This window comes from Brachybacterium massiliense, from assembly GCF_900184245.1.
Classification (GTDB): domain Bacteria; phylum Actinomycetota; class Actinomycetes; order Actinomycetales; family Dermabacteraceae; genus Brachybacterium; species Brachybacterium massiliense.
Genome location: NZ_FXXB01000007.1, coordinates 1 through 114138 on the forward strand (window position 1 = coordinate 1; position 114138 = coordinate 114138).

The window sequence follows — 114138 nt, forward strand, 5'->3', positions numbered from 1 at the left end:
TCGGCACGCTGAGCGTCGAGCAGATCATCCGCGACCGCGCCTCCTTCGCCAGCCAGGTGCAGGCCGAGGCCGAGCACTCGATGAACAACCAGGGCCTGGTCATCGACACCTTCCAGATCTCCGCGATCGAGGATGACGGCTCCTACCTGCGTGACTGGGGCCGTCCCGAGGCTGCACTGGTGGCCAAGCGCGCGGCGATCGCCGAGTCCGATGCGAACCGTGAGTCCACCCAGGCCAGCAACCTCAACCTCCAGCAGGAGGCGGAGTCCAAGCAGGCCTTCGATCTGCGCAACGCGGAGATCAAGGAGGAGACGGACGCCCGTCAGGCCGTCGCCGATGCCGCGGGTCCGCTCGCGCGCGCCGCTCAGCAGCAGAAGATCATCGAGCAGGAAGAGCTCATCGCGGTCCGCAACAACGACCTGCGCGAGAAGCAGCTCGTCGCCGAGGTCCACAAGCCGGCCGAGGCGAAGCGCTACGCCGAGCAGCAGGATGCGGATTCCAAGAAGTACACCCGCATCGCCGAGTCGGAGGCGCAGCTGACCGACGAGCGCAACCGCGCCGAGTCCCGCAAGGTCACCGCGGACGCCGAGGCCCATGCCATCGAGGCCCGGGGTCGCGCCGAGGCCGAGGTCGAGCTGCAGCGCCGTTCGAAGGACGCCGAGGCCGTGCGCCTCGAGGGTGTGGCCGAGGCCGACGCCCTGCGCGCCAAGGGTGAGGCCGAGGCCGCGGCGATCCGCGCCAAGGGCGACGCCGAGGCGGAGACCACCCGTGCCCGCGCCGAGGCGTACAAGCAGTTCAACGACGCCGCGGTGCTCGCCCAGGTGCTCGAGGTCCTGCCCGAGGTCGCCGGCGAGCTCGCCGCGCCGTACTCGAACATCGACAACCTCTCGGTGTTCTCCACCGATGGCGAGGCGAAGATCGGTCAGAACATCTCCGTGGGCCTCGCCCAGGTGCTCGACATGGTCAAGTCCACCACCGGCGTGGACTTCCAGGACACGCTCCAGCGCGCCGCCGAGGGCGGCCGCGAGGTGCGTGCCCAGTCCGAGCAGGCGCAGCACGCCTCCCAGGCGGCGCCGTCCGCGCCGGCCGCGCCGGCCGAGGAGTCCGCCGCCGACGAGGGCTGATCCCCCGACGCCGAGCGTTCCGAGCGCCCCGGTCACTCCGTCGTGGAGGAGCCGGGGCGCTCTGCTGTGCGGACGCCGTCGCGATCGCGCGCTGCTCCCAGATTCTCGCGCTGGGCAGGGAAACTGGTCCTGCGCAGGGGCCCTGTGCGGCCCTAGAGTGGGCAGTGGCCCGTGCTTCGTCGGCTCCCCTGCTCCACGAGAGAAGAGAACCCTCCCCCATGAAGATCGGAATCCTGACCTCCGGCGGCGACTGCCCCGGTCTGAACGCCGTGATCCGCGGCGCGGTGATCAAGGGCGACAAGCTCTTCGAGGACGAGTTCATCGGTTTCAAGGACGGCTGGCGAGGCGTCATCGACGACGACTGGATGACGCTGCCGCGCCGCCGAGTGCGCGGCATCGGCCGGATCGGCGGCACGATCCTGGGCACCTCCCGCTCGAACCCCTTCGCCGACGGCGAGGACGGCGCGGAAATCGTGCGCCGCCACCTGGATGAGAACGACATGGACGCGATCATCGCGATCGGCGGAGACGGCACCCTGTTCACCGCGAACCGGCTCTATGAGGCGGGGATCCCGGTGATCGGCGTGCCGAAGACGGTCGACAACGACCTCGATGCCACCGACTACACCTTCGGCTTCAACACGGCGGTGGAGATCGCGACCGAGGCGCTGGACCGGCTGCGGATGACGGGCGACTCCCATCACCGCTGCATGGTGGCCGAGGTGATGGGCCGCAGCGTGGGCTGGATCGCGCTGCACTCGGGCATGGCCGCCGGCGCGCACGTGATCTGCCTGCCCGAGTTCCCGCTGACGATCGCCGAGATCTGCCAGTACGTGAAGGCCGCCTTCGACCGCGGTCGCGCGCCCCTGGTGGTGGTGGCCGAGGGGTTCGTGCCCTCGGACGCGCCGGAGGGGTTCATGGACTACGACCTCGACGAGTTCGGCCGGCCTCGCTTCGGCGGCATCGCCCAGGCGCTCGCCCCGCTGATCGAGGAGCGGCTGGGCATCGAGTCGCGGGCCACCGTGCTGGGCCATATCCAGCGCGGCGGTGAGCCGACGGCCTACGACCGGGTGCTCGCGACCCGGCTCGGCACCGCCGCCGTGGATCTCGTCCACCAAGGCCGTTTCGGACACATGGTGGCGCTGCGCGGCACCGACATCGTGGACGTGCCGCTGACCGAGGCGATCGACAGCGTCAAGCGCGTGCCCGAGTCCCGCTGGCGCGAGGCCGAGGTGCTGTTCGGCTAGGACGCCGCCCCGATCTCGCCGAGCAGGGCCTTGGCGTAGGAAGCGTGCACGGACTCCTCGTCGGAGGGGTGGTACATGCCGGCGCGCACGTCGCGGGAGAGGCGCTCGAGCTCGCTGCGGCGGAAGTACTGGGCGCCCCCGCTCGCGCGCAGCACCTGGTCCACGGCCGCGATCGCGGTCTCGGTGGCGCGGGACTTGACCCCGGAGAAGTGCAGGAACCAGCGCGGCCCGTGATCGCTAAGGCCGCTGCCCTGCTCCCCCGTGCCCAGAGCGTCGAGATCGGCGGTGACCTTCTCGATCTGCAGGATCACGCCGTCCACGCCGATCGCGGCGTCGGCCAGGCGCCAGCGGATGTCCGGGTCATCGGCATGGACGATGCCCTTGGTGGCGTTGCGACGGGTGGTGGCGATGCGGGTCCCCACGGCGATCGCTCGCTCGGCGATGCCGGTGTACACCGAGGAGATCAGCAGCTCGAAGGCGCCGAAGATGCCCATCACGAAGGGGTCCTGGTTGGGGCCCACGGGGGTGCTGGTCACCACGCGCTCGGCCGTGACAGGTGCGGCGTGCAGCTTCGTGGTGCGGGACTGGGAGGGGCGCATGCCGTGGGTGTCCCAGTCGTCGAGCACCTCGACGGCGTCGCTGCGCTCGAGCACGCCGAACAGGAGGCGCGGGTCCGCCTCGCTCGCCTCGGCGACGCGGCCGTGCGCGACCAGCCGGTCCCAGACGGGCGCCAGGGAGGTGAAGATCTTGGTGCCGGTGAGCTGGAAGCCACCGCCCGGCTGCTCCTCGGCACGGGTGGAGGAGTCGAAGAGCATCGCGTCGTTGCCGGCCTCGGAGATGCCGAAGGCGAAGAGCTGATCCTCGGCGGCGTCCTCGAGGATCGAGCGCACTCCGTCCGTCCCGAGACGGTGGGCATGCAGCGCCGCTCCGGTGACCACCAGGTGCATGTTCATCGACAGCGCCGTGGCCGGGGCAGCCTGGGCGAGGCGACGCTGGATGCGGGTGGCCTCGAGCAGCGTCGCGCCGAGACCTCCGAGCTCGGTGGGCACCAGCAGGCGCAGGTAGCCGCGCTCGCGGAGATCGGCGAGGTCGTCCTCGGGGAAGGTGTTCTCCTGGTCGTGGACCACCGCGCGCTCGCGGAAGGTCTCCAGCAGGGAATCGGGAAGGAAGTCCTCGGCGATGATGCTCATGAGCCAACGCTAGTCCAGGGCGGGCCGCTGGTGGGTGCCAGCCTCGCCACACGGCGGGCCCCGCCGCTCGTGGAGGCTCGCCCGGGCGGTTGGTCAGCTACGGGTTCAGGGGCGACATCTACGGCGATATCGCCGTAGTGCTCGCCAGGACGCCAGTACCCGACCGACGAGGGGTCGATTCTGACCCGTGCAGCGTCAGCGGGTCAGGTGCACGGTGGCGACCGTGCCGCGGTGGTCCGAGGAGCCGCGCCCGGCGACCTCGAGCGCGCTCACCCCGATGTCGCCGCGCACCCAGAGCGAGTCGATCCGCCGCACCGGGAAGCGCGCGGGATGCGTGGCGAGGCGCAGTCGGCGCAGAGAGACAGCGGGGGCGCTGAGCAGGCGCTGCCATCGGGACTCGGGCACCGCCGCCGGGACTGAACCGGCCGCCCCGGATGGTCCGATCACCCCGGACGCTGCCGCCCCGGCCTCCCCGATCTCCCTGGCCGCCTCGGCGGCGTCACGCCATCCGGTGGCGGCGAGCGCGGCCAGCTCCGGGTCGGAGGGCTCGGCGTTCATGTCCCCCATCAGCAGCGCCGGCCCTGCGAGGTCCTGACAGACACGGACGATGCCCTGGACCTGGGCGGTGCGGTGCGCCGGCTCGGCATTGTCCAGATGGGTCACGAGCACCTCGAGCCGCTCATCACCCGGGCCGCGCACGACGGCGCGGAGCACGCCGCGCGGCTCCGCGGGCGGGGCGTGGTGCGGGTGAGCGGGCAGCAGCGAGAACGAATGGGAGAGGATCTCATGCCGGGTCAGCAGCGCGACGCCGTAGCGCCGGCGCGGTGCGCCCGCACGTATCGGGGGCAGATCGAGCGCCGCACCGAACCGGCTCTGCATCCCCAGCAGCTCAGCGAGACGGGCGGGCTGGTCCTCATGATCGGACCGGGACCCGAACATCGCATCGACCTCCTGCAGGCCGATCACGTCGGCGCCCAGCGACGCGATCTCGCGTGCGGTGCGGGCCAGATCCACCCGCCCGTCGGGACCCAGGCCGTGGCGGATGTTGAAGGTCGCCACCCGCCACAGGGCCGCCGCCTGCCCCGCCACGGAGCTGTCCTGCCGCCGGCCGTTCACGGCCTCACTGCAGGCAGCTCGGGCCCAGCAGCGCCTTGAGCGAGGCGTACAGGGCGGCCGACGGGGTGACCGAGAGCCGCTTGTCCAGCTGCATCAACGTGGTGCGACCGGGCTCCTGCAGGCGCAGGCGCACCTCGCTGGCTCCCGGATTGTCCTCGAGCACGCCGCGCAGGTCGCTGACCACCCGCTCGGTGGCGCGCATCGCCGGCAGGGCGATCACGACGGGCCCGTCGGCCCCTCCCCCGGTCTCGGGGACGGTCATCTCCATCACCCGCAGCTCGGGCATGCCCTTCGAGGTGTCCACGCGGCCCTTCATCGAGACGATGAGGTCCTCGGCGAGCTCCCCGGCGACGGTCATGTACGTCGAGGGGAACAGCAGGCAGTCGATCGAGCCCTCGAGATCCTCGACGGTCACGATCGCCCACATGTCGCCCTTCTTGGTGGTCTTGCGCTGCAGGGTGGTGATCAGCCCCGCGATCGTGACCATCGCCCCGTCCTCGACGGCGCCGTCGTCGGCGAGCGCGCTGATCGAGGTCGAGGAGTTCTGCGCGATGACGTGCTCGAGCCCGTACAGCGGGTGGTCCGAGACGTACAGACCCAGCATGTTCCGCTCGAAGGCGAGCTTCTCCTTCCGGTCCCATTCGGGCAGGTCCGGGATGGTGATGGTGGCGGCCGAGCCGGAGGCCATCTCGGGGCCGTCGCCCCCCCCGCCGCTGAACATGTCGGCGAAGAGGTCGTACTGGCCCTGGGCCTCCTTGCGCTTGACGTCGACCACCGAGTCCACCGCATCCTCGTGGATCAGCACGAGGGAACGACGGTTCGCGCCGAGCGAGTCGAAGGCGCCGCCCTTGATGAGCGACTCGATGGTGCGCTTGTTGCACACCGACAGCGGCACCTTGTCCAGGAAGTCGGTGAAGGAGGTGAAGGCGCCCTTCTCCTCCCGGGTCCTGATGATCTCCTCGACCACATGCGCGCCGACGTTGCGGATCGCGGAGAGGCCGAAGCGGATGTCATCGCCGACGGCGGAGAAGTACAGGTCCGACTCGTTGACGTCCGGGGGCAGCACGGTGATGCCGCGGTGGCGGCAGTCGCCCAGGTACAGGCCGAGCCGGTCGCGGTTCTCCTGGGTGGAGGTCAGCAGCGCGGCCATGTACTCGGTGGGGTGGTTCGCCTTGAGGTAAGCGGTCCAGTAGGAGACCACGCCGTAGGCGGCGGAGTGGGACTTGTTGAAGGCGTAGTCGGCGAAGGGCAGCAGCGTCTCCCACAGCGCGGCGACGGCCGCGTCGGAGTAGCCGTTGCTCTTCATGCCCGCCTCGAAGGAGACGTACTGCTTGTCCAGCTCCGCCTTCTTCTTCTTGCCCATCGCGCGGCGCAGGATGTCCGCTTCGCCGAGCGAGTAGCCGGCGACTTTCTGCGCCGTCTGCATGACCTGCTCCTGGTAGACGAGCACGCCGTAGGTCTCGCCGAGGATCTCTTCGAGCGGCTCCTCGAGCTCGGGGTGGATCGGGGTGATCTCCTGGAGCCCGTTCTTGCGCAGCGCGTAGTTGGTGTGCGAGCCCATGCCCATCGGACCGGGGCGGTAGAGCGCGGAGACCGCGGTGATGTCCCCGAACTGGTCGGGCTTCATCTGGCGCAGCAGGGTGCGCATACCCGAGCCGTCCAGCTGGAACACGCCAAGAGTGTCGCCCTTCTGGAGCAGCTCGTAGGTCGCCGGATCGTCGAAGGGCAGCGTTTCCAGATCCGGCGGGGTCTTCCCGTTGCGCTCCATGTTCGCGACCGCGTCGGAGAGCACGGTGAGGTTGCGCAGGCCCAGGAAGTCCATCTTCAGCAGGCCCAGGGTCTCGAGAGTGGGGTACTCGAACTGGGTGATGATCTGCCCGTCCGAGGGGCGGCGCATCATCGGCACGATGTCCACCAGCGGGTCGCTGGACATGATCACGGCGCAGGCGTGCACGCCCCAGCCGCGGGTCAGGCCCTCGACGCCCTTGGCGATCTCGACGACCTTCTGCACGTCCGGGTCCTCGTCGTGCAGGCGACGGAACTCCTCGGCCTCGGCGTAGCGCTTGTCCTCGGGGTCGAAGATGCCCTTGACCGAGATGTCCTTGCCCATCACGGTGGGCGGGAGGGTCTTGGTGAGCTTGTCGCCCATCGCGAAGGGGTAGTCGAGCACGCGCGCGGCGTCCTTGAGCGAGTTCTTCGTCTTCATCACGCCGTAGGTGATGACCTGGGCGATGCGGTCATCGCCGTACTTGCGCTCCACGTACTCGATGACCTCGCCGCGGCGGCGATCATCGAAGTCGACGTCGAAGTCGGGCATGGAGACGCGATCCGGGTTCAGGAACCGCTCGAACAGCAGGCCGTGCTCGATCGGATCGAGATCGGTGATGCGCATGGCGTAGGCGACCATCGAGCCGGCGCCGGAGCCTCGGCCCGGTCCCACGCGGATGTCCTGCTCCTTGGCCCACTTGATGTAGTCGGAGACCACCAGGAAGTAGCCGGGGAAGCCCATCTGCAGGATGACGGAGACCTCGTAGTCGGCGCGCTTCTGCACCTCGTCGGGGATGCCCGAGGGGTAGCGGTACTCCAGGCCCCGCTGGACCTCCTTGACGAACCAGGACTCCTCGTCCTCCCCCGCCGGGGTGGGGAAGCGCGGCATGTAGTTCGCACCCTCGTCGGTGGTGCGGAACTCGACATCGCACATCTCGGCGATCGTCAGGGTGTTGTCACAGGCCTCGGGGAACTCGCGGAACAGCTCGCGCATCTGCCGCGCGGACTTCAGGAAGTAGCCGGAGCCGCCGAACTTGAAGCGGTCCGGATCGTTCAGGCGCGATCCGGAGTTGATGCACAGCAGCACGTCCTGGATCTGCGCATCAGCCTCGGTGACATAGTGCAGGTCGTTGGTGGCTACGAGCGGGGCGTTGATGGCCTTGCCCACCTCGAGCAGGTCCTTGGTGACGCGCTGCTCGATGTCCAGGCCGTGGTCCATCAGCTCGATGAAGTAGCTGTCCTTGCCGAACATATCCTGGTACTCGCCGGCGGCCTTGACGGCCTCGTCGAACTGGCCCAGGCGCAGGCGGGTCTGCACCTCACCGGACGGGCAGCCGGAGGTGGCGATCAGGCCGGGCGCGTACTTCGAGAGGATCTCCCGGTCCATCCGCGGCCACTTGCCCATCTGCCCGTCGAGAGAGGCGGCGGAGGCGAGCCGGAAGAGGTTGTGCATGCCGGGCGTCGTCTTCGACAGCAGGGTCAGGTGCGTGTAGGCGCCGCGGGCCGAGACGTCATCCCCAGCGGCCTGCTGCTCCTTGGTGCCCCACTGCACGCGGGTGCGGTCATGGCGGCTGGTGCCGGGGGTCACGTACGCCTCGACGCCGATGATCGGCTTGATGCCGGCATCCTTCGCGGTCTTGTAGAACTCGTAGGCGCCGAAGAGGTAGCCGTGATCGGTGATCGCGACGGCCTTCTGGTTCTGGCGGACGGTCTCGTCGACCAGTTTGTCGATCTTCGCGGCCCCGTCCAGCAGGGAGTAGTCGGTGTGCACATGCAGATGCACGAAGTCATCGGAGTCCGCAGAAGCCATGCCCTCCAGAGTAGCCGCGCGGGCCCACGGAGGGGGCCTCCGCACGGGGTCGGAGAGGTCACCACAGCGCCCTCGGCGTGTCGGCGCCGCGGCGCTCCCGGTGCGCCCTCACAGGTCCTCCTCGCCGCCCGGCCCGCAGCGCCGCGAAGGCCTCATGGCGGCCTCCCCGGCATGCTCAGCGGCCGGTGCCGTCCCCCTCGGCGTCCTGCGCACGTCGGGTCTCGGCGAGCAGGGTGTTCATGTAGTCGTGCACGTCCTCGTAGCTCAGCGAGCGCTCGTCCCGACGGGGCGGGATGCCGCCCACGAAGGCGCCGCCGTGCCAGGCCAGCGAGTCGTCCGGCAGGGACGGGTCGTCATCGCGCCAGAGGTCGATCGGGATCGCATGGGCGGCGAGATCGCGGGCGATCTCCTCGGCCCGGGCGGGGTCCCCCGCCCGCTGCAGCACCGAGACCAGCAGCGACTGCGCGGCCCAGGCCACGGCGTCGTCCCGGGAGTCCTCCCCTGGGTCCACCGATTCCTGCACGAGGGCGGCATAGCTCGCCGCGAGCTCGTCGGCCCCGTCCTCGAAGTGGTCCTTGGCCACACGCAGCGCCACCCGCGGCACCAGATCGCGCGCATCCCACAGCACCGCCGCGCCCACCAGCGCCATGCCCACGCCAGTGGGGAAATCGGGGTCCAGGGCGAGCGCGGTGGACGGCGGCCGGCCCGCACGGCGCTCGTCGTCGGCCGCGAGGAACTCCTCGACGGAGCGGGCGAGCGCCGCGCGCACGCGCTCGTCGTCGTGCAGCACGAGCTCGGCCTGCGACGGATCCAGCCCCAGCCTGCGGGCGACGCGCGCGAAGGGGAAGTCGGGGCGGGCCAGGGCCGCATCGCGGGTGGGCGCCAGGGCGCCGGGGCTCTGCTCGTCGTTCATGCCTCGACGCTACCGCCTGGTGCGCGGTGCCGGGGCACGGCGGGGGCGCTCCTCAGAGACCGCGCATCTCAGAGACCGGGCCCCTCAGAGACCGCGCAGCGAGTCGAGCGCCTGCTGCAGATCCTCCGGGTACTGCGAGGTGTAGGTGGCCTCGCGTCCTGTGGCGGGGTGGACGAAGGTCAGCTCCATCGCGTGCAGCCATTGGCGGATCAGCCCCACCCGTGCCGCGAGGGTGGGATCCGCGCCGTAGAGCGGGTCGCCCACCAGCGGGTGGTGCAGCGCGGCCATGTGCACGCGGATCTGGTGCGTGCGCCCTGTCTCGAGATCGACCTTCAGCAGCGTCGCGCCCTGGAGGTCCTCGAGCGTCTCGTAGTGGGTGACCGAGTGCTTGCCGTCCTCGCGCACCGCGAACTTGTAGTCGTGCGAGGGCGAGCGGCCGATCGGCGCCTCGATGGTGCCGCGGGGCTGCTCCGGGGTGCCCTGGCAGACGGCGTGGTAGACCTTGCCCACCTCGCGGGCGCGGAAGGCGTCCTTGAGGGTGGTGTAGGCGCGCTCGGTGCGGGCGACCACCATCAGTCCGCTGGTGCCCACGTCGAGACGGCTGACGATGCCCTGCCGCTCCGGATCCCCCGTGGTGCGGATGCTCACGCCCGCCGCGGCGAGGTGCCCCAGCACGGTGGGCCCGCTCCAGCCGGCGCTCGGGTGCGCGGCCACGCCTACGGGCTTGTCGATCACGACGATGTCGTCATCCTGGTGCACCAGGCTCATACCCTCGGCGATCTGGGGCCGCACGGCGACGGCGGGCTTCTCGTCCGGCAGCTCGACGTGCACCATCGCCCCGGGCTCGAGGCGGGTGGAGCGGGCGGGAGCCTGCCCGTCCACGAGCACGTGGCCGTCGGAGACGAGATCCGCCGCGCGGGTGCGGGACAGGCCCAGCATCCGGGAGATCCCCACATCCACGCGCTCCCCGGCGAGACCGTCGGGCACCATCAGGATCCTCGAGGAGCTCATGCGGCGTCCTTCTGCGCCGGCTCGCCCGTCCCCTCCGCAGAGGAGTCTTCCTCATCGTGCGCGGGATCCGAGGCGACGCCGAAGACGCCCAGCGCCACGATCATGATCGCTCCGCCCACCACGGCCATGTCGGCGATGTTGAAGACCGGCCAGCTGGGCAGCTCGAGGAAGTCCACGACAGCGCCGCGGAAGGGCCCCGGCTCGCGCAGCAGCCGGTCATGGATGTTGCCCAGCGCACCGCCCATGATCAGGCCCAGCGCCGCGGTGTACCACGGAGAGCGCACGGCCTTGACGGCGAAGAGGATAACGCCGGCGACGATCACGAGCTGCAGGCAGGTCACCACCGGGGTGATCTCGGAGCCCATCCCCCAGGCCGCACCGCTGTTGTACAGCAGCGTGAGCTGGAGGATCTCCCCGATGAATGGCTGCGGCTCGAGCAGGGGCAGGGAGTCCACCGCCCAGTTCTTCGTGATCTGGTCGATCACCGCGATCACCGCGCCGATCGCGGCGATGCTCCCCAGGACGGTGCGGCGGCTCAGACGGCGACGAGCGCCGGACCCCTCGGGCCCGGCGCTCGCCGACTGGGACAGTGCGCTGTTCACAGACCGAAGTTCGCCTGCTTGTCCTGCGTCTCGCTGGTGTCGAGCTCGCTGAGCTGGTTCTCCAGGTAGTTGCGCAGACGGTTGCGGTAGTCGCGCTCGAAGTTGCGCAGACCCTCGATGGTCTTGTCGAGATCGGCCTTCTTCGTCTCGAGATCGGCGAGGGTGGTGCGGGACTTCTCCTCGGCTTCGTCGACGATGCGCTTGTGCTCGGCGTTGGCCTCGGCGATGAGCCGATCGCGCTCGTCCTCGCCGTTCTTGACGTACTCGTCGTGCAGACGGTTGGCCAGGGCGATGATCCCGGCGGCGGACTGGTCCGGGGTCTCCGGGCCCGGAGCGGCGGCGGGGGCAGGGGCCTCGGCGGGCTCCTCCTCGACGACGGCCTGCGGGGCGGTGGCGTCCTCGGCCACCTCGTCCTCGACGGCCACGGGGGCGGAGTCGATGATCGCGTCGCTCTCGCCGGTGGCGGCGGCATCGGTCGCGGGGGCGGCGGCCGCCCCGGACTCCAGCTCGGCGATGCGGTTGTGGGCCTCCTCGAGCTCCTTCTTCAGGCGCTCGTTCTCGGAGATGAGCTCCTTCAGGCGCGGTTCGACATCGTTGTCGAGGAAGTTGTCCACCTCGTCCATGTCGTAGCCCTCGGAGAACCGGACAGGGGTGAACCTCTGATTCTGCAGGTCTTCGGGCATCAGAGCCATGGGTCACCTTTTCTTAGTACGGGAGTCGAATGCGCGGAGTCGCGGTGGCGTCAAGCCTAGCGGATCGTGCCGGGGATGCTGAATCGGGGAACCTCACATCGCGATGCCCGCGAGCACCCTCAGCAGGATCCACCCGAGAACCAGCAGGAGCATCAGGCTCAGGTCGAGCGCGACGGCGCCGATGCGCAGCGGCGGGATGAGTCTCCTGAGTGCCAGGACGGGCGGGTCGGTCAGCGTGTAGACGACCTCGAACAGCACCAGGACCAGGCCCGAGGGCCGGTACTCCCGCGCATAGGACTGGATCCACTCCAGCACCAGGCGCGCCAGGAGCAGGAGGAGGTACACCAGCACTGCGAGGTACAGCACTCCTGCGATGATCTGCACGGAAGGGCTCAGCTCTGGTTGTAGAAGCTGCCCTCGTCGGCCGAGGTGTCACCGTCGACCTGGACGAACTCGGGCGAGAGCAGGAACACCTTGGAGGTGACGCGCTCGATCGTGCCGCGCAGGCCGAAGACCAGGCCGGCCGAGAAGTCGACCATGCGCTTGGCGTCGCCGTCCTGCATGTCGGAGAGGTTCATGATGACGGGGACACCGTCACGGAACGACTCGCCGATGGCCTTGGCGTCGTTGTAGGAGCGCGGATGGATCGTGGTGATGCGGTGCATCGACTCCTCCACTGCCGGGGCCATGGCCACCACGTTCGAATGCTGGCGGATCGGGGTCACCTGGGCCTCCCGTTCGGGTGCGGGCTCGGGGCCGCGCTCGGTGCGGCGGGACGGTGCGGCGACCTCGTCGTGACGGGACCGCTCGTCCTCGTAGTACTCGTCGTCGACCTCGTTGGCGAGGCCGAGTGCGACCATGGCGTTGCGCCAGGTTCCCATCGCAGATCTCCCAGTTCGTTGTTCACGCTGACGGACTCCGGGGAAGCACGGGGAGTGCGCGGGAGCCCTTACTGCGCGAAACTACCGCAGGGATTTCCCCGTGGTCGGGAGGCGCCCGGCGTGTCGTGCGTGTGTCGCACGCCCGCACCTGGGCGGACGCGCTGCCGCACGGCAGCGGGCGCGATGTCGCCCCGCCGCGATGCGCAGGGGGGCGGCTCAGCCCCGCCGCACCACCCCGGCGAAGCGACCGGTGCGCGCCTGGCGGCGGTGGGAGTAGAAGCGCTCGTCCTCGAGGGTGCAGGGGTGCTCGGCGTCGATCGCCGAGAGTGCGATGCCCGCGGCGACGAGGATCTCGACCGCGCCGGCTCGCAGATCCAGGGAGGGGGTCCCCCAGGAGGTGCTCGCCTGGGTGGCCGGCAGCTGCCGGGCGGCCTCGGCGCGCATCTGCTCGGGCACCTCGTAGCAGGCGCCGCAGATGGCGGGGCCGATGCTCGCAGTGAGCTCCTCGGGGCGGGCGCCGAGCTCTCCCATCGCCTCGACGGTGCGCTCGAGGACTCCTCCCAGCAGGCCCGCCCGACCTGCATGCGCCGCGCCGATCGTGCCGCTGACGGGATCGCTCAGCAGCACAGGCAGGCAGTCCGCGACCATGATCGCGAGCGCCACATCGTCCCGGTCGGTGACCAGGGCGTCCGCGGTGACCACCGGGACGGGGCCCTCGGCGGGGAGCACGTGGACATCGGCGGAGTGGACCTGGTCGACGAAGACGACGGGCACCGCGAGCTCCTGCTCGAGCAGCTCGCGGTTGCGGCGCACGGCGTCCTCGTCATCGCCCACGTGCCGGGCCAGGTTCAGCCCGGCGTGCTCTGCGACGCTGACCCCGCCCTCACGGCCCGTGAACAGGGCACGGGCCCCGCGAAGTCGCGAGGCCCGTGCGGGAAGCGAGGAGGTCACTTCAGGAAGGACGGCAGATCGAGATCGTCGTCGTCCGCGGGCGGCTCCTCGATGTGCGGCGGGCGCGCGGGCTCGGGAGCGCGCGGAGCCGGCTGCGGGGCGGTGCGCTCCTGCTGCTCGGCATCCTCCGAGTCCGCGGCGTCGAGCACCTCGGTCTCGGGCTCGGCCGCGCTCGGGCGCGACGGGGAGAACGCCTGCTGCGGCAGACCCCAGGCCCCGGGAGCGCCGGAACCGGCCGCAGCACCGGCTGCGGCACCGTGGGAGGCGCGCTGCTCCTGGACGGCCGGGCGAGGTGCGGCGGTGCGCGGCTGCTCCGTGCGGGCGGGCTCGGCGCGGGGCGCCTGGCGCTGCTGCGGGGCCACGTCCTGGCGGGGCGCCGGGCCGCCGCCCTCGAAGCCTGCGGCGATGACGGTCACGCGGACCTCATCACCGAGGGCGTCGTCGATGACGGAGCCGAAGATGATGTTCGCATCGGGGTGCGCCGCCTCCTGCACGAGGCGGGCCGCCTCGGAGACCTCGTAGAGGCCGAGGTCGCTGCCGCCCTGGATCGAGAGCAGCACGCCGTAGGCGCCGTCGATCGAGGCCTCGAGCAGCGGGCTGGAAACTGCGAGCTCCGCGGCCTGCAGGGCGCGATCCTCGCCGCGGGCGGAGCCGATGCCCATCAGGGCGCTGCCTGCTCCCTGCATGACGGATTTGACGTCGGCGAAGTCGAGGTTGATCAGGCCGGGTGTGGTGATCAGGTCCGTGATGCCCTGGACACCGGAGAGCAGCACCTGGTCCGCGCTCTTGAAGGCGTCGAGCATCGAGACCTGCTTGTCCGCGATGGACAGCAGGCGGTCGTTGGGGATCACGATGAGGGTGTCGACCTCGGCCTGCAGCGCGGCGATGCCGGACTCGGCCTGGGTGGAGCGGCGGCGGCCCTCGAAGGTGAAGGGGCGGGTGACCACGCCGATGGTGAGCGCGCCGAGGCTGCGGGCGATCTTGGCGACCACGGGGGCGCCGCCGGTGCCGGTGCCGCCGCCCTCGCCGGCGGTCACGAAGACCATGTCGGCCCCGCGCAGGACCTCCTCGATCTCCTCGGCGTGGTCCTCGGCGGCGCGCTTGCCCACCTCGGGATCGGCGCCCGCGCCGAGACCACGGGTGATCTCCTTGCCGACGTCGAGCTTGACGTCGGCGTCGGACATCAGCAGCGCCTGGGCGTCGGTGTTGATCGCGATGAATTCGACGCCCTTGAGCCCGGACTCGATCATGCGGTTGACGGCATTGACACCTCCGCCGCCGACGCCGACGACCTTGATGACTGCGAGTGAGATCTGCGTTCCGGCCACGTGTTGGTCCTTGCTCTTGTCGTTCATCCGGGGAGTGGGCCTGCGTCGCACCTGGTCGTGCGACTTCTGAAACCCTAGACCTCGAGTTGAGGTTCGGACTTCAGGGCGCTTCTCCTTTCCCTCGACGCTATGGACGTGGGCACCTGCACGCAAATACCGCGTGCGCGTGTCGGCCCCCGAGGGCGGGCCAGATCACCGTGGGGCGGGCGCGCCGCTCAGCGGGTGACGGGAGCGACCGGGGAGGAGACGTCGATGACGGTGCCGGGCTGGCCCAGCAGCGCCTGCACCACCTCGGCCTTGAGCTCGGCATCCTGGGCGTCGCCCCAGACGACCTCCTTGGTGCCGCCATCCTCGAGGGCGAGCACCACCGTCACATCGCTCGCGCTCGAGGCGGTCATCTCCTGCACGGCTCCGCGAAGCGGCTCGGGCATGCCGGCGAGGACCTCGGCCATCGCCTGCGCGGCGCCCTCCGGATCCCCAGCGCCGCCGCCGACGGTCAGCGGGACCAGCGAGGCCCCCTCCCCCGCGGCCGCGGGCAGCTGCTGCCCCTCGGCGCCGATCACGGTGGTGCTGCCGTCGGTGGTGGTGAGCTGAGCGATCGGCACGACCTCGGTGACGCTCACGCGCACGCCGTCGGGCCAGGAGCGCTCGACCTCGACCGTGTCCACGCCCGGCACCTCGGCCACGCTCTGGGTGATGCGTCCCGTCGGCAGCAGCAGGATGCTGCCCCCGGTGTGCGGCTGGACCGCGGCCTGCACCTCCTCCTGCTCGAGGTAGCCGGTGCCCTCGACCTGGATCTGCTGGACCTGGAGGGCGGGCAGGAAGATCGCGGTCACGCCGGCGGCGACGAGGACCAGTGCGGTCACGAGCACACCGGCGATGATCGCGCGGCGCCGACGGCGCCAGGGGCGGCCCACGACCAGCTCGCGGAAGCGCTCGGCTGCCTGGACCACCCGTCCCTCGCCCGATGGCCCGGTCGCGGGAGCGGGGGCGGACACCTCTGCGGCGGGCCGGGCGCGGCCGACGGAGCGGCTGCGGGCGGGCGGCGCGGCGTTCGCGGAGGACGGCGAATGCGCGGAGACGGCGGAGTGGGCCGACGGCACGGAGGGCGCCGGCTGGGCGGACGCCGAAGAGGCGTCCGACGCGGCCGACGCCGCTGAACGGGCGGAGCGCGCGGACCGCGCGGATCGAGCCGACGTAGCGGTGGAGGCCGACGGAGCCGAGCGCTCGTGGCGGGCGGACCGGTCCGGTGTGCGGGCGGGCCGCTCGGGGCGCGGCGCGGGCTTCTCGGGACGCGGCGTCGGTGCGGGAGCCGGTCGCGGCGTCGGCGCGGGAGCGGGACGCCGCGTGCTCTGGCGCGGCTTGGGCGCGTTGGGCCGCCGTGCCATCAGGCGCGGTCTCCCGGCGCGTCCAGCACCGTCATCAGGGCGGGGGTCAGCTCGACGATGTCGCCGGCGCCGAGCATCAGCAGCAGGTCGCCGGGGCGGGCGTGGGCGCTCACGAGCGCGGCCAGCTGCGCCTCGTCCTCGACCGGGACCACGCCGGGCGCCGCGAGGTCGGTGATGGTGCGGGCGGTGACGGTGGGGTCGGGGTCCTCGCGCGCGGCGTAGATCGGCAGCACCCAGGCGTGGTCCGCGGCGGACAGCGCCTCGGCGAAGTCCCCGGCGAAGTCGCGGGTGCGGGAGACCAGGTGGGGCTGCAGCACGGCGAGCACCCGCCCGGGACGCTCCTGCGCCTGCACGATCCCGCGGGCCGCGTCGATGGTCGCCGCCACCTCGCGGGGGTGGTGGGCGTAGTCGTCCACCACGGTCACTCCGGCGACGGTGCCCGCGACGTCGAAGCGGCGCGAGGCACCGGTGAAGGTGCCCAGTCCCGCGGCCAGCTGCGTCAGCGGCGCATCGGGGGTCGCGGCGGCGGCAGCGGCCAGGGCGCCCAGGGCGTTGAGCACGTTGTGGTGGCCGGTGACGGGCAGGGCGATCTCGAGCGGTCCGTGGGGTGTGTCCACCTCGATCTCGGCACCGCGCGGTCCGCTGCGCTCGGCGCGCAGGCGCCACTGGGCGTCCTCGGCGATGCCGTATCGCAGCACCGTGGTCCCGGCGGTCTCGGCGCGCTGCCCGAGGGCGCGGGCGCCCGGATCGTCCGCGCACACCACGAGCGTGCCGCCCTCGGCGAGCTGCGCGGTGAGGGCGTCGAAGGCGGCGGTGAGGGTCGCGGCGTCGCCGTGGAAGTCGAGGTGGTCGGGCTCGAGGTTGGTGACCACGAGGGCGCGGGGGGCGAAGGCGAGGAAGGAGCCGTCGGACTCGTCGGCCTCGACCACCGCGAGCTCCCCGTCGCTGTGCTGTGCGGCGGGATCCGCGCCGAGCCCGGCGTTGCGGCCGAGGTCCGGGACGGCCGCGCCGAGGGCCCAGGCCGGGTCATGCCCGGCGCCGCGCAGCGCGGTCACCGCCATGCCGGTGGTGGTCGTCTTGCCGTGCGTGCCGGCGATGGCCAGCAGCTCCCGCCCGCCGAGCAGGCCGGCCAGCGCCGCGGCGCGATGGATCACGGGGATGCCGCGCTCGCGGGCGGCGAGCACCTCGGGGTTGTCGGCCCGCACCGCGGTCGAGACGATCACCAGGTCCAGGTCCTCGGCCAGCAGGGCGGCGTCGAAGCCGATCCCGATCCGTGCACCGTCCTCCCGCAGCGGGGCGATGAACTGCCCGTCCTGGGAGTCGGAGCCGGAGACGGCCAGGCCCGCCTCGAGCGCGAGCCGCGCCACGGCGCTCATCCCGGCGCCGCCGATGCGCACCACGTGCAGGGAGGAGACGCCGCGGTCCGTGGGCCAGTGCGACTGCGTGATGACGTCCCCGGGGCGCAGGATCGTGCGCGGGATCGGCTGTCCGGCGGGGCCGTTCTCGGGGGAGGAAGTCATGGGCTCACCGTAGTCCGCGCGGCGGGACGGCCGGGTCAGGCGCGGCGTGCGACGCCGGTCACCACGTCGGCCATCTGCTCGGCCGCGTCGGTGATCCCGAAGGCGCGGGAGGCCTCGGCCATCGCGGTGAGCCGAGCCGTGTCCTGCATCAGCGGGAGCACCCGGGAGCGCAGCCAGGCGGCGTCGAGCTCGGCATCGGGGACCATCAGGGCGCCGCCGGCGGAGACCACCTCCTGCCCGTTCAGGGCCTGCTCCCCGTTGCCGATCGGCAGCGGCACCAGCACCGCGGGCAGTCCCACGGCCGTGAGCTCGCAGACGGTCCCGGCACCGGAGCGGGTCAGGGCGAGGTCGGCCGCGGCGTAGGCGTCCTCCATGGCGCTGACGTACTCGAGCACGCGATGTCCCTCGCGCTCGGTGATTCCCTCGGCCTTGCCGCGACCGGTGATGTGCAGGATCTGCACCCCGGCGGCGAGGAGGTCCTCGGCGGCCTCGGCGATGGCCGTGTTCAGCCGCAGGGCGCCGAGGGAGCCGCCGGTGGCCAGCAGCACCGGGCGGTCGGGGGCCAGGCCCAGCTCGCGCCGTGCGCGTTCGCGCTCGGCATCCCGGTCGAGGTGGGCGATGCCCTCGCGCATCGGCATGCCGATCCGACGCGCGCCGGGCAGGCTCGAGCCGTCGAAGGCGGTGAGCACGGCGGCGGCGCGGCGGGCGCCGAGCCGGTTGGCCAGGCCCGGGCGGCGGTTCGCCTCGTGCACCACCAGCGGCACCTTCAGCGAGGCGGCGGCGAGATAGGCCGGAGGGCAGACGTAGCCGCCGAAGCCGGCGACCACGTCGATGCGGCGCTCCTTGAGCAGGGTGCGCACCTGTCGCAGGGTGCCGGCGAACCGGCCGGGGAAGCGCAGGGCGGCGGCGTTGGGGCGGCGCGGGAAGGGCACCTTGTCGATGGTGGCCAGCTCGTACCCGGCCGCGGGCACCAGATCGGCCTCGAGACCCTCCTGGGTGCCGAGCACGAGCACCTCGGCCTCGGGGCTGCGGCGGGTGATCTGCGCGGCGGTGGCCAGCAGCGGGGAGACGTGCCCGGCGCTGCCTCCCCCGGCCAGCAGGATGCGGGGTGCGGAGGTGTGGGACATCAGGACCTTCGTGACGAGGGGGCGGAACCGCGCCCACGTCGGCGGCGGGAGCGGGAGGAGCTGGAGCGCGCGGCATTGCTCTTCGGAGCGGGCTTGGCAGCGCCCTTGGCCTTGGCCGCGCCCTTGGGCGTCCCCTTGCGCGTGCGCTGGGGCGCGGAGCTGCGCGGGGCCGGGGCGGCAGGAGCCGCGGAGTCCTCGCGCGGGGCCGGCAGAATGCTGATCGAGCGGCGCACCGAGCTCAGGCGCGCTCCGATCGCCTCCTGCGCCCCCGGCTCGCGGCGGGCGAAGGAGATCAGCAGTCCCAGTGCGGTCATCGAGGCCAGCAGCGCCGAGCCCCCCGAGGAGATGAAGGGAAGGGGCACGCCGATCACCGGCAGCAGCCCGGTGACCACCATCATGTTCACGAAGGCCTGGCCCAGCAGCCAGGCGCTGATGCCGGCGACGGTGATCTGCATGAAGTGGTCGTCGAGCCGGGTGATCATGCGCAGCATGATCAGGGCGAGGGCGGTGAACAGCAGCAGCACGCCGAGGGTGCCGATCAGGCCGAGCTCCTCGCCGATGATCGCGAAGATGTAGTCGTCCTCGGCGGCGGGCAGGCGCCCCCACTTCTGGCGGGACTGGCCGAGGCCCACGCCCCACCAGCCTCCCTCGGCCAGGCCCATCAGGCCCTGCTCGGACTGGAGGCAGGAGTCGCCGGGGCAGGTGCCGTGGATCCAGTTGTTGATGCGGGCCATGCGGTTGCCGCTGGTGATGGTCAGCGCGATCACGCCGAGCAGACCGGCCGCGCCGGCGGCCATGAACCAGCGCCGCGGGACGCCGGCGACCCAGACCGCTCCGGCCACGAGCATGCACATCACCAAGGTGGTGCCGAGGTCCTTGCCCCAGACCACCAGGCCGAGGGCCGCGCCCGCGCCCGGGGCCAGCGGGATGAACAGGTGGAAGGGCTTGGTCAGCAGCGGGCGCTTGGTCGCGAGCATCGCGCCGAGCCAGACGGCCAGGGCGAGCTTGAGGAACTCCGAGGGCTGCAGGCGCTGGGAGCCGATCTGGATCCAGTTGCGGTTGCCGTACACCTCGACGCCGAGGCCCGGCACGTGCACCAGGCACTGCAGCAGCAGACCGATCGCGAACAGCACCCAGGCCGCGCGCCGGTAGAAGCCGGGCGGCAGCAGGGCCGCGGTCACCATCGCCACCAGGCCCATCACCGCGAAGGTGCCCTGGCGGATCAGGCCGTCGAAGCCTGAGGCGCCGCGGGAGATGTTGCCCACCGAGCTCGAGGACAGCACCATCACCAGGCCCACGCTCACCAGCAGCGCACCGACCACGATCAGGCCGTAGAAGTCCAGCGCCGGGGAGCGCAGCCAGTTGCCGAGCCCGTCACGGAGGCGGTCGCCGATGTTGCCGAGCGGCTGCTCCTCGTCGGGGCGCACCACACGGGTGGAGCGGCGGGCGTCCCCGCGGGACTCCCGTCGTGTGTCCTCCAGCGTCATGTGCGCTCTCCTGGCAGTCGGGCCACGGCCTCGGCGAACAGATCCCCCCGTTCCGCGTAGTCACGGAACTGGTCGATGGAGGCGGCCGCCGGAGCCAGCAGCACCACGTCCCCCGACGTGGCGAGGGCGCGGGCGGCCTGCACCGCGTCATCCATCAGCCGGGATCGTCCGGCCACGTCGTCAGTGTCGCCCGGATCGATGCGGCGGACGGGGACCTCGGGCGCGTGTCGCGACAGCGCCGCGGTGAACGGCTCGGCGTCCACTCCCAGCAGCACCACAGCGGCGAGCCGGTCGCGCACGGCCGCGACGAGTCCGTCGAGGTCCGCGCCCTTGGTGTCGCCGCCGGCGACCCAGACGGCCCGCTCGGCCGAGCGCAGGGACGCCGCGGCGGCGGCCGGGTTGGTGGCCTTGGTGTCGTCGACGAAGTCGATGCCGTCGACGGTGGCCAGATGCTGGGCGCGGTGCGATCCCATCCGGTAGGCGCGCAGTCCGTCGCGCACCGCATGGGCCTCGACGCCGTGCGCACGGGCCAGCGCGGCGGCCGCGAGGGCGTCGAGCACCAGGTGCGGACCGGCGCCCTGCGGGCCCAGGTGCGCGAGGTCCTCGAGGGTCGCGAGCTCGGCGGCAGAGCTGCGCCGCTCGGGGTGGAAGGCGCGGTCCACCAGGATCCCGTCGATCACGCCGAGCTGGGAGAGCCCGGGCGGGCCGAGCGTGAGGCCGACGGCGCGGGCGCCCTCGACCACATCCGCCTCCTCGACCAGGTGGAGGGTGGTGGGGTCGGCGACGCTGTACACGCAGGCGGTGCGCACGCCCTCGAAGATCCGGCCCTTGGCCTGGGCGTAGGCCTCGGTCCCGCCGTGCCAGTCGAGGTGGTCGGCGCTCACGTTGAGCACCACGGCCGCCTCGCAGTCCAGATGCTCGGTCCAGTGCAGCTGGAAGCTGGACAGCTCGAGGGCGAGCACGTCGAAGCCCTCGGGGTCCAGGGCCGCCTCGATCACCGGCAGGCCGACGTTGCCGCACGCGACGGCGCGCAGCCCGGCGTGCTGGAGGATCGACTCGAGCATGGTGACGGTGGTGGTCTTGCCGTTGGTGCCGGTGATGCCGAGCCAGGCGGGCCCGTCGGCCGCCTGCATGCGTCGGGCCAGCTCGATCTCGCTCCACACGGGGATCCCGGCGTCGGCGGCGGCGCGCAGCAGCGGCTGGTCCGGGCGCCAGCCCGGGGAGGTGACCACCAGGTCGATCTCGCGATCCTGGGGCAGGGCGCGGGTGTGCTCCGCGCCGAGGCGGAACTCGACGCCGAGCACCTCGAGGATCTGAGCGCGCTCGCGGATCTCGGGGCTGTCGGCGCCGTCGACCACGAGCACGTGCGCGCCGCGCTGCATGGTCTGATCCGCGATCGCGAAGCCAGAGACGCCGAAGCCGGTGACCAGGATGCCCAGACCGCCGACGTCCAGGCCCGGCCAGGCCCGCTCGAGGACGGGGACCGTGGGCTGGAGGCTGGTCATGAGGTGAGCCTCGGCAGGGCGTCGAGGTAGAAGATCCCCAGGCCGAAGCCGGCGAGGATCCCGGCGACGATCCAGAAGCGCACCACGATGGTGACCTCGTTCCAGCCCTTGAGCTCGAAGTGGTGCTGCAGCGGCGCCATCCGGAAGACGCGCTTGCCCGTCGCCTTGAAGCTCGTGACCTGGATGATCACGGACAGCGAGATGATCACGAACAGGCCGCCGATGATCGCGCCGAGGATCTCGGTGCGGGAGATGATGGTCATGCCGGCGATCGCACCGCCCAGTGCGAGCGAGCCGGTGTCACCCATGAAGATCTTCGCGGGCGAGGTGTTCCACCACAGGAAGCCCACCAGCGCGCCGATCACGGCGGCGCACAGCACGGCGGTGTCCAGCGGGTCGCGGGCGTCGTAGCAGTGCACCACGCCCCCGGCGTCGAGGTCGACGTTGCACACCTGGCGCCACTGCCAGAAGCTGATGATCAGATATGCGGCGGTGAAGATGATGGTCGCGCCGCTGGCCAGGCCGTCGAGCCCGTCGGTGAGGTTCACGCCGTTGGACCACGCGGCGACCAGGAAGTTCGCCCAGATCGCGAAGAGCAGGAAGCCCACCACGGTGCCGAGGAACGCCAGGTCGAGCCAGGGGATGTCCCGCACGAAGGAGATCTGGGTGGAGGCGGGGGTGTTGCCGTTCTCGTCCGGGAACAGCAGCGCGAGCACCGCGAAGGCGGTGGCGACCACGAACTGTCCCAGCAGCTTGTAGCGGGGCCGCAGGCCCGTGCTGTCCTGCTGGGAGATCTTCAGGTAGTCGTCGAGGAAGCCGACCACGCCGAGACCCACCATGAGGAACAGCACCAGCAGCACCGAGACGCTGGGGGTGGTCCACAGCACCAGGTGCGTGAGGAAGTAGGCGCCCAGGACGGACAGGATGATCGCGACGCCGCCCATGGTGGGGGTGCCGCGCTTGGTGGCGTGGGTGGTGGGGCCGTCGTCGCGCACGAACTGGCCGTAGCCGCGGCGCTGGAGCACCTTGATGAACAGGGGCGTGCCCAGGATCGACATGAACAGGGCGACGGCACCGGAGATGATGATCGCGATCACTGCTGGTCTCCGTTCTGCGTCGTCCCGGCGGATCCGTCGCGCCGTGCGAGGTGCTCGACGAGGGGGCCGGCGATCCGCCGCAGGCCCGCGTCACGGGAGGACTTCAGCAGCACCGCATCGCCGGGCTGCACGGTCCGTTCTAGCACAGCGATCGCCTCCTCGACGGTGTCGAGGTACTCGGACTCGCCGCCGAAGCTGCCCTCGAGGCTCGCCCCGTGGTGGATCGGTGCGGCGCCGTCCCCGACGGAGTAGAGCTGGGAGATGTTCAGGCGCACCGCGAGGCGGCCGATCTCGTCGTGCAGGCGCACGCTGTCCGGACCGAGCTCGAGCATCTCGCCGAGCACGGCGATGGTGCGGTGGGTGCGACCGAGGTGGGCGAGAGTCTTGAGCGCCTGGCGCATCGAGTCGGGGTTGGCGTTGTAGGCATCGTCGATGACCAGCACTCCCCCGGCCTCGAGCGCCTGCATCCGCTGCCCGGAGGCGAGGGTCGCGCCCTCGAGCGCGGCCGCGGCCTCGGCCGGGGCGACCCCGGCTACCAGCGCAGCGGTGAGCGCCGCCAGGACGTTCGCGGCCTGGTGCTCGCCCAGCAGGTCGGGGTGGACGCCGAAGCGGCCGGTAGGCACGGGCTGCCCGTGCAGGGTGGTCAGGCCCTCGGGGACGACCAGGTCGAAGCGCACGCGGGCGCGCTCGTCGAGGGTCAGCTCCGCGCCGCGCACGTCGCCGTCGGTGATGCCCCAGGTGACCACCGGCGCCGGGGAGCGCTGTGCCATCGCGGCGACCAGCCGGTCCTCGGCGTTCAGGATCGCGCGGCCCTCCGGGGCGAGCGCCTCGACCAGCTCGCCCTTCGCCTGGGCGATCGCGTCGACGCTGCCGAACTCTCCGATGTGGGCGGAGCCGACGTTGAGCACGAGCGAGATGTCGGGCCGGGCGATGTCGGTGAGCTGTGCGATGTGGCCGATGCCGCGGGCGCCCATCTCGAGCACCAGGAAACGGGTCTGCGCGCCCAGGCGCAGCACCGTCAGGGGCAGTCCGAGCTCGTTGTTGAAGCTTCCGGCGGGGGCGATGGTGGTGCCGTGGGCGCCCAGGATCGTGCCGAGCAGGTCCTTGGTGCCGGTCTTGCCGGCGCTGCCGGTGACGGCGAGGACCACCAGCTGCGGGTTCTCGCGGCGTGCGCGGCCCAGCTGCTCGCGGGCGAGGAGGGACAGCGCCGTGCGCACGTCATCGACGCGCACCGCGGGCACGCCGCGCTCCTCGGTGACGAGGCTGAGCGCCGCCCCCGCACGGTGGGCGGCGTCGAGGAAGTCGTGGCCGTCGGCGTTCTCGCCGAGGAACGCGGCGAAGAGATCACCGGGGCCCACCTCGCGGGAGTCGATCTGCGCGACCCCGGTGACGAGCTCGTCACCTGTCGCGCCTCCCACGAGTGCGCCGCCCGTCAGGGCGGCGATATCCCGTGCCGTGATCTGGAGCATGCTCTCAGCGTCCTTCATCCGTGCGGTCGGCGTCGGTGCCCGTTCGCGCCCTCGGCGCACTCCTCAGAGCATCGCGCAGCCGGAGGCGGTCATCGAACGGATGGACGATATCCCCGATCTGCTGTCCGGTCTCGGCTCCCTTGCCCGCGACGAGGATGGTGTCGGACACGTCGGCCAGCGCAGCGGCCAGCGCGATCGCCTCTCCGCGCCCTCCCACCTCGTGGACCTGCGCCTTCGTGGCATCCGGGATGCCGTCGAGCACCTGACGGCGGATCGAGGCGGGGTCCTCGGTGCGGGGGTTGTCGTCCGTGACGATCACCACGTCCGCGAGCCGTGCGGCGACCTCGCCCATGCGGGGGCGCTTCGTCCGGTCACGGTCGCCACCCGCACCCATCACGACCAGCAGCCGCCCGGTGCCGGGAATCGCGCGGAGGGTCTCGAGAGCCTGCTCGAGGGCGTCGGGGGTGTGCGAGTAGTCGACCACGCCGCGACGCGGAGTATGGGCCACCGGCTCCATCCGGCCGGGCACGATGCCAGCCTCCCCGAGGGTGCGGACCACCTCGGGGCCCGAGTGCCCGAGGGCCTCCAGCAGCAGCACCGAGGCCAAGGTGTTGGCGACGTAGTGGCGTCCCGGCAGAGCGGCGTGCAGGGTGCGGGTCCCGTCCGGGCCCTCGACGGTGAAGTCGGAGCCGTAGTCGCCGGCGCGGATCTCCCGCACCCGGTGGTCCGCCTCGATCCCCTCACGGGTGGCGTAGGTGGTCACCGGGATCGTCGCCTCGCGGGCGAGCCTGCGACCCCATTCGTCATCGACGCAGACCACTGCACGCCGCGCATGCTCTGGGGTGAACAGCAGGCGCTTGGCCTCGTAGTAGGCCTCCATCGTGCCGTGGAAGTCGAGGTGGTCCTGGGTGAGGTTGGTGAAGCAGACGGCGTCGAAGACCACCTCGTCCGCACGGTGCAGCACCATGGCGTGGCTGGAGACCTCCATCGAGACCAGCTCGACCTGGTCCTCGACCATGCGCGCGAGCAGGCCGTGCAACTCGGGGGCCTCGGGAGTGGTGCGGACGGTGCCGATCGCGTGGTCGGCGCCCTGGGCGTCCCGGTACGCGGTGCCGCTGGTGCCCACCGACCCGGCGGCGACGCCGAGGGCGTGCAGGGTGCGGGTGACGGCGGTGGTGATCGAGGTCTTGCCGTTGGTGCCGGTGACGCCGAGGGTGGTGAGCTTCGCCGCGGGGCGGTCGTGCACCAGCGCGGCGGCGAGGGCGGTGGCCGCGCGGGGATCCTCGACCACCAGCGCGGGAAGTCCGGCGGCCTCGCAGCGCGCGCGCCCTGCCGGGTCGGTGAGCGCGAGGACGGCGCCGAGACTCTTGGCCTGGGCGGCGAACTGCGCACCGTGCGCGGTGGCGCCGGGCAGCGCGCACCACAGGTCTCCGGGCTCGACGGAGCGGGAATCGAGGGTGACGCCGTTCAGGGCGATCTCCGTCTGCGGAGCGGTCGTTCCGAGGACGCGGGCGAGGTCGCTCGCGCTCACACCGACGGGGCGGCGGGGGCGGGGCGGTTCGAGCGCGGGCTCGTGCAGTCGGCTCATGACTCCTGCCCCCATTCGTTCTCGAGCTCGCGACCGGCCACGCCCGTCGGGGCGATGCCCTGGTTCTGCAGCGCGAAGGTGGTGAGCTCGGAGAAGGCGGGTGCGGCGGAGCGGCTGCCGGAGATGAAGGTGTCCAGGCCGAAGAGGAACACGCCGACCACCAGGTTCGGATCATCCGCGGGCGCGAAGCCGATGAAGGATGCGGTGTAGGTGCCGTCGCCCACCTGCGCGGTGCCGGACTTCCCGGCGACGGCGTAGCCGGTGACGCTCGCCGAGGAGCGGCCGTCCTCGACGGCGTTGTCCATCAGCTGGAGCATCGTCTCGGCGGTGCCGCTGGAGACGACGCGGGTCCTCTCGGGCTCGCCGAGGGGGCGCACCGAGCCGTCGTCCTGGCGGGTGCCGGCGATCAGGGAGGGCTGGACGCGCACACCGTCGTTGGCGAAGGTGCCCACGGCGGAGACCATCTGCAGGGCGTTGACGCTGTATCCCTGGCCGAAGGAGGTGGTGTAGCGGGTGCGGCCGGTCCAGTCCTCGGCAGGGTGGACGAGCCCGGAGGACTCCCCGGGCAGCTCCACGCCGGTGGCCTCACCGAGCCCGAAGGCCCTGAGGTAGTCGTGGCGCACCTGCGGGGTGAGGGTCTCGGAGATCTGCACGGTGCCCACGTTCGAGCTGTTCTTGAGCACGCCGGCGAGGGTGAGCTGCTGATCCTCGTGGTAGCGGGAGTCCTTGACCCGGTGCCCGTCGAACCACATCTCGTAAGGGATCTCGTACTCGGTCTCGGGGGTGACCGTGCCCTCCTCGAGCGCGGCGGCGAGGGTGAACAGCTTGCCCGTCGAGCCGGGCTCGAAGACGTTGGAGATCGAGCGGTTGCCGCGGTCCTGCTCCTCGGCGGCGCCGGGATCGTTCGGATCGTAGGTGGGGTACTCCGCGAGCGAGAGCACCTCCCCGGTCTTGGCGTTGTAGACCACGGCGCTGCCGCCGGTCGCGCCCCACTGCTCGACCGCTCCGGCGACGATCTGCTGCGATTTCCACTGCAGGTCGCGGTCGATCGTCAGGACGACGTCGCTGCCGTTCTCGGCGGGGATCGTCTCCTGCTTGCCGGTGGGGATGATCTGTCCCTGGGCGCCGCGCTCGTAGGTGGTCTTGCCGGCGGTGCCCCGCAGCTCGTCGTCGAAGGAGAGCTCGGCGCCCGCCAGGGCGGTGCCGTCGGAGCCGACGAAGCCCAGGATGTTCCCGGCCACGGAGCCGGCCGGGTAGATGCGATCGGCCACGGGGTCCGAGCCGATGCCCGGGATCCTCAGGGACATCGCGGCGTCCCGCACCTCGGGCTCGACGTTCTTGCGCAGGTAGGAGAAGCCGGCATCGCCGGTGAGGGCCTCCTCGGTGCGGGAGACGGACCAGCCGAGCACGGGAGCGAGCTCCACCGCCGCGGCCTCGACCCCCGTGACCTCGGCGGTCTTCGAGTTCTCGAGGTACTCGTCCACCTGCATCTGGTTGACCCACAGGTCGTAGCGCTGGACCGAGCTGGCCAGCACCGTCCCGTTGCGATCGGTGATCTCTCCGCGCAGCGCGGGGATGGTGCGGGTGACGGTGCGCTGGGCGACGGCGTCCTCGGCGCGGGCGCTCGCGTCCAGTCCCTGCACCCAGATGAGGCGTCCCGACAGCAGCAGCACGCCCACCATGATCAGGCTGATGATGAGGCGGTGGCGCTGGGAGGGCTCCCCCAGCCGGGCCCGCGGGATCCTCGCACTCACCGCACCGCCTGATCGAGGAGGGCGGGGAGCACCCGCGGAGCGGGTGGTCTTCTTCCTGCCGTTCCTGCGCGGTGAGGTCATCCTCAGTCCCCTTCGTTGCCCATGCCGTGGTAGGCGGTGGGCTGGTCATAGATCTGAGCCGGCGGCACGGCGACCTCTGCGGGCACCTCCGCGAGCTCCGGATTGCCCTCAGTCTGCGCTGTCGGGGACGTCTCTCCGATGATCTCGCCCGTGTCGAGGTCGATATATGCCGGAGCCGACACCGGGACCATGCCGATCTCGCGCGCCTGGCGCTCGAGCTCCTGCGGCGTGCCCAGCCGCTCGTTGGTCTCGGCGAGCGCCTGGCGCTCCTCGGTCAGCCGCTGCGACTGGCCCTGGAGCCGGGTGATCTCGTAACTCGCGTCGGACATCTGGATGTTCAGGTAGAGCAGGGCCGACAGGGTCGCGGCGACGATGAGCGTGCACAGCAGCGTGAACGGCATCGAGCTGCCGCCGGCCTTGGGGGCGGCGACGACGGTGAGTCGGGGGCGCGCCTCGGAGTGCTTCGTCCCGCGGACGGGGCGGATCGCGGGCGCATGAACGGCGGTGGTGCTTGCCATCTCAGTGTGCTCTCTCAGCGTCTCGGGTTCGGGTCAGGGCTCGCAGGCGGACGGAGGCCGCGCGGGAGTTGGTGTCCCGCTCGGTGTCGTCGGCCTGCATGGCGCCGCGCACGAGCGGGGCGAACGACGGGCGGTGCTCCTCCAGCTCGACCGGCAGGCCGGGCGGGGCGGTGGAGCGGGTGCGACGGGCGAAGGCCGTCTTGACCAGACGGTCCTCGCCGGAGTGGTAGGACTCCACGACGATCCGACCGCCGACGTGGAGGCAGTCGAGCGCGGACTCGATCGCGGAGGCGAGGATCTCGAGCTCCTCGTTGACGGCGATCCGCAGGGCCTGGAAGGTGCGCTTGGCGGGATGGCCGCCGCTGGCCTTCGAGGCGGCGGGGATCGCGCGCTCGAGGAGCTCGACCAGCTCGCCGCTGCGGATCAGGGGTGCGCTCTCGCGCTGCTCGACGATGCGGCGGGCGATGCGCTTGGCGAAGCGCTCGTCACCGAGGTCGCGCAGCAGGCGGGCGATCTCCGCCTCGGGCAGGTCCCGCAGCAGGTCCGCGGCGGTGGGGCCGTCGCTCGAGGTGTCCATGCGCATGTCCAGCGGTGCGTCGACCGCGTAGGAGAAGCCGCGATCCGCGGTGTCGATCTGGAAGCTGGACAGGCCCAGGTCCATCATCACGCCGTGGGCGCCGGGCAGTCCGAGCTCCGCGAGCACCTCGGGGATCTCGTCGTATGTGGCGTGGACCAGGGTGGCGCGCTCGCCCACCCCGGCGCGGTCGAGGCGCTCGCGGGCGAGCTCGAGCGCCTGGGGATCGCGGTCGATGCCGACGAGGTGGGCGTGAGGGGCCGCCTGGAGCACGGCGGCGGCGTGGCCGCCCATGCCGAGGGTGGCGTCGACGTGGATCGACCCCGGCTCCTGGAGCGCGGGGGCGAGGAGCTCGACGGAGGTGTCGAGGAGGACAGGCACGTGCCGCTTCTCCGCGGGCCTGTCATCGTGCGTCGGTTCCATGTCACCCCTCCCCTGGGTCGGTGCTGTGTGCTGTGTGCGGCGGTCCGGGCCCTGAGGCCCCGCCCGACTCCGCGGCTTCTCCGCGGTGCCGTCCTGCCAGATTCCTCGTCGTTCCCGACCCGCCACCGGGGAAGTTGCGTCGGGGCGGGAACGACGAGAGGTCTCACAGGACGGAGATGCTCCGTGTCGGGCTCAGAACAGGCCGGGGATCACCTCCTCGGAGGTCTCCGCGAAGCCCTGCTCCTTCTGCTCGAGGTAGGTCTCCCAGGCCGGGAGCGACCAGATCTCGAGCCGGTCCAGTGCGCCGATGACGGCGCACTCCCGGTCCAGGTCCGCGTAGTTGCGCAGATGGCCCGGGATGGTGATGCGGCCCTGCTTGTCCGGGATGACGTCCTCCGCACCGGAGAGCAGCACTCGCAGGTAGTCGCGGGTGCGCTTGTCGGTGGTCGGCGCCCGACGGGCCTCCTCGAGCTTCTGGCGGAACTCCATGAGCGGATACACGGCGATGCAGTGCTCCTGCCCACGAGTCATGACCAGTCCCGAGGCGAGCTCGTCGCGGAACTTCGCAGGGAAGATCAGGCGGCCCTTGTCGTCGAGCTTGGGCGTGAAGGTGCCGAGGAACATCCACGCCCTCCTTCACTCACCGAGCCTCACGATCCGGAACCCATCTCCTCCCTACGCGCTCCACTTTACCCCACTAGTCCCCACCTAGTGCTACATATGGGCGAGACCTCGTGAAGATTTCAGGGATCACTGCAGGTCACCGCTGTGGGGCGAGGTGGGGGGAATTTCCCTGCCGGAGCGTCGCCGACCACTCTCTCTCGCGCCGCTCCACCGAGGCGCCCACGGCGCCGGCCTGCAACACTGCAGGTCAAAGGGTTTTGCGGGGCGGCTGCGGAGCGTGTGGGGCGAGGTGGAGGGAATGTGGGGACTCAGGGGATCCGCGTCATCGCGGAGCGTCGGGGAGCGCACTGGAGGAGGGCTGCGGCGCGGCGACCGCCCGGTCGCTCGCAGGCTCGCAGGCACTGGCACTGGCACTGGCACTGGCACTGGCACTGGCACTGGCACTGGCACTGGCGGCACGGTGCCACCAGGCAGCGCACATGACGAGACCCCGGCTCCTGGGAGCCGGGGTCTCGGTGTTCTCTGTGCTCTAGGTGTTCACGGGCGCAGCGGTGCCGCGCGACGAGGTGCGGAGGGTCAGAGGCGGGGGGCGTCGCCCGCGCGCTTCTCCCAGCGCTCCTCCATCTTGCGCATGAACGCGGAGTCGCCTCCGGACGTCGAGGGCTTCGTGCCCCCCCCACCGCCGCCACCGCCGGGGTTGTCCTCGCCTGCCGATCCGCTGGGCCCGGTGACCGCGTAGACCGCGCCGGCCAGCATGCCGATGAAGGCGATCACGCCGAGCCAGACGGCAGGGAGGCTGACCGCGAGCACCAGCACTCCGAGGCCCACCACCACGGCGCCCAGGCCGATGATGATCCGGCGGCCGTTGCGGCGCGGCGGCGCCTTCGGTGCGAATGCCTTCGCGAGGCGCGGATCGTCCGCGAAGAGCTGTCGCTCCATCTCGTCGAGCATCTTCTGCTCGTGTTCAGACAGCGGCATGGTTCCGCTCCTTGTCCCCGTCCTCTCGCGCCGGTCGGCGCCCCAGTTCACCGCACGAGGAGCCTCGGCCCTCATTGGCGGTTCACCCAGTTTAGAGCGTGTTCCTGAGTAATGGGAACACTCCGGGCACCGCATCACCGATCCCCTGCCGCCGCGGCTCACGACCTGCGCGGGTCCGCCCTCCCGGCATCTCCCGTCGCCTCTTCCCCGCCTTCCGCCGTGGTGCTGCCCGGCGCAGTGCGCTGAGCACCGTCGGCCGTGGAGCGCAGGGTCGAGCCGCGGCCGAGGCTGCGCGTCCCGAACTTCTCGAGGGCCTGGTCCATCGCGGCCTCCAGGTCGTGCCATCCTGCCGACCGTGCGGTCAGCTCGGACTGCTGTGGGATGCCGTCGGCGGTCTCGAGGTGCACTGCGCGCACTCCGGCCAGGCGCACCCGGCGCATCGAGTGCCGTTCCCGTTCCCAGAGGGTCACCACCTGCTCGCGCAGGCGCTCACCACTGGCCGTGGGCAGATCGAAGGTCGAGGAGCGGGTGATGGTGGTGCCGTCCGGGGCGCGCAGCTTGAGCACCACGGTGCGGGCCGCGAATCCTCCGCGACGCAGCTGGCGGGCCACGTCATCGGCCATCAGCGTGATGCGCCGGCGCACCTCCTCCGGATCGGTGAGGTCCTCGTCCCAGGTGCGCTCCGTGCCCAACGAGCGGTCCTTGGTGCGATGGCCGAGCCCGGTGCGATCGGTGCCGGCGGCCAGGGCGGCGATCTCGGGTGCCCGCGGGCCGAGCGCACGGGCGAGGGTGGAGGTCGGGATCTCCCGCAGCTGGCCGATGGTGCGCACGCCGAGGCGTTCGAGAGCGGCCTGGGCCTTGGGCCCCACCCCGGAGATCGCGCCGACGGGCAGCGGGGAGAGGAACTCGGCGGTGCGTGCGGCCGGGACGATGAGCATGCCGTCGGGCTTGGCCCGGGCGGACGCGATCTTCGCGACGGCGCGGGAGACCGAGCCGCCCACCGAGCTGGGCAGACCGATCTCCTCCCGGATGCGACGGCGCAGCAGATCGGCGATCTGCTCGGGCTCGCCGAACAGGCGCCGTGCGCCGCGCACATCGAGGAAGGCCTCGTCGACGCTGATCTGCTCGAGGTCGGCCACGACGGTGCCGAGCAGGTCCATCACCTGGGCGGAGACCGTGCGGTAGTGGTCGATGCGGGGCGGGACGATCACCAGATCGGGGGCGAGGCGGCGGGCCGTGGCCATCGGCATCGCCGAGCGGATGCCGCGGGTGCGCGCGGGATAGCTGGCGGCGGCCACCACGCCCCGGGCTCCGGCGCCGCCGACCACCACGGGCAGTCCCTGCAGCCGGGGATCGTCGCGCACCTCGATCGAAGCGAAGAAGGCGTCCATGTCCAGATGGAGGATCCCGGGGATCTCCGCGCGGGGCTCCCCCGCGACCTGCTCACCCATCGGCACCTCCCTCGTGCCGCACTGTACTCGGGCACGCGAGGGCGATGTCACCGCATGTCTCATCCCGCCGTCGCGAGGTCCGCGGCGTGGCCGGGGAGGTCCTCGAGCAGCCGCTGGGAGATCCGCGCGAGGTGGGCGGAGGTCTCCTCGAGGTGACGCTCGAGCAGTGCCGGGTCCGGCAGGGCGGAGCCGTCGCGGTCCAGGCGTGTGCGCTCGGCGACCAGCGGTGCCAGGCGCTCCGCCCGCTCGGCGTCCTCCCCTCCCATGCGCTCCATCGCGGCCCACACGTTCAACGGCAGGGCGCGGCGGCGAGCGCGGTTCGCGCGTGCCACCAGCACCCCCGCCCCGCGCAGTGCGGCACGGTGCACCAGCTCGAAGGCCTCCCGGGGTGCGACCTCGCTCAGCTCGCGGCCCTGCGCCCACAGCTGGCGGGCGCGCTCGAGGTCCGCCTGGTCCTGGTCGAGCTGCGCCAGGCGCAGCCGCAGGGAGCGGGCGTCGGAGCTGATCGTGCCCGCTCCACGGCGGCGGGATGTCGTCGGTGTCATCGGGCTCCTCCTCCTGGCGGTCCGGGGACGTCTCCTGCGCGTCCTGATGCTCTGAACGCTAGGGGGAGGGTGTGACAGCCGACGCCGGGACGAGCGCGCTGGGGACGGTGCGGCAGTGGGGAGGAGAGGTCGGAGGATCTCCTAGAGTGGGGCGATGGCCCGCCGCGACCGCGAGCGCCGCCCTGCCTTTTCGCAGCTCGGCCCGCTCGACTCCCCGATCCCGATCTCCACCGGCACCGCCCGCCTGACGCTCGAGAGCGACGGCTCGGTGCTGCTCGATGTCAACGGGGTCCCCTCCTCCCATCTCCACCCCGATCCCGAGCATCTGGTGTTCGAGTACATGCGCTGGATGCTCCTGGTGATCGACCGGCACCTCGAGGGCGGGCGAGGAGAGGGCACGCCGCAGCTCGCGCACCTCGGCGGCGGGGGCTGCTCGCTGCCGCGGGCGATCGCCTCTCGCCACCCGCGCGCACGGCAGATCGTGGTGGAGATCGACGAGCTGCTCGCCCAGCAGGTGCGCACCTGGTTCGCTCTGCCCCGTTCCCCTCAGCTGCGGGTGCGGATCGAGGACGCCTCCAGCGCGCTGGCCTCCTGGCGCGAGGATCGCTTCGACGTGCTGGTACGGGATGTCTTCGCCGGGGATCGGACTCCGGAGGAGCTCACCTGCCTCGCCGCGGCCGAGCACGCCGACCGGGTGCTGCGCGAGGGCGGGCTGTACCTGGCCAACTGCGCGGCGCCGCCGGGCAGCGGGCTGATGGCCGATGAGGTCGCCACGCTGTCCGCGGTCTTCGCGCATGTCGGCGTCATCGCCGAGCCCGCGCACCTGTCCGGCAAGCGCCGCGGGAACTGCGTGCTGCTGGCCTCGCAGCACCCGCTGCACGAGATGATCGACCGCGACCTGCGCTCCGACGCGGTCTCGGTGCGCCTGGCCCGCACCGCGCAGGTCGAGGCCCTCGCACGGGCCGGCCGCGTGCTGGGCCCGCGCTGAGCTGCTGACGCCTTCTCACGACGTCCGCTCACGACCTCACGACGTCCGATCAGACGACGGACCGGGCAGGAGCATCATGCTCCTGCCCGGTCCGTGAGAATCGCGGGGGCGCCGCTGGTCAGAGCGGGCGGACCTGCTCGGCCTGCGGGCCCTTGTCTCCCTGAGTGACCTCGAACTCCACACGCTGGCCCTCGTCGAGGCTGCGGTAGCCGTCCATGTCGATCTTGCTGTGATGCACGAAGACGTCTGCGCCGCCTCCGTCGATCTCGATGAATCCGAAGCCCTTTTCGGCGTTGAACCACTTGACCGAGCCCTGTGCCATACCTGTCACCTTCTGTGTCGTCCTTCATCGATCGCACGACGCGATCGCGGTGCCGCGTGAAGCCGTCCCCCGCCGAAGCGGGTGGCGCGTTGTGTGTGCCGTACTGCTGTGCCTAGGCACCCTCGTAGGACTGTCCTGCTGGACCTGCATCACTGCAACGGCCCCATTCTGTCACGATCGTGGCCGGGTTCACACGGAGTACGGCCCGCCGCGGTCACGAAGGCGTAACAACTCGCGCGCGTACGGTCCGAGACCTGCGCCCCGCAGACCCGGCGCGACGCCGTCCTGCGGCGCTCAGCGGGGGAAGGGATCCTCCGGACCCTCACCGTCGTGGTCGGCGAGGAAGCGCTCGAAGTGCTCGCCGAGCTCGTCGGCCGTGGGCAGATCCATGGTGGTCGCCAGCGGCGACTGCTCCGCATCCTTCATCGCGTCGTACTGCTCCTCGAGGGCGCTGACGATCTGACGCACCTCCCCGTTCTGGGCGAGCGTGCCCTGCAGGGCGACGGTGGCCGCATCGGTGAGGTCCCCGAGGTGGACCAGCGGGAGATCGAGCCCCGCCGCCTCGCTGACCCGGCGCAGCAGGGCCAGCGCCCCCGCCGGGAAGTCCGTGCGGGTGAGGTAGTGCGGGACCTGGGCCGCGTACCCCATCGCCGGGTGCCCGGCACGGCCCAGCCGATGCTCCAGCAGGGCGCTGAAAGCGGCGGGAATGACCAGCTCGGCGGAGTCCTCCGACTCGGGATCGTGCGAGGTGCCGGGCGCCGGAGTGGGGCGGGTACCAGGACGCCCCAGCAGGGCGGGATCGTTGGCATGGGCGAACAGGCCGATCGGCCGGGTGTGGGGCACCGCCATCGGCACCGCCTGCATCCCCACCACACGTTCGACGTCGAAGTACTCGACCAGATCGATCAGCGCCTCGGTGAGCCGGCGCCACTGCAGGTCCGGCTCGGGCCCGTCGAGGAACAGGAAGGGGCGGTCGCGCTCGTCGTACATCAGCGACAGGGTCAGCTCCGGCAGCTCGACGTCCACGTACGAGGTACCGTCGAAGGTGGCCTGCGGGCGGGCGCCGCGGTAGTCCACCAGCTCGTCGGTGTCGAAGGAGACCAGCGGCAGATGGCGCAGCTCGTCACGGAGGTAGGTCGAGGCGATCCGGCAGGCGCCGCCGGCGTCGACCATCCCCGGCAGGGCGTGGACGAGGGTCAGGCCCCCGCGCGGCACGGCCTCGAGCACCTCGGTCGATTCGAACCGGTAGAGATCACGGGGGTCACGCATCGCGGTCTCCTCCCTCGCGGCCGTCTGGATATCGATGACCTGATGGCACGCGCACCCAGGCCCGTCCACCATAATGGACCACCGTGCTCCGCCGCCCCGGGTCCCGCCGGGAGTCGGCGCAGCAAGTGGACGAACTGGCTGAGAGGCAGGGCCGTGGACGACGCTGAGGGACAGATCGCCCGGGAGATCGCACGCGAGCAGACGTATGCGGACCGGCTCTATGCACGGCTCGATGAGCTGATCATCCAGGTCGAGCGGAACCTCGACCAGATCCAGGCCTCGCAGCACGCCTCGACGCATCAGAACCGCTCAGAGCGCGATGCGTTCATGGCGCTGTACGAGGACCGCCTGGCGCTGCTGCGCTCGGTCGCGCGCAGCGTCGTGTTCGGGCGCCTGGACATGGACGACGGGGCACGGCACTACATCGGCCGCATCGGCCTGTTCACGCCGGAGCGCGAACAGCTGCTGGTGGACTGGCGCGCCCCCGCCGCCGCCGCCTTCTACCGCGCCACCAGCGCCGAGCGTCTCGAGGTGCGGCTGCGCCGTCACCTCATCAACCGGGGCCGCTCGGTGGTGGGTCTCGAGGACGATGTGCTGGACCAGGCGGTGCTCGAGGAGGCCGACCACGACGTGGTGCTCCAGGGCGAGGGAGCGCTGCTGGCCGCCGTCTCCGGCAAGCGCACCGGCCGGATGGGCGACATCGTCGCGACCATCCAGGGCGAGCAGGATCGCATCATCCGCTCCGAGAACCGCGGCGTGCTCGTGGTCCAGGGCGGGCCCGGCACCGGCAAGACCGCGGTGGCGCTGCACCGCGCTGCCTATCTGCTGTACACCCACCGCCGCCGGCTCGAGCACACCGGCGTGCTGATCATGGCGCCGACCACCGGCTTCCTGCGGTACATCGAGCGCGTGCTGCCGGGCCTGGGCGAGTCCGGGGTCGTGATGCTCACGCCGGGCGAGCTCTTCCCCGGCATCGAGACCTTCCTCCACGACGAGGACGACGTGGCCCGCATCAAGGGCGACATCGCGATGTCCACCTTGCTCTCCCGCGCGGTCAAGCAGCGCCAGGTGGTCCCCCGTGCGGACATCCGCCTGCGCATCGACGGCACGCCCCTGACCCTCAGCCGCGAGATCATCGCCGCCGCCCGGCGCGAGGCTCGCGCCAGCCACAAGCCGCACAACGCCGCCCGCGCGGTCTTCGTGCGCGCCGCCATGGACCGCCTCGTGGAGAAGTACGAGAAGGCGCTGCGGGCCCAGGGTCACACCGTGGTCCCCGAGGACCGCCCGGATCTGCTCTCGGATCTGCGCAACGACCCCGAGATCAAGCGCCACCTGAACCTCGCCTGGCTGCCGTACACCCCGCAGGGCTTCCTGAAGATCCTGCTCGCGCGGCCGGACCGCCTGCGCGAGGCGGCGCCCCGCTCTCTCGCCGGCTCGGTGGATCTGCTGGTGCGCCCGAAGGACTCCCCCTGGACCATCGAGGACGTGCCGCTGCTGGACGAGGTCGCCGAGCTGCTCGGCGAGGATGCGGCGCCGGCCGAGGCGAAGGCCCGCGACGACGCCGAGCGCCGCCAGGCCGATGTCGACTACGCCCGCAAGGTGATCGAGAACATCGACACCTCGGGCATCATCCGGGCCGAGGACCTCGCCGACCAGGTGGGTCACATCCGGGACGGACGCACCCTCGCCGAGCGCGCCTCCGCTGAGCGCAGCTGGACCTACGGGCACGTGGTGGTGGACGAGGCGCAGGAGCACTCCCCCATGAGCTGGCGCGCCCTGATGCGGCGCGCCCCCACCAAGTCCTTCACCGTGGTGGGTGACGTCGCGCAGACCTCGTCCGCGGGCGGGACCGATTCGTGGACCGCGGCGCTCTCTCCCTATATCCAGGACCGGCTGCAGGTCGAGCACCTCACGGTCAACTACCGCACCCCGAGCCGGATCATGGACCGAGCCGTCGCGATGGCGCAGGCCCACGATCTGCCCGTGACCGAGGTGAGCTCGGTCCGCGAGGGCGAGCGGGACCCGCTGCTCGAGCGCACCGAGCCCGCTCAGCTCACCCAGCGCACCGTCGAGGCGGCGCATGCCGTGCATCAGGAGCGCCTGGGGCGCCTGGCCGTGATCGTCGCCGAGGAGCGGGTGAGACCTCTCGCCGCCGCACTGCGGGCTCGTGAGGACCTTCCCGCGGTGGGCGTCGGATCCGCCGGGGTGGACGACGAGATCGCTGTGATGACGGCGCAGGACGCGAAGGGCCTCGAGTTCGACGCGGTGGTGATCGTGGAGCCCGCGGAGCTGATCGACGCCCATGGCGCCGGGGACCTGTACGTCGCGATGAGCCGGCCGACGCAGCATTTGGGCATCGTCCACGCGCGGGAGCTGCCGGCGGGCGTCGACGGTTGACACCGCCCCGGCTCATCGGCCTCGGCCGCTGACTCCGAGGGACCTCCGGGCAACCCCCGGGAACGAGGATCGGCGGCCGTGGCTTCCCCTCCACGACCGCCGATCTGGTGTGCACTGCGTGAGTGCACGAGGGATATCTTAAGCACAGCCGGAGCATGGTTCGCACCGGATCCACAATTTGTGTGCGGATCCCGCGAATCGGACGCTTCCGACAGCGGTCGGACGGCCCTCAGGCGGGTGCGGAGCGCTCGGCCGACGCGTCCTCGCGCCCTTCGACGCGCAGGCGCTCGATCGCGGCCTCGAAGTCCTCGAGGGAGTCGAAATCCTGATAGACGCTCGCGAAGCGGAGGTAGGCGACCACGTCCAGCTCCTGGAGGGGCTGGAGGATGGACAGCCCCACCTGATGGGCATCGATCTCGGCGACGCCGCTCGAGCGGATGTGCTCCTCGACCCGCTGGGCGAGCATGGCCAGCTGGTCATCGCTGACCGGCCGTCCCTGGCAGGCCTTGCGCACGCCGGAGATCACCTTCGCGCGACTGAAGGGCTCGCTGACACCGGACCTCTTGAGCACCGACAGCGAGGCGGTCTCCGAGGTGGAGAAGCGCCGCGAGCAGTTCGGGCACTGGCGGCGCCGACGGATCGTCGCGCCGTCGTCGGACGTGCGCGAGTCCACGACGCGCGAATCGGAGTGTCGGCAGAACGGGCAGTGCATCCGCTCAGGGTACCGGCACACCGGCGGTTCAGCGGGCGGCATCCTCCGAGACGGGCAGCTCGATCTCCTGACCGGCGGTGACGCGCGCGGTGGGCAGATGGTTGAGGCTGCGCACCTCGGTGACGAACTCCTGCTCGCTCATGCCCTCGGGGGCGTACTGCTCGGCGTAGCCCCACAGGGTGCCCCCCGACTCGACAGTCAGGGTCACGGGGCCCTCGGGCTCGGAGACGGCAAAGGCGGAGGAGAGATCGAGCGTGAGCAGTGCGACGGCGGCGACCAGCAGACCCAGCACGAAGGCGAGGCCGGCGACGGCGCGGCGACCCCGACGGGTGAGCTCGAGTCGAACGCGCGCTCGAGGAGCCGCCCCCTCGCGCTGTGCTCGCTGCGTGGGGAAGGCAAGGACCGTGGCGGTACCGGTACGCATATCCGAACTCCTGTTCGATCGAATGTCTGTGCGACTGTAGCCCGACGCTCCGGCGACACGCAAGAGGAAGATCGAACATGTGTTTGGCTTCCGCTCCGTGCCGCCCTACGCTGGGCCACAGGACAACGGAACCGCGAGGGTCCGACAGACGACGCCAGGAGGCCGCACGATGACCCCGAGCACCCCGAAGCCGACCCGGGCTCACGGCGACGCCCCCGCCGATGAGTTCACCGAGGGGCTCACCCGGCGGCAGCGGCTCATCCTGGAGACCATCAACCAGGCCGTCGCCGCCCACGGCTATCCCCCGACGATGCGGGAGATCGGTGATGCGGTGGGGCTGACGTCGTCCTCGTCGGTCGCCCATCAGCTGCAGTCGCTCGAGCGCAAGGGCTTCCTGCGGCGCGACCCCAAGCGGCCGCGGGCGATGGAGGTCGTGATGCCCGGCGTCGACGACGCCCCCGTCCCGGAGCCCGCTCCCGGCCCGGAACTCAGCGCGAGCTCGGTGACGGTCCCCCTGGTGGGCCGGATCGCCGCCGGCGTCCCGATCACCGCCGAGGAGCAGATCGAGGACGTCTTCACCCTCCCCCAGCGTCTGGTGGGCGACGGCGACCTGTTCCTGCTCCAGGTGGTCGGTGACTCGATGATCGACGCCGCGATCTGCGACGGAGACTGGGTGGTGGTGCGCTCGCAGAGCACCGCGGAGAAGGGCGAGATCGTCGCGGCGATGATCGACGGCGAGGCCACGGTGAAGACCTTCGTGCAGCGCGACGACCACGTCTGGCTGATGCCCCACAATCCGGCGTTCGCGCCCATCCTCGGGGACCATGCCGAGATCCTGGGCAAGGTCGTCGCGGTGCTGCGCTCGGTCTGAACGGGGGCGGCGCCCCGCGGCGTCGCGCGGTCCGGCCCCTCGTGCTCTCCGGGCGCGAGGGGCTCGTCAGCTCTCGGCGAGCCGGCGCAGCGCGCCGAGGGCCACCTCGGGATCCGTGGTGGTCCACAGCGGCGGCATGGCCTCCCGCAGGAAGCCGCCGTAGCGCGCGGTCGACAGCCGTGGGTCGAGCATCGCGACCATCCCGCGGTCGGCCGTCGAGCGGATCAGCCGCCCGGCGCCCTGCGCGAGCAGCAGGGCCGCGTGCTGCGCGGAGACCGACATGAAGCCGTTGCCGCCCCGCAGGCCGATGCGCTCCTGGCGCGCCGCGGTGAGCGGGTCGTCGGGTCGTGGGAAGGGGATCCGGTCGATCGTCACCAGGCGCAGGGAGCGTCCCGGCACGTCCACGCCCTGCCACAGGGTCAGGGTGCCGAAGAGGCAGGCGTCCTCCTCCTCGCGGAAGGTGCGCACCAGGTTCGCCATCGAGTCCTCGCCCTGCACCGCGAGCGTGAGGTCGAGCCGGGCGCGCACGTGCTCGGCCGCGAGCTCCGCACCCCGGCGTGAGGAGAACAGGCACAGCGCTCCCCCGCACGAGGCGTCGACCAGCTCGGTGAGGTGGTCGAGCATCGCGAGCGAGGGTCCCTCGCGCCCCGGCTGCGGGAGGTGCTGTGCGGTGTAGAGGATGCCCTGGCGGCGGTAGGCGAAGGGGCTGCCCACGTCGATGCCGGCCCAGGCGCTGGGGTTGCCCAGCGGGGGCAGCTCGTCCTCGCCCATCCGATCTCGTCGGGCCAGACCCACCTCCCCTGCCGCCGGTTCGAAGCGGCCGCCCAGGGCGAGCGTGGCCGAGGTGAGCACGGCGGTGCGCTCCTCGAGGATCGCGCCGCGCATCGCCCCGGCGACGCTCAGCGGTGCCACCTGGATGCTGGAGCGTCCCGTGGCCTGTGAGTGGGAGATGGAGACGACATCGTCCTCGGCGGGTGCCGTCAGCCGCTCGCAGACGTCGATGATCTCCTGCAGGTGGGCGCGGACCGTCTTGCGGGCGCCCGCGGAGGAGTCGTCCCCGGCGTCCTTCGCGTCCGAGTGGGCGGTGCGGGCCTCGACCCGCAGCTGGGTGATCGCATCGCCGAGCCGCTGCGGCAGGTCCCCGATCACCCGGCCGTCCGGGGCGAGCTCGAGGGATTCGCGCAGCTCCTCGGAGGCGTCGTCGAGCGCGGTCGCCGCCACCCCGAGGCCCCTCAGGTCGCGCACGGTGCCACGCAGCATCCCGGGATTGAGCATGTCAGTGACAGCGCTGGTCACGCGCGGGGTCAGATCGTGCGCCTCGTCGAAGACGACCACATCGTGATCCGGGATGATGCCGTGGTTGTCGAAGGCGTCGATCGCCAGCAGCGCATGGTTGGTCACCACGATGTCGACCTCGCGGGCCCGCTCCCGGCTGCGCTCGGCGAAGCAGTCCTCGACCATCGGGCAGCTGCTGCCGATGCACTGGTTGCCGGTGACCGAGACCTGACGCCAGGCCCGGTCCGAGACCGCGTCCTCGAGCGAGTCGCGGTCACCGCTGTCCGTCTCCTCGGACCATTCCCGCAGCCGTCGCACCTGGGCGCCGAGCCTCTCGCTGCCGCTGCCGGACGGGTCCGGGGACGCCTCGGCGAACAGAGCGCCGGGGTCGATGTCGACGGGATAGCCGCCGGCGATCTTGTGCTTGCACAGATAGTTCGCGCGACCCTTCAGCAGCGCGAAGGTGGGGGTGCGCGGCAGGTGCGGGGCGAGCGCCTCGACCAGGCGCGGCAGGTCTTTGCTCACGATCTGGCTCTGCAGGGCGATGGTGGCGGTGGAGACCACGACCGGGCGGCCGCTGACCAGCGCGTGGCGCAGCGCGGGCACGAGATAGGCGAGGGACTTGCCGGTGCCGGTGCCGGCCTGGACCAGCAGGTGACGGCCCCCGGACATCGCCAGATCCACGGCCTCGGCCATGGTCTGCTGGCCCTCCCGCGGTGCACCGCCGATCGCCGAGACCGCTGCCTCCATCAGAGCGGACAGGGGGATGTCCTCCGCCGCCGGAGCGGCGGTCCGAGCGGTGGGTGCGGTCATCCGTTCAGGGTATCCGGGAGGGGCCCGGTCCCGGCACAGGCGCGACCTGTGAGGTCGGTCAGGCCGTGCCGTTCAGCTCGGCGGCGAGCGCCGCATCCACGCGCGCGTGGATCCTGGTGCCCTCCATGAGGTGCTCCTCCGCGAGGACCTCCCCCGTGGTGTGGACGCGGGAGATCAGGTCACCGCGCGAGTACGGGACCACCAGGTCCACCTCGACGGCGGGACGGGGCAGGCGCTCGGCGATCAGCTCGCGCAGCTCCTCGATGCCCATCCCCGTGCGTGCGGAGACGACCGCGCTGTCACCGACCTGGCTGCGCAGGCGGGCGATGGTCTCGGGCTCGGCGATGTCCGCCTTGTTGAGCACCACGATCTCCGGCACGTCGAAGCCGTCGATCTCGCCGAGCACGGTGCGGACCGCGGTGATCTGTCCCTCGGGGTCGGGGTGCGAGGCGTCGACCACGTGCAGCAGCAGGTCCGAGTCGCCCACCTCCTCGAGCGTGGAGCGGAAGGCCTCGACCAGCTGGGTGGGCAGGTGGCGCACGAAGCCGACGGTGTCGGCATAGGTGAACTCGCGTCCGTCCGGCGTGGTGGAGCGGCGCACCGTCGGGTCCAGCGTCGCGAACAGGGCGTTCTCGACCAGCACCCCGGCCCCGGTGAGCCGGTTCAGCAGAGAGGACTTCCCGGCGTTGGTGTAGCCGGCGATCGCGACGGCGGGGACGCTGTGGCGCCTGCGGTCAGCGCGCTGGGCATCGCGGCCCGGGGCCATCGCCTTGATCTCGCGGCGCAGCTTGGCCATCCGGTCGCGGATGCGCCGACGGTCCAGCTCGATCTTCGTCTCACCGGGGCCTCGGGAGCCCATGCCGGCGCCTGCACCGCCCACCTGGCCGCCCGCCTGGCGGGACATCGACTCGCCCCAGCCGCGCAGCCGCGGCAGCAGGTACTCGAGCTGGGCCAGCTCGACCTGCGCCTTGCCCTCGCGGGACTTGGCATGCTGGGCGAAGATGTCCAGGATCAGCGCGGTGCGGTCGATGACCTTGACCTTGACGATGTCCTCGAGAGCACGGCGCTGGCCGGGGCCCAGCTCGCCGTCGGCGATCACCGTGTCGGCGCCGTTCGCGGCGACGAGATCGGCGAGCTCCGCTGCCTTGCCCTTGCCCAGGAAGGTCGCGGGATCGGGATGGGCGCGGCGCTGCAGGACGCCGTCGAGCACCTCGGAGCCGGCGGTCTCGGCGAGCGCGGCGAGCTCGCGCAGGCTGACCTCCGCCTCCTCGGCGTTGCCGCTGGTGTAGAGGCCGGCGAGGACGACGCGCTCGAGCCGCAGCTGGCGGTACTCGACCTCGGTGACGTCCTCGAGCTCGGTGGACAGGCCTGCGACGCGGCGCAGTGCCTGGCGGTCGGCGAGATCGTACTGGTCGCCGTCGGCCTCGGAGCCGTAGGTGACGGCGGAGACGGAGGCATCGTCGCGGGCGAGGATCCGCTCGGTGAGCGCATCGCGCGAGCTGCGGGCCGGGGAGGTGTCCTCGGGGCCGCCTGCACTGCTCGAGTGCTCCGCGGCCCCGTCCCCTCCCGTGCGCTGCCCGTCGACGTCGTGGTCGGAAGCGGGTTCGGGATGGAAAGCGATGGGCACGATCGGGGCACTCCTTACGTCGGTGACAAGCTGTGGGTCCCAGAATCCCACGCCCGTGCGCCGCGGTCGAGCGATTTTGCGCTGGGCGGAGCCGGGTGCTCCTCACACGCGCCCGCGCACGGCGTCATGGAGGGGCTGCGCTCCGTATCCTGCTGGGGTGGACCAGCACTACTTCACCCCCTCCCCGACGACCGAGGATCGACGCTTCCCCCTCCGGGTGCGCCTGGCGGGCCGCGAGCTCGATCTGGTCTCCAGCGCGTCCGTGTTCAGCGGGCACGGGCTCGACAAGGCGACCGCGGTGCTGCTGGACCGGCTCGACGAGATCACGCCGCCCCCGGCCGAGGGGACGATTCTGGATCTGGGCTGCGGCTGGGGGCCGATCGCGCTGACCGCGGCGCTGCTGCACCCGCAGGCGCAGGTGTGGGCGGTGGACGTCAGCGAGCGCGCCCGCGAGCTGACCGCCGAGAACGCACGACGGGCGGGGCTTGGCAACGTCCGCGTGATCTCGCCCGAGGAGGTGCCCGAGACCTTCGCGCCGGATGCGATCTGGTCGAACCCGCCGATCCGCATCGGGAAGCCGGCCCTGCACGCGCTGCTGCTGGAGTGGCTGGGGCGCCTGTCCCCTCAGGGCACGGCCGCCATGGTGGTGGGGAAGAACCTGGGCGCTGATCCGCTGGCCCGCTGGCTGGGCGAGCAGCTGCCCGAGCGCGAGGTCGCGAAGGTGGCCAGCGCGAAGGGGTTCCGTGTGCTCGAGATGGGGCCGGCTCTCTGAGCGGGCGGACCTGCGCCCGGCGTGGTGCTCAGACCAGGGTGGTGCCGTCGGCGACGAGCTGCGCCGGCCCGGTGAGGGTGACCTCCCCGTCAGGCGTCCAGCCCACCTGCAGACGGCCGCCGGGCACATCGACCGTCCACGGCTGACCGGAGTCGTCGCCGGCGCGCTGGGCTGCGGCGACGGCGACGGCCGCGACGCCCGTCCCGCAGGAGCGGGTCTCCCCCACGCCGCGCTCGTGGACCCGCATCGCCACATGGCGCGGCCCGCGCTCGCCGACCAGCTCGATGTTCGCGCCGCCGACGGGCTCCGGGTCGAGGGCGGGGCGGCGGGTGAGGTCGAGCTCCTCGAGCGCGATATCGCCGGGGAGGAAGGCGACCGCGTGCGGATTGCCCATGTCCACATCGGTCACCTCGAGGCGCTGCCCGGCGATGCGCACGGTGCGCAGGCCGTGCTCGCTGCGGGCGGTGCCCATGCCCACACGCACGCTCCAGGGCTCTCCTGCTGTGCCGGGCTCGGCGAGGATCTCGACGGTGCGCACCCCGGCGCGGGTGAGGACCTCGAAGCGATCCTCGGCGACGTGACCTGCGCGGCGCAGGTGCGCGGCCAGCACCCGCACCCCGTTGCCGCACATCTCCGCGATCGAGCCGTCGGCGTTGCGGTAGTCCATGAACCATTCGGGGGCCTCGGCGCCCGCGTCGATCCCGGCGCATCGGGAGCGGACCGCGCGGATCACCCCGTCTCCGCCGATCCCCGCGCGGCGGTCGGCGAGCGCCGCGACCGTGGCGGCATCCAGTGCCAGGGCACCGTCAGGGTCATCGAGCACCACGAAGTCGTTCTCGGTGCCGTGGCCCTTGGTGAAGTCGATGCGCGCGTCCATCCTCCGAGCCTACGACCAGCGGCCCGGCGACGGTGCGAGGCTCTGCCGGATCCGTTCCAGGGCGTGGTCGAGCAGATCCGGTCCGCTCCCCGCGTCGAGCCATTGCACGCGCTGGTCGCGGCGGAACCAGGTGTCCTGCTTGCGCACCAGGCGCCGGGTGCCGACGATCGTCGCCTCGATCGCCCGCTCGCAGCTCATGGTGCCGTCGAGCACGGCCAGACCCTGCTCGTAGCCGATCGCTCGGCGGGCGGTGAGGCCGCTGTCGAGTCCTTCCGCCCGCAGAGCGCGGATCTCCTCGAGCAGTCCCGCCTCGACCATCCGGTGCACACGCAGCGCGATGCGGTCGTGGAGCTCGGCGCGGTCCCGCCGCAGTCCCAGCTGCACGGTCGTGGGATCGAGGTGGACGGGGCGGGGCAGGAAGGCGGCGTAGGGGCGGCCGGTGAGCTCGCCCACCTCGAGCGCTCGCACGATGCGGCGGGAGTCGTGCTGTCCGATCGTGGCGGCGGCCTCGGGGTCGGAGGCGGCGAGCTCGCGGTGGAGGGCCTCGGGGCCCTGCTCGTCGATCCGCTGCTCGTAGCGGGAGCGCACCGCCGGGTCGGTGGGCGGGAACTCGATGTCGTCCAGCGCGGCGCGGACGTACAGCCCGGATCCTCCCACCAGGATCGGCACTCGGCCGCGGGCCCGGATCTCGGCGATCGCCGCGCGCGAGGCGCTCTGGTAGGTCGAGACGCTCGCCTCCTCGGTGACGTCCAGGACGTCGAGCAGGTGATGTGGGATCCCTCGCCGTTCCTGCGCGGTGACCTTCGCGGTGCCGATGTCCATCCCGCGGTAGAGCTGGAGCGCATCGGCGTTGACGACCTCGCCGTCGAGCCGCTCGGCGAGCGCGATCGCCAGATCGGATTTGCCCGTCGTGGTGCCGCCCACCACAGCGATCAGGGGTGTGCGGGAGGGCTCCTGGGAGGACTCCGACGGAGCGGCGGCGGCATTCATGGCACGCACTGTAATCGGGCGGGGCGCATGAAGGTCAGCGGGATCACGACGAACGGACGGGCCGTTGTCGGGCAGAGGGAGTAGGGTGATCGGCGATCCGCACCGCGGATCGCTCCGATCCCTACGTCGAACTCTTGAGGTTGGAAGTGACTGCACCTAACGAGTCCCCTGTTCAGTCGGACAAGGACTCTGCTGTTGGTCTGGCTCCCCTGTCCCTGGAACGGGTCGAGGAGAGCCTCACCCGTCATGGCTATGCCTTCGTCGAGGACGATGCGCACCCCGACATCGTGCGGGCTCGCTTCGATGACTACCGCTTCCAGTTCATGATCTCCGGCGACGAGCACGGCGTGCTGCAGACCCGCGGTCGCTGGAGCCACTCGGTGGACGTCTCCCGCAAGGTCGAGATGGTCAAGCTCTGCAATGAGTGGAACATGAACCGGATCTGGCCCAAGGTCTATGTGCGGCGCGAGTCCGAGGGCCTGCTCGGCCTGTACGGCGAGCTCGCTGCGGACTTCCGCGCAGGGGCGCTGGACTCCCAGATCGACAACGCCATCAAGTGCGGGCTGAGCACTGTGATCGCGTTCTTCCACAGCCTTGAGGAGCGGCTCGGTCCCGAGCTGGACGACCTCGACAGCTGAGCATCACCGGGCCTCGGCCCGGACATGGCGGCGGCCGGCACCGAACAGGTGCCGGCCGCCGCTTTTGTGGAGGCTCAGGGGCGCCGCAGGCTCGGCATCCCGAGGGTGACCGGACCGCTGGGGGCGCCGCCGCCCGTGCCGCAGGAGCCGCCGGCGTCGATCCCCTGCACACCGGCCTCCCAGGCATCCCCGGAACGGGTGCGGCGCACGGAGAACGCCTCGGGGCGCTCCGCCTCCAGGGCGCTGTCGGCGACCAGGTAGAACGGCGCGGCGTGCGTGACGGTCGCGGTGACCATGTCCCCGGGGCGGGGGCGAGCGGACTCGGGCAGCCCCTCGGGCAGGGAGAAGTGCACCAGGCGATGGTCGCGCGAGCGGCCGGACAGGCGCCGGGTCTCGCCCTCGCCCCTGCCCTCCCCCTCGGCGACGAGGATCTCGACGGCACGGCCCTCGATCTTCCGGTTCTCCTCGTGGGAGATGCGGTCCTGCAGCGCGGTCAGCCGCTCGAAGCGCTCCTGCACCACCTGCTTGGGGATCTGGTCCTCCATCGTGGCCGCGGGGGTGCCGGGGCGGATGGAGTACTGGAAGGTGAAGGCGCTCGAGAAGCGGGAGGCCTCGACCACCTCGAGGGTGCGCTGGAAATCCTCCTCGGTCTCGCCGGGGAAGCCGACGATGATGTCGGTGGTGATCGCCGCCTCGGGGATCCGTGCGCGCACCTTGTCGAGGATGCCGAGGAACTTCTTGGAACGGTACGAGCGCTTCATGCGGCGCAGCACGTCATCGGAGCCGGACTGCAAGGGCATGTGCAGCTGGGGCATGACGTTCGGCGTCTCGGCCATCGCCTCGATCACGTCATCGGTGAACATCGCCGGGTGCGGGGAGGTGAAGCGCACCCTCTCGAGGCCCTCGATGTCGCCGCAGGCGCGCAGCAGCTTGGCGAAGGCGCCGCGGTCCCCGAACTCGACGCCGTAGGAGTTCACGTTCTGGCCCAGCAGGGTCACCTCGACCGCTCCCGAGTCCACCACGTCGCGCACCTCGGCCAGCACGTCCCCGGGCCGGCGGTCCTTCTCCTTGCCCCGCAGAGAGGGGACGATGCAGAAGGTGCAGGTGTTGTTGCATCCCACGGAGATCGAGACCCACGCCGAGTGCGCGGACTCGCGACGCGTGGGGAGGGTGGAGGGGAACACCTCGAGGGACTCGAGGATCTCGACCTGCGCCTCGGCGTTGTGGCGGGCCCGCTCCAGCAGCACCGGCAGGGAGCCGATGTTGTGGGTGCCGAAGACGACGTCGACCCAGGGGGCGCGCTCGACGATCGCCGCGCGGTCCTTCTGGGCGAGGCATCCGCCGACGGCGATCTGCATGCCGGGGTTCGCGTCCTTGCCGGGCCGCAGCGAGCCCAGGGTGCCGTAGAGCTTCTTGTCGGCGTTCTCGCGCACGGCGCAGGTGTTGAACACGACGATGTCGACCTCGCCGCGGCGCGGGTCCGCATCCTCGGCCGCCGGGACGTAGCCGGAGCTCTCGAGCATGCCGGTGAGGCGCTCGGAGTCGTGGACGTTCATCTGGCAGCCGAAGGTGCGCACCTGATAGGTGGCGCGCGGCACCGCCGCCTCCTCGGCGCCTGCGGGGTGCGGGTCGGTGATCGCGGTGGAGATGCTCAGGGACATAGTGCCTCCAGGATACGGCGCACGGCGGCGCCGGGCGCGGCTCAGCCCGAGTGACCCTGGGCAGCGGCGCGCAGCTCCGCGGAGATCACACGGACCGCGAGGTCACCGGGGTATCCCTTGCGGGTCAGCAGGGTGTCGAGGCGCCGCGAGAGGCGGCGCCGGTGGGTGCCGTCGCGCTCGCTGCGCAGCTGCTCGCGATCGCGGTGCCCGATCCGGGAGCGCACCAAGTCGCGGCAGCGCTCCTCCTCGCCGTCGTCGTCATGTGCACTATCGAGGGCGTCCTCGATCAGGCGCGGGGCCACCTGCTTCGCCTCGAGCTCGCGGCGCAGCGCCTTGTCCCCCAGCGCACGCAGCTCGCGCCGCTGCTGGACCCAGTCGTGCGCGAAGGCCGCATCGTCGATCAGCCCTGCACGGTCGATGCGGGCAATCACCTCGTGGGCGATATCGGCGGGGACCTCGCGCCGGTGGAGCCGCTCTCGCATCTCCCCTGCGGTGCGGCGACGGGTGGACAGCAGCCGCATCAGGTAGCGGCACTCGCGCACCACTGCCTTCTCCTTCTCGGCGGCTTCGGGATCCGGGGCGGTGCGGGGCCGCTCGAGGATCTCCTGCGTGCGGGCGGCGAGCCGTGCGCGGGCTCCGAGAGGGGCTGGATGATCGGCGGCGCCGACGACCTGGTCGTCGGCGCCGCCTGTGTGCTCAGGTGCCATCGATCAGATGGTGGCGGGCACGTCCTCGTCGAGGAACTCGTCCTCGCCGAGCGGCGCCCCGGCCTCGGGGGCCTCGACCGCGGCGGCCTCGGGCTCTGCGGCGTACTTGCCGACCCCGAGGGTGCGCAGGATCTTCTCCTCGATCTCCGCGGCCAGATCCGGGTTGTCCTTGAGGAACTGGCGGGAGTTCTCCTTGCCCTGTCCCAGCTGATCACCCTCGTAGGTGAACCAGGCACCGGACTTGCGGACCACGCCGTGCTCGACGCCGAGGTCGAGCAGGCCGCCCTCGCGGGAGATCCCCTCGCCGTAGAGGATGTCGAACTCGGCCTGTTTGAAGGGCGGGGCCATCTTGTTCTTGACGATCTTGACGCGGGTGCGGTTGCCGACGGAGTCGGTGCCGGTCTTGAGCGTCTCGATGCGGCGGATGTCCATGCGCACGGAGGCGTAGAACTTCAGCGCCTTGCCACCGGTGGTGGTCTCGGGGCTGCCGAAGAACACACCGATCTTCTCGCGCAGCTGGTTGATGAAGATCGCGGTGGTGCCCGAGGCGGACAGCGCACCGGTGAGCTTGCGCAGAGCCTGCGACATCAGGCGTGCCTGGAGGCCGACGTGGGAGTCGCCCATCTCGCCCTCGATCTCCGCCTTGGGAACCAGCGCGGCGACGGAGTCGATGACCACGACGTCCAGCGCGCCGGAGCGGATCAGCATGTCCGTGATCTCGAGCGCCTGCTCGCCGGTGTCCGGCTGGGAGACCAGCAGGGCATCGGTGTCCACGCCGAGCTTCTTCGCGTACTCCGGGTCCATCGCGTGCTCGGCGTCGATGAACGCGGCGATGCCGCCGTTGCGCTGGGCGTTGGCGACCGCGTGGAGCGCGAGGGTCGTCTTGCCCGAGGACTCCGGGCCGTAGATCTCGATGATGCGGCCGCGCGGCAGGCCGCCGATGCCGAGCGCGGCATCCAGCGCGACCGAGCCGGTGGGGATGACCTCGACCGGCGGGCGGGTGTCATCGCCCAGACGCATGATCGAGCCCTTGCCGAACTGGCGGTCGATCTGGGCGAGGGCGTTGTCGAGCGACGAGCTGCGGTTCTTCTCGTTCGACTTCGTGACCGGGGGCTTGGAGGCCTTGGGTGCAGCCATGAGCTTGTTCCTTCCTGAGGGCCGGGAGTGCCGACGCGATGACCATTGCGGCCACAGTAGGCGCCGCCCCCGACATTCCGAGACCGCCCCGTCCGCCTGTGGATCAGGAGGCTCTGGGGAGGAGAGATCGGTACGTGGAGTTGATGCTGGCAGGACCGTCGCAGCACACGATACCGAACAGACGTTCGAACGTCGCATCGCTCGTGGGCGTGTCGCGCCGTGTCGTGCGCGGCAGGCCGGCGGCGCAGGCGGGCGAGGCAGGCCGCGGCGCACCGCGGGCCGGCTCCGGCGCTCAGCGGTGTCGCTGCGCGGGCGGGATCTCCCAGCGGGAGGACTCGGGCACGTCCATCGCGTCGCACAGCGCGGTCCACACCGAGCGCACGGCGACCCCGTGCTCGAGGGCCTGCTCGGCGGTCATGCCACCGACGTCCTCGAGCACGAGGTCGTGGGTGTAGGTGCGGGAGAGGGCGGGGCCGAACACGTGGTCGGCCAGCTCCCTGAACTCGCTGCGCCGCACCTCAGCGGGCGCCGACCAGCGGCTTCGCGTCGTCGGCGAGGCCCTCCGGGACCGTGTCCGGGATCGTCACCTGCTCGGCGATCGCGATCCTGTCGGACACTTCGCGCAGCACGAAGGACAGCGGGAGGCCGAGGGCGTCGGTCACCGAGACCAGCAGCTCGCTGGAGGCCTCCTTCTGGCCGCGCTCGATCTCGCTGAGGTAGCCCAGCGACACTCGGGCGTCGGAGGACACCTGCCGCAGCGTGCGGCCCTGGGACCGGCGCGCGTCGCGCAGCACCTCGCCCAGCTCCTGGCGGAACAGGATCATGGACCTGCCTCCTTTCCTCTGACTGTCGGTGGACGTGGAATGCACATCGGGGATGCGGAAGGTCGAAGTCATCACGGATGGTGCAACGCCGCGTCCCTCGAGAGTGTTCCCCAGAGTGTAGTGGGCCACCCCGCGAATTCCCTGGAGAGTGTGCATGACGGACCGCTGGGGAGGAGCAGAGCGTCTCCTGGGCTGTGATCTGGGCGGACTACCTCTCCTCGAGCGCCTTGCCCAGGAGCGAGAGCGCGGCCTCGACGCTCTGGGCCCGGATGCGGGCCCTTCCGCCGCTGAGACGGACCTCACGGGTCAGGCCCGGTCCGTCACGGCGGGCGAGAGCGAGATGCACGGTGCCCTCCGGGATTCCCCGCTCGTCGGGCCCCGGACCGGCCACGCCGGTGGTGGCCACTGCCAGGTCAGCGTCGTACAGCGCGAGCGCACCGGCCGCCATCGCGGTCGCCACCTCGGCGGTGACGGCACCGGTGGCCTCGAGCAGAGCCGCGTCGACGCCGAGCACCCTGGTCTTCGCCTGGTACGAGTAGCAGGCCGCTCCCCCGGCGATCACCGCGCTCGCCCCGGGCACGTCCACCAGGCGCGCCACCACGGCGCCGCCGGTGAGCGACTCGGCCGTCGCGAGCTTCCATCCGCGCTCCGCCGCGCGGGAGATGATGCGCGCCGGATCGACCGCGTGGTCGGAGGCGTCGCGGTGCCCGGACACGATGCTCAGGCGCCCGGGGCCAGGGCCTCACGGCGCAGCCGCAGGCCGTCCTTGAGGTTGACCAGTCCGGACCACACCGTCAGCACCACCGCGAGAGCCACCAGGGCCAGGCCGATCCAGCGCGCCGGCTCCCACCACAGCTCGAAGGGGATCAGGCAGAAGGTGATGGCGATGGTCTGGACCATGGTCTTCGCCTTGCCCGCCATGTTCGCCGGCAGCGCCCCGTACTTCAGGATGGTGAAGCGCATCAGGGTGATGCCGAACTCGCGCACCAGGATCAGCACCGTCATCCACCACGGGACGTAGTCCCACACCGAGAGCATGATCAGCGCGGCGCCGGTCATCGCCTTATCGGCGATGGGGTCCATGATCTTGCCGAAGTCCGTGATCAGGTTCCGGGAGCGGGCCAGGTGCCCGTCCAGCAGGTCGGTGATCATCGCCAGCACGAACACCGCGGTGACCACCAGTCGTCCCGGCACCGAGTCCGGGTAGAGGATCGCGAGCACCACCAGCAGCGGCACCATCGCGCACCTCACCATGGTGAGGATGTTGGCGATGTTCCAGAGCGGGACCTCGTCGGTGCGCGGTGCGGTCATCGGGGCTCCTGGGCAGTGGGCTGGTCCGCATCGGCGATGAGGACGGGGACGGTCGGGACGGGAGGAGGGGAGGTGCTCAGCGGCCGGTGAGACTCCATGCGTCCTCCCCCTGCTCCTCCTCGCCGTCGTCGTAGTAGTCGACCGACGCCTCCGAGCCGTCATCGGCCAGCGGGTCGCTCGCGTAGCGGTCGTCGCTGTCGCCCGTGACCTGCTCGGGCTCCCCCTCCTCGAGGTCGACGGCCTGGTCGGCGCCGTAGGGCTCCTCGCCCTCGCCGGCGGGGACGTCCTCGCCGCGGATCCGCGCGATGGCGGTGCCGAGGTCGTCGGGGTGGACCAGCACGTCGCGCGCCTTGGAGCCCTCGGAGGGGCCCACGATCTCGCGGGACTCCAGCAGGTCCATCAGGCGGCCTGCCTTCGCGAAGCCCACACGCAGCTTGCGCTGCAGCATCGAGGTGGAGCCGAACTGCGTGGTGACCACGAGCTCGGCCGCCTGCAGCAGCACGTCGAGATCGTCGCCGATGTCGTCGTCGATCTGCTTCTTGGCCGCGACGACGGTGACGTCCTCGCGGTAGTTGGGCTTCATCTGGGTCTTGACGTGGTCGACGACCTTGTGGATCTCCGACTCGTTGACCCAGGCGCCCTGCACGCGCATCGGCTTGGCCTTGCCCATCGGGTGGAAGAGGGCATCGCCCTGCCCGATCAGCTTCTCCGCGCCCACCGCGTCGAGGATGACGCGGGAGTCCTGCAGCGAGGAGGTCGCGAAGGCGAGGCGGCTGGGCACGTTGGCCTTGATGATGCCGGTGACGACGTCGACCGACGGGCGCTGGGTGGCGAGGATCAGGTGGATCCCCGCCGCGCGCGCCAGCTGGGTGATGCGCTGGATCGAGGCCTCGACGTCGCGCGGGGCGACCATCATGAGGTCGGCGAGCTCGTCGACCACGACCAGCAGGTACGGGTACGGGGCCAGGCGGCGCTCGCTGCCCGGGGGCACCTGCACCTCGCCGGCGCGCACGGCCTTGTTGAAGTCGTCGACATGCTTGAAGCCGAACATCGCCAGGTCGTCGTACCGGGCGTCCATCTCCTTGACCACCCATTCGAGGGCCTCGGCGGCCTTCTTGGGGTTGGTGATGATCGGAGTGATCAGGTGCGGAATGCCTTCGTAGATGGTGAGCTCGACCCGCTTGGGGTCCACCAGCACCATCCGCACCTCCTCCGGGGTGGAGCGCATCAGGATCGAGGTGATCATCGAGTTCACGAAGCTCGACTTGCCGGCACCGGTGGCACCGGCGACCAGCAGGTGGGGCATCTTGGCGAGGTTCGCGACGACGTAGCCGCCCTCGACGTCCTTGCCCACGCCCATCACCAGCGGATGCTCGTTGCGGCGCGCGACCGGGCTGCGCAGCACATCGCCCAGCGCGACCGTCTCGCGGTCGGTGTTGGGGATCTCGATGCCGATGGCCTTCTTGCCGGGGATCGGCGAGAGGATGCGCACGTCGGCGCTGGCCACGGCATAGGAGATGTTCTTGTCCAGGGCCGTGACCTTCTCGACCTTGGTGCCGGGGGCGAGCTCGACCTCGTAGCGCGTGACCGTCGGCCCGCGGGAGAAGCCGACCACCTCGGCGTTGACGTTGAACTGCTCGAAGACCTCGCCGAGAGCGGCGACCACGTGGTCGTTGACCTCGGAGCGGGTCTTGTGGGGCGGGCCCTCCAGCAGGAAGGACGACTCCGGCAACGTGTAGACGATGTCCCCGGCGAGCTCGAGCTGCTCGCCGGCACGGGGCAGATCGCCCATCGGCGGCGGCACCAGCTCCGCCTTCTCCTCCGGCTTCGGCTCGGCCTTCTCGGGCCGCTTCGCGGCCGGCACGGGCTTGGTGGGGGCGGGCGCGGAGGCGGCGGAGCTCTTCGCGGAGTTCGGCATCGGGGTGGTCGGGGCGCCGGCGCCGGGGAAGGTCTTGGCGCGGTGGTTCTCGTCCTCGACGACGTCGTAGACCTCGGCGGAGTCGGCCGGGGCGCCACGGCGTCCGGAGGAGCGGCGGCGCTTGCGGCCCGCTGCGGCCTCCTCGTCGACGCCCTGCTCGAAGGCCTCGTCGCCGGCGTAGCCGAACTTCTCGTGGTCGCGCTCGGCCTCCTCGGCCTTCTCGCGGCGGGTCCGGCGGCGGGGGCGCGCCGCAGGCTGGGCCTGGGTGGCCTGGTCGTGGACGGCCGGGTCCGCACGACGGGGGCGCAGGCCGAAGGCGACGCGCTCCTCGTCCTCCTCCTCGCTGCGGCCGACGGCGACCTCGTAGACATCGCGCAGGCGCGAGGGGATGGACTCGACCGGAGTGGCGGTGAGCACCAGCACGCCGAAGGCGATCAGGAGCGCATGGATCACGATCACCGCGACCGGCGGCAGCAGCGCCTCGAGGGGCGCGGCGGCGAGATAGCCGAGCACGCCGCCTCCCCGGGCGAGCGCGTCGATGCCGTCGGCCGGGGCGGGCAGCCGCGCGGAGACGGACGCGATCGCGGAGATCGCGGTGAGCAGGATCGCGATGCCGAGCGCGATGCGCGTGTTGGCGCGCACCTGGTCCGGGCGGCGGAACATCCGCATCGACCAGCCCGCCGCCAGCAGCGGGATCACCATCGAGGAGATCCCGAAGGTGCCGGCCACCACGGTGTGCACGGCGCCGAGCACGGGACCGGAGGACTGCCACCACTCGACGACCGCGACCAGCGTCGCGATCATCAGCAGGAACAGCGCGTAGCCGTCGCGCCGCTGCTCGGGCGCCACCACCCAGCGCTGCACGCCGATCGAGCGGATCAGACCGCCCACCATGCGCGCGATCGCGAGATAGCCGGAGCGCACTGCGCGCACCGGCAGAGGGAGCGTCGAGGGATCGTTCGCCCCGGAGCCCGTGGTGCGCGATGTGCCGGCAGCAGCGGTCCGGGAGGAGCCTTTCGACGCACGTGCGGGGGAAGACGTACGTGTCGCCATGGGAGCGATGCTACATTCCGGCCCGCCGCTCAGCCGGGAAGCGGGGCGTGCGGCCTCGTCACACCGGCAGCTCGCTCACGTCTCGCGCCTGCTGTCCTGTCTCCTGCCGCTCGTGCCTCGCAGCACGTCGACCAGGACTCGCGCCTGCTGTCCTGTCTCCTGCCGCTCGTGCCTCGCAGCACGTCGACCAGGACTCGATCACGACTCGATCACCAGAGGGAGGATCATCGGGCGGCGGCGCAGGCGCTGACCGACGTACCGTCCCACCACGCGCCGCATCACCTGCTGGAGCTGGTGGGTGTCGCGGCGCTCGGTCTGCTCCGCGACCGCCTTCTCGAGCGCCTTGACGATCTCGGGGCGGATCCTCTCGAACACGGCGGCGTCCTCCGCCACACCCCGGGCGTGGATCTCGGGCCCCGCGATCACGGCGCCGGTCTCCGAGCTGACCACGGCGAACAGCGAGATGAAGCCCTCGTCGCCGAGGATGCGACGGTCCTTGAGGTCCGCCTCGGAGATCTGGCCGACGCTCGAGCCGTCGACGTACACGTACCCGTTGGGCACGGCGCCGACGACGCTCGCGACACCGTCCTTGAGATCCACCACGTGGCCGTCCTGGGCCAGCACGATGCGCTCGCTCGGCACGCCCGTGGCCTCGGCGAGCTTGCCGTTGGCGATCAGGTGGCGCACCTCGCCGTGGACGGGCATCACGTTGCGCGGACGCACGATGTTGTAGCAGTACAGCAGCTCGCCGGCGCTCGCGTGCCCGGAGGTGTGGACCTGGGCGTTGCCCTTGTGGACCACCTCCGCGCCCAGCGCCATCAGTCCGTTGACCACGCGGAAGACGGCGTTCTCGTTGCCGGGGATCAGCGAGGAGGCGAGGATGACCACGTCGCCCGGGCCCACGCTGACGCGGTGGTCGCGATTCGCGATCCGGCCCAGCGCCGCCATCGGCTCCCCCTGGCTGCCGGTGCACATCAGCACCACCTGGTCATCGGGCAGGTCGTCGATCCGCTTGACGTCGATCACGGTGTCGTCGGGGATGTCGAGATAGCCGAGCTCCGAGGCGATCCCCATGTTCCGCACCATGGAGCGGCCCACGAAGGCGACCTTGCGGCCGTGCGCGGCGGCCGCATCGAGCACCTGCTGGACGCGGTGGACGTGGCTCGCGAAGGACGCGACCACGATCTTCTGCCTCGCGCGGGCGAAGATGCCGTCCAGGGTGGGGCCGATCTGCTTCTCGGCGACGGTGAAGCCGGGCACCTCGGCGTTGGTGGAGTCGGTCATGAACAGATCCACGCCGGCCTCGCCGAGCCGGGCGAAGGCGCGCAGATCCGTGATCCGGCCGTCCAGCGGCAGCTGGTCCATCTTGAAGTCGCCCGTGTGCAGCACGGTGCCGGCCGGGGTGGACACATGCACCGCGAGGGCGTCGGGGATGGAGTGGTTGACCGCCACGAACTCGCAGTCGAAGGGGCCGAGGCTGCGCTGCTCATCCTCCGCCACGACGTGGGTGACGGGTCGGATGCGGTGCTCCTTGAGCTTCGCCTCGATGAGGGCGAGCGTGAGCTGACTGCCCACCAGCGGGATGTCGGGGCGTCGGCGCAGCAGATAGGGCACCGCACCGATGTGGTCCTCGTGGCCGTGCGTGAGCACGATCGCCTCGATGTCCTCGAGCCGGTCGGTGAGGATCTCGAAGTCCGGCAGGATCAGGTCCACCCCGGGCTGGGAGTCCTCCGGGAAGAGCACGCCGCAGTCGATGACCAGCAGCCGTCCCTCGAACTCGAGCACCGCCATGTTGCGGCCCACATCACCGAGACCGCCGAGCGGGATCACCCGGAGTGTTCCGGGGGCGAGCGCGGGAGGCTCCTCGAGACGCTGGGAGAAGACGGTGGACATCAGCACCTCCGGGGCAGATCAGATGAGTCCGGCCGCCTCGAGGGCGGCTTCGAGCATGCGCAGCTGGTCGGTGTCGGCGGCGATGTGGGGGCCGCGCATCGTGGCATGGGGCAGCACGCCCTGCAGGTGCAGCGCCGCCTTCGCGGCCACCGCTCCGGGCATGTGATTCATGATCGCCTCGACCACGGGCACCAGGCGCAGGTGCGCGGCGCGGGCGGCGGCGAGGTCGGAGCGGTCGACGGCGTCGATCATCTCCTTCTCGAGCTCGCCGGCGACCTGGCCCACCACGGACACGATGCCGGACGCGCCGATGGACAGCCAGGGCAGGTTCAGCCCGTCCTCGCCGGAGTAGTAGACGAGATCGGTCTGCGCCATGATCCGCGAGGCCTGGTGCAGATCGGCCTTGGCGTCCTTGACCGCCTGGATGCGCGGGTTCTCCGCCAGGCGCATGAGCGTCTCGTAGGCCAGCGGGATGGCGCTGCGCCCGGGGATGTCGTACAGCATCACCGGCAGGTCCGTGGAGTCCGCGATCGCGGTGGTGTGCGCGATGACCCCGGCCTGGCTGGGCTTGGAGTAGTACGGGGTGACGATCAGCAGGCCGTCCAGGCCCAGCTTGGCGTGCTCGCGCGCCAGATCGATCGAGTGGGCGGTGTCATAGGTGCCCACCCCGGCGACCACCGTGATCTCGGGTCCGACGGCGTCGCGCACCGCGCGCGCCAGCTCGAGCTTCTCCACGTCGGTGAGGGTGGGCGCCTCGCCGGTGGTGCCCGAGACGATGATCGTGTCGTTGCCGTGCTCGGTGATGTGGACGGCCAGCTTCTGGGCGGCATCGAGATCGACCTTGTGGCCGTCCTCGGTGAGCGGGGTGACCATCGCGGTCCCCACCGTGCCGAAGGGCCGCGCGGGGCGCGTGTCGATTCCGGTCATGCTGTCCTCCCGATGATGCTCTGTTGCCCGGAGCCTAGACCAGGCAGGACCCTGCTCACCGCTGTGACGCGATGCCGAGATCGACGAGGATCGCGAGCGGGGTGCGCTGGCGTCCCTGACCCAGCGGATTGTCCGCGAAGGTCGCCTCGAGGGTCTCGTGCGGGGTGCTGACGTCGGAGCCCAGGACGTTGCGCCCGATGTCGTTGGCGTCCATCACCACGGTGCCCGCGAAGCTGTCGCGGAGGGAGGCGGGGATGTCGGCGCCGCGGATCGCCGCGGAGATCCGGGCGGAGACGGCATCCGGGTCCTTCGGCGGGAGCTTGGCGGAGACGTTGGAGGGGAAGGCCGAGTACGGGGTGGGGCCGTCGATCGCCCGCACGTTCGCGCCGACGACCTCGTAGAACACTCCCCTGCGACCCACCACCTTGCCGGCGGCGCCCGCGGCGGAGGCGACGAGCACGCGCGGCAGGCCGACCTCGCGGATCGCGAGCTCCATCGTGGTGGGATCGCCCAGGCCGATGCCGGCCGGGGTGCGGCTGACGAAGCGGCTGAGCACCCTGGCCGAGCGGCGCGGCCTGACCTCCCAGGTGAACCAGGAGCGGCCCTGGGCGATCGCGATGATCTTCTCGCTGATCACGAAGTACCAGGGCGATCCTGCGGGCACGGCGTCCTCGGGCAGGCTCGCGGCGAAGCGCTCGACGCGCTCACGGGCGAGCTTCTCGACGTCGTCCCCGCGGGCCACCAGCTCGGTCTGCAGCGGGAAGCGCCGCCAGGTGCGGCCGTCGGCCTCGGAGACCAGGTCCAGCTCCTTGTCCGGGTTGGCGACGTAGTCGCTCTTGGCGACGGTCTCCTCCTCAGCGGCGGGAGCGTGCGCGGCGACGGCGGCCGGCGCCTCGGCGGGCTGCTCGGCGCTGCCGCCGAGGGACTGAGTCGCACCCTCGGCGTCGTCGAAGAAGGTGCGCATCCACAGCTCGACGTTCAGCAGGCGCCAGAACATCAGCGTGCCGTGGTTCTCGGGGTGGGCGATGTAGTCGTCGAACAGGGCCAGCACGCTCGGCGCGTCGAAGAACGGGCGCGAGGCGAAGGACTCGGAGGCGAAGATGTCCCGCAGCTGCGGGGCGATCGAGCGGAACCACTCTCCCTCGGGGGTGGTGAAGCCGATCTTGTTGCGGCGCTTGGAGATCATGTCGGGCAGGATGCCGTCCATCGACTCGCGCAGGATCCGCTTGTTCCAGCCGTCGTGGATGATCGCGGACTCGTCCAGGGAGAACAGGAACTTCAGCAGCTCCTTGTCCACGAAGGGCACGCGCCCCTCGATGCTGAAGCGCATGGTGTTCTTGTCCTCGTAGCGCAGCAGCGAGGGCAGGGAGGAGCGGAAGGTGTCCTCGAGCAGCCGCTCCTTGAGGTCGTCCTGGACGGAGCTGACCTTCTCGGAGCTGTGCTCGGCCACGAAGCCCGAGTTCAGCAGGGCCTCGATCGGCACCGAGGTGCGGCCGGAGAACTTGGTGCGGGCGAGCTTGCGCAGGATGTCGCGGGAGCCGACGACCTCGCTGGCGAGCTCCTTGAACCGCTTCTGCCGTCGCAGCTGGCGCAGGTAGACGTAGAAGTAGGGGTTGTACCCGGCCATCATCTCGTCCGCGCCCTGGCCGTCCAGCAGCACCGTGACGTGCTGGCTGGCCTCGCGCATCACCGCGTACTGCGCGTAGGGGCCGGTCGAGATGATCGGCTCCTCCTGGGTGCGCACGAAGTCGTGCAGGTCCTCGAGGAAGGCGGCGGGCTGCGGGGTGATCTTGTGCGGCGTGATCTGGCCGCGGTAGTCCTCCAGCAGCGCGTCCACATAGCGCTCCTCGTCGTTCGAGGAGTTCGGGAACACGGCCGAGAAGGTGTTCTGCCGGGTGCCGACGGCGCTGTAGCCCTCGTCCTCGGGCTGCTCGCGCAGCTGGCGCGCGATGACCGCGGCGACCGCCGAGGAGTCCAGGCCGCCCGAGAGGGAGGTGCCCACGGGGACCTCGGACTGCAGGCGCAGGCGCACCGACTCCTGGAACCGTTCGCGGTACTCCTCCACGACCGACTCGTCGTAGGCACGGCTGGGGCGCGCGGCGATCTCCCGCAGCTCCTCCTGCAGGCGCGTGAAGGAGGAGATCTCGGTGCCGTCGGCACGGATCTCGAGCACCTCGCCGGCCATCAGACGCCGCACTCCTTCGAAGAAGGTCTGCGAGTCATCGTCCTGGACCCGGAACTTCAGGTACCGGTAGACGGCGCGGTGATCCGGTGCGGCCTCGAACACCCGGGCGGCCAGCAGCGAACGGATCTCGGAGCCGAACAGCACCTTCGGGGACTCGCCCGTCCCGGAGGCGGGGTCGATCCAGTAGTAGAGCGGCTTGATGCCGAAGTGGTCGCGGGCGATGGTCACCGAGCCGGTGTGCGCGTCGTGGATCGCGAAGGCGAACATGCCGTTGAAGCGGTCGTAGGCGGCGGTGCCCCACTCCGCGTGGGCCTCGAGCAGGACCTCGGTGTCGGAGTCCGTGCGGAAGGTGTGCCCCAGCTCCTCGAGCTCGGCGCGCAGGTCGAGGTAGTTGTAGGTCTCGCCGTTGTAGATGATCGTGTAGCGGCCGTCCGCGGTGGTCATCGGCTGGGCGCCGTGCTCGCGATCGATGATCGCCAGCCGGCGGTGGGCCAGTCCGGCCTGGTCGACGACGAAGAGGCCTTCGCCGTCGGGTCCGCGATGGGCCAGCGCGCCGCTCATCCGGCGGGCGATGCCCTCGGTCTCAGCACCGAATCCGTAGGTACCGGCGATTCCGCACATGGGAGGAGTCCTTTCGAGGGGGCCGACTGCCGTCCACGATCTGCGGTCGAGCGAGGAGGGCGGGACGCAGGCCGCGTCTCCGACGGCTCCGCGCGCACGGACCGGGTTCGGCCGTGCGAGCCTATCAACGCCGGGGGGCGCGCTCCGCGGCAGACGCGGCGTGAGTCTCAGCTGCCGCGGCGCGACAGCACCAGCTCCGCGCCGTCGGCGCGCACTTCGAGGTCATCCAGCGACGTGACCAGCGCATCTGCGAGAGGCGCGAGGTCACCGGCGGGCGTGGTGCTGGTCACTGCGATGGTGCTCGCCCCCGCCGCTGTGCCGGAGCGCAGGCCGCCCAGGGAGTCCTCGATCACGATGCACTGCTCGGGCGCGACGCCGACCCGCTCGGCGCCCAGCAGGTACGGCTCGGGGTGCGGCTTGCCGTGGGAGACCTGATCGGCGGTGACCAGTCCCTCCGGGACCGCCAGCCCGGTGCGTGCCCAGCGGGCCTCGAACAGCGGGCGGGTGCAGGAGGTGACGATGGTCCAGGTGGCGCGTCCGAGCTGCTCGGCGGCGCCGTCGAGCTCGCGCAGCAGCCGCTCTGTGCCCGGCAGGACCGCGATCTCCTGGACGTCCTCCAGCTCGAGCTCCTCGATCCGACGGTGGGCGGCGTCGAGCTGCTGCGCATCCAGCTGCGGCAGCATCTCCCCCAGCACCTGCCGGGCCGGCTTGCCGTGCTGCTCGGGGCCGAACTCGAGATCCGTGCCCAGCTCGCGCAGCAGCTGGTTCCATGACCGCTCGACCGCCGGGCCGGAGTCGATGAGGGTGCCGTCCATGTCCAGCAGGAGGGCCGAGGCGCGCATCGGCAGGGGGCGCGCGGCGGACGGGGATCCTGAAGCGGAGGGGGCTGAGCTCATGCCCTTAGATTCTCACACTCGGTGCGGACGCGAGAACTGCGTCCGCGCAGGTGATCGTAGAGTGTCGGCATCATGACCACTGCTCCACCGCCGGCCGAGAGTCCGGTGTCCTCTCCTGCCGCGCGCCTGCGCACGATCCGCCGCAACGGGTTCTCGATCGGTCTCGCCACCGGCCTGTACGGGATCTCCTTCGGGGCGCTCGCGACCGCCTCGGGACTCGATGTGTGGCAGGCGATGGTGCTCTCGGCGGTGATGTTCACCGGCGGCAGCCAGTTCGCCTTCATCGGGGTCGTCGGCGGAGGGGGCTCGGCGATCGGCGCCGCCCTCGCGGCGGTGCTGCTGGGGATCCGCAACACCCTGTACGGGCTCATCCTCGCGCCGTCGCTGCCCCGCACCGGGGCGAAGGGGCTGGCCCGCGCGCATCTGACGATCGACGAGTCCGCCGCGCTGGCCGCCTCGGGCACCACCGTCGAGGAGAAGCGCACCGGATTCTGGGCGGCGGGGGTCTGGGTCTACGTCTTCTGGAACCTGTTCTCGCTGGTGGGCGCCCTAGCGGGGCAGCATGTCGCCGATCCTGCCGCGTGGGGCCTGGACGCGGCGGCGGCCGGGGCGTTCATCGCGCTGCTCTGGTCGCGTCTGCGCAGCGGCGAGGCGGTCGCGATCGCGGTGGCCGCGGCGCTCGTCGCGCTCGTGACCACCCCGGCACTGCCCCCAGGGCTGCCGGTGCTGGCCGCGGCCCTGGTGGCCGTGGCGGCCGGGCTGCTGCCGTCCCGACGTCGGCCCGCGAAGCGGTCCGCGACCCGCACCATCACCCAGGAGGGTCCTGAATGAGCATCCTGTGGATCGCGGTGATCGCCGCCTCCGTGCTGTCCTTCGCCCAGAAGTGGGTGGGCTACCAGGCTCCGCAGGACGTGCTCGAGAGGCCGCGGATCGCGAGGATCACCACGCTGCTGCCGATCGCCCTGCTCGGCGCGCTGGTCGCCACGCAGACGGCGACCAGCGGCGCCGAGATCGTGCTGGACGCGCGGCTGGCCGGGCTCGCCGCCGCGGTGCTGCTGCTGTGCCTGCGAGCCCCGTTCCTGGTGGTCGTGATCGGTGCCGCGGTCGTCGCGGCCGGGCTCCGCGCTCTCGGCTGGGCCTGAGGCCGCTCTCAGCGGCGGGAAGCCTCGATCGCCCGACGGGTCGCCATCCGCGCGTTCCTCCGGTCGCGCAGCGCGTCATAGGCCATAGCCAGGCGGAACCAGGCCCGCCAGTCCCCCTCGGCACGGTCGGCACCGTCGGCACCGTCCTGGAGCGCGGCGCGGGCGGCCTCGAACTCCTCGCGCGCATCCTCCGCGATCGCCTCGGCCGGAGGCTCGTAACGGCGGCTGAGGTCCCCGGCCCGCAGTCCGAAGAGCACCTCGCGCCAGGTCACCCAGACGGTCAGCAGCAGCAGGATCAGCACACCGAGCGCGAGGCCGAAGCCCACCGCGCCGCCGGCGCGGAAGAAGCCCCAGGCGATCCAGCCCAGGCCCCAGCCGTACGCCGCGGTGATCAGCACCAGCAGCGCGACGAAGATCTTCTCGCGCATGCTCAGCCGAGGTCCATGTAGCCGTCCAGGCCCACGGTGAGGCCCGGGTGCGCGGCGACCTCGCGCACGCCCAGCAGCACACCGGGCATGAAGCTGATGCGGTCGAAGGAGTCGTGGCGCAGCACGAACTGCTCCCCCACCCCGCCGAACTGGACGACCTCGTGGGCGACCAGCCCGCGCTGGCGCACGGCGTGGACGTGGACCCCGTCGACCACGGCCCCGCGGGCGCCGTCGGGATCGTGCTCGGTGGCGTCGGGCATCGCGCCCAGACCGGCGGCGGCACGGCCCCGCGCGATCGCGGCGGCGGTGTGGCGGGCGGTGCCGGAAGGGGCGTCGAGCTTCTTCTCGTGGTGCATCTCGATGATCTCGGCGCTGTCGTAGTAGCGCGCGGCGATCTCGGCGAAGCGCATCGCGAGCACCGCGCCGATCGCGAAGTTCGGAGCGATCAGCACGCCCACACCGTCGGCGGCCGCGAGGCGGGTGCGCAGCTCCTGGAGCGCCTCCTCGGTCCACCCGGTGGTGCCCACCACGGCGTGGATGCCGTGGTCGATCAGCCAGTGCACGTTGTCCGCGGTGGCGGAGGGGACGGTGAGGTCGATCGCGACCTCGGCACCGGCCTCCGTGAGGGCGGAGAGGTCATCGCCGCGGCCGATCCTGGCGACGAGCTCGAGATCCTCGGCCTTCTCCACGGCGCGGCAGGCGGCGGTGCCCATCCGTCCGGAGGCGCCGAGCACGGCGACGCGGCGGGGGCTGCTCGGGGACGGGGACGACGAAGCGTTCATGGGGTTCCTCCTGGGTCAGGGTGGAGCGAGGGATGCGGGGCGGGGCTGCTCTCAGCTCTCGGGGCCGACCTCAACCCGGGTGCTGAAGGCGCCCGAGAGCCGTGCGGCGAGCTCCCGCACATCCTCGACCCCGACCCGGCCGATCCGCTCGAGCGTCTCGTCGACGCTCGTGTAGCGGCCGTGGACGAGCTCGATCGTGCCCAGGCGCCCCATCCGGGAGCTGGTGTCCTCGAGGCCGAGGGCGAAGGAGCCGGTGATCTGCCCCTTGGCCCGCGCGAGCTCGTCCACGCCGATGCCGTCGGCCCCCATCTGGTCGAGCTCCTCCGCGAGCAGCTCGACCACCTGGGCGGTGCGCCGGGGACGGCAGGCGGCGTAGAGGCCGAACAGGCCCGCGTCACGGTAACCCGAGCTGAAGGAGTACACGCTGTAGGCCAGGCCGCGCTGCTCGCGGATGTTCTGGAACAGCCGCGAGGACATCCCACCGCCGAGCACGGACATCAGCACCGACATCGTGTGGCGATCCTCGCTGAGGGCGGTCAGGCCGCGGCCTCCGAGGTAGATATGGTTCTGCTCGGCGGGGCGGCGCAGCCGATGGGGCACCAGCAGGGACACGTCCGAGGCGCCGGAGCCGGCCACGGAGGCCGCTCCTGCGGAGCGGGTCCGACGGGTCGGGGCCCGCCCCTCCTCGAGGGTCCATCCCCCGCGGCGCAGGCCGGCCACCAGCAGTCCGGCCAGCTCCTCGTGGTCGATATCGCCCACGGCGGTGACCACCAGGTTGTCGGGGCGGTAGTGCTCGGCGAAGTGGGCGCGCACATCCTCGATGCCGAGCGCGGAGACGGACTCGGCGGTGCCGCCCACGGGGCGGCCGAGCGGGGTGTCCGGTCCCAGCACGTCGGCGAGGAAGGTCTCGTAGCCGACGTCGTTGGGGTCGTCCTCCGCCATCGCGAGCTCCTCGAGGATGACCTCCCGCTCGGTCGCGAGCGCCTCGTCCTCCAGCAGGCTCGCGGTGATCATGTCGGTGAGCACGTCGACCGCCATCGGCACATCCGCCGAGCGCACGCGCCCGTAGTACAGGGTGTGCTCCTTGGCGGTGATCGCGTTGGAGTCCCCGCCCACCTCGTCGAAGGCCGTGGCGATGTCCATCGCGCTGCGCCGATGGGTGCCCTTGAACAGCAGATGCTCGAGCACGTGCGTGGAGCCGGCGTGGGCGGGGGTCTCGTCCCGTGACCCCACGGGGAGCCAGAGTCCGATCGTGGCGCTGCGCACGCTGCGATCGGCCTGGGTCAGCAGGCGGACGCCTCCGGGCAGGATGCTGCGCCGCACCCCGGTGGCGGGATCGAGCAGCACATCGGAGGAGGGATCGTCATAGGAGAGGTCGACAGGCATCGATCGATTGTTCCACGCTCACGGGCCCCGGGCGTCGAGCCGTGCGTCACCCTGCGCCGCAGGGGGCGGACGCCAGGAGGGGAGGCATCCCTGCGGATGCCTCCCCTCCTCAGCTCGTCATGCCGCCGGATCGATCCGGCGCACGAGTCACTCGGCGGTGGTCTCCTCCGAGGCGACGGACTCCGCCGACTCGGTGGACTCGTCCTCGTCCTCGATCACGGCGAGGGAGATCTTGCCGCGGGCGTCGATCTCACGGATCTCGACCTCGATCTTCTGGCCGACCTTGGCGACGTCCTCGACGTTGTCCACGCGCTTGCCGCCGTTGAGCTTGCGCAGCTGGGTGACGTGGAGCAGGCCGTCCTTGCCCGGGGTGAGCGAGACGAACGCGCCGAAGTCGACCACGCGCACGACGGTGCCGAGGTAGCGCTCGCCGATCTCGGGGACCATCGGGTTGGCGATGGCGTTGACCGCGGAGCGCGCGGCCTCGGCCGAGGGGCCGTCGGTGGCGCCGATGTAGACGGTGCCGTCGTCCTCGATGGTGATGTCCGCGCCCGTGTCGTCCTGGATCTTGTTGATCATCTGGCCCTTCGGGCCGATGACCGCACCGATCTTGTCGACCGGGACGGTGACCGCGAGGACGCGCGGGGCGTGCGGGCTCATCTCGTCGGGCGTGTCGATGGCCTCGCCCAGCACGCCGAGGATCGCCAGGCGAGCCTCGTGCGCCTGCGACAGCGCACCGGTGAGCACCGAGGCAGGCAGGCCGTCGAGCTTGGTGTCGAGCTGGATGGCGGTGATGAACTCCGTGGTGCCGGCGACCTTGAAGTCCATGTCGCCGAAGGCGTCCTCGGCACCGAGGATGTCTGTGAGCGCCGCGTAACGGGTCTCACCGTCAACCTCGTCGGAGATCAGGCCCATGGCGATGCCGGCGACCGGGGCGCGCAGCGGCACACCGGCGTTCAGCAGCGACAGGGTCGAGGCGCAGACCGAGCCCATCGAGGTCGAGCCGTTGGAGCCCAGCGCCTCGGAGACCTGACGGATCGCGTAGGGGAACTCCTCGCGGGTGGGCAGCACCGGCACGATGGCGCGCTCGGCGAGCATGCCGTGGCCGATCTCGCGGCGCTTCGGGGAGCCGACGCGGCCGGTCTCACCGGTGGAGTAGGGCGGGAAGTTGTAGTGGTGCACGTACCGCTTGTGCGTGACCGGCCCGAGGGAGTCGATCTGCTGCTCCATCTTGAGCATGTTCAGCGTGGAGACACCCATGATCTGGGTCTCGCCACGCTGGAACAGCGCCGAGCCGTGGACCCGCGGGAGCACCTCGACCTCGGCGGAGAGCGCACGGATGTCGCGCAGACCGCGGCCGTCGATGCGGACGCCGTCGGTGAGGACCTTCTTGCGCACGACCTGCTTGGTCAGCGCACGGAAAGCACCGGAGACCTCCTTCTCGCGGCCCTCGAGCTGCTTGCCCTCGGCGGCAAGCTCCTCGACGACCTCGCCGAGCAGCTGCTCGGTGCGCTCCTCACGCTCGGTCTTCGCGGCGATCGACATGACCTCGGCCAGACGCTCGGACGCGGCGGCCTCGACGATGCCGTAGGCGTCGTCCTGGTAGTCCAGGAACAGCGGGAACTCGCGCACCGGCTTCGCGGCGGTGGCGGCGAGCTCCTGCTGGGCGACGCAGAGGCTGCGGATGAAGACCTTGGAGGCCTCGATGCCCTCGGCGACCACGGACTCGGTCGGTGCGATCGCGCCCTGCTCCTTGATGAGGGTCCAGGCGTTGTCGGTGGCCTCGGCCTCGACCATCATGATCGCGACGTCGTCCTCGACGATGCGGCCGGCCACGACCATGGAGAACACGGCCTCGTCCAGCTGCGAGAAGGTCGGGAAGGCGACCCACTGGCCGCCGCCCTCGGCGTTCGGCATGAGCGCGATGCGCACCGCACCGATCGGGCCGGAGAAGGGCAGGCCGGAGATTTGGGTCGAGGCGGAGGCGCCGTTGATGCCGACGACGTCGTAGGCGTCGTCGGGGCCGTTGGCCATGACGGTCAGGACGACCTGGACCTCGTTGCGCAGGCCCTTGACGAAGGCGGGGCGCAGCGGGCGGTCGGTGAGGCGGGCGGCGAGGATCGCGTCGGTGCCGGGGCGGCCCTCGCGACGGAAGAACGAGCCGGGGATGCGGCCCGCGGCGTACATGCGCTCCTCGACGTCGATGGTCAGCGGGAAGAAGTCGAAGTGATCCTTCGGCTTGTTCGAGACCGCGGTCGCGGAGAAGACCATCGTGTCGTCGTCGAGGTAGACGGCGACGGCGCCGGCGGCCTGCTGGGCGAGGCGGCCGGTCTCGAAGCGGATCTCGCGACGGCCGTAGGAGCCGTTGTCGATGACGGCGGTGGTGGCGGTGATTTCAGGGCCTTCCATGGCCATGGGTATCTCCTCGGGTAGGGGGTGCCCTGCCGGTGCGGCCATCGTCAGTCACGCGCGGTGCGCGGGAGGGGTGCCGGACTCCCTCTCGCTCTCCGCAGGTCACTGCCGAGGACCGAACCTGGTGGGGGCGGGGTTCTGGTGCCCGCGGGGCGGGCACCATCTGGTGCCCGCGGGGCGGGCAGATGAAACCGCCGCCCGCCCTGAGGGCGAGCGGCGGCGGATGATCAGCGGCGGATGCCGAGGCGCTGGATCAGCGCACGGTATCGCGTGATGTCGGTGGCTGCCAGGTACTTCAGCAGGCGCTTGCGCTGACCGACCAGCAGCATCAGGCCACGGCGCGTGTGGTGATCGTGCTTGTGGGTCTTGAGGTGCTCGGTCAGGTACTTGATGCGGTGGGTCAGGAGCGCGGCCTGGACCTCGGGCGAACCGGTGTCACCCTCTGTGGTCGCGTACTCCTGGATGATCGCCTGCTTGGTGGCGGTATCGAAGGCCATTCGGTTCTCCTAGGTCGCTGCGCGGCGCCTCGGGACCTTATGTCCCGGGCTCTCTGGACGAGCGCTCCGCAGGCGCGCGGACCCGTGTGACGGGTGCTGCGCTGGGATGCGGATCGCTCTCCGCGGCCGAATTCACGGCGCGAGCAGGATATCAGCCGTCGGTGGCGGGAGGGGCCTGCTCCGCGGCGAGAGTGCGGCGGGTCACCTCGACATCCTTGGCCATCTGCGCCACCAGCGCCTCGGCGGAGTCGAACTTGAGGGTAGGGCGCTGGAAGTCGACGAACTCGAGCCGGACGGTGTCGCCGTAGAGATCGAGGTCGTGGTCGCCGTGCACGTAGGCCTCGACCGTGCGCTGCACGGCGCCGTCGGCCGCGAAGGTCGGGTTGGTCCCGATCGAGATCGTGGCCTGCGCCCCGGCCAGGGGCTCGGTGCCCAGATGCGCGGGGGCCTGCTCGGTCACGGTGAGATACCCCGCGTACACGCCGTCGGCGGGGATCAGTCCGGCCGGGGCGGGCCCGAGGTTGGCGGTGGGGAATCCGAGCTCGCGGCCCCGACGGAATCCGTGATGGACCACGTCGGTGACGGTGTGCATCCGCCCGAGCGCCGCATTGGCCGAGCGGACCTCGCCCTCGAGCAGGTCGCGGCGGATCGATGAGGAGGACAGGCGACCGCTGCCGGTGCCCTCGGGGCCCAGGTCCTCGACGGTCATGACCTCGAAGTCGTACCGGCGCCCGAGCTCGCGCATGGTCTCGATGTTTCCGGAGTTGGCGCGGCCGAACAGGGAGTCCTCTCCCAGCACCACGCACTTCATCCCGAGCCCCTCGACGAGGAAGATGCGCACGAACTCCTCGGGCGAGTGCTGGGCGAACTCGAGGGTGAACTCGAGGTCGAGCACGCCGTGCATGCCGGCGAGAAGGAGCAGGCGATCGCGGTCCTCGTGCCCGGTCAGCAGCGGGGTCTGCGCGGGCTCGCCCATCACATGGCGGGGATGGGGCCAGAAGGTGAGCGCCACGGGAGCGAGCGAGCGGGCCTCCGCGTGGTGTCGCAGCTGGTCGAGCACGAACCGGTGGCCCCGGTGGACGCCGTCATAATTGCCGATCGACACCGCGGTCGCGCCGAGATCGGCGGGCACCTCCTCGACGGAGTGCCAGATGGGGACGCGGGTCACGAGGTGGTCATGTCCTTCCGGGGCGGGGTGCGCACACACCCTCGAGGCGGGACGCCGTGGGACGGCGCGGCGGCGGGAGCGCCGGTGCACACTGTAGCGCCCGCGACCGGTCCCGCCTCCCCCGCGAGATCCTGCGCACCCCACCGACCGGTGTCCTGTCACCGTCAGAGCACCTGTCAGGAAAATCGTGCTCTCGGGCCGGGACGTTGCCGAGCTGTGATGAAGAACGGACATCCCACCCCGGGGCAGAACGGGTCCGCTCCGTTACCCTGGGAGACAAGGCGGCCCCGGGGACGGACCCCTGTGCACTGCGCGTGCTCGCGCGCGAGAGGTGCACGACGGCCGCCGAGAACGGATCAGCATCCATGACGAACGTGACCGATACGGCCGCGCTGGGCGGCCCCTCGCGACCCACCGGCCGGCACGGCCGTCGGCGCGCCGCCCTCATCCTGGTGGCCATCGTCGCAGTGATCGCCGTCGTCCTCACCGGCGGTGCGCTCGCGTACGCAAAGCAGTTCGAGGGCCGGGCGCTCCCGGGCACCACCGTGCTCGGGCAGGACGTCGCCGGGATGACCCCGGAGGAGATCTCCGCGCTGGTCGCCGAGCAGGGTGAGTCGGTGACGGTCGCTGTGACCGCCGGCGACGAGCAGCGCGAGGTGTCGCTGGCCGATCTCGGTGTGAGCGTGGACGCCGCCGCGACCGCCCAGCAGGCCGTGGCACGCGATGACTCGTTCACCGGCGTGATCGCGTCCACCTGGTCCGGGGAGCACGCCGTGGAGCCCGTCGTGAGCATCGACGAGGCCGCGGTCGCCGATTTCGCGAAATCCCTCGTGCCCGAGGAGATGACCTCCCCGGTCGATGCCGAGGTGAGCTTCGACGAGGAGCAGCAGACCTGGAACGCCGTGGAGGGCCGTCCCGGCCTCGGCGTGGATCCGCAGACTCTCGTGGACGCCGTGAACAAGAACGCCCCGTCGCTCGAGGACTTCGCCGTCGAGCAGCCCGTGGAGGAGATCGCCCCGGCGATCACCACCGCGGAGGCCGAGGAGACGGTCGGCTCGATCGCGACCCTGCTCGAGCAGCCCATGTCGATCACCGGCGCCGACGGCGAGACCCACGAGGTCTCCGCCGAGCGCCGCAACGGCTGGATCTCCGTCGAGCCCGATGAGGCCGGGCAGGCGCTGACCATCGCAGTGGATGAGGATGCCGTGCGCGAGTGGGTCTCCGCCCACGCCGACAGCGACGCCGTCGAGCCGCAGGACGGCATCGAGCAGGTCGACGAGGACGGCGAGGTCGTCAAGGTCCTCACCGAGAAGAAGACCGGCCTGGAGATCACCAACACCGACGCCGTCGCCGATGAGCTGATCGCCGCGATGAAGGGCGTCACCCCCCTCGAGGCCGCCTTCGAGTCGAAGAAGATCGAGCCCGAGGTCCAGAAGATCGACGCGCCCAAGGACGAGGAGGAGAGCGAGGGGGACAACGCCGTCCCCGCGAACCTCACCGGTGAGAAGTGGATCGACGTGGACCTCTCCGCGAAGACGGTGACCGCCTACGTGGGCGAGACCCCGGTGTGGGGCCCGCGCACGATGGTCGACGGCAAGCCCGGCAACGAGACCGTTACCGGCACCTACGAGATCTACCTGCGCTACGACCGCCAGGACATGACCAACGCGGCCTACTACCCCGAGGGCCACGAGAAGTACTACTACACCCCGGACGTCCCCTGGGTGCAGTACTTCCACCGCGGGTACGGCTTCCACGGTGCGCCGTGGCGCTCGTCCTTCGGCTACTCCGGCTCCCACGGCTGCATCAACATGCCGGTCTCGGACGCCAAGTGGCTCTACGACTGGGCGAGCATCGGCACCAAGACCGTCGTGCACTACTGACGTGTAGGCCTCGCTGCCCACACAGTCCATGAAGCGGGGGCATCCACCAGCCGGTGGGTGCCCCCGCTTCGTCGTCCGCAGGGTCGTCCCGGCGAAGCCCGGGTCATCGCGCTGGTGTCACCGCCGCCGAACCGTCGTCACGTCCGCGGAACCCCGCAGTCGCACCGGCATCACTGCCACCGCGCCGTGGCCACGTGCGCGAACAGCCCGCTGACGAACCGGTTCTGCGGCAGATGCGGTTCGCCAGCGGGCTGTGAGGCCGCAGCGGCGCCGGGGCGGGTTCAGCAGCGGGCGTCGGCCGGGACCACCATGACGGGGCGCCAGCGCGCGCCCTCCCGCTCGAGGATCGCCACCAGGCGTCCGTCGGCGTCGAGAGCGGCGATCGGAGGCTCCTCCCCCGCACCGCGGGCGGCGAGCTCGCCCCCGCGGGGTGCGGCGGTAGCACCCTCGGCGGCCTCGATCCGCTGGCCGGTGCCCAGTGCCGCGGCCTGTGCCTCGTCGACCATGATGCTGCCGAGCACCTGAGCGGCGATCTCGCCGAGCCCGTGCAAAGGCAGCTCGACGTCATCGCCCTCGCCCCGCGCGGGGACGTGCGCGGCACCCTCGACGTCGAACGGGCCCACAGCGGTGCGGCGCAGCGCGGTCAGGTGCCCGCCCACCTCGAGCGCTGTGCCGAGATCACGGGCCAGGGCGCGCACGTAGGTGCCGGAGGAGCAGTCGATCACGGCATCCAGGTCGAGGTGCTCCCCGTCCTCGCGCCGTGCGGTGACCTCGAAGCGGGAGACCCGCACGGGCCGTGCCTCGAGCTGCACGTCCTCCCCCGCGCGCACACGGGCGTAGGCGCGCTTCCCGTCGATCTTGATGGCGCTGACGGCGGAGGGCACCTGGGCGATGTCTCCGCGCAGTTCTTCGAGCTGCTGCGCGATCCGGGCATCGTCCAGCCCGGTCGCGTCGATCTGCTCGCCGAGCACCTCGCCCTCACGGTCATCGGTCGTGGTGGCGCGGCCCAGGCGGATCGTGGCCTGGTAGGTCTTGCCGAGCCCCACCAGGTAGGTGAGCAGCCGGGTGCCCTGACCGACGCCGAGCACCAACAGCCCGGTGGCCATCGGATCGAGCGTGCCCGCGTGGCCGACCTTCTTGGTGCCCAGCAACCAGCGCACGCGGGCGACCACGTCATGGCTGGTGCGCTCGGCGGCCTTGTCGACCAGGAGGATGCCGTGAGGGGCGGCGCTCACGCCTGCTCGCGGCCCGTCGTCTCGTCGGGGGTGTCCTCGGCGTCGTCGGCCTCGGAGTCCTCCTCCCCGCGCGGCTTGCGGTAGGGATCCGCGTCGCCGGCGTAGCTGGCGCCCGCCTTGGTGCGCTCGAGGTCGGCGTCACGGCCGCGCGCCTCGCTGAGCAGGTCCTCGATGATGCGGGCGTTCTCGGGGACGGCGTCCGCGATGAACTCGAGGGTGGGGGTCAGGCGGATGCCGGTCTGGCGGCCCACCTCGCGGCGCAGCATCCCGGTGGCACTGGCCAGCGCGGCGGCGGTGCCCTCGCGCTCCTCATCGGAGCCGAAGACGGTGTAGAAGACGGTGGCGTGCTGGAGGTCGCCGGTCACGCGCACATCGGTGATGGTCACGAAGCCGAGCCGCGGGTCCTTGACCCGGGTGTCGATCATGGTCGCGACGATGACCTTGATGCGGTCGGCGAGCTTGAGGGCGCGGGGGTTGTCAGTCATGGGTGGGAGTTCTCCTGGTCTGGGACGAGCACTGCGGGCGACGTCCGAGGGGGTGGTCTGAGAGCGCTGCGGAGGGCGCCTGTGCACGGGAGGGCCGGCAGCGGTGCTGCAGGGGGTGGTCCGCTCCCGGCCTCGGCCGGTGGACCATGAGAGCGAAACGCCCCGCGGCCGGCGCGGTGGAGCGCTGGGCCGACGGGGCTCGCAGGAGGAGGAACACCTCGGTCACGGTGTGCTCCTCCCCACGGGCGGCGGTCGGGCATCGCGGGGATGCCCGACCGTGCCGATGTCAGATGCGGGGCTTCTCCTGCATCTCGTAGGTGGTGATGATGTCCTCGAGCTGGAGGTCGTTGTACGAGCCCAGGTTGATACCGCACTCGTAGCCGTCGCGGACCTCGGTGACATCGTCCTTGAAGCGGCGCAGACCGGCCACCTCGATGTTCTCGGCGATGACGACACCGTTGCGCGTGATGCGAGCCTTCGCACCGCGCCGGATGATGCCGCTGCGCACGATCGAACCGGCGATGTTGCCGAACTTGGAGGAGCGGAAGATCTCGCGGATCTCCGCCGAGCCGAGCTCGACCTCCTCGTACTCCGGCTTGAGCATGCCCTTGAGGGCCTGCTCGACCTCGTCGATGGCGTTGTAGATGACCGAGTAGTACTTGATCTCCACGCCCTCGCGGTCGGCGTAGTCCGCGTTCAGGCCCTCGGCCCGCACGTTGTAGCCGATGATGACCGCGTTCGAGGCGACGGCGAGGTTGATGTTGTTCATCGTGATCGCACCGACGCCGCGGTCGATGATCCGCAGATCCACGCCGTCGCCGATCTCGATGCCCAGCAGCGCCTCCTCGAGAGCCTCCACGGCACCGGCCGCGTCACCCTTGAGGATGAGGTTGAGGGTCTCGACCTTGCCGTCGGCCATGTGCTGGTTGATGTCCTCGAGGCTGATGCGCTTGCGCACCTTGGACAGCGACGCGGCACGCTTGGCGGCCTCGCGCTTCTCCGCGATCTGGCGGGCGGTGCGCTCGTCCTGGGCGACCAGGAAGGAGTCACCGGCGCCGGGCACCGAGGTCAGGCCGAGCACCTGGACCGGACGCGAGGGACCGGCCTCCTCGACGCTCACGCCGTTCTCGTCGAGCATGGCGCGCACGCGGCCGTGGCCGCTGCCGCAGACGATCGCATCGCCCACGCGCAGGGTGCCCTGCTCGACCAGGACGGTGGCGACCGGGCCGCGGCCCTTGTCGAGGTTCGCCTCGATGGACACGCCACGCGCGTCCTTGTCCGGGTTGGCGGTGAGCTCGAGCGCGGCATCGGCGGTCAGCAGCACCGCCTCCAGCAGCGAGTCGATGTTGAGGTTCTCGCGGGCGGAGACGTCGACGAACATGGTCTCGCCGCCGTACTCCTCGGCGATCAGGTTGTACTCGGTCAGCTGCTGGCGGATCTTCTCGGGGTTCGCCTCGGGCTTGTCCACCTTGTTGACCGCGACCACGATCGGCACGTCGGCCGCCTGGGCGTGGTTGAGCGCCTCGATGGTCTGCGGCATCACGCCGTCATCCGCCGCGACCACGAGGATCGCGATGTCGGTGACCTTGGCGCCGCGGGCACGCATGGCGGTGAACGCCTCATGGCCCGGGGTGTCGATGAAGGTGATCGCGCGATCGGCGCCCTCGTGCTCGACCTCGACCTGGTACGCACCGATGTGCTGGGTGATGCCACCGGCCTCGCCGGCGCCGACGGTCGACTTCCGGATCGTGTCCAGCAGTCGGGTCTTGCCGTGGTCGACGTGGCCCATGACGGTGACCACCGGGGGACGCGGGGCGCGGTCCTCGGCGTCCTCCTCGGCGAGCTCGGCATCGAGGTCGATGTCGAACTGCTCGAGCAGCTCGCGCTCCTCGTCCTCCGGGGAGACGATCTCGATCTTGTAGCCCAGCTCGGTGCCGAGCAGCTCGAAGGTGACCTCGTCCAGGGACTGGGTGGCGGTGGCCATCTCGCCCATCGCGAACAGCACCGTGATCAGCGACGCCGGGTTGACGTCGATGCGGTCGGCGAAGTCGGTCAGGGATGCGCCGCGGCGCAGGCGGATCGTCGTGTTGCCGTCACCGCGCGGGATCGAGACGCCGCCCGGTGCGGGCGCGGACATCTGCTCGAACTCTGCGCGCTTCGCACGCTTCGACTTGCGCGAGCGGGCGGGCTTGCCGCCGCGACCGAAGGCGCCCTGGGTGCTGCCACGACCGCCGCGGCCGCGGGGACCGCCGCCGGGACGTGCGGGACCGCCGCCGGGGCCGCCGGGGCCGGGGCGACCGCCACGGCCACGGCCGGGGCCGCCGCCCTGGTTGGCGTCGGCGAGGCCGCCGGAGGAGTGCTGGCGCATGATGCCCGGGGTGGGCATGCCGGGACGACCGGCCGGACGCGGAGCGGAGCCGCCGGGACGGGGCGCGCCGCCCTCGCGGGGCGGGCGCGAACCGGACTGGTCCTGACCGCCGGGGCGGGGACGCTGGCCCGGACGGGGCATGCCCTGCGAGCTGGCGAAGGGGTTGTTGCCGGGACGGGGGCCGCCGCCACGGGGACCGCCCTCGCCGCGCGGCGGACGACCGCCGCCGGGCGCGGGCTTGCGCGCGCCGGGACGGGGCATGCCCTGCGAGCTGGCGAAGGGGTTGTTGCCGGGGCGTGCGCCGCCGGGCTTGGGAGCGGTGCCCGGGGTGGGCTTCTGGCCGCCGGGCTTCGGGCCGGGGGCCGGAGCCGGAGCGGCCGGCTTGGACGCCGACTCGTCAGCCGCCTCCGCGGGAGCCTTCGGCGCCGGGGCGGGGGCCTCGGGCTCGGCGGGCATCTCGGCGGCGGGGTTGGCGCCCGGCTTCGGGGCGGGCGCACCGGGCCTGGCGGCGCCGGGGCGGGGGCCTCGGGCTCGGCGGGCATCTCGGCGGCGGGCTTGGCGCCCGGCTTCGGGGCGGACGCACCGGGCTTGGGCGCGGCGCCGCCGGGCTTGGGCGCACCGGACTTCGCGGGGGTGCCGCCGGAGGCGCTCTTCGCCGCGGGAGCGTCATCCGCCTTCTTGGCGGGCAGCTCCTCGCGCAGACGGCGCGCTACCGGGGCTTCGATGGTCGAGGAGGCGGAGCGAACGAATTCGCCCATGTCCTGCAGCTTCTGCAGCACTGCCTTGCTCGGGTGTCCGAGCTCCTTGGCGAGCTCGTGGACGCGGACCTTAGCCACATTTCTCCTGTCTCGGTCCGGCCGACAAGAGGGCGCGGACCATTAGTTCCTGAAGGTGCTCATTTGCGAGTACTCATCGGATGTCCATGGGTTCTTCTACCTGTTCCATGTTCGGGCGGGTTCGAAGCTCTCGAGGTCCCGGGCGAGGTGCCCGGTGTCGACGGCACCGCGGAACGACCGGGCGACGCCGCCTCGCCGCAGGGCGAGGTCGAGACAAGCTGCATCGGGGTGGAGCCATGCCCCGCGGCCCGGTGCCGACCCGGTGGGGTCGACGCGGACACGTGGGGCGCGATCCTCGGGAGCGGACTCCCGGACCAGACGCACCAGCTGCTCGCGCGGGGCGACCTGACGGCAGCCGACGCACGTGCGCTCGGGGACATGGGGGACGGAGCGAGTGTTCACGCCGCATCCTCCGTTCCGAGCGCGTCCGCTGAGGCAGGCAGGATCCGAGATCGATCTGCGGTTCTGCTCGGCGAACAGCCTCCCCAGTGTAGCGGACCGACACCGCTGCGACCTCAGCGGGGAGGCCTGCGACACACCTCAGGCGCCGGCGGGCGGCTCCGGTGCGCTCTCCGGGCGGATGTCGATCTTCCAGCCGGTGAGCTTCGCGGCCAGACGGGCGTTCTGCCCGTCCTTGCCGATCGCGAGGGAGAGCTGGTTCTCGGGGACCACCGCGCGCACGGCGCGGCCCACCTCGTCGATCACGGTCACGCTGGAGACCTTCGCGGGCGAGAGCGCGTTGGTGACGTACCGGGTGGGGTCCTCGTCGAAGTCGACGATGTCGATCTTCTCCCCGCCGAGCTCGTTCATCACGGCGCGCACGCGCGCGCCCATCGGGCCGATGCAGGAGCCCTTGGGGTTCACCCCGGGCACCGTGCCGTAGACCGCCATCTTGGTGCGGTGGCCGGCTTCGCGGGCGAGCCCGGCGATCTCGACGGTGCCGTCGGCGACCTCGGGGACCTCGAGAGCGAACAGTCGCCGCACCAGGTTCGGGTGCGAGCGAGAGAGCGTGATCTGGGGGCCCTTGGGGCCGCGCCGCGCCTCGGTGACATAGGCGCGCAGCCGACGACCGTGGGAGTAGTCCTCGCCCGGCACGCGCTCGTGCGGGGGCAGCACCGCTTCGACGTCTCCCAGGTCCACCAGCACCATCCGCGGGTCGCGGCCCTGCTGGATGATGCCCGAGACGATGTCGTCGGCGCGATCGGCGAACTCGCCGAGCACCGCCTCGTCCTCGAGGTCGCGGATGCGCTGGAAGATCACCTGGCGGGCGGTCGAGGCGGCGACGCGCCCGAAGTTCTCGGGGGTGTCGTCCCACTCCTCGATCACCGTGCCGTCGCCGTCGCGCTCCCGCGCGATCACGGCGACCTCGCCGGTGCTCTCGTCGATCAGCACCTCCGAGTCGCGCACCGGGTGGTCGGTGTGGAGGTAGGCGGCGTGGAGGGCCGAGCGGATCGCGTCCAGCAGCACGGGCAGGCTGATCTCGCGCTCCCGTTCGAGGGCCCGCAGGGCACCCATGTCGATGTCCATCTCAGCTCTCCTTCGTTGCGGTGGGGTGGTTCTGGGCCTCGGCGTCGGCGAGCAGCTGCGCGAGGTCGGCGGGGGGATCGAACTCGATCTCGACCCGGGCGTCGGTGATCTGCGCGAGAGGGAGCCGGAGATGCTCCGTGGTCCCTGCGGCGAGCTTGAGGGGCCGCCCGCGGTCGTCGCGGCCCGGCTCCTGGCGCAGGGACAGCTCCTCGCCGTCGACCGCGAGCAGCCGCGCGCGCAGGGCGGTGCCGTCGGCGGTGGTCAGGGCGAGCAGCCGGCCCCGTGAGCGCCGGAAGTGGCGCGGTGCGGTGAGGGTGCGCTCGACACCGGGGGTGGTCACCTCGAGCAGGACGGGATCGGCGCCCAGCAGGGTGTCGTCGGCGTCGACCATCTCGGAGAGCTCACGAGAGGCCTCGGCGACGGTGTCGAGATCGGCGCTGCCCAGCTGGTCCTCGGGCAGATCCACGATCAGCCGCACCTGCGGGGTCCCGCCGCCGCGGATCTCGATGTCCTCGAGGACGAGGCCGTGGGCGTCCAGCACCCGGGTGGCCGCGTCCCGCAGGATGGTCAGGTCATCGAGTGCGCTCATGGCCGCTCGTCTCCTCCTGCTATGGGTTCTGTGATGCCCGGGGGTCCCCCGGAGCAGTCCCCCCAGGATAGTGGGCGCGCGCTGCTCGCGCGCACCTCGGAGGCCCCGATGCGACAATCCTCCTTGTGTCGCTCCTCGCTCGTCCCGCCGCCGTCCCCCGTCGAGGGGTGCTGCGTCTCGCCATCGGCGCCCTCGCCGTGATGACCGCAGCGGGCTGCGGACGGATCACGCTGGGAGGTCCCGAGGAGTACACGCCGCCCCCGCCCGGCATCGACGACCTCTTCCGCATCGACCTGCTCACCGCGCTCGAGCGCGCCCTGGCCGGCACCGAGCAGGTGATCGCCGTGCACGATCCCGGGACTGAAGAGCCCGCCCTGTCAGCCACCCTGACCACCTTGGCCGCCGCGCTGCCGATCCAGCGCACCGCGCTGCTGACCGCCGCGCAGCGGGAGAAGGAGGACGAGGCGCGCGAGGATCCCGCGCCCGGGCAGACCCCCTCCCCCGTCCCCGCGGATGCGCCCACGGACCCCGCAGGGCTGCTCGAGACGCTGGTGGAGCTGCGGGACCTCGCGACCGACGCCGCCCGGCAGGTCTCCGGGTCGCTCGCCCGCCCGGTGGTCGCGATCGCGGCGCACACGGCATGGATCGCGCAGCGGCTCGCGGACACCGGCGCGCTAGGAGAGGTGCGGCCGCCGACGAGCGCCGAGCAGATAGTGGCCACCCGCGAGGTGCCGGCCACGGACCCTCCCTCGATCGGCGCCGAGAGCGACTACCACACCTCGATCGAGCAGACCCAGCAGGAGGAGTGGTACGCCGCCTACCTCCATGAGGTGCTCGCGGCCCGCACCGAGGAGGAGGCGCGCGAGGAGCACCTGGGTCAGGTCGAGGTCCACCGCACCCGCGCCGAGGAGCTGGCCCTGCTGGCGGAGCAGGACGGCGCCCCCGTGGTGCCGCGCCAGGCCGTCTACGCCCTCCCGGGCGGGACGCTCGATGCGCAGCTGGCGGGCCGGCTGCCCACCCTGCTCGCGCAGGGGCTGCTGATCGACCACGTGGCGCTCACCGGCGCGGCACCCTTCGAGCGGCGGCCGCTGCCGATCGCCGCCGCGCTCGAGGAGGCGGTGCGCCTGGCCGGGATGGTGGATGCACTCGAGCCCCTGCCGAGCCTGGAGGTGGAGGGTCCGCCGGCGCGCTCCTGAGCACGCCGGCGCCGGGGTTCAGGCCCCGCGGACCTCCGCCACGACGGCGTCCACGACCTCCTGGGGCGAGACCTCGCGCACCTCGCCGCTGGCACGGTCGCGGAGCTCGACCACGCCCGTGGCCAGTCCCCTGCCGATCACGACGGCGGTGGGCATGCCCAGCAGCTCGGCGTCCTTGAACTTCACGCCCGGGGACACCTTGGGACGGTCGTCCAGCAGCACCTCGAGGCCGTGCGCCTCGAGCTCGGCGGCGATGCGCTCGGCCTCCTCGAAGATCTCCTGGCCCTTGCCGGTGGCCATGATGTGCACGTCGGCGGGGGCGAGCTGGCGCGGCCAGGCCAGGCCCTTCTCGTCGTGGTACAGCTCGGCGACGGCCGCGACCGCGCGGGTGACCCCGATGCCATAGGAGCCCATCGTCACCACGACGGCCTTGCCGTTCTCGTCGAGCACCTTGAGGTCCAGCGCCTCGGCGTACTTGCGGCCGAGCTGGAAGATGTGGCCCATCTCCATGCCGCGCGTCAGGCGCAGCGGGCCGGAGCCGTCGGGAGCGGGATCGCCGTCGCGCACCTCCGCGGCCTCGATGGTGCCGTCGGCGGTGAAGTCGCGCCCGTAGACGAGATCGTAGACGTGCTTGTCCTTCTGCCCGGCGCCGGCGACCCACGAGGTGCCCGGCACCACGCGCGGATCCACCAGGTAGCGGATCCCGGACTCCGCCTCCAGGCCCAGCCCCTCGGGGCCGATGTACCCCTTGGTCAGCACCGGGTGCTGGGCGAAATCGGCGTCGGTGAAGGGCGTGGCGATCGCGGGGGCGACGGCGACCTCGAGCCGCTTTGCATCCACCTCGCGGTCGCCGGGCAGCGCGATCACCAGCGGCTCGGTGGTGCCGTCGGGGTGGGTGAGCAGGTAGACGAGGTGCTTGAGCATCTCGTAGCGCGTCCACTCGCCGGACTCGGCGATCGGGCCCTGACCGGGGAAGGCCCGGTTGGAGAACTCGGCGAGCTTCGCGATGGTCGAGGCGCCGGGGGTGTCTTCGATGTGCATCGCCGGCAGCGCGGCGATCGCGGCCTCGTCCAGGGCGGGCGGGGCGAGAGTGGTGACCGCCTCGACGTTCGCGGCGTAGCCGCCGTCGGAGACCACGAAGGTGTCCTCCCCCACCGGGGTGGGGTGGAGGAACTCCTCGGAGCGGGAGCCGCCCATCGCGCCGGCGTCGGCCTGGCAGATCACGGTGGGCAGGCCGAGGCGCTCGAAGGTGCGCTGGTAGGCGCCGCGCTGCTTCTCGTAGGAGGCGTCCAGGCCCGCGTCGGCGACGTCGAAGGAGTAGGCGTCCTTCATGAGGAACTCGCGGGTGCGCAGCAGCCCGGCGCGGGGACGGGCCTCATCGCGGTACTTCGACTGGATCTGGTACAGCATCGTGGGCAGGTCCTTGTACGAGGAGAACAGGTCCTTCACCGTGAGGGTGAACATCTCCTCGTGCGTGGGGGCGAGCAGGTAGTCGTCCTGCCTGCGGTCCTGGAGGCGGAACAGGTTCGGGCCGTAGTCCTCCCAGCGGCCGGTGGCCTCGTAGGGCTCGCGCGGCTGGAGGGCCGAGAACAGCACCTCCTGGCCGCCGATCGCGTCCTGCTCCTCGCGCACGATCTGCTCGACCTTGCGCAGCACTTTCAGCCCGAGCGGCAACCAGGTGTAGACGCCTGCGGCGCTGCGGCGGATGTAGCCCGCACGCACCAGCAGCTTGTGGCTGGCCACCTCGGCGTCGGCCGGGTCCTCCCGCAGGGTGCGGACGAACGACGAGGACAGACGGATCATGGAGCAGGCCTTTCACACGGGGCGGATCGGTGCGGGGCCACCGGTGGCTCGCGCAGGCCCATGGTAACGGTCCGGGACGGCGCACCGGCGCTCGCGGAGAGCGCGCAGCGGGCGTCCGACGGCTGCTGTGCGGGCGCTGGGCGGGCACGGAGCGTGCGCCGGTACCCTCGGGGGATGCCCAGCTCCTCGTCCCGTCGGCAGGTGCTGCGCGGGACCGGTGCCCTCGCGGCGCTGGGGGCCCTCAGCGCCGGCGGCCTCACCGCGCATCGCGCGCTGCGCCCGGCGATCGACCCCGCGACTGAGATCCCGCTGTGGTCCCAGACCGTCGTCTACGACGCAGACGGGAGGCGCCGCACTGTGGGTGCTCGCGCCGGCGGCACCGCGCCCGACGACGGTGCCCGGCTGAGCTCCGACCACCCCGGCAGCTCTCCCGTGCGCGCTCGTGCGGAGGAGTTCTGGGAGGGCACCGCCGCCTGGCGCACCTCCCTCTCCGATGCTCCGGGAATCGGTGCGGGGCTGCCGACCCTGGCGGAGTCCGCGCTGCGCGACCTGTGGGTGCTCAGCGACGACCTGCCCGCCCCCGCGGCCGGATGGAGCGACTCCTGGCGGTACATCTGGCCGCGCGACACCGCCTTCTGCGCGGCGGCCCTGGCCCGGGTGGGGCACGTGGACACCGCGCTCTCAGCGCTCCTGCACCTCCAGTCCCTCCAGGGATCCGACGGCTGGTTCGAGGCCCGATACGACCCGGCGACCGGGCAGGCGCCCGATCGCCGGCACCGTCAGTTCGACGGCACCGGGCTGCTGCTGTGGGCGGCCGACGAGGTCGCCGACGCCGCCGGCGCCACGCGCCGCGAGCAGGTGCTCGAGGCACTGGACCCGCTGATCACCACCTCCCTCAGCGCCCTGCACACCGGCACCCGCGGCGGGGCGGGCCTGCCGCCGGTCTCCCCCGACTACTGGGAGGTGCGCGAGGACGCGGTGACCCTGGGGATCATGGCCGCGACGCTCACCGGTCTGCGTGCCGGGGCGCGGATGACCGGCGCGGCCGCCGCGCACGAGGCGGCCGAGACCTTCGCCGTGCTGCTCGAGGGCACCTTCGGTCAGCACGGCCATCAGCGTTATCGCCGCGGCGGAGGCCCGGACTCCGCCCTCGCCTTCTTCGATGCGACCGGGTGCCACGACGTGGCCACGCCCGCGCAGCTGCTCTCGCTGCGCACCTCCCTCGCCCGGCCCGGAGGCGGCATCGCACCGGGCGCCGCCTGGAGGGAGGACGGGGTGAGCTGGACGCCGTCGACCAGCCTGCTCGCCCTGGGCCTCGCCCGCGCCGGCGAGCACGAGGAGGCCACGGCGATCCTGACCTGGCTCGCCGCTCACCGCACCGAGGCGGGGTCGCTGCCGGAGAAGGTGCTGTTCGACGGGCGGCCGGCGGAGGTCGCCCCGCTCGCCTGGACCGCCGCGAACGCGGTGCTGGCGCTGGATGCGCTGCGGCGCGGATGATCGGCGGGTGCGTCTGCGCCGCGGGCGCCGAGCGCGTCGGGCGAGTGGGCACGGCGGGCAGCCGAGCGCGACGGTCAGCCGAGCGCGGCCAGTAGCTCGTCGACCGCACGCGCCGGCGTGATGTCCTCGAGGTCGAGGATCACGGCCTCCGGCGGGGCCGGCAGCTGCGGCATCTCGAGCAGCTCGGACAGGACCTCCGGGTCCACCAGCTTGGACCTCTCGGCCCGTTCGGGAGCGGAGACCCGCGCGAGCAGCGCCTCGCGGGAGGCCGTGAGCCACACCGGCACGAATCGCACGCCGCGGCGGTCGGCGAGGTCGCGCAGGCGCTGGGCGTGCTCGGCGTTCTCAGGGCTGTCGGGGAGCCAGAAGGTGAAGACGTGGCTGAGCGAGGCCGGGGCAGCGGCGGTGGCCTCGTGCACCACCTCGCGCACGCGGTCACGCAGGGCGTCGGTCTGCTCGAGCGTCACGTCGGAGTCGCGGCCCAGCCCCATCGGCACGAACACGGCGTTGTTGACCAGGTGGTTGTCGACCACGATCGCGCCGGTGCGCCGATCGAGCTCGCGAGCGAGGGTCAGCTTGCCGACGGCGGGCGGACCCTGCAGCAGGTAGAGGCGGGGTTCAGCGGGCGAGGTCGGCGCGGTCATCGCCGGAGTGTATCCGCTGCGGCGGGCGCGCCGTCCTGCGGCGGCCCCGCAACCGCCCGCTGGCGAACCGCTTCTGGTCGAGATCTGGGTCGCCAGTGGGCTGTTGCGGGTCCGAGGCGAGGGTGCGAGCGCCGGCGCGGAGCGGACCGGGGCCGACGGCACAGCTCAGAACAGGATCGTGGTCAGTTCCCCGACCTGGTGGAAGCCCGCGGCGGCGTAGGCCCGCCGCGCCGGCGCGTTGAAGTCGTTGACGTAGAGGGTGACCTGCGGGGCGTGGTCCCGGCGCACCTGGGCCACCAGCTCGGCCATCCCGGCGCGTCCCAGGCCCTGACCGCGCCGATCGGGCCGCACCCAGACCCCGTGGATCTGCGCGACCGGCCCGAAGATCGCGCCGACGTCCGCCTTGAACAGCACCTGGCCGCCCTCGATCACCACATAGGTGCGGCGGTGGCGGATCAGCTCGGCGATCCGAGCCCGGTAGGAGCGCCCGCTGTCGCCCAGCAGCGGATCCACGCCCACCTCCTCGCGGAACATCGCGACGGCTGCGGGGAACACCGCCGACTCCTCGCCCGGGCGCGCCGGTCGGAGCCCTGCGGGCGGGCTCGAGACGGTCTCCTCGGCCAGCAGCAGGGGCTGGCTCCAGCGGTACTCGCGCACGTCGGCGCCCCAGCTCGGCGCCAGGTGCTCCCAGAGCCGCTGCACCGCGGCGCGGTCGCCGACGACGGAGCTGGCCCGTCGGCCGCGACCGGCCATGCGGCGGCCGAAATCATCCAGCGCCTGCTCGGTCGCGGACATCGGCGAGAGGTTCACACCGTGCCAGAGCACGCCCTCGGGGCGCAGCTCCTCACCGGAGATCGAGAACTCCTGGGCCAGCGCGGCCGAGCGCGCCGCCTCCCCGAGCCGCGCTCCGGCGAGCGCGTTGGTGATCGGGTCGGTCAGCGCGAGGGCGAGCGCGGCGTCGAGGCCGCCGGGACGGAGCGCACGCACCCGCCCGCCGCGCCGGAACATGGGCGGTCAGCCCACGGAGACGGAGGGAGCACCCGAGGCGGGGACGTCCTCCCCCATCTCAGCCGCGATGCGGTTGGCCTCGGCCAGCAGGGTCTCGACGATGTCCGCCTCGGGGACGGTCTTGATGACCTCGCCCTTGACGAAGATCTGGCCCTTGCCGTTGCCGGAGGCCACACCGAGATCGGCCTCGCGAGCCTCCCCCGGACCGTTGACGACGCAGCCCATCACCGCGACGCGCAGCGGCACCTCGAGGTGCTTGAGCCCCTCGGTGACCTCGTCGGCGAGCTTGTAGACGTCCACCTGGGCGCGGCCGCAGGAGGGGCAGGAGACGATGTCCAGCTTGCGGGGCTTGAGGTTCAGCGACTGCAGGATCTGGTTGCCGACCTTGACCTCCTCGACCGGCGGGGCCGAGAGCGAGACGCGGATGGTGTCGCCGATACCCTCGCCCAGCAGGATGCCGAAGGCGACAGAAGACTTGATGGTGCCCTGGAAGGCGGGGCCCGCCTCGGTCACGCCGAGGTGCAGGGGCCAGTCGCCCTCCTCCGCCAGCTGACGGTAGGCCTCGACCATGATGATCGGGTCGTTGTGCTTGACGGAGATGCCGAAGTCGTGGAAGCCGTGCTCCTCGAAGAGCGAGGCCTCCCACTTCGCGGAGGCGACCAGCGCCTCCGGGGTCACGCGGTCGCCGGTCATCATGCGCTTGTCGATGCTGCCGGCGTTCACGCCGATGCGCAGGGCGGTGCCGTGGTCGTTCGCGGCCTTGGCGATGTCCTTGACCTGATCATCGAAGCGACGGATGTTGCCGGGGTTCACGCGCACCCCGGCGCAGCCGGCCTCGATCGCGGCGAAGACGTACTTGGGCTGGAAGTGGATGTCAGCGATCACCGGGATCGGGGACTTCGCGGCGATCGCGACGAGCGCATCCGCATCCTCCTGGCGCGGGCAGGCCACGCGCACGATGTCGCAGCCTGCGGCGGTCAGCTCCGCGATCTGCTGGAGGGTCGCGTTGATGTCATGCGTGGGGGTGGTGGTCATCGACTGCACCGTGATCGGTGCATCGCCGCCCACGTGGATCTTGCCGAGCTTGACCTTGCGGGTCTTCCGCCGGGGGGCGAGCACCGGCGGCGGCTGCTTGACGGACGGGATACCGAGGCTCACAGAAGTCACCCCTCCATTATGGACTCGGGAGCACCCCGTGCGAGGCGAGATGCGACACCTCCACCGCTCCTGCACGTGTGCGGTGGCCCAGCGCACCCCCGCGCTCAGGGGAACAGGGTGATGGGACGGACGATGTCCGCGTACAGCAGCAGCAGGGTCATCAGGATGAAGACGATCGCGACCGCGTTGGTCAGCGGCAGCATCCGCGACATGTCCACCGGGCCGGGGTCCGGGCGGCCGCGCAGCCGGGCCAGGGACCTCCTCAGCCCCTCGAGCAGCGCCCCGGCGACGTGGCCGCCGTCCAGCGGCAGCAGCGGGACCAGATTGAACACGAACAGCGCCATGTTCAGCGAGGCCAGCATCGAGACCATGGTGCCGGTCTTCTCGCGCAGCTCGAAGCCGGGCTGATCGGCGGAGGCCACCTCACCCGCCAGGCGGGAGACGCCGACGACACCGAGCGGGCCGTTGGGATCACGCTCGGCGTCCCCGAAGGCCGCCTGGCCCACCTCGTACAGCCGCACCGGCAGGGTGAGCACGAGCCTGCCCGTCTGGGTGAAGGCGGACCATGCCATCTCCGGCACCGCGGCCGGGGACCGGGGCACCAGGTCCGGGGTGCCGGCGACCCCGAGGAAGCCCACCTGCTCGGTGACCAGGTTCCCGTCGGCGTCGCGCACCGCGGCGCCGTCCTCGTCGAGCACGGGGCGGGCGTCGATGATCATCGTCGCCTCGAGGCGGAGGGTCTGCCCGTCCCGCTCGACGACCACCTCGACGGTGCGGTCCTGCGCGGAGCGTACGGCGGTGGTGACGTCGGACCAGCGCTCGATCTGCCGGCCGTCGATCTCCCGCAGCACGTCGCCGGGGCGGATGCCCGCGGCCAGGGCCGGGGCGGCCGGGCGGCCCTCGCACGACGTGTCCGCGGGCGCGTCCGCGGGGACCACGCATTCCGAGACGCTCTGCACGGTGGGCGTCACCGCCGGCAGCCCGATACCGCTGACCAGCACCACCATCAGCACCACCGAGATCAGCAGGTTCATCAGCGGCCCGCCGAGCATCACCACGAGCTTCTTGGGCACCGACAGCGCGACGAAGGTGCGGTGGGCGTCCTCCGGCCCGTACTGGGCGGACTCGTACTGCTTCGCCTCCTCGGACAGCTCGGTCATCTGCTGCAGCAGGCCGGTGGAGTCCTCGCGGATGGTTCCCTCGGGCTCCCCCTTGTGCGGCGGGTACATGCCGATCATCCGGATGTAGCCGCCCAGCGGGATGGCCTTGAGGCCGTACTCGGTCTCGCCCCGGGTGCGGGAGAGGAGCGTGGGCCCGAAGCCGATCATGTACTGGGTCACGCGCACCCCGAACAGCTTCGCGGGCACCAGGTGCCCCACCTCGTGCAGCGCGATCGAGACGGCGAGCCCGATCGCGATGATCAGCACGCCGAGCAGGAACAGCAGCACGGTCAGCGGCCTCGGCCGGTGAGCCGGGCGCGGGCGGCGGTGCGCGCCCACTCCTCGACGGCGAGCAGGCCGCCGACCCCGTCGACCCGCTGAGCGCGGGGTCGCTGCGGATCCTCGAGCACCTCGCGGATCAGCGCGGTGATGCCGAGGAAGCTCAGGGACCCGTCGAAGAAGGCGTCCACCGCCTCCTCGTTCACGGCGTTGTAGACGGCCATCGCCCCGCCGCCCTCGCGGTGCGCGGCGCGGGCGAGCGCGATCGCGTCGAAGGTGTCCTCGTCGACCGGTTCGAAGGTCCAGGACTGGGCGGTGCGGAAGTCCAGCGGCGCCGCCAGTCCCGGGAGCTTCTCGGGATGGGCGAGCGCCCAGCCGATCGCATGGCGCATGTCCGGCGGGCTCGCCTGCGCGATCGTGGAGCCGTCCACGAGGGTGACCATCGAGTGGACGATCGACTGGGGGTGGACGACCACCTGGACGCGGTCCTCGGGCAGATCGAACTGGAAGCAGGCTTCGATCACCTCGAGCGCCTTGTTGACCAGGGTCGCGGAGTTGGTGGTGATCACCCGGCCCATCGACCAGGTGGGGTGGGCGAGCGCCTGCTCGGGCGTGACCTGGGCGAGCTGCTCGCGGCTGCGGCCGCGGAAGGGTCCGCCCGAGGCGGTGACCACCAGGTGGTCGATCTGGTCGTGGGTGAGGCCGGCCAGGGCCTGGGCGATCGCGGTGTGCTCGGAGTCCACGGGCAGGATCTGGCCGGGGGCCGCGGCGTCCGTGACCAGGTGCCCGCCCACGACGAGCGATTCCTTGTTGGCCAGGGCCAGTCGCGCCCCTGAGGCGAGAGCGGCGAGGGTGGGCAGCAGGCCGACGGAGCCGGTGATCGCGTTGAGCACGACATCCCCCTCGGCGAGGGAGCCGGCCAGCTCGACCACCGCGTCAGCGCCCGCGGTGATCTGCGGGGCGGGGATCCCGGCGTCTCGGCAGGCGCTGTGCACCGCGGCCCCGACGGCCTCCGCGCGGGCGGCGTCGGAGACCACGAGCTGCGCGGGGCGGTGCGCGACCGCCTGCTCGGCCACCAGCTCCGGGCGGCTGCCGCCGACGGCGAGGCCGTGGACCCGGGCGATGTCCGGGTAGCGGGTCAGGACGTCGAGCGCCTGGGTGCCGATCGAGCCGGTCGCTCCGAGCAGGACCAGGCGGCGCGAGGGGGTGCCGGTCACGGCACGGAGGCCATCACGTCCGCGACATGGTCGAGGTAGACGTCCACGACGGCCTCGCGGTACCCGTCGGGGCCGCGGCGGCGGCCGAAGGCGGCGCGCCGCACATCGTCCACGCTCATCGGGTGGCCGTCGGTGAAGTAGGCGACGAGCTGGTCGCACAGGGCGTCGACGTCCGCCTTGTCGTAGGCGGGCTCTCCCTGCGCGGCCGGGGCGAAGCGGTCCCCCGCCGGACGCTCCAGACGCTCCTTGAGCACCTCGGCGCGCTCGGTGAGCTGCGCGATCCAGGTCTCCTCGCCGTCGCGGGCGATCGCATCGTCCCGTGCCTGCAGCGCGAAGGCGTCCGAGAGGCGGTCCAGGGCCTCGTCGACGACCCTCATGTCATAGCCGCCGCGCTCGGTCGCGAAGCTCGCCGAGGTGATGTCGGCGCCGCTGAAGGCCGGATCGCGCCCCTCGTAGGCGGAGCGGGCGCGGGAGAGGAACGCGTCGACCTCGCGCATGTCGTATCCGACGCTGAAGCGCGAGACACGCTCGAACGATGTGCTCACCAGTGGATCCTTCCTCGGTGCTGTCGGGCTCCCACTGTAGCGGCGTGGGAGTGCTGGGACGGGGAGGCGTGCGGGAGGGAGCGCTGCGGCGCCGGGCTCACCGGTCGCCTCCGAAGAGGCGTGCGAAGAAGCCGGGGCGGCGCTCCGCGGGGTGCGGGACGGAAGCGGTGACATGCTGCTGCGGGAGCGCGGGGTGCTGCGTGGGGTCGTCGAGCAGCGGGACCAGCACGTCATCGAGGAAGCGGTCGACCTCGTCCATGTCGTAGCCCTCACGGAACCTGGTGGGGGTGAAGCGCTTCTCCGTCACCTCCTGGGCCGTGATCGAGCCGTCCCCGCTGCGCGCAGCGCGCTCGCAGCGGTCGATGAAGTCGTCGACCTCCTGGGCGTCGTATCCCGGTCCGAAGCGCGCGGACGTGAAGCGGATCTCCATGGCGGCCCGTCCCTCAGTCGGTAGCGGCGGCGATCGCCTCGACGCGCGCCACGCGCGCCTCGCGGTCCACGCGATGGTCGTCGGACTCGATGACCTCCGCCGCGAGCTGACCGCACGCGCCGTCGATGTCCGAGCCGCGGGTGTCCCGGATCGTCGCGGAGATCCCGTTGTCCCGGAGGATCTCCACGAAGCGCTTCTCGACCAGCGGATCGGAGGCGGTCCACTTCGAGCCCTTGACCGGGTTCAGGGGGATCGGGTTGACGTGCACCCAGTGTGCGCCGCCCTGGGCGATCAGCCGGTCCGCGAGCAGCTGGGCGCGGTGCGCCTGATCGTTGATGTCGCGGATCAGCGCGTACTCGATGCTGACGCGCCGCCCCGTGGTCTGGAAGTAGTCCCAGGCGGCGTCGAGGATCTCGTCCACATCGAAGCGCGTGTTGATCGGCACCAGCTCGTTGCGCAGCTCGTCGTCCGGAGCGTGCAGGGACACGGCGAGGGTCACCGGGATCTTCTCCGCGGTGAGCTTCCGCACCGCCGGGGCGAGACCTACCGTGGAGACGGTGATGTGCCGGGCCCCCATGCCGAACCCCTCAGGGGCGGGGGCGTTGAGCCGCTTGCAGACGGTGGCGACGGGGCGGTAGTTCGCGAGCGGCTCGCCCATCCCCATGAACACGATGTTGTTGACCCGCCCGGTGCCGCCGGGCAGCTCGCCGCGCGCCAGCATCCGGTTGGCGATGCGCACCTGCTCGAGGATCTCCGCCGCGGAGAGGTTGCGGGTCAGGCCCATCTGGCCGGTGGCGCAGAAGGGGCAGTTCATGCCGCAGCCGGCCTCGGAGGAGATGCACAGCGTGTTGCGGTCGCTGTAGCGCATCAGCACCGACTCGACCATCGGGCCGTCGAACAGCTTCCACAGGAACTTCTGAGTCGCGCCGTGATCGGCGGACTGCCGCGAGACCTGGGTCAGCAGCGGCGGGAAGAAGCGGTCCACCAGCTCCTGGCGACGGTCCTTGGGCAGATCCGTGAGGTCCTCGGGATCCGTGGTGAAGTGCTCGAAGTAGTGCACGGACAGCTGCTTGGCGCGGAAGCCGGGCAGCCCCATCTCCTGCACCGCCGCGATCCGCTCCTCCATCGTGAGGTCCGCCAGATGCGCCGGCGGCTTGCCGCGGCGGGTGGGGCGCAGCTGGAGCTGACCCGGAGCCAGGGCGACCTTCTGCCCGGGCACCGCCTCGCGGGAGAGATCGGGGTTGCGGGTCAGAGCGACCGGCTCGGGGCCGTTCGCCCCCGCGGGCTTGTCGGTGCCGTTCATGGCAGCAGTACCTCCAGCAAGACGTAGGTGGTGGGGGCGGCGAGCAGGATCGAGTCGACCCGATCCAGCACTCCCCCGTGGCCGGGCAGCAGATGGCCCATGTCCTTGATGCCGAGATCGCGCTTGAGCAGGGACTGGGAGAGGTCTCCGCAGGTGGAGATCACCACCAGCACGGCACCGATGACCAGACCCACCCAGATCGGCAGGTCCAGGGCGTAGTGGCCGACGGCGGTCACCGCCGCGGTGCCCATCAGCAGGGAGCCGATGAACCCCTCCCAGCTCTTCTTGGGGCTGATGCGCGGCGCCATCGGATGCTTCCCGAACAGGACCCCGGCGACGTAGCCGCCGATGTCGTTGCCGACCGGGCCCAGGATCGCCAGCAGCACCAGCATCGAGCCCTGCTCGCGGTCGAACAGCAGCAGCAGGAAGCAGCCCAGGAACGGGATCCAGGCCAGGGCGAACACTCCCCCGGCGACATCGCGCAGCGCGCTCAGCCCCATGGACTCGCTCACCCGCCACAGGATCAGCACGCAGACGGCGGCGGCGGTCGAGACGAGCAGGCCCTCGGCCCCGAACACCTCGGTGGTGACCACCATGCCGATCACCCCCACCAGCAGCGGGACGGCCGGCAGCTCGAGTCCTCCGTGCGCGAGGGCGCGGGTCAGCTCCAGTACGGCGAGCACCATCGCGACGGCGGCCACGACGGGGAAGGCCTGCGGGAGGACGAACACCGCCACCATGAGCACGGCGCCCAGTCCCACCCCGACCGCGATCGCGGCAGGCAGGTTCCGCCCGGCTCCCCGGCGCCGGGCGCGCTCGGGCTCCTGCCCGGGCACGCCGACGACCGCCTCACCGGAGGGCGAGGCGGTCGTCGCGGCCGACGCCGTGGGCTCAGTGCTCACCAGGGTTGTCTCCACCTGCCGGGGCTGTGGTCGAGATCCACCGCTCAGATGGTCTCGAGCTCGGTCTCCTTGGCGCCGAGGGACTCGTCGATCTGCTCGATGTACTTCTTGGTGAGCGCCTCGAGCTCCTTCTCGGCGCGGGTGCCCTCGTCCTCGCCGATCTCCTTGTCCTTGACCAGCTTCTCGATGGCCTTCTTCGCATTGCCGCGGGAGCCGCGCACGGCCACTCGGCCGTCCTCGGCCTTGTTGCGGGCGAGCTTGACGTACTCCTTGCGGCGCTCCTCGGTGAGGGCGGGCAGGACGACGCGCAGGTTGTCACCGTTGTTGGTGGGGTTCACGCCGAGGTCCGAGTCGCGCAGAGCGGTCTCCACCGCGGCCATCGCCGTCTTGTCGTAGGGGGTGACGATGACCGTGCGGGCCTCGGGGAACTGCAGGGAGGCCAGCTGGTTCAGCGGGGTCGGTGCGCCGTAGTACTCGACGGTGATGCCCTGGAACATCGCAGCGTTCGCGCGGCCGGTGCGGATCGCGGTGAACTCGTCCCGGGTGACCTCCAGGGACTTCTTCATCTTCGCCTCGGCGTCCTTCAGGATGCTCGGGATGTCGTCGCTCACGGGGTGCTCCTCGTCTCTGGGTGGGTGTTCGTGGTCCATTGTCCCGCACCGTCAAGCGCGGCAGGAGGAGCTGGGGAAGCTCGTCTCCGGGGAGTCGGCGCCAGGGGCTGCGCCGAGGGGCGTCACTCGGTGACGACGGTGCCGATCCGGTCCCCGCGCATGGCACGGGTGATGTTGCCGGGGGCGTCGAGGCCGAAGACCATCATCTGCTGGGCGTTGTCCATGCAGAGGCTGAAGGCGGTGGAGTCCACGACCTTGAGCCCGCGCTGGAGCGCGTCGTTGTAGGTGACGTGGGCGAGCTTCTGCGCGTCGGGGTTGGTGCGCGGATCGGCGTCGTAGACCCCGTCCACACCGTTCTTGGCCATCAGCACCTCTTCGCAGCCGATCTCGAGCGCGCGCTGCACGGCGACGGTGTCGGTGGAGAAGTACGGCATGCCGGCGCCGGCGCCGAAGATGACCACGCGACCCTTCTCGAGGTGGCGCACGGCGCGCAGGGGGATGTACGGCTCGGCGACCTGACCCATCTCGATGGCGGTCTGCACGCGGGTGGAGACGCCGCGCTGCTCGAGGAAGTCCTGGAGTGCGAGGCAGTTCATGACGGTGCCGAGCATGCCCATGTAGTCGGCGCGGCGACGGTCCATGCCGCGCTGGGAGAGCTCGGCGCCGCGGAAGAAGTTGCCGCCGCCCACGACGATCGCGCACTCGACGCCCTCGGCGACGCCCTCGGCGATCTCGCCGGCGATGCGGGAGACGACATCGGGATCGACGCCGACAGCGCCTCCTCCGAAGGCTTCGCCAGAGAGCTTCAGGAGGACTCGACGTCCGTCCTCTCTCTTGGGGAGAACAGGAATCGGTGACGTGAACGTCTGGGTCATGTCGGTCCTTCCGCGCTGGGTCCTCGGTGATGATACCGGCGCGGCCCCGCACCGATGGTGCGAGGCCGCGGGTCGGTGGCCACGCTCACGCGCGGCCGACGGGAGAGGGTCCTGGGGACCACCTCCCGGAGGCGTCAGTTGCCGACGCGGAAGCGGACGAAGCCGGTGACGGTGCCGCCGGCCTCCTCAGCGATCTGGCCGACGCTCTTCTTGGGGTCCTTGGCGAAGGCCTGGTCCAGGAGGCAGTGCTCCTTGAAGAAGCCGTTGAGGCGACCCTCGACGATCTTGGAGATCGCCTGCTCGGGCTTGCCCTCGTTGCGGGCGGTCTCCTCGGCGATGCGGCGCTCGTCGGCGACCTTGTCCTCGGGGACCTCGTCGCGCGAGAGGTAGGAGGGGGTGAACGCGGCGATGTGCATCGCGATGTCGCGAGCCACCTCGGCGCCGGCCTTATCGGTCGCGACGAGCACGCCGACCTGCGGGGGCAGGTCCTTGTTGGTGCGGTGCTGGTACTCGGTGACGACCTCGCCGGAGACGCGGCCGATACGACGCACCAGGATCTTCTCGCCCATGGTGGCGCCGGCGTTGGTCAGCGCCTCGCCGAAGGGGGTGTCGGCGAGCTGCTCGGGCTCGGTGGCGCCGGACTCGACGGCCGCGGCCACGGCCTCGTCGCCCAGGGCGACGAACTTGTCGTTCTTGGCCACGAAGTCGGTCTCGGAGTTGAGCTCGACCAGGGTGCCGGTCTGGCCGCCCTCGGTGTCGCGGATGTCGACGGCGATGAGGCCCTCGGAGGCGGTGCGGCCCTCGCGCTTGGCGATGCCCTTGAGGCCCTTGACGCGGATCAGCTCCACGGCCTTGGTCTTGTCACCGTTCGCCTCGTCGAGCGCCTTCTTGACGTCGAGCATGCCCGCGCCGGTGGCCTCGCGGATCTCCTTGATGTCTGCTGCCGTGTAGTTGGCCATGTTCCTCTTCCTTGTGGGAGCTGCTTCGACAGGGGCGGGCGGCAGGTGCGCCGCCCGTGGAGGGGCCCGGGAACGATCGGTGCGTTCCCGGGCCCGCGGGTCACTCGGCGGCCGGAGCCTCGGAGGACTTCTCCTCGGTGGCCTCTGCGGCGGGAGCCTCGGCGGCAGGTGCCTCTTCGGCGGGTGCCTCAGCGGCGGCCACGGACTCCTCGGCGGGTGCGTCCTGCTGCTGGACCTCGGACTGCTTGAGCAGTTCCTGCTCCCACTCCGCCAGCGGCTCGGCGTCGACGGCGGAGACGTTCTTCTCGCCGCCGGCGGACTTGGCGTGACGCTCCTGCAGACCAGCGGCCACGGCATCGGCGATGACGCGGGTCAGCAGGGTGACGGAGCGGATCGCGTCGTCGTTGCCCGGGATCGGGTAGGTGATCTCGTCGGGATCGCAGTTGGTGTCCAGGATCGCGACGACGGGGATGTTGAGCTTCTGCGCCTCGTCGACGGCCAGGTGCTCCTTGTTGGTGTCCACGATCCACAGGGCCGAGGGTGCCTTGCCCATGTCGCGGATGCCGCCCAGGGTCTTCTCGAGCTTGTCCTTCTCGCGGCGCATCATCAGCAGCTCCTTCTTGGTGCGGCCGGAGGAGGCCACATCCTCGAAGTCGATCTGCTCGAGCTCCTTGAGGCGGTTCACGCGGGCGGAGACGGTCTGCAGGTTGGTGAGCATGCCGCCCAGCCAGCGCTGGTTCACGTAGGGCATGCCCACGCGGGTGGCCTGCTCCTGGACGGACTCCTGCGCCTGCTTCTTGGTGCCGACGAACAGGATGGTGCCGCCGTGGGCGACCGTCTGCTTGACGAAGTCGTAGGCCTTGTCGATGTACGACAGGGTCTGCATGAGGTCGACGATGTAGATGCCGTTGCGCTCGGTGAAGATGAAGCGACGGACCTTCGGGTTCCAGCGACGGGTCTGGTGACCGAAGTGAACGCCGCTGTCCAGCAGCTGGCGCATGGTGACGACTGCCATGATGGTGTCCTCTGTTCTCTGGTCCTGGGCTCGCACGGCTCGCCCGGGGGCGTCCGCAGTCATCGCGCAGGACCTGCTTTCTCGGTTGTTCCCCCGCCACCGGGTGGTGCGGGGCCTGGTGCCCGGGCGTCGACCGCCCCGTTCGCCTCCCGCGCGAGCGCGGGGACGGCCGAGGACCGTTGGCCGACGAGCCCTGATGGGCACGCGAAGTCATCCGGACGGACCGGATGCTGAGGAAAGTCTATCCGACGCCGCAACCCGGGCGTGCGCGTCGTGCGTCACCCTCGGGGCTGTGCCGCGCGCCGGAGCGGGGGTGTTCGACGGGGCTGATCCGACTGCTCCGTCCTGCCGTTGCGGTCGAGCCGGTCGAGCTGGTCGAGCTGGTCGGGCCGGTCGAGCTGGTCGAGCCGGTCGAGCTGGCCCATCGGGTCGAGCCGACCAGGCGGTTCAGGAGCCGTAATGACCGTTCCTCCACAGAGGCGGCTCGTCCACTGCTGCACCGACTCGCGGGCGGCGACGCCGTGACGCCGCGAGGATGCTCGTCATGACCCCTCTGGCCCGTCCTCTCCTCGCACCGCCTCGCCCTGCCTCCGCGACAGGACGCTCGGGCGGGTCCGCCCTTGGGCGGGTGAGCGGGCCGCGGGCGCTGCTGTGCCTGGTGCTCGTGCTCGGCGTGCTGCTCGGCGCGCCGGCGGCTCCGGCCCTGTCCGAGGACGCGCGGTGGCAGTGGCCTCTGGATCCTCCGCATCAGGTGTTGGTCCCCTTCGATCCGCCCGCGCACCGCTACGGGGCCGGGCATCGCGGAGTCGATCTGGCAGTGCCCGCTGCGCCGACGCCGGTGCGCGCGGTCGAGGCGGGCACGGTGCGGTTCAGCGGCACGGTGGCGGGCCGCGGGGTGGTCTCGGTGGTCCACGCCGACGGACTGATCTCCACCTACGAACCGGTCGAGGGAGTGCTCGAGGCCGGTGTCCCGGTCCAGGCCGGCACCGTGATCGGCACTGTCGAGGATCGGCCGGAGCTCGCCCACTGCCCGGCGGCCACCTGCCTGCACCTGGGGGCTCGCCGCGGGGAGGACTATCTGGATCCGATGCTTCTGCTGGGCCTGCGGGGCCCGAGCGTGCTGCTGCCCTGGGGCGGTGGCGCCGGCGGCGCGCGGTCCCCGCTCGGTATGGAGGCTCCCGGTCCGGGGCCTCAGGCTGCGGGAGCGGATGCAGATGCGGACGCGGTCGCACCGAAGGAGAGGCCCGCGCCGTCGGCCGCGAGCCCGTTCCATGGGCCGCGGAGCATCCCGGGATACAGGATGATGGCGCGCGCCATCCTCACGTGAGCGTGTGCCTGCCCGCAGTGGCGGCGTCATCGTTGCGCGCGGGCGACAGGTCGAACGCCGGGGCACGAGCCGGGCCGGATGCCGGCGCCAGGACGAGCCGGATGCCAGCGCGAGGCCGAGTCGGATGCCGCGTCGGAACCAGGGTGGACGCTGGGGCAGTTCTTGAGGCCCCCGGCGGGTCAGGCGCGGGGGTGGGCCTGATCGACGGTGCGGCGCAGGCGCTCTGCGCTGACATGGGTGTAGATCTGGGTGGTCGCGAGCGAGGAATGGCCCAGGAAGTCCTGCACGCTGCGCAGATCCGCCCCGCCCTCGACGAGGTGGGTGGCGGCGCTGTGGCGCAAGGTGTGCGGCGAGATGTGCCGAGAGATCCCGGCAGCGGCGGCGTGGCGGTCCACCAGGGTGCGTACAGCGCGATCACCGAGTCGCCCCCCGCGTGCGCCGAGGAACAGTGCGTGTCCCGGCGAGGTGGGCGGTGCCGCATGTTCCAGCACGATGGGGCGTCCGTCCGTCTCCCAGCGCTGCACGGCCTGGAGGGCGGGGATGCCCACGGGCACGATCCGTTCCTTGTCGCCCTTGCCGCGGACCCTCACCGTGCGCTCGGCGTGGTCGATCCCGGAGCGGTCCAGGGCGACCAGCTCGGAGACGCGCAGTCCCGAGGAGTACAGCAGCTCGAGGATCGCGGCATCGCGCAGCTGGATCGCCCGCTCGAGAGGGCTGAGGCTGCGCTGCGGCTCCTCCGCATCGGCGGCGGCATCTGCCGCCTCGGTCCTCTCGAGCAAGGTCTCGGCCTGGTCGCCGGTGAGGACGGTGGGCAGGTGCCTGCCTCGGCGCGGGGCGCGCAGGCGAGAGCCGACGTCATGCGGGATACGGCCGGTGGAGGCGAGCCAGGTGGTGAAGGTGCGGGCCGCGGCCGCGGACCGGGCGAGGGTGCTGGGCCCGGCCCCGGTCTCGGCGCGGGCGGAGAGCCAGGAGCGCAGGGCGGCGACATCCAGCTCCTGCCAGGTGATGCGCTCGACGTCGCGCAGGTGCGCGAGCAGGCTGCACGCCTCACGTCGATATGCGCGCACGGTGTGCTCGGAGCGGCCGCGTTCAAGCTGCAGATGCGCGGCGAAGGCCTCGATGACGGTCTCGTCATCGCGCTCGTGCTCGGGGCGGGTGCTCACGCTCCCAGTGTCGTGCATGGCACCGCGCCGCGACGACGCTCAGGTGGTGCTCGCGGCGCGTCGCACCCGCTGCGCGGTGCGAACGATCAGGCCCAGCAGCTGGAGACGGGCCAGGGTGGCCTCGACTTCGGCGGCGGGGAACCCGATCTCGTCGGCGAGCCGCGCCGGGGTGATGCTCGAGCGCGGCGGCACGGCGTCGAGGACTCTCCTGTCCGCGGGGCTGAGCAGGTCCAGCTCGTCCTGCACCGCCCAGCTCCCCTCCCCTGCCGCGGGACCTCCGGGGAGCAGGTCCAGCAGCTCGGCGGGCTCGGTGATCAGTACGGCACCTCGATCCCTGATCAGTCGGTGGCAGCCCGCGCTCGCGGCGGAGGTGATCGGTCCGGGCACCGCCCCCACGGGCCGTGAGAGCTGGTCCGCGAGCCGTGCGGTGGACAGCGCACCGGAGCGCCAGGACGCCTCGACCACCACCGTGGCTCGGGAGAGCGCGGCGATCAGCCGGTTGCGGGCCAGAAACCGCCACCGGGTGGGGGCGGTGCCGGGCGGTGCCTCGCTGATCAGCAGGTGCTGCTCACGGATCCGCTCGAGCAGATCCGTGTTGCCGCGCGGGTAGAGGCGGTCCAGTCCGCCCGCGAGGATGGCGACCGTCGCTCCGTCGGCGGCGGCGAGCGCGCCGCGGTGGGCGGCCGCGTCGATCCCGTAGGCGCCGCCGGAGACGACGGTGCCGCCACCTGCCGCGAAGGCCGCTGCGAAGGAGCCGGCGGTGTCCTCCCCGTAGGGCGTCGAGGCGCGCGAGCCGACCAGGGCGAGGCTGCGGTCCCCGGCAAGCTGGTCCAGGATCCCCGGACCCGCCGCCCACAGGCAGTGCGGGCGGGTCTCCTGCAGGTCATCCAGGCCCCGGGGCCATTCAGGATCCTGCGGGGTGAGGATACGCAGACCCCGGTGCTCGGCATCGGCGAGCACAGCGTCCAGGTCGATCACCTTGCGACGCTCCTGCCACCGGTCCATCGCCCGCTGGGCACGGGTGGACGGGGACATGCCTCCGGGTTCGGCGGCCTGGCTGGGCAGCTGGCCGCCGAGGGCGCGCAGCAGGTCGGTCGATGTTCCGTTCTCGGCGAGCTCGAGCGCCGTGGTGTGGCCGAGGACGGTGCAGGCGAGCAGTGCCACGGCATCGGAGGGCTCGGCGATCAGGGACCAGGTGATCCGAGCCCGCCGGTCCCGGGCGGCCTCGGCCGCCGCGGCGGTGTCGACCGGGTCGTGCGGGGTGGTGGGGCTGCTCATCGTGGTTCTCCTTCGCGCAGGGTCAGGGCGTGGCCGATGTGCTCGGCATCGGGGCGGTCGGCGCCGGCGAGGTCCGCCAGGGTCCAGGCCAGGCGGAGCACGCGGTCGTGACCGCGCAGTGTGAGCCGTCCCTGGGCGACGGCGTGGTCCAGCAGGCGGCGCTCGGAGGGCTCCGGAGAGAACTCCCTGCGCAGCAGCGGTCCGGGCAGGTGCGCGTTGGTCATCCAGTGGCGGCCCTCGTATCTCTCGCGCTGGCGGGCGCGGGCGGCGCTCACCCGGGCGGCGATGACGGCGCTGGATTCCGCGGTCTCGGCGGCCACGCGGTGCACGTCCACCGGCCCCACTCCCACCCGCATGTCCACCCGGTCGAGCACGGGGCCCGAGAGCCGGGATCGGTAGCGGCGGCGCTGGTGCGCGGTGCAGCTGCAGCCCTCCCCCTTCCCCCATGCCTTCCCGCAGGGGCAGGGATTGGCCGCCAGGATCAGCTGGAACCGTGCCGGGTATCGCGTGACCGCGCGGGCGCGGTGCAGGGTGATGTCTCCGGTCTCGAGCGGCTCGCGCAGCGCCTCGAGCACGCGGGAGGGGAACTCGGGGGCCTCGTCGAGGAAGAGCACCCCGGCGTGGGCGCGCGAGATCGCACCGGGCAGGGCGAGCCCGGCCCCTCCCCCGACCACTGCCGCGGCGGACGCGGTGTGGTGGGGGTTCTCGAAGGGCGGGGTACGCAGCAGGCCCGAGCTCGCATCGAAACGGCCGGCGAGGGAGTGGATCGCGGAGACGGCGAGGGCATCATCGTTCTCGAGCGGCGGGAGGATCCCGGGCAGGCGCGAGGCGATCATCGTCTTCCCGGCACCGGGCGGCCCGAGCAGCAGCAGATGGTGGGCGCCCGCTGCGGCGACCTCGGCGGCGCGGCATGCCTGGGCCTGACCGATCACCTCGCTGAAGTCGAGCACAGGCTCCCGCGGGAAGGTCTCGCCGGCAGTCTCCGTGCGGACGGTCGGCACCGGCATGAGCCGGAGGGTGGTGTCGTGGACGTCTGCACCGAAGCGGTGCAGCACGCCGGCGAGGTCCGCGGCGCCGTCGATGTCGAGCCCGTCGACCAGCCGGGCCTCCGGCAGGTTCTCCTCGGGCACGATCGCGCGGGTGATGCCTTGGCTGCGGGCGGCGAGCAGCGCCGGGAGCACCCCGGGGATCGGCCGCACCCTCCCGTCCAGGCCCAGCTCGCCCAGCAGCACGGTGCTCGAGGGGACGCCGCCGTGCAGGTCGCCCTGGGCGGCGATGACCGCCACCGCGATCGCGAGGTCGAAGCCGGAGCCGTGCTTGGGCCGCCACGCCGGGGTCATGTTCACCGTGATCCGGCGCGGTGCCAGGCGGGCGCCGCTGCGGGCCGCGGCCGCGCGCACCCGCTCACGGGCTTGGAGGGTCGAGGAGTCCGGCAGCCCCACCAGGCTGAACGCGGGGAGCCCCGCGGAGACGTCCGCCTCGACCTCGACCAGGGTCCCCTCGAGACCGGTGAGGCTCATCGAGAGCGTGCGTGCGTGGCCCATCAGGACACCGCCTCGAGGTGCTCGAGGGAGAAGGTGCCGTCGAGGTGGGCGTGCACAGCCACCACGTCGATCCGCACGTCCCTGTGCGGGGTGGAGCGCTCCATCAGGTACTCGCCGGCCAGGCGGCGGAGCCGGCGCATCTTGTCAGGGGTGACGGCGGCCTGCGGCACCCCGGTGACGACGGTGCGGCGGGTCTTGACCTCGACGAACACGAGGGTGGTGTGGGCGAGGGCGACGATGTCCAGCTCGCCGTGGCGCAGTCGCAGGTTCCGTTCCACGATCTGCCATCCGCAGGACTCCAGATGTGCGGCGGCCAGGTCCTCCCCGGCCTGCCCGAGCTCGCGGGTCGACATCTCCCGCACGCGCCGAGGCACCGGCACGGCGGTGGGGCCGACCTGCGGGGCGTCGGCGGCGCGCCCGGGGGCGCGCCGCGCGCCGGGGGTTGCGTCGGGCGAAACGCGGCCCCCGTTCCCTCGCCGGTGCGGCCCGGCCGGGGGCTCTGGATCGGTGGCGAGGCTGTTCATGCCCGCCAGCCTGGCCGGGCCGCACCGGCGAGGGAACGGGGGCCGCGTTTCTGGGGACGAACGGCCTGTGTGGAGGAACGGTCAGCGCCGACCGTGCATCAGGGCAGCGAGATGTCCTGCTTGTTGAGCTCCTCGATGTTGACGTCCTTGAACGTCACCACGCGCACGGAGCGCACGAAGCGGTTGGAGCGGTAGATGTCCCAGACCCACACGTCGGCCAGGCGCAGCTCGTAGAAGACCTCGCCGCCGCCGGAGCGGACCTGCAGGTCCACCTGGTTGGCGAGGTAGAAGCGTCGCTCGGTCTCGACCACGTAGGTGAACAGGCTGACCACATCGCGATACTCGCGGAACAGCTGCAGCTCGAGGTCGGACTCGTAGTTCTCGAGGTCCTGGGCGCTCACCGACGCTCCTTCCCTTCCTGCGGGTACCACTTCTCGTCCCACAGTACGCCAGCGAGGGCGGGCTGCGAGGACGTGACCGGGGCCTGCCCGGATGCGGGTGGCGCGGGATCGGCCGCGGCCGTCACCGGCTCCGTCGCGAGAGGTGCAACGGGGCGAGGTGCGGAGCCCAGACGCCAGCTGCGGCGGTGGTGCTCGGAGGCGCCGAGGCGGTCGATCGCCTCGCGGTGCGCGGCGGAGCCGTAGCCCTTGTTCGAGGCCCAGCAGTAGTCGGGTGCCTCGGCATCGATCTCCACCATCCGCGCATCGCGCGCGACCTTGGCGAGGATGCTCGCGGCGGCGACGCTCGCGCAGTCCCTGTCGGCGGCGACCCGCAGCTCCACCAGCGGCGCGGGGCGCTCGGCCGTGGTCAGCGCGGCGGTGAGCACGTCCACGTCGCCGTCCAGGAGGATCGCGTCGATCTCGATGTCGAGGGCGTCGATCGCGCGCAGCGCGGCGCGGGTGAGTGCGGGCATGATGCCGAGCTCGTCGATCTCGGCGGGGCTCGCCCAGCCCACCGACGCCGCGGCGGCGCTCGTGCGGATCGGGTCGACGAGGGCCTCTCGGCGGCGGGCGGTGAGCTTCTTGGAGTCGCGCACCCCGTCGGGCAGCTGCGGTGCGCGGCCGTCGAGGATCTCGAGCGCGCAGGCGCCGACGGCGACCGGCCCGGCGAGGGCGCCGCGCCCGACCTCGTCGATGCCCACGACGATGCGTCGTCCGGGGCCGCGGCGCGCGGCCAGCGCGAGTTCGACCTCGAGCGTGGGAGCGGGGGCGCTCACGGCTGTTCGGGCACGTCCGCGAAGGCGTCGCGGCCGTCGTCCAGGCGCTCCCAGCTGCTGGCGGGCCAGAAGATGACCTCGGCGCGGCCGGTGATGTCGGAGGTGTCGACGAAGCCGCCGTCGCCCCGGGTCTCATGCCAGGCGGAGTCCGCGGAGGCGTGCCGGTTGTCGCCCATCACCCAGACCTTGCCCTCGGGGACCGTGACGTCGAAGTCGACCTGGCACGCGGAGGTGCCGGGGTTGATGTACGGCTCCTCGAGCGGGGTGCCGTTGACCTCGAGCACGCCGTCGGCGGTGTCGCAGACCACGCGGTCGCCGGGCAGGCCGACGAGGCGCTTGACCAGGTGGTCCTGCGAGGGATCGGGGGCCAGGCCCACCATGCTCAGCAGCATCATCACCCGCACCCGCGGGGTGGGGTTCTCGGTCGCGTCGCCGGGGATCCAGTCGTCGGGATCCTCGAAGACGATCACATCTCCGCGCTGGAGATCGAACACGCCGGGACTGAGCTTGGAGACGAGGATCTTGTCGTCCTCGAGCAGCGTCGGGTTCATCGAGGCGGACGGGATGTAGAACGGCTGGACCAGGAAGGTCTTGACCAGCACCGCGATCACGAGCGCTACCGCCATGGTGATCAGGGTGTCCAGCCACAGCGGCATCCTCGCTCGCCGATGGCTGCGCTCCCGGGAAGCGGCGGAGCGATCCTCACCAGCTGCGGTATCCGCAGTATCGGACACAGCAGGTCGGGAGTCTTCGGGCGCGTTCATCGCGGTGATCCTATCGGCAGATGCTGGGCATCAGGGCGTGCCCCGACGCGAGAGTGGCCACACGATCGTGTCCACGCCCCCCACCACCCGCTCGAGGGGGATCATCCCGCCGCCCGGCGCGCCGAGCAGGTGGCGGGAGTCGGTGGAGTCGGCACGGTTGTCGCCGAGGACGAACATGCGTCCCTCGGGGACCAGGAGGTCGAACTCGATCTCGCTGGGCGCCGTGCCGGGTGGGAGATACGGCTCGGCCAGCGGGGAGCCGTTGAGCAGCAGAGCCCCGTCCGGGTCGCAGCACTCGATGCTGTCGCCGCCGACCGCGATGACCCGCTTGACCCAGTAGCGGTCCCCGTCGGCCGCCGACGGAGCGAAGTAGCCGCGACCGTCGAAGACCACGATCTGCCCGCGCTGCGCGGTGCCGCGCTCGGAGCGGTCCGCGAGGAGCACGTCATCGACCTCGAGGGCAGGTGCCATCGAGGCGGAGGGGACGCGGAAGGGCTGGACGACGTAGTGGCGCACCAGCATCGCCGCGACCAGCAGCAGCACGACGCAGACGGCGGCGGCCACCAGCAGGTGGGGCCGCCGCCGTCCGCGCGCGCTGTCGCGTGACATCCCGAGGATCAGGAGTGGTCGCGCTTCTCCTTGATGCGGGCCTTCTTGCCCGTGAGGTTGCGCAGGTAGTACAGCTTCGCGCGGCGCACGTCACCGCGGGTGACGACCTCGATCTTGTCGACGGTCGGAGCGTGGACGGGGAACACACGCTCCACGCCGACGCCGAGGGACACCTTGCGCACACGGAAGGTCTCGCCCACGCCGTGGCCCTGACGGCCGATGACGTAGCCCTGGAAGACCTGGATACGAGAGCGGTTGCCCTCGATGACCTTCACGTGCACCTTGACGTTGTCGCCGGCGCGGAATGCGGGGATGTCGTCGCGCAGCGACGCCTTGTCGAGCTCATCGAGCTTCTGCATGTCACTTCTCCAGCCTCCGCCTCAGGTCGGACGGCGTCGTTCGTGGGGCTCCCGACGGTGCGGGAGGCCCCTCATGAACTGTCGATCCGGCGAGGAGCTGCCTCCCCGTGCCGGTGTGCTGGGCCTCTGGCGGCGACTCCCATCGCCACGGATCTGCCCGACCGCTGGATGCGCCCTCCCCTGAGGCAGAGGGACGCGCGGTGCGCACGAGGGGTCATTCTGCCAGGGAGGCAGCCCCTGCGGCAAGCCCCTGCCGGGCTGTCGCCGCTGGTCACGACGCTCGCGAGCTGTCGTCTGCGTCACCTGTGCGGGCTCAGCGGGCGGTGTCGGACTCTCCGAGCAGATCCGGTCGCCGCTCACCGGTGCGCTGGAGGGACTGCTCGCGGCGCCACGCGGCGATCCTGCCGTGATCTCCGGACAGCAGGATCGACGGGGCCTCGCGCACCACCCCGGCGGGATCGGTCCACGAGGCGGGGCGGGTGTAGAGCGGGTATTCGAGCAGGCCGTCCGAGTGGGACTCCTCGACCAGGGACTCGGCGTTGCCGACCACGCCCGGGACCAGGCGCACCACGGCTTCGGTGATCGCGAGCACCGCGACCTCGCCGCCGTTGAGGACGTAGTCGCCGAGGGAGGCCAGCGCGATCTCGCAGCCGATGTCCGCGAGGTGCTCATAGACCCGCTCGTCGATGCCCTCGTAGCGCCCGCAGGCGAAGATGATCCATTCGCACTGCGACCATTCCTGCGCTGTGGCCTGCGCGAACGGAGTGCCGGCGGGGTTCGGGAACACGATCAGGGGCTCGACGTCGGCGCCGAGCGCCTCCTGGCCGGTCGCGCGCACCCCGGCGAAGGCCTCCGCCCAGGGCTCGGGCTTCATCACCATGCCGGCACCGCCGCCCAGCGGGGTGTCGTCCACCGTGCGGTGACGATCGTGGGTCCAGCTGCGCAGGTCATGGACCTGCAGATCCACCAGGCCGTCGCGGCGGGCCTTCCCGATCAGGGACAGCTCGAGCGGTGAGAGGTACTCGGGGAAGATCGTGATGACGTCGATGCGCATGCGGGCCTCAGCGCTTCTTCCGCGCCGGGGCGGAGGTCTCGGGCTCGGGTCCCTGCTCGTCCTCGGGCAGCGCCTCGAACATGCCGCCGGGCGGGTCCGCCAGGACGATCCCTGCCTCGAGGTCGACCTCGGGAACAAGCTCCTCGACCAGCGGCAGCTGCACGCGCCGACGGTCCGGGGTGCGCACCACCAGCAGGTCCTGTGCCGGGTAATGCTCCACGCCCTGGACCGTGCCGAGCTCGCGCCCGTCGACGTGACGCACCCTCAGGCCCTTGAGCTGGCTCGGGTACCAGGCATCGGGGTCCTCGTCGGCCTCGACCGCCTCGTCCACCGAGATGGTCAGGTCCACGCCCCGCAGGGACTCGGCATCGGTGCGGTCGGCGACTTCCTCGAAGGTCACGTACCAGCGCTCCTGCTGCCGACGGGTGCGTGCCACCGTCAGCGTGCGCGAGCGCCCGTCGGCCGTCACCTCGAAGACGGCGCCGGTGTGCAAGCGCTCCTCGGGCTGATCGGTGCGCAGGGTCAGCGCGACCTCTCCGCGCAGGCCGTGCGCCCTGCCGATCGTCGCGACGTTGACGTCGAGTGTGCTCATGAGCGTCCTCCGTGGTCCGTGCCGCCCGGGCGGGCGGCGTGCGCGCCGACGACGGCGCTGTTGTCCATCTCCCCGAGTTCGGGCGAGGAGTACCCGGCCGCGTCGCAGGCGGTGCCGAGCTCGGTCAGCGGGGTCTGGAGCCCCTCTGACCAGGGGTCTCCGTCCAGGGCCTCCTGGAAGGGGGCGCGGACCTGCTCGAGAGCCGCGCCGACGGCAGCGTCGTCCACCGCGGCGATCTCGGCAGCCAGCAGCTCCGCGGTGGCCTGCACCTGGTCCATGCGCTCCGCAGGCACTGCCCGGGGCGAGAGGCCGACGAGCTTGAACATGTTCGAGGTCAGCACGTTCGCGTTGGCGAAGTGGGTGAGGGTGCCCGGGGTGTCGAAGACATCGGCGCAGACCAGCGCGGCGGGCTTGGTGCCCGCCTCCCCCGGGGCAAGGGTCCAGCTCGCGGCGACGGAGACCTCGGCGCAGGCCCCGGCGACACCCTCCCAGGCGGCGGCGAAGGCCTCCAGGTCCGCGTCGGCTCCGCGCTCGGGCTGAGTGCGGAACCAGTCCGAGAGCGAGGACGCCGCCTCCTGCGCCCCGGATGGGGCGGACTCGAAGTCGGTGTCGATGTCGTCACCGGTCATCTCGTAGAAGAAGGGGTCCGACGGGCCGGCCTGCGGTGCCGTCCCAGCACGGTCCAGGACGGTGCGGGAGAGCGGGTCGGCGTAGTCGGGGTCGCCCCAGAAGCTCGTGCAGGCGACGACGAGCGCGGAATCCGCCGACGCCTCCGTGCTCTGCTCTCCGGAGCCTGTCACGTCGCCTCCGGGAGCAGTGCCCGCCGAGCCGCCCTCCGTGCTCGTGCATCCGGCCAGGAGCAGGGCCGCGCCGAGCAGCGCGGCACCGGGGCGAGAACCCCGTGAACGCCAGGAGCGGCGCTGCCCGGACCTCTCGGTCCTCTCGGCAGCACCGCTCCGTGGAGTGGGTGAGGGCACCTCAGCGCCGGTCGACATCGACGATGTCGACCCGCACGTCGTCGTCCGACAGTGCCGCGGTGACCGTGCGCAGTGCACGGGCGGTGCGGCCGGACCGACCGATGACGCGACCCAGATCGGCGGCGCCGACCCGGACCTCGAGCAGCGGTCCGCGACGTGTGGACTTCTCGGTCACCTTCACGGCATCGGGATCATCGACGATGCCGCGGACGAGATGGTCGAGGGCTTCGGCGCGGGCGCTCATCTCAGGCCTCGTCGGTCGCTGCGGCGTCGGCGTCCTCGGTGGTCTCGCCCTCGGCCGGCTCCTCCTCGGAGCCCGGCTCGACGGCGGCCTCGTCGGCCTTGGCCTTCTTGGCGCCCTCGCGGGACTCGGCGGCGGCCTTGTCGGCGGCGGCGATGAGCTCCTCGGCGGACTGCTTGGACTCAGCGGTCTTCAGCGAGCCGGCGGCGTCGCCCTCGCCCTTGAACTTCGCCCAGTCACCGGTGACCTTGAGCAGAGCGGCGACCTGCTCGGTGGGCTGTGCGCCCACGCCGAGCCAGTACTGCGCGCGCTCGGACTCGACCTCGATGACGGAGGGGTCCTCGGTCGGGTGGTACTTGCCGATCTCCTCGATCACGGCGCCGTCGCGCTTCTTGCGCGAGTCGGCCACGACGATGCGGTAGTACGGTGCACGGATCTTGCCCATGCGCTTCAGACGGATCTTGACAGCCACGTGGGTGGACTCTCCTTCAGGGATGTTCGGGTGAGTCCCGCCGCAGCCTGTGGGGTGATGCGGGCGCTGACGGTTCTCGGGGTGTCGTGCACGGACGGGTAGAGGGCCGGCCCATGCGCATACAGGTCACGAGTATGCCAGCACACCGGGCCCCGGCACCACCCGATGCCATGTGCACCGGGGCACACGGGCGGGGCCGGCCTGGGCCGGGGCCACTCGGTGACACGGCAGGAAGTACCTCCCCGGTGGAACCTTTCGTCTCGTGGTCACATGTTCGCGTGGTGACGAGGCAGGAAGTACCGCCCAGGTGGAACCTTCCGTCTCGTGGTGAGCAGTGAGCAGGTGAACAGGTGAACTGGTGAGCAGTCGCACGAGCCAGCCCGACCACGCACCTGGCTCCGTCCGTCTCAGGTGACGATCCTGCCTCCGAGCACCACGTGGTCGAGCTCCCTCAGGGCGGTGTGATCCCGGCGCGGGTCGCGTGGGAGCACGAGCAGGTCCGCCGGGGCGCCGTCCTCGAGCCCGGGCACGTCCAGGAAGCGGCGGGGCGCCCATGCGGCGGCATCGAGGATCGCGCTGGCATCGAGCCCCGCTCTGGCGAGCTCATCCAGCTCGTCGTGGATGATCCCGTGGCCGAGCACTCCCCCGGCATCGGTGCCCACCAGCAGCTGCACCCCGGCATCGTGCGCATCGCGGGTGCGGTCGTAGCGGGCAGCGTGCAGTCGCCGCATGTGCGCGGCATAGTCGGGGAACTTCCTCTCCCCCTGGCGCGCATAGGACTCGAACTCGCCGACGTTCACGAGTGTGGTCACCACCGGGATCTTCGCCTCCGCGGTACGGGCGATCGTCTCGTGAGTGAGTCCGGTGGCGTGCTCGAGGCAGTCGAAGCCTGCGTCCAGCACGAGCGGGAGGGTGTCCTCGTCGAAGGTGTGGGTGGTGATCCGAGCGCCCGCCCCGTGCGCGGCTCGGGCGGCGGCATGGAAGTCCTCGGCGTCCCAGCAGGGGGTCAGGTCTCCGGCTGCACGGTCGATCCAGTCCCCCACCAGCTTCACCCATCCGTCGGCGCGCCCCGCCTCCCGGGCGACGGCGGCCGGGAGGTCCTCCGGCTCGACCTCGTCGGCGTATCCGATCAGGTAGCGGCGTGTCCTCGCCAGGTGGCGTCCGCATCGGATCAGGCGCGGCAGATCATCCTGCTGCTGCAGGGGCGAGGTGTCGATGATCGAACCGGCGTCGCGGATGAGCAGCACGCCCGTGTCGCGGTCGGTGAGCGCCTGCTGCCGAGCAGCCTCGAGCGTGGCCCCTCCGCCGCCGTCACCGATCCCGAGATGGCAGTGCAGGTCCGCGAGGCCGGGCACCACATATCCGTCGACTTCGAGCACCTCGCTGCCGGCGGGCAGCTCCGGACGCTCGTGGCGGATCCTTCCCTCCACCACCCAGGCTTCGAGGAGCTCGTGCTCGGGTCCCAGCAGCACAGGGCCTCGCAGGTGCAGGATCGGGAACTCGCTCATGGAGGTGCGCATGGCCCCGAGGGTAGTAGAGCGCGTCGACGGCACTGAGCACGGGATGGTTCAGCGCCTGCTCCGGATGGTCAGCGGCCGCCCGGCGGATCAGCGGCCGAGGAGCTTCAGCGGCCGCCGAGGAGCTTCTGCATCTCCGGCGGGAGCTGATTGGGGTCGAAGTCCGCGAGGTCCGGCTGACCGGCCTGCTGCGCACCGCCGCCGAACGCCGACCCTCCGGTGCCGCCGCCGGCAGCCGCCTTCTTCGCGGCCTCGGCCTGCTCGCGTGCGGCCTTGGCGGGGTTCTTGGACTTGGACTTCTTGACCTGCTTCTGCGGCGCCTGGCGGCCGCGGGACTTCTTGCCCATGCCCATGCCGGGCCCGCCCGGCATCCCGGGCATGCCGCCACCGGCCATGCCCTTGCCCATGGTCTTCATCATCTGCTGCGCCTGCTTGAAGCGCTCGAGCAGCTGATTGATCTGCTGGACGGTGGTGCCGGAGCCACGGGCGATGCGGTTGCGGCGCGAGCCGTTGATGATCTTGGGGTTGCTGCGCTCCTCGGGCGTCATCGAGCGGATGATCGCCTCGACCTTCCCGATCTCGGACTCGTCGAAGTTGTCGAGCGCCTCGCGGTACTGCCCCATGTTCGGCAGCATGCCGAGCATCTTCTTGATGCTGCCCATGTTCTTGAGCTGCTGCATCTGGCCCAGGAAGTCGTCGAGGGTGAAGTCCTCGCCGGAGGCCAGCTTCGCGGCGGCCTTCTCGGCCTCCTCCTGGTCGAAGGCCTTCTCCGCCTGCTCGATCAGGGTGAGCACGTCGCCCATGTCGAGGATGCGATTGGCCATGCGGTCCGGGTGGAAGCGCTCGAACTCGTCGAGGCTCTCGCCGGTGGAGGCGAACAGGATCGGGCGCTGGGTGACGCCGGTGATCGAGAGGGCGGCACCGCCGCGGGCATCGCCGTCGAGCTTGGAGAGCACCACGCCGGTGAAGCCCACGCCGTCGCGGAACGCCTCAGCCACGCGGGCGGCGTCCTGACCGATCATCGCGTCGACCACGAACAGGGTCTCGTCGGGGTTGACGGCGTCGCGGATATTCCGCGCCTGCTCCATCATCTCCTCGTCGATGCCGAGGCGACCGGCGGTGTCGACGATGACCACGTCATGCTGCTGGAACTGGGCGGTGGAGACGCCGTTCATCGCCACCAGCACGGGGTCGCCCACGCCGTTGCCGGGCTCGGGGGCGAACACCGGCACGCCGGCGCGCTCGCCCACGATCTGGAGCTGGTTGACGGCGTTGGGGCGCTGGAGGTCGGCGGCGACCAGCAGCGGGGTGTGCCCCTCGGACTTCATCCACTTGGCGAGCTTGCCGGCCAACGTCGTCTTGCCGGCGCCCTGGAGGCCGGCGAGCATGATGACCGTGGGCGGGTTCTTGGCGAAGTGGAGCTCGCCGGTCGCACCGCCGAGCACCTCGACCAGCTCGTCGTTGACGATCTTGACGACCTGCTGGGCGGGATTGAGGGCCTTGGAGACCTCTTCGCCCAGGGCGCGCTCGCGGACCCGGCCGGTGAACTCGCGCACGACGGAGACGGCGACGTCGGCATCGAGGAGGGCACGGCGGATCTCGCGGATCGTCTTGTCGACGTCCGCCTCGGACAGGCGGCCGTGGCCGCGCAGACCCTTCAGCGACGCTGTGATGCGATCGGAGAGGTTGTTGAACACGAAGCGCTTCCCCTTGGTCGGTCGGACTGCACCAGTGTAGAGGCTGGGCCGCGCACTCCCGAGCCCGCCCCCGGCGCACGGTGAGCTAACCTGCACCGATGGCACACGGGGGCGTCGGGACGGCGCACGGGATCACACTGCAGCAGCTGCGCTACTTCGTCGAGGTCGCCGCGGAGGGGTCGATCACCGCGGCGGCGGACCTGCTCCAGGTGTCCCAGCCGACGATGTCCGCGGCGATGAAGGACCTCGAACGCCGGGTGGGGCGCGTCCTGCTGCGCCGCTCCGTGCGCGGCGCGGCCCTCACCGAGGACGGCATCGAGTTCCTCGGCTACGCCCGTCAGGTGGTCGAGCAGGCCGAGCTGCTCGAGCACCGCTATCTGGGACGCCCACCGGCCCGCCGCCTGCTGGCGGTCTCCGCGCAGCACTACTCCTTCGTGGTCGAGGCGTTCGTGCGGATGGTGAAGGCCTCGAAGGTGGCGGAGTATGCGTTCACGCTGCGCGAGACCCGCACCGCGGAGATCATCGAGGACGTGCGGACGCTGCGCAGCGAGCTCGGCGTCCTCTACCGCAGCGACTTCAACCGCAATGTCATCGACAAGCTGCTGCGCGACTCCGAGCTCGTCTTCACGCCGCTGTTCCTGGCGAGCCCGCACATCTTCGTCGCCCGCACGAACCCGCTGGCCTCGCGCCGACGGGTCACCCTCGAGGACCTCGAGGGCCTGCCCCGGCTCACCTTCGACCAGGGGACCGACAACTCCTTCTACTTCGCTGAGGAGATCCTCTCCACGCGCTCGGCCGCGCAGGACATCCGGGTCAGCGATCGGGCCACGATCTTCAACCTGATGATCGGGCTGGACGGCTACACGATCTCCACCGGCATCGTCTCCGACGACCTGGACCCGTCCATCGTGGCCGTGCCGCTCGAGGTGGACGAGCGCATCGAGATCGGCTGGATCGGGCATGCCTCCGCGCCGCTGACCGGTCAGGCGGAGCGGTTCGTCGCCGAGATGCGCGAGGTGGTCTCGAGCTTCGGCGTCGAGCCACTGTCGTAGCGGCTGCTCCACCGCCGCCGGAGCCCCTGCGATCGGGGCCGTCCCCGCCATGACGATCGCCCCGACGTCAGGACCGATCCGCCACCATAGGCAGTACCTATGAAGAGCACCTAAGTGTCGTGATGGGACTATGGCGGGTGGTCCTGCGTACGCTCGCCCCCACCACGACGACCGGGGGCATGATGACGACCGACTTCTCCTTCAGCATCCGCACGACCCGCTTCGACGAGGACTACGTCCCCTCGAGCGGCTCGCGGATCACCACGAACTTCGCCAACCTCGCCCGCGGGGAGCATCGCCGCGAGAACCTCCGCCGCGCCCTGCGCATGATCGACAAGCGCGCGAACGAGCTCGCGGGCGGCGGGGACCGCTACGCCGTGGAGCTCGACATCGTCTCGGCGGACCTGCACCTGGGCGAAGGAGCGGAACCCGCCGACGGCGGTGCGGGGCTCCCGCTGATCGAGATGCTCGACGTGCGGATCCTGGACCGCGAGACCGGCGAGCACCTGCCGGGGATCACCGGGAACAACTTCTCCTCCTACGTGCGGGACCACGACTTCAGCGTGCGCCTGCCCGCCCATCAGCAGGCCGCGGACAACGCGGGATCCGGCGGCGGCGTGCCGGAGGACTTCGGCGTGCTGCACGGCAGGCTCTTCCGCCGTTTCCTCTCCTCGGACGCCTATCGCGAGCGCTTCGCCGGCCCGCCCGTGGTCTGCATCAGCGTCTCCACCAGCCGGACTTATCGCCGCATCGGCGCGCCGCATCCGGTGCTCGGCGACGAGTACGAGGCCGACGGTTCCTCCCTCACCGATCTCTACTTCGCCCGGATGGGGCTGCAGGTGCGGTGCTTCAAGCCCCGCGGCGCCGTCGCCCCGCTGGCGTTCTACTTCGAGGGCGATCTGCTCGCCGATCACTCCGACCTGGCGCTCATCGGCACGATCGCCACGATGGAGACCTTCCAGCGGATCTATCGCCCCGAGATCTACAACGCCCGCAAGAGCGCCGGGGAGGTGTACCGGCCGAGCCTGGGCAGCACCGACCACGCGGACACGGGGATCGTGTACGACCGCGAGGAACGCAGCCGTCTCGGTATGACCCAGGGCAGGTTCATCCAGGAGCGGCTGATCGCGCCGCACCAGGAGCACCTCGAGCAGTGGCTGGCCGAGGAGGTCGTCCGATGAGCACCCTCCTTCCCACCTCGATCGTCGGCAGCCTCCCCAAGCCCTCGTGGCTCTCCGAGCCCGAGACGCTCTGGTCCCCCTGGCGCCTCGAGGGCGCGGAGCTGGACGAGGGCAGGCGCGATGCGCTGCACCTCGCCGCGTCCGAGCAGACCGTCGCCGGCCTCGACGTGATCAGCGACGGGGAGCAGACCCGCCAGCACTTCGTCACCACCTTCATCGAGCATCTCAGCGGCGTCGACTTCGCACGTCGCGAGACCGTACGCATCCGCGACCGCTACGACGCGAGCGTCCCGACGGTCGTCGGGCCCGTGCGCCGTGAACGACCCGTCTTCGTCGACGACGCGGCCTCCCTCCGCACGCGGACGGACAAGCCCCTCAAGTGGGCGCTGCCCGGCCCGATGACCATGATCGACACGCTGTACGACGCGCACTACGGCAGCCGGGAGGAGCTCGCCCGCGAGTTCGCGGCCCTCCTCAACCAGGAGGCGCGGGAGCTGGAGGCGGCGGGCGTGGACATCATCCAGTTCGATGAGCCCGCCTTCAACGTCTTCTTCGACGACGTCCGCGACTGGGGCGTGGAGGTCCTCGAGCGGGCGGCCGAGGGGCTGCGCGCCGAGACCGTCGTGCACATCTGCTACGGCTACGGCATCAAGGCCAACACCGACTGGAAGGCGAGCCTGGGCACGGAGTGGCGCCAGTACGAGGAGACCTTCCCGCTGCTGCGGGACTCGGTGATCGACACGGTCTCCCTCGAGAGCCGCGGCTCGCACGTCCCGATGGAGCTCGTCGAGCTGCTGCGCGGCAAGAAGGTGATGCTCGGCGCGATCGACGTCGCCGACCCGCGGGTCGAGACCCCCGGGGAGGTCGCCGACACCCTCCGCCGGGCCCTCGCCTTCGTGGACGCGGACCGGCTCTGCCCGAGCACGAACTGCGGCATGGCGCCGCTGTCCCGCACCGTCGCGCAGGGCAAGATGCGGGCGCTCGCCGCGGGGACGGCGCTGCTGCGCGCCGAGCTCGCGGGGAGCTGAGCACGCGCCGCCGCGGGGCGGGCGGAGGGGACCCGGCCCGGCGAAGGATGCCCACCCCGCGCCGCGCCTGAGCCTGCGCGGCGGCCGAGCCTGCGCGGCGACGCCGAGCCGGCCGGCTCAGCTCGAGGCGGCGTCCATCAGGGCCGCGACGATCCGGCCGACGGTCGGCGCGTCCAGGGCGCGGCCGTGCTGATCGGTCAGGTACAGCACGTTTACCGCGCGCCGGCCGAGGGTCATAACGTGGGCGCTGCGCACCCGCAGCCCGTGGACGGTGATCGTCTCGGCGACGTCGGCCAGGAGGCTGGGACGGTTGCGGGCGTTGACCTGCACGACG

General features: G+C 71.6%; 104 protein-coding genes and 1 pseudogene (1 of these 105 only partly in view). 16 read left to right on the forward strand and 89 right to left on the reverse strand.

The window, feature by feature from the left end; all coding sequences use genetic code 11:
* Together BN4251_RS06670 and BN4251_RS06675 are read left to right on the forward strand one after the other, a co-directional pair.
* A partial coding sequence (locus BN4251_RS06670) for a flotillin domain-containing protein (protein WP_087484354.1) occupies positions 1–1124 on the forward strand: 1124 nt, incomplete at its 5' end.
* A gap of 218 nt (positions 1125–1342) precedes the next feature.
* Positions 1343–2371 carry an ATP-dependent 6-phosphofructokinase gene (locus BN4251_RS06675; RefSeq protein WP_087484355.1) on the forward strand — a complete coding sequence of 343 codons (1029 nt, stop codon included), beginning with the start codon at positions 1343–1345 and terminating at the stop codon, positions 2369–2371.
* On the opposite strand, the gene BN4251_RS06680 is transcribed toward BN4251_RS06675, so the two are convergent.
* From BN4251_RS06680 to BN4251_RS06805, 26 genes are all read right to left on the reverse strand, one after another.
* On the reverse strand, positions 2368–3561 hold the full coding sequence (locus BN4251_RS06680) for an acyl-CoA dehydrogenase family protein (RefSeq protein ID WP_087484356.1): 1194 nt from the start codon (positions 3559–3561) through the stop codon (positions 2368–2370). The genes BN4251_RS06675 and BN4251_RS06680 overlap by 4 nt on opposite strands.
* Positions 3562–3756: 195 nt before the next feature.
* Positions 3757–4677 (reverse strand): endonuclease/exonuclease/phosphatase family protein, encoded by a 921-nt coding sequence (locus BN4251_RS06685; RefSeq protein ID WP_245810237.1) that lies wholly within the window; start codon positions 4675–4677, stop codon positions 3757–3759.
* Positions 4678–4681: 4 nt separating this feature from the next.
* Positions 4682–8254, reverse strand: a complete 3573-nt coding sequence (dnaE, locus tag BN4251_RS06690; RefSeq protein ID WP_087484358.1) for a DNA polymerase III subunit alpha — start codon at positions 8252–8254, stop codon at positions 4682–4684.
* Between the two features lie 175 nt (positions 8255–8429).
* Positions 8430–9167 carry a hypothetical protein gene (locus tag BN4251_RS06695; RefSeq protein ID WP_087484359.1) on the reverse strand — a complete coding sequence of 246 codons (738 nt, stop codon included), beginning with the start codon at positions 9165–9167 and terminating at the stop codon, positions 8430–8432.
* 84 nt (positions 9168–9251) lie between these two features.
* Positions 9252–10178, reverse strand: a complete 927-nt coding sequence (locus BN4251_RS06700) for an RluA family pseudouridine synthase (RefSeq protein ID WP_087484360.1) — start codon at positions 10176–10178, stop codon at positions 9252–9254.
* Positions 10175–10780, reverse strand: coding sequence for a signal peptidase II (gene lspA / locus BN4251_RS06705; RefSeq protein WP_087484361.1), 606 nt, complete (start codon positions 10778–10780; stop codon positions 10175–10177). Before lspA ends, BN4251_RS06700 begins: the two co-directional genes overlap by 4 nt.
* Positions 10777–11472, reverse strand: a complete 696-nt coding sequence (locus BN4251_RS06710; protein ID WP_087484362.1) for a DivIVA domain-containing protein — start codon at positions 11470–11472, stop codon at positions 10777–10779. The genes lspA and BN4251_RS06710 overlap by 4 nt, the downstream gene beginning before the upstream one ends.
* A 93-nt stretch (positions 11473–11565) precedes the next feature.
* A complete protein-coding gene (locus tag BN4251_RS06715) occupies positions 11566–11856 on the reverse strand; it encodes a YggT family protein (protein ID WP_087484363.1) in 291 nt (96 codons plus the stop codon).
* 8 nt (positions 11857–11864) lie between these two features.
* Positions 11865–12353: a cell division protein SepF gene (locus tag BN4251_RS06720; protein ID WP_087484364.1), complete on the reverse strand. Its 489-nt coding sequence runs from the start codon at positions 12351–12353 to the stop codon at positions 11865–11867.
* A gap of 216 nt (positions 12354–12569) precedes the next feature.
* On the reverse strand, positions 12570–13304 hold the full coding sequence (gene pgeF, locus BN4251_RS06725; protein WP_087484365.1) for a peptidoglycan editing factor PgeF: 735 nt from the start codon (positions 13302–13304) through the stop codon (positions 12570–12572).
* Positions 13301–14659 (reverse strand): cell division protein FtsZ, encoded by a 1359-nt coding sequence (ftsZ, locus tag BN4251_RS06730; RefSeq protein ID WP_170931865.1) that lies wholly within the window; start codon positions 14657–14659, stop codon positions 13301–13303. The genes pgeF and ftsZ overlap by 4 nt, the downstream gene beginning before the upstream one ends.
* Positions 14660–14847: 188 nt before the next feature.
* Positions 14848–15735: a cell division protein FtsQ/DivIB gene (locus tag BN4251_RS06735; protein ID WP_245810238.1), complete on the reverse strand. Its 888-nt coding sequence runs from the start codon at positions 15733–15735 to the stop codon at positions 14848–14850.
* A gap of 284 nt (positions 15736–16019) precedes the next feature.
* On the reverse strand, positions 16020–17540 hold the full coding sequence (gene murC / locus BN4251_RS06740; RefSeq protein WP_087484367.1) for a UDP-N-acetylmuramate--L-alanine ligase: 1521 nt from the start codon (positions 17538–17540) through the stop codon (positions 16020–16022).
* A gap of 35 nt (positions 17541–17575) precedes the next feature.
* Complete coding sequence (gene murG / locus BN4251_RS06745; protein ID WP_087484368.1) at positions 17576–18667, reverse strand: undecaprenyldiphospho-muramoylpentapeptide beta-N-acetylglucosaminyltransferase; 1092 nt, start codon at positions 18665–18667, stop codon at positions 17576–17578.
* Positions 18667–20154 carry a putative lipid II flippase FtsW gene (gene ftsW / locus BN4251_RS06750; RefSeq protein WP_087484369.1) on the reverse strand — a complete coding sequence of 496 codons (1488 nt, stop codon included), beginning with the start codon at positions 20152–20154 and terminating at the stop codon, positions 18667–18669. The genes murG and ftsW overlap by 1 nt, the downstream gene beginning before the upstream one ends.
* The gene (gene murD / locus BN4251_RS06755; RefSeq protein WP_087484370.1) at positions 20151–21659 is read right to left on the reverse strand and encodes a UDP-N-acetylmuramoyl-L-alanine--D-glutamate ligase; all 1509 of its coding nucleotides are present in this window, start codon (positions 21657–21659) and stop codon (positions 20151–20153) included. The genes ftsW and murD overlap by 4 nt, the downstream gene beginning before the upstream one ends.
* Complete coding sequence (gene mraY / locus BN4251_RS06760; RefSeq protein ID WP_087484371.1) at positions 21656–22756, reverse strand: phospho-N-acetylmuramoyl-pentapeptide-transferase; 1101 nt, start codon at positions 22754–22756, stop codon at positions 21656–21658. The genes murD and mraY overlap by 4 nt, the downstream gene beginning before the upstream one ends.
* Positions 22753–24225, reverse strand: coding sequence for a UDP-N-acetylmuramoyl-tripeptide--D-alanyl-D-alanine ligase (locus BN4251_RS06765; RefSeq protein WP_087484372.1), 1473 nt, complete (start codon positions 24223–24225; stop codon positions 22753–22755). The genes mraY and BN4251_RS06765 overlap by 4 nt, the downstream gene beginning before the upstream one ends.
* Positions 24226–24229: 4 nt before the next feature.
* The gene (locus BN4251_RS06770) at positions 24230–25813 is read right to left on the reverse strand and encodes a UDP-N-acetylmuramoyl-L-alanyl-D-glutamate--2,6-diaminopimelate ligase (protein ID WP_087484373.1); all 1584 of its coding nucleotides are present in this window, start codon (positions 25811–25813) and stop codon (positions 24230–24232) included.
* Positions 25810–27567, reverse strand: a complete 1758-nt coding sequence (locus BN4251_RS06775; RefSeq protein ID WP_087484936.1) for a peptidoglycan D,D-transpeptidase FtsI family protein — start codon at positions 27565–27567, stop codon at positions 25810–25812. The genes BN4251_RS06770 and BN4251_RS06775 overlap by 4 nt, the downstream gene beginning before the upstream one ends.
* Positions 27568–27650: 83 nt before the next feature.
* Complete coding sequence (ftsL, locus tag BN4251_RS06780; RefSeq protein ID WP_087484374.1) at positions 27651–28166, reverse strand: cell division protein FtsL; 516 nt, start codon at positions 28164–28166, stop codon at positions 27651–27653.
* Position 28167: 1 nt separating this feature from the next.
* A complete protein-coding gene (gene rsmH / locus BN4251_RS06785; RefSeq protein ID WP_087484375.1) occupies positions 28168–29163 on the reverse strand; it encodes a 16S rRNA (cytosine(1402)-N(4))-methyltransferase RsmH in 996 nt (331 codons plus the stop codon).
* A 192-nt stretch (positions 29164–29355) separates the two neighbouring features.
* Entirely contained in the window at positions 29356–29787 is a 432-nt protein-coding gene (gene mraZ / locus BN4251_RS06790) for a division/cell wall cluster transcriptional repressor MraZ (protein WP_087484376.1), read from the reverse strand.
* Positions 29788–30363: 576 nt separating this feature from the next.
* The gene (locus tag BN4251_RS06795) at positions 30364–30765 is read right to left on the reverse strand and encodes a DUF3040 domain-containing protein (protein ID WP_087484377.1); all 402 of its coding nucleotides are present in this window, start codon (positions 30763–30765) and stop codon (positions 30364–30366) included.
* A gap of 158 nt (positions 30766–30923) precedes the next feature.
* Entirely contained in the window at positions 30924–32216 is a 1293-nt protein-coding gene (dinB, locus tag BN4251_RS06800) for a DNA polymerase IV (RefSeq protein ID WP_087484378.1), read from the reverse strand.
* A 59-nt stretch (positions 32217–32275) separates the two neighbouring features.
* Positions 32276–32761: an SAV_6107 family HEPN domain-containing protein gene (locus BN4251_RS06805; RefSeq protein ID WP_087484379.1), complete on the reverse strand. Its 486-nt coding sequence runs from the start codon at positions 32759–32761 to the stop codon at positions 32276–32278.
* A 154-nt stretch (positions 32762–32915) separates the two neighbouring features.
* Here BN4251_RS06805 and BN4251_RS06810 point away from each other — a divergent pair, with 154 nt between their 5' ends.
* Positions 32916–33749, forward strand: coding sequence for a spermidine synthase (locus tag BN4251_RS06810; RefSeq protein WP_140398405.1), 834 nt, complete (start codon positions 32916–32918; stop codon positions 33747–33749).
* Positions 33750–33867: 118 nt separating this feature from the next.
* On the opposite strand, the gene BN4251_RS06815 is transcribed toward BN4251_RS06810, so the two are convergent.
* Positions 33868–34071 carry a cold-shock protein gene (locus tag BN4251_RS06815; protein WP_087484380.1) on the reverse strand — a complete coding sequence of 68 codons (204 nt, stop codon included), beginning with the start codon at positions 34069–34071 and terminating at the stop codon, positions 33868–33870.
* Between the two features lie 294 nt (positions 34072–34365).
* The gene (locus BN4251_RS06820) at positions 34366–35340 is read right to left on the reverse strand and encodes a proteasome assembly chaperone family protein (protein WP_087484381.1); all 975 of its coding nucleotides are present in this window, start codon (positions 35338–35340) and stop codon (positions 34366–34368) included.
* A 153-nt stretch (positions 35341–35493) separates the two neighbouring features.
* Between BN4251_RS06820 and BN4251_RS06825 the strand changes: the two genes are divergently transcribed.
* Positions 35494–37737, forward strand: coding sequence for a HelD family protein (locus BN4251_RS06825; protein ID WP_087484382.1), 2244 nt, complete (start codon positions 35494–35496; stop codon positions 37735–37737).
* Between the two features lie 229 nt (positions 37738–37966).
* Here the strand turns inward: BN4251_RS06825 and nrdR are convergent, their stop codons facing one another.
* Together nrdR and BN4251_RS06835 are read right to left on the reverse strand one after the other, a co-directional pair.
* Positions 37967–38449, reverse strand: coding sequence for a transcriptional regulator NrdR (nrdR, locus tag BN4251_RS06830; RefSeq protein WP_087484383.1), 483 nt, complete (start codon positions 38447–38449; stop codon positions 37967–37969).
* Between the two features lie 28 nt (positions 38450–38477).
* Entirely contained in the window at positions 38478–38873 is a 396-nt protein-coding gene (locus BN4251_RS06835) for a peptidoglycan-binding protein LysM (RefSeq protein WP_087484384.1), read from the reverse strand.
* A 169-nt stretch (positions 38874–39042) separates the two neighbouring features.
* Here BN4251_RS06835 and lexA point away from each other — a divergent pair, with 169 nt between their 5' ends.
* Positions 39043–39744 carry a transcriptional repressor LexA gene (gene lexA / locus BN4251_RS06840; RefSeq protein ID WP_087484385.1) on the forward strand — a complete coding sequence of 234 codons (702 nt, stop codon included), beginning with the start codon at positions 39043–39045 and terminating at the stop codon, positions 39742–39744.
* Positions 39745–39810: 66 nt separating this feature from the next.
* On the opposite strand, the gene BN4251_RS06845 is transcribed toward lexA, so the two are convergent.
* Entirely contained in the window at positions 39811–41832 is a 2022-nt protein-coding gene (locus BN4251_RS06845) for an ATP-dependent DNA helicase (RefSeq protein ID WP_087484386.1), read from the reverse strand.
* Positions 41833–41890: 58 nt separating this feature from the next.
* Positions 41891–43459 carry a GTPase HflX gene (gene hflX / locus BN4251_RS06850; RefSeq protein WP_087484387.1) on the reverse strand — a complete coding sequence of 523 codons (1569 nt, stop codon included), beginning with the start codon at positions 43457–43459 and terminating at the stop codon, positions 41891–41893.
* Between the two features lie 157 nt (positions 43460–43616).
* On the opposite strand from hflX, the gene BN4251_RS06855 reads away from it, so the two are divergent.
* Positions 43617–44231, forward strand: a complete 615-nt coding sequence (locus tag BN4251_RS06855; RefSeq protein ID WP_087484388.1) for a class I SAM-dependent methyltransferase — start codon at positions 43617–43619, stop codon at positions 44229–44231.
* Positions 44232–44259: 28 nt separating this feature from the next.
* Here BN4251_RS06855 and dapF read toward each other — a convergent pair whose 3' ends face one another.
* Together dapF and miaA are read right to left on the reverse strand one after the other, a co-directional pair.
* Positions 44260–45108: a diaminopimelate epimerase gene (gene dapF / locus BN4251_RS06860; RefSeq protein WP_087484389.1), complete on the reverse strand. Its 849-nt coding sequence runs from the start codon at positions 45106–45108 to the stop codon at positions 44260–44262.
* A gap of 9 nt (positions 45109–45117) precedes the next feature.
* The gene (gene miaA, locus BN4251_RS06865) at positions 45118–46098 is read right to left on the reverse strand and encodes a tRNA (adenosine(37)-N6)-dimethylallyltransferase MiaA (protein WP_087484390.1); all 981 of its coding nucleotides are present in this window, start codon (positions 46096–46098) and stop codon (positions 45118–45120) included.
* 146 nt (positions 46099–46244) lie between these two features.
* Here miaA and BN4251_RS06870 point away from each other — a divergent pair, with 146 nt between their 5' ends.
* Positions 46245–46736, forward strand: coding sequence for a YbjN domain-containing protein (locus tag BN4251_RS06870; protein ID WP_087484391.1), 492 nt, complete (start codon positions 46245–46247; stop codon positions 46734–46736).
* A 74-nt stretch (positions 46737–46810) separates the two neighbouring features.
* Here BN4251_RS06870 and miaB read toward each other — a convergent pair whose 3' ends face one another.
* The 12 genes from miaB to BN4251_RS06930 form a co-directional block, all read right to left on the reverse strand.
* Positions 46811–48397 carry a tRNA (N6-isopentenyl adenosine(37)-C2)-methylthiotransferase MiaB gene (gene miaB / locus BN4251_RS06875; protein WP_170931867.1) on the reverse strand — a complete coding sequence of 529 codons (1587 nt, stop codon included), beginning with the start codon at positions 48395–48397 and terminating at the stop codon, positions 46811–46813.
* 41 nt (positions 48398–48438) lie between these two features.
* Positions 48439–49104: a regulatory protein RecX gene (locus tag BN4251_RS06880; RefSeq protein ID WP_087484392.1), complete on the reverse strand. Its 666-nt coding sequence runs from the start codon at positions 49102–49104 to the stop codon at positions 48439–48441.
* Positions 49105–49107: 3 nt separating this feature from the next.
* Positions 49108–50241, reverse strand: coding sequence for a recombinase RecA (recA, locus tag BN4251_RS06885; RefSeq protein WP_087484393.1), 1134 nt, complete (start codon positions 50239–50241; stop codon positions 49108–49110).
* Positions 50242–50533: 292 nt separating this feature from the next.
* Complete coding sequence (locus BN4251_RS06890; protein ID WP_087484394.1) at positions 50534–50758, reverse strand: DUF3046 domain-containing protein; 225 nt, start codon at positions 50756–50758, stop codon at positions 50534–50536.
* A gap of 1 nt (position 50759) precedes the next feature.
* On the reverse strand, positions 50760–51065 hold the full coding sequence (locus tag BN4251_RS06895; protein WP_087484395.1) for a helix-turn-helix domain-containing protein: 306 nt from the start codon (positions 51063–51065) through the stop codon (positions 50760–50762).
* Positions 51066–51273: 208 nt separating this feature from the next.
* Positions 51274–51780, reverse strand: a complete 507-nt coding sequence (locus BN4251_RS06900; protein WP_170931868.1) for a CinA family protein — start codon at positions 51778–51780, stop codon at positions 51274–51276.
* Between the two features lie 5 nt (positions 51781–51785).
* Complete coding sequence (gene pgsA, locus BN4251_RS06905) at positions 51786–52376, reverse strand: CDP-diacylglycerol--glycerol-3-phosphate 3-phosphatidyltransferase (protein WP_087484397.1); 591 nt, start codon at positions 52374–52376, stop codon at positions 51786–51788.
* A 76-nt stretch (positions 52377–52452) separates the two neighbouring features.
* Entirely contained in the window at positions 52453–55347 is a 2895-nt protein-coding gene (locus BN4251_RS06910) for an FtsK/SpoIIIE family DNA translocase (protein WP_170931869.1), read from the reverse strand.
* 198 nt (positions 55348–55545) lie between these two features.
* Positions 55546–57240 carry a ribonuclease J gene (locus tag BN4251_RS06915; protein WP_087484399.1) on the reverse strand — a complete coding sequence of 565 codons (1695 nt, stop codon included), beginning with the start codon at positions 57238–57240 and terminating at the stop codon, positions 55546–55548.
* An 18-nt stretch (positions 57241–57258) separates the two neighbouring features.
* Positions 57259–58167, reverse strand: coding sequence for a 4-hydroxy-tetrahydrodipicolinate synthase (gene dapA, locus BN4251_RS06920; RefSeq protein ID WP_087484400.1), 909 nt, complete (start codon positions 58165–58167; stop codon positions 57259–57261).
* Positions 58168–58222: 55 nt separating this feature from the next.
* The gene (gene asnB, locus BN4251_RS06925; RefSeq protein WP_087484401.1) at positions 58223–60973 is read right to left on the reverse strand and encodes an asparagine synthase (glutamine-hydrolyzing); all 2751 of its coding nucleotides are present in this window, start codon (positions 60971–60973) and stop codon (positions 58223–58225) included.
* A gap of 167 nt (positions 60974–61140) precedes the next feature.
* Entirely contained in the window at positions 61141–61869 is a 729-nt protein-coding gene (locus BN4251_RS06930) for an HAD family hydrolase (RefSeq protein ID WP_087484402.1), read from the reverse strand.
* Positions 61870–61941: 72 nt separating this feature from the next.
* On the opposite strand from BN4251_RS06930, the gene BN4251_RS06935 reads away from it, so the two are divergent.
* Positions 61942–62700 carry an AzlC family ABC transporter permease gene (locus BN4251_RS06935; RefSeq protein WP_087484403.1) on the forward strand — a complete coding sequence of 253 codons (759 nt, stop codon included), beginning with the start codon at positions 61942–61944 and terminating at the stop codon, positions 62698–62700.
* The gene (locus tag BN4251_RS06940; protein ID WP_087484404.1) at positions 62697–63011 is read left to right on the forward strand and encodes an AzlD domain-containing protein; all 315 of its coding nucleotides are present in this window, start codon (positions 62697–62699) and stop codon (positions 63009–63011) included. Before BN4251_RS06935 ends, BN4251_RS06940 begins: the two co-directional genes overlap by 4 nt.
* An 8-nt stretch (positions 63012–63019) precedes the next feature.
* On the opposite strand, the gene BN4251_RS06945 is transcribed toward BN4251_RS06940, so the two are convergent.
* From BN4251_RS06945 to BN4251_RS06970, 6 genes are all read right to left on the reverse strand, one after another.
* Positions 63020–63439, reverse strand: coding sequence for a hypothetical protein (locus BN4251_RS06945; protein ID WP_087484405.1), 420 nt, complete (start codon positions 63437–63439; stop codon positions 63020–63022).
* 2 nt (positions 63440–63441) lie between these two features.
* Positions 63442–64221, reverse strand: a complete 780-nt coding sequence (gene dapB, locus BN4251_RS06950) for a 4-hydroxy-tetrahydrodipicolinate reductase (RefSeq protein ID WP_087484406.1) — start codon at positions 64219–64221, stop codon at positions 63442–63444.
* Between the two features lie 51 nt (positions 64222–64272).
* Positions 64273–65607 (reverse strand): M16 family metallopeptidase, encoded by a 1335-nt coding sequence (locus BN4251_RS06955; RefSeq protein ID WP_087484407.1) that lies wholly within the window; start codon positions 65605–65607, stop codon positions 64273–64275.
* A 147-nt stretch (positions 65608–65754) separates the two neighbouring features.
* Entirely contained in the window at positions 65755–68016 is a 2262-nt protein-coding gene (locus BN4251_RS06960; protein WP_170931870.1) for a polyribonucleotide nucleotidyltransferase, read from the reverse strand.
* Between the two features lie 230 nt (positions 68017–68246).
* Positions 68247–68516 (reverse strand): 30S ribosomal protein S15, encoded by a 270-nt coding sequence (rpsO, locus tag BN4251_RS06965; protein WP_087484409.1) that lies wholly within the window; start codon positions 68514–68516, stop codon positions 68247–68249.
* A gap of 151 nt (positions 68517–68667) precedes the next feature.
* The gene (locus BN4251_RS06970) at positions 68668–69684 is read right to left on the reverse strand and encodes a bifunctional riboflavin kinase/FAD synthetase (protein WP_087484410.1); all 1017 of its coding nucleotides are present in this window, start codon (positions 69682–69684) and stop codon (positions 68668–68670) included.
* Between the two features lie 365 nt (positions 69685–70049).
* Between BN4251_RS06970 and BN4251_RS06975 the strand changes: the two genes are divergently transcribed.
* On the forward strand, positions 70050–71567 hold the full coding sequence (locus BN4251_RS06975) for a L,D-transpeptidase family protein (protein WP_087484411.1): 1518 nt from the start codon (positions 70050–70052) through the stop codon (positions 71565–71567).
* Between the two features lie 281 nt (positions 71568–71848).
* Here BN4251_RS06975 and truB read toward each other — a convergent pair whose 3' ends face one another.
* The 6 genes and pseudogenes from truB to BN4251_RS07005 form a co-directional block, all read right to left on the reverse strand.
* On the reverse strand, positions 71849–72802 hold the full coding sequence (truB, locus tag BN4251_RS06980) for a tRNA pseudouridine(55) synthase TruB (protein WP_087484412.1): 954 nt from the start codon (positions 72800–72802) through the stop codon (positions 71849–71851).
* Positions 72799–73287: a 30S ribosome-binding factor RbfA gene (gene rbfA, locus BN4251_RS06985; RefSeq protein ID WP_087484413.1), complete on the reverse strand. Its 489-nt coding sequence runs from the start codon at positions 73285–73287 to the stop codon at positions 72799–72801. Before rbfA ends, truB begins: the two co-directional genes overlap by 4 nt.
* 286 nt (positions 73288–73573) lie before the next feature.
* Positions 73574–76491: pseudogene (gene infB, locus BN4251_RS06990) on the reverse strand (translation initiation factor IF-2).
* Between the two features lie 96 nt (positions 76492–76587).
* Entirely contained in the window at positions 76588–76893 is a 306-nt protein-coding gene (locus BN4251_RS06995; protein WP_087484414.1) for a YlxR family protein, read from the reverse strand.
* Positions 76894–77031: 138 nt separating this feature from the next.
* Positions 77032–78018, reverse strand: coding sequence for a transcription termination factor NusA (nusA, locus tag BN4251_RS07000; protein WP_087484415.1), 987 nt, complete (start codon positions 78016–78018; stop codon positions 77032–77034).
* Between the two features lies 1 nt (position 78019).
* Complete coding sequence (locus BN4251_RS07005) at positions 78020–78607, reverse strand: ribosome maturation factor RimP (RefSeq protein WP_087484416.1); 588 nt, start codon at positions 78605–78607, stop codon at positions 78020–78022.
* A gap of 125 nt (positions 78608–78732) precedes the next feature.
* Here BN4251_RS07005 and BN4251_RS07010 point away from each other — a divergent pair, with 125 nt between their 5' ends.
* Entirely contained in the window at positions 78733–79803 is a 1071-nt protein-coding gene (locus BN4251_RS07010; protein ID WP_087484417.1) for a DUF4439 domain-containing protein, read from the forward strand.
* Positions 79804–79821: 18 nt separating this feature from the next.
* Here BN4251_RS07010 and BN4251_RS07015 read toward each other — a convergent pair whose 3' ends face one another.
* A complete protein-coding gene (locus BN4251_RS07015; RefSeq protein WP_087484418.1) occupies positions 79822–81606 on the reverse strand; it encodes a proline--tRNA ligase in 1785 nt (594 codons plus the stop codon).
* Positions 81607–81780: 174 nt separating this feature from the next.
* Here BN4251_RS07015 and BN4251_RS07020 point away from each other — a divergent pair, with 174 nt between their 5' ends.
* Entirely contained in the window at positions 81781–83103 is a 1323-nt protein-coding gene (locus tag BN4251_RS07020) for a glycoside hydrolase family 15 protein (RefSeq protein WP_087484419.1), read from the forward strand.
* A gap of 74 nt (positions 83104–83177) precedes the next feature.
* On the opposite strand, the gene BN4251_RS07025 is transcribed toward BN4251_RS07020, so the two are convergent.
* From BN4251_RS07025 to rpsB, 13 genes are all read right to left on the reverse strand, one after another.
* Positions 83178–83747: a P-loop nucleotide/nucleoside kinase family protein gene (locus BN4251_RS07025; RefSeq protein ID WP_087484420.1), complete on the reverse strand. Its 570-nt coding sequence runs from the start codon at positions 83745–83747 to the stop codon at positions 83178–83180.
* A gap of 165 nt (positions 83748–83912) precedes the next feature.
* Positions 83913–84755, reverse strand: coding sequence for a GNAT family N-acetyltransferase (locus BN4251_RS07030; RefSeq protein ID WP_087484421.1), 843 nt, complete (start codon positions 84753–84755; stop codon positions 83913–83915).
* A gap of 6 nt (positions 84756–84761) precedes the next feature.
* Positions 84762–85922: a flavodoxin-dependent (E)-4-hydroxy-3-methylbut-2-enyl-diphosphate synthase gene (gene ispG / locus BN4251_RS07035; protein ID WP_087484422.1), complete on the reverse strand. Its 1161-nt coding sequence runs from the start codon at positions 85920–85922 to the stop codon at positions 84762–84764.
* A gap of 95 nt (positions 85923–86017) precedes the next feature.
* Positions 86018–87361 carry a M50 family metallopeptidase gene (locus BN4251_RS07040; protein WP_087484938.1) on the reverse strand — a complete coding sequence of 448 codons (1344 nt, stop codon included), beginning with the start codon at positions 87359–87361 and terminating at the stop codon, positions 86018–86020.
* 2 nt (positions 87362–87363) lie between these two features.
* Positions 87364–88569: a 1-deoxy-D-xylulose-5-phosphate reductoisomerase gene (gene dxr, locus BN4251_RS07045; RefSeq protein ID WP_087484423.1), complete on the reverse strand. Its 1206-nt coding sequence runs from the start codon at positions 88567–88569 to the stop codon at positions 87364–87366.
* The gene (locus BN4251_RS07050) at positions 88566–89114 is read right to left on the reverse strand and encodes a DivIVA domain-containing protein (RefSeq protein ID WP_087484424.1); all 549 of its coding nucleotides are present in this window, start codon (positions 89112–89114) and stop codon (positions 88566–88568) included. Before BN4251_RS07050 ends, dxr begins: the two co-directional genes overlap by 4 nt.
* 97 nt (positions 89115–89211) lie before the next feature.
* Positions 89212–89544, reverse strand: a complete 333-nt coding sequence (locus BN4251_RS18945; protein WP_087484425.1) for a DivIVA domain-containing protein — start codon at positions 89542–89544, stop codon at positions 89212–89214.
* Between the two features lie 13 nt (positions 89545–89557).
* Positions 89558–90847 (reverse strand): dual-specificity RNA methyltransferase RlmN, encoded by a 1290-nt coding sequence (gene rlmN / locus BN4251_RS07060; RefSeq protein WP_087484426.1) that lies wholly within the window; start codon positions 90845–90847, stop codon positions 89558–89560.
* Positions 90844–91749, reverse strand: coding sequence for a phosphatidate cytidylyltransferase (locus tag BN4251_RS07065; protein WP_087484427.1), 906 nt, complete (start codon positions 91747–91749; stop codon positions 90844–90846). Before BN4251_RS07065 ends, rlmN begins: the two co-directional genes overlap by 4 nt.
* Before the next feature lie 44 nt (positions 91750–91793).
* Positions 91794–92360, reverse strand: coding sequence for a ribosome recycling factor (gene frr / locus BN4251_RS07070; RefSeq protein WP_087484428.1), 567 nt, complete (start codon positions 92358–92360; stop codon positions 91794–91796).
* A 122-nt stretch (positions 92361–92482) separates the two neighbouring features.
* Entirely contained in the window at positions 92483–93235 is a 753-nt protein-coding gene (gene pyrH / locus BN4251_RS07075) for a UMP kinase (protein WP_087484429.1), read from the reverse strand.
* Between the two features lie 134 nt (positions 93236–93369).
* A complete protein-coding gene (gene tsf / locus BN4251_RS07080; protein ID WP_087484430.1) occupies positions 93370–94194 on the reverse strand; it encodes a translation elongation factor Ts in 825 nt (274 codons plus the stop codon).
* A gap of 100 nt (positions 94195–94294) precedes the next feature.
* The gene (gene rpsB / locus BN4251_RS07085; protein WP_087484431.1) at positions 94295–95209 is read right to left on the reverse strand and encodes a 30S ribosomal protein S2; all 915 of its coding nucleotides are present in this window, start codon (positions 95207–95209) and stop codon (positions 94295–94297) included.
* 628 nt (positions 95210–95837) lie between these two features.
* Between rpsB and BN4251_RS07090 the strand changes: the two genes are divergently transcribed.
* Complete coding sequence (locus BN4251_RS07090) at positions 95838–96536, forward strand: murein hydrolase activator EnvC family protein (RefSeq protein ID WP_245810239.1); 699 nt, start codon at positions 95838–95840, stop codon at positions 96534–96536.
* Positions 96537–96715: 179 nt separating this feature from the next.
* Here BN4251_RS07090 and BN4251_RS07095 read toward each other — a convergent pair whose 3' ends face one another.
* The 16 genes from BN4251_RS07095 to ffh all read right to left on the reverse strand — a co-directional run bounded on the left by BN4251_RS07095 (position 96716) and on the right by ffh (position 110543).
* On the reverse strand, positions 96716–97699 hold the full coding sequence (locus BN4251_RS07095; RefSeq protein ID WP_087484433.1) for a tyrosine recombinase XerC: 984 nt from the start codon (positions 97697–97699) through the stop codon (positions 96716–96718).
* Positions 97700–97738: 39 nt separating this feature from the next.
* A complete protein-coding gene (gene dprA, locus BN4251_RS07100; RefSeq protein WP_087484434.1) occupies positions 97739–98977 on the reverse strand; it encodes a DNA-processing protein DprA in 1239 nt (412 codons plus the stop codon).
* Entirely contained in the window at positions 98974–100521 is a 1548-nt protein-coding gene (locus BN4251_RS07105; RefSeq protein WP_087484435.1) for a YifB family Mg chelatase-like AAA ATPase, read from the reverse strand. The genes dprA and BN4251_RS07105 overlap by 4 nt, the downstream gene beginning before the upstream one ends.
* Positions 100521–101045 carry a YraN family protein gene (locus BN4251_RS07110; protein WP_087484436.1) on the reverse strand — a complete coding sequence of 175 codons (525 nt, stop codon included), beginning with the start codon at positions 101043–101045 and terminating at the stop codon, positions 100521–100523. The genes BN4251_RS07105 and BN4251_RS07110 overlap by 1 nt, the downstream gene beginning before the upstream one ends.
* Before the next feature lie 98 nt (positions 101046–101143).
* Positions 101144–101446, reverse strand: a complete 303-nt coding sequence (locus tag BN4251_RS07115; RefSeq protein WP_087484437.1) for a DUF2469 domain-containing protein — start codon at positions 101444–101446, stop codon at positions 101144–101146.
* Positions 101443–102261, reverse strand: a complete 819-nt coding sequence (locus tag BN4251_RS07120; RefSeq protein WP_087484438.1) for a ribonuclease HII — start codon at positions 102259–102261, stop codon at positions 101443–101445. Before BN4251_RS07120 ends, BN4251_RS07115 begins: the two co-directional genes overlap by 4 nt.
* On the reverse strand, positions 102258–103025 hold the full coding sequence (lepB, locus tag BN4251_RS07125; RefSeq protein ID WP_087484439.1) for a signal peptidase I: 768 nt from the start codon (positions 103023–103025) through the stop codon (positions 102258–102260). The genes BN4251_RS07120 and lepB (BN4251_RS07125) overlap by 4 nt, the downstream gene beginning before the upstream one ends.
* 30 nt (positions 103026–103055) lie before the next feature.
* A complete protein-coding gene (gene lepB, locus BN4251_RS07130) occupies positions 103056–103634 on the reverse strand; it encodes a signal peptidase I (RefSeq protein WP_087484440.1) in 579 nt (192 codons plus the stop codon).
* Positions 103635–103642: 8 nt separating this feature from the next.
* Entirely contained in the window at positions 103643–103993 is a 351-nt protein-coding gene (gene rplS, locus BN4251_RS07135; RefSeq protein ID WP_087484441.1) for a 50S ribosomal protein L19, read from the reverse strand.
* A 313-nt stretch (positions 103994–104306) separates the two neighbouring features.
* The gene (gene trmD, locus BN4251_RS07140; protein WP_087484442.1) at positions 104307–105047 is read right to left on the reverse strand and encodes a tRNA (guanosine(37)-N1)-methyltransferase TrmD; all 741 of its coding nucleotides are present in this window, start codon (positions 105045–105047) and stop codon (positions 104307–104309) included.
* A gap of 7 nt (positions 105048–105054) precedes the next feature.
* Positions 105055–105639, reverse strand: a complete 585-nt coding sequence (gene rimM, locus BN4251_RS07145; protein ID WP_087484443.1) for a ribosome maturation factor RimM — start codon at positions 105637–105639, stop codon at positions 105055–105057.
* Entirely contained in the window at positions 105636–106439 is an 804-nt protein-coding gene (locus BN4251_RS07150; protein WP_245810240.1) for a hypothetical protein, read from the reverse strand. Before BN4251_RS07150 ends, rimM begins: the two co-directional genes overlap by 4 nt.
* Before the next feature lie 178 nt (positions 106440–106617).
* Positions 106618–106860, reverse strand: a complete 243-nt coding sequence (locus BN4251_RS07155; RefSeq protein WP_087484445.1) for an RNA-binding protein — start codon at positions 106858–106860, stop codon at positions 106618–106620.
* Position 106861: 1 nt separating this feature from the next.
* Positions 106862–107329, reverse strand: a complete 468-nt coding sequence (gene rpsP, locus BN4251_RS07160) for a 30S ribosomal protein S16 (RefSeq protein WP_087484446.1) — start codon at positions 107327–107329, stop codon at positions 106862–106864.
* 407 nt (positions 107330–107736) lie between these two features.
* Positions 107737–108849 carry an amidohydrolase family protein gene (locus BN4251_RS07165; protein WP_087484447.1) on the reverse strand — a complete coding sequence of 371 codons (1113 nt, stop codon included), beginning with the start codon at positions 108847–108849 and terminating at the stop codon, positions 107737–107739.
* 104 nt (positions 108850–108953) lie between these two features.
* Positions 108954–110543 (reverse strand): signal recognition particle protein, encoded by a 1590-nt coding sequence (gene ffh / locus BN4251_RS07170; protein WP_087484448.1) that lies wholly within the window; start codon positions 110541–110543, stop codon positions 108954–108956.
* 98 nt (positions 110544–110641) lie between these two features.
* Between ffh and BN4251_RS07175 the strand changes: the two genes are divergently transcribed.
* The 3 genes from BN4251_RS07175 to BN4251_RS07185 all read left to right on the forward strand — a co-directional run bounded on the left by BN4251_RS07175 (position 110642) and on the right by BN4251_RS07185 (position 113804).
* Positions 110642–111595 carry a LysR family transcriptional regulator gene (locus tag BN4251_RS07175; RefSeq protein ID WP_087484449.1) on the forward strand — a complete coding sequence of 318 codons (954 nt, stop codon included), beginning with the start codon at positions 110642–110644 and terminating at the stop codon, positions 111593–111595.
* Between the two features lie 182 nt (positions 111596–111777).
* Positions 111778–112776 carry a putative oxygenase MesX gene (locus tag BN4251_RS07180; RefSeq protein ID WP_087484939.1) on the forward strand — a complete coding sequence of 333 codons (999 nt, stop codon included), beginning with the start codon at positions 111778–111780 and terminating at the stop codon, positions 112774–112776.
* Complete coding sequence (locus BN4251_RS07185) at positions 112773–113804, forward strand: methionine synthase (RefSeq protein WP_087484450.1); 1032 nt, start codon at positions 112773–112775, stop codon at positions 113802–113804. Before BN4251_RS07180 ends, BN4251_RS07185 begins: the two co-directional genes overlap by 4 nt.
* A 117-nt stretch (positions 113805–113921) precedes the next feature.
* On the opposite strand, the gene BN4251_RS07190 is transcribed toward BN4251_RS07185, so the two are convergent.
* Positions 113922–114138, reverse strand: partial view of a [protein-PII] uridylyltransferase family protein gene (locus BN4251_RS07190; protein ID WP_087484451.1) — the end only. Its footprint extends 2138 nt past the window's final position; only the last 217 of its 2355 coding nucleotides appear in the window; its start codon lies beyond the right edge, outside the window — the gene reads right to left on this strand; it ends in the stop codon at positions 113922–113924.

Excerpts from the sequence above, each read along its gene's own strand:
- BN4251_RS06675 (WP_087484355.1), top strand. The coding sequence starts at position 1,343 with ATGAAGATCGGAATCCTGACCTCCGGCGGCGACTGCCCCGGTCTGAAC.
- BN4251_RS06680 (WP_087484356.1), bottom strand. The coding sequence starts at position 3,561 with ATGAGCATCATCGCCGAGGACTTCCTTCCCGATTCCCTGCTGGAGACC.
- dnaE (WP_087484358.1), bottom strand. The coding sequence starts at position 8,254 with ATGGCTTCTGCGGACTCCGATGACTTCGTGCATCTGCATGTGCACACC.
- BN4251_RS06695 (WP_087484359.1), bottom strand. The coding sequence starts at position 9,167 with ATGAACGACGAGCAGAGCCCCGGCGCCCTGGCGCCCACCCGCGATGCG.
- BN4251_RS06700 (WP_087484360.1), bottom strand. The coding sequence starts at position 10,178 with ATGAGCTCCTCGAGGATCCTGATGGTGCCCGACGGTCTCGCCGGGGAG.
- BN4251_RS06710 (WP_087484362.1), bottom strand. The coding sequence starts at position 11,472 with ATGGCTCTGATGCCCGAAGACCTGCAGAATCAGAGGTTCACCCCTGTC.
- BN4251_RS06720 (WP_087484364.1), bottom strand. The coding sequence starts at position 12,353 with ATGGGAACCTGGCGCAACGCCATGGTCGCACTCGGCCTCGCCAACGAG.
- ftsZ (WP_170931865.1), bottom strand. The coding sequence starts at position 14,659 with ATGAACGACAAGAGCAAGGACCAACACGTGGCCGGAACGCAGATCTCA.
- murC (WP_087484367.1), bottom strand. The coding sequence starts at position 17,540 with ATGACTTCCTCCCCCGAGAACGGCCCCGCCGGACAGCCGATCCCGCGC.
- murG (WP_087484368.1), bottom strand. The coding sequence starts at position 18,667 with ATGTCCCACACCTCCGCACCCCGCATCCTGCTGGCCGGGGGAGGCAGC.
- ftsW (WP_087484369.1), bottom strand. The coding sequence starts at position 20,154 with ATGACGCTGGAGGACACACGACGGGAGTCCCGCGGGGACGCCCGCCGC.
- murD (WP_087484370.1), bottom strand. The coding sequence starts at position 21,659 with ATGACCAGCCTCCAGCCCACGGTCCCCGTCCTCGAGCGGGCCTGGCCG.
- BN4251_RS06765 (WP_087484372.1), bottom strand. The coding sequence starts at position 24,225 with ATGCTCCAGATCACGGCACGGGATATCGCCGCCCTGACGGGCGGCGCA.
- BN4251_RS06770 (WP_087484373.1), bottom strand. The coding sequence starts at position 25,813 with ATGAGCCGACTGCACGAGCCCGCGCTCGAACCGCCCCGCCCCCGCCGC.
- ftsL (WP_087484374.1), bottom strand. The coding sequence starts at position 28,166 with ATGGCAAGCACCACCGCCGTTCATGCGCCCGCGATCCGCCCCGTCCGC.
- rsmH (WP_087484375.1), bottom strand. The coding sequence starts at position 29,163 with ATGGAACCGACGCACGATGACAGGCCCGCGGAGAAGCGGCACGTGCCT.
- mraZ (WP_087484376.1), bottom strand. The coding sequence starts at position 29,787 with ATGTTCCTCGGCACCTTCACGCCCAAGCTCGACGACAAGGGCCGCCTG.
- BN4251_RS06795 (WP_087484377.1), bottom strand. The coding sequence starts at position 30,765 with ATGCCGCTGTCTGAACACGAGCAGAAGATGCTCGACGAGATGGAGCGA.
- dinB (WP_087484378.1), bottom strand. The coding sequence starts at position 32,216 with ATGGGTGAGCAGGTCGCGGGGGAGCCCCGCGCGGAGATCCCCGGGATC.
- BN4251_RS06805 (WP_087484379.1), bottom strand. The coding sequence starts at position 32,761 with ATGACACCGACGACATCCCGCCGCCGTGGAGCGGGCACGATCAGCTCC.
- BN4251_RS06810 (WP_140398405.1), top strand. The coding sequence starts at position 32,916 with ATGGCCCGCCGCGACCGCGAGCGCCGCCCTGCCTTTTCGCAGCTCGGC.
- BN4251_RS06815 (WP_087484380.1), bottom strand. The coding sequence starts at position 34,071 with ATGGCACAGGGCTCGGTCAAGTGGTTCAACGCCGAAAAGGGCTTCGGA.
- BN4251_RS06820 (WP_087484381.1), bottom strand. The coding sequence starts at position 35,340 with ATGCGTGACCCCCGTGATCTCTACCGGTTCGAATCGACCGAGGTGCTC.
- nrdR (WP_087484383.1), bottom strand. The coding sequence starts at position 38,449 with ATGCACTGCCCGTTCTGCCGACACTCCGATTCGCGCGTCGTGGACTCG.
- BN4251_RS06835 (WP_087484384.1), bottom strand. The coding sequence starts at position 38,873 with ATGCGTACCGGTACCGCCACGGTCCTTGCCTTCCCCACGCAGCGAGCA.
- lexA (WP_087484385.1), top strand. The coding sequence starts at position 39,043 with ATGACCCCGAGCACCCCGAAGCCGACCCGGGCTCACGGCGACGCCCCC.
- BN4251_RS06845 (WP_087484386.1), bottom strand. The coding sequence starts at position 41,832 with ATGACCGCACCCACCGCTCGGACCGCCGCTCCGGCGGCGGAGGACATC.
- dapF (WP_087484389.1), bottom strand. The coding sequence starts at position 45,108 with ATGGACGCGCGCATCGACTTCACCAAGGGCCACGGCACCGAGAACGAC.
- miaA (WP_087484390.1), bottom strand. The coding sequence starts at position 46,098 with ATGAATGCCGCCGCCGCTCCGTCGGAGTCCTCCCAGGAGCCCTCCCGC.
- miaB (WP_170931867.1), bottom strand. The coding sequence starts at position 48,397 with ATGTCCCTGAGCATCTCCACCGCGATCACCGACCCGCACCCCGCAGGC.
- BN4251_RS06880 (WP_087484392.1), bottom strand. The coding sequence starts at position 49,104 with ATGGCACCTGAGCACACAGGCGGCGCCGACGACCAGGTCGTCGGCGCC.
- recA (WP_087484393.1), bottom strand. The coding sequence starts at position 50,241 with ATGGCTGCACCCAAGGCCTCCAAGCCCCCGGTCACGAAGTCGAACGAG.
- BN4251_RS06895 (WP_087484395.1), bottom strand. The coding sequence starts at position 51,065 with ATGATCCTGTTCCGCCAGGAGCTGGGCGAGGTGCTGCGCGACGCGCGC.
- pgsA (WP_087484397.1), bottom strand. The coding sequence starts at position 52,376 with ATGACCGCACCGCGCACCGACGAGGTCCCGCTCTGGAACATCGCCAAC.
- BN4251_RS06910 (WP_170931869.1), bottom strand. The coding sequence starts at position 55,347 with ATGGCGACACGTACGTCTTCCCCCGCACGTGCGTCGAAAGGCTCCTCC.
- BN4251_RS06915 (WP_087484399.1), bottom strand. The coding sequence starts at position 57,240 with ATGTCCACCGTCTTCTCCCAGCGTCTCGAGGAGCCTCCCGCGCTCGCC.
- dapA (WP_087484400.1), bottom strand. The coding sequence starts at position 58,167 with ATGACCGGAATCGACACGCGCCCCGCGCGGCCCTTCGGCACGGTGGGG.
- asnB (WP_087484401.1), bottom strand. The coding sequence starts at position 60,973 with ATGTGCGGAATCGCCGGTACCTACGGATTCGGTGCTGAGACCGAGGGC.
- BN4251_RS06930 (WP_087484402.1), bottom strand. The coding sequence starts at position 61,869 with ATGAGCTCAGCCCCCTCCGCTTCAGGATCCCCGTCCGCCGCGCGCCCC.
- BN4251_RS06935 (WP_087484403.1), top strand. The coding sequence starts at position 61,942 with ATGACCACTGCTCCACCGCCGGCCGAGAGTCCGGTGTCCTCTCCTGCC.
- BN4251_RS06940 (WP_087484404.1), top strand. The coding sequence starts at position 62,697 with ATGAGCATCCTGTGGATCGCGGTGATCGCCGCCTCCGTGCTGTCCTTC.
- BN4251_RS06945 (WP_087484405.1), bottom strand. The coding sequence starts at position 63,439 with ATGCGCGAGAAGATCTTCGTCGCGCTGCTGGTGCTGATCACCGCGGCG.
- dapB (WP_087484406.1), bottom strand. The coding sequence starts at position 64,221 with ATGAACGCTTCGTCGTCCCCGTCCCCGAGCAGCCCCCGCCGCGTCGCC.
- BN4251_RS06955 (WP_087484407.1), bottom strand. The coding sequence starts at position 65,607 with ATGCCTGTCGACCTCTCCTATGACGATCCCTCCTCCGATGTGCTGCTC.
- BN4251_RS06960 (WP_170931870.1), bottom strand. The coding sequence starts at position 68,016 with ATGGAAGGCCCTGAAATCACCGCCACCACCGCCGTCATCGACAACGGC.
- rpsO (WP_087484409.1), bottom strand. The coding sequence starts at position 68,516 with ATGGCCTTCGATACCGCCACCAAGCAGGCGATCATCCAGGAGTACGCG.
- BN4251_RS06975 (WP_087484411.1), top strand. The coding sequence starts at position 70,050 with ATGACGAACGTGACCGATACGGCCGCGCTGGGCGGCCCCTCGCGACCC.
- rbfA (WP_087484413.1), bottom strand. The coding sequence starts at position 73,287 with ATGACTGACAACCCCCGCGCCCTCAAGCTCGCCGACCGCATCAAGGTC.
- nusA (WP_087484415.1), bottom strand. The coding sequence starts at position 78,018 with ATGGACATCGACATGGGTGCCCTGCGGGCCCTCGAACGGGAGCGCGAG.
- BN4251_RS07005 (WP_087484416.1), bottom strand. The coding sequence starts at position 78,607 with ATGAGCGCACTCGATGACCTGACCATCCTGCGGGACGCGGCCACCCGG.
- BN4251_RS07015 (WP_087484418.1), bottom strand. The coding sequence starts at position 81,606 with ATGATCCGTCTGTCCTCGTCGTTCGTCCGCACCCTGCGGGAGGACCCG.
- BN4251_RS07020 (WP_087484419.1), top strand. The coding sequence starts at position 81,781 with ATGCCCAGCTCCTCGTCCCGTCGGCAGGTGCTGCGCGGGACCGGTGCC.
- BN4251_RS07025 (WP_087484420.1), bottom strand. The coding sequence starts at position 83,747 with ATGACCGCGCCGACCTCGCCCGCTGAACCCCGCCTCTACCTGCTGCAG.
- BN4251_RS07030 (WP_087484421.1), bottom strand. The coding sequence starts at position 84,755 with ATGTTCCGGCGCGGCGGGCGGGTGCGTGCGCTCCGTCCCGGCGGCCTC.
- BN4251_RS18945 (WP_087484425.1), bottom strand. The coding sequence starts at position 89,544 with ATGGAGATCCGCTTCACGTCCGCGCGCTTCGGACCGGGATACGACGCC.
- rlmN (WP_087484426.1), bottom strand. The coding sequence starts at position 90,847 with ATGAACGGCACCGACAAGCCCGCGGGGGCGAACGGCCCCGAGCCGGTC.
- pyrH (WP_087484429.1), bottom strand. The coding sequence starts at position 93,235 with ATGACCCAGACGTTCACGTCACCGATTCCTGTTCTCCCCAAGAGAGAG.
- tsf (WP_087484430.1), bottom strand. The coding sequence starts at position 94,194 with ATGGCCAACTACACGGCAGCAGACATCAAGGAGATCCGCGAGGCCACC.
- rpsB (WP_087484431.1), bottom strand. The coding sequence starts at position 95,209 with ATGGCAGTCGTCACCATGCGCCAGCTGCTGGACAGCGGCGTTCACTTC.
- dprA (WP_087484434.1), bottom strand. The coding sequence starts at position 98,977 with ATGAGCAGCCCCACCACCCCGCACGACCCGGTCGACACCGCCGCGGCG.
- BN4251_RS07105 (WP_087484435.1), bottom strand. The coding sequence starts at position 100,521 with ATGGGCCACGCACGCACGCTCTCGATGAGCCTCACCGGTCTCGAGGGG.
- BN4251_RS07110 (WP_087484436.1), bottom strand. The coding sequence starts at position 101,045 with ATGAACAGCCTCGCCACCGATCCAGAGCCCCCGGCCGGGCCGCACCGG.
- lepB (WP_087484439.1), bottom strand. The coding sequence starts at position 103,025 with ATGAACGCGCCCGAAGACTCCCGACCTGCTGTGTCCGATACTGCGGAT.
- lepB (WP_087484440.1), bottom strand. The coding sequence starts at position 103,634 with ATGTCACGCGACAGCGCGCGCGGACGGCGGCGGCCCCACCTGCTGGTG.
- rplS (WP_087484441.1), bottom strand. The coding sequence starts at position 103,993 with ATGCAGAAGCTCGATGAGCTCGACAAGGCGTCGCTGCGCGACGACATC.
- trmD (WP_087484442.1), bottom strand. The coding sequence starts at position 105,047 with ATGCGCATCGACGTCATCACGATCTTCCCCGAGTACCTCTCACCGCTC.
- rimM (WP_087484443.1), bottom strand. The coding sequence starts at position 105,639 with ATGAGCACACTCGACGTCAACGTCGCGACGATCGGCAGGGCGCACGGC.
- BN4251_RS07155 (WP_087484445.1), bottom strand. The coding sequence starts at position 106,860 with ATGAGCGCCCGCGCCGAAGCCCTCGACCATCTCGTCCGCGGCATCGTC.
- BN4251_RS07165 (WP_087484447.1), bottom strand. The coding sequence starts at position 108,849 with ATGCGCACCTCCATGAGCGAGTTCCCGATCCTGCACCTGCGAGGCCCT.
- BN4251_RS07175 (WP_087484449.1), top strand. The coding sequence starts at position 110,642 with ATGGCACACGGGGGCGTCGGGACGGCGCACGGGATCACACTGCAGCAG.
- BN4251_RS07180 (WP_087484939.1), top strand. The coding sequence starts at position 111,778 with ATGACGACCGACTTCTCCTTCAGCATCCGCACGACCCGCTTCGACGAG.
- BN4251_RS07185 (WP_087484450.1), top strand. The coding sequence starts at position 112,773 with ATGAGCACCCTCCTTCCCACCTCGATCGTCGGCAGCCTCCCCAAGCCC.